Source organism: Paraclostridium dentum, assembly GCF_048568265.1.
Classification (GTDB): Bacteria; Bacillota; Clostridia; order Peptostreptococcales; family Peptostreptococcaceae; genus Paraclostridium; species Paraclostridium dentum.
On record NZ_CP183813.1, the window covers coordinates 2,883,569 to 2,998,911 of the forward strand.

At 31.8% G+C, this 115,343-nt stretch carries 92 protein-coding genes, 28 tRNA genes, 6 rRNA genes, 1 pseudogene and 3 riboswitches (2 of these 130 running past the window's edge); of the genes and pseudogenes, 10 read left to right on the top strand and 117 right to left on the bottom strand.

Features of this window, described 5'->3' with window-relative positions; genetic code table 11:
• Nucleotides 1–503, top strand: partial view of a LysR substrate-binding domain-containing protein gene (locus tag ACN6I1_RS13435; RefSeq protein ID WP_025161362.1) — the 3' portion only. Its footprint begins 382 nt before the window's first position; 503 of the gene's 885 nt are visible here — the last part of the coding sequence; its start codon lies beyond the left edge, outside the window; its stop codon occupies nucleotides 501–503.
• Between the two features lie 106 nt (nucleotides 504–609).
• Here ACN6I1_RS13435 and ACN6I1_RS13440 read toward each other — a convergent pair whose 3' ends face one another.
• The 13 genes from ACN6I1_RS13440 to ACN6I1_RS13500 all read right to left on the bottom strand — a co-directional run bounded on the left by ACN6I1_RS13440 (nucleotide 610) and on the right by ACN6I1_RS13500 (nucleotide 17,178).
• Nucleotides 610–3,258, bottom strand: a complete 2,649-nt coding sequence (locus tag ACN6I1_RS13440) for a collagenase (protein WP_419742203.1) — start codon at nucleotides 3,256–3,258, stop codon at nucleotides 610–612.
• 337 nt (nucleotides 3,259–3,595) lie between these two features.
• The gene (gene pyrE, locus ACN6I1_RS13445; protein ID WP_021431594.1) at nucleotides 3,596–4,180 is read right to left on the bottom strand and encodes an orotate phosphoribosyltransferase; all 585 of its coding nucleotides are present in this window, start codon (nucleotides 4,178–4,180) and stop codon (nucleotides 3,596–3,598) included.
• A 170-nt stretch (nucleotides 4,181–4,350) separates the two neighbouring features.
• The gene (locus ACN6I1_RS13450; RefSeq protein ID WP_257440183.1) at nucleotides 4,351–5,253 is read right to left on the bottom strand and encodes a dihydroorotate dehydrogenase; all 903 of its coding nucleotides are present in this window, start codon (nucleotides 5,251–5,253) and stop codon (nucleotides 4,351–4,353) included.
• Nucleotides 5,246–5,938 (bottom strand): dihydroorotate dehydrogenase electron transfer subunit, encoded by a 693-nt coding sequence (locus ACN6I1_RS13455; RefSeq protein ID WP_025161365.1) that lies wholly within the window; start codon nucleotides 5,936–5,938, stop codon nucleotides 5,246–5,248. Before ACN6I1_RS13455 ends, ACN6I1_RS13450 begins: the two co-directional genes overlap by 8 nt.
• Nucleotides 5,938–7,113 (bottom strand): dihydroorotase, encoded by a 1,176-nt coding sequence (locus tag ACN6I1_RS13460; protein WP_419742204.1) that lies wholly within the window; start codon nucleotides 7,111–7,113, stop codon nucleotides 5,938–5,940. The genes ACN6I1_RS13455 and ACN6I1_RS13460 overlap by 1 nt, the downstream gene beginning before the upstream one ends.
• On the bottom strand, nucleotides 7,106–8,032 hold the full coding sequence (gene pyrB / locus ACN6I1_RS13465) for an aspartate carbamoyltransferase (RefSeq protein WP_419742205.1): 927 nt from the start codon (nucleotides 8,030–8,032) through the stop codon (nucleotides 7,106–7,108). Before pyrB ends, ACN6I1_RS13460 begins: the two co-directional genes overlap by 8 nt.
• A 177-nt stretch (nucleotides 8,033–8,209) precedes the next feature.
• Complete coding sequence (locus ACN6I1_RS13470; RefSeq protein WP_419742206.1) at nucleotides 8,210–9,502, bottom strand: NlpC/P60 family protein; 1,293 nt, start codon at nucleotides 9,500–9,502, stop codon at nucleotides 8,210–8,212.
• Between the two features lie 467 nt (nucleotides 9,503–9,969).
• Complete coding sequence (locus ACN6I1_RS13475; protein ID WP_419742207.1) at nucleotides 9,970–11,268, bottom strand: Glu/Leu/Phe/Val family dehydrogenase; 1,299 nt, start codon at nucleotides 11,266–11,268, stop codon at nucleotides 9,970–9,972.
• Nucleotides 11,269–11,400: 132 nt separating this feature from the next.
• The gene (locus ACN6I1_RS13480) at nucleotides 11,401–12,210 is read right to left on the bottom strand and encodes an ATP-binding protein (protein WP_419742208.1); all 810 of its coding nucleotides are present in this window, start codon (nucleotides 12,208–12,210) and stop codon (nucleotides 11,401–11,403) included.
• A 159-nt stretch (nucleotides 12,211–12,369) separates the two neighbouring features.
• Nucleotides 12,370–13,599 (bottom strand): NAD(P)/FAD-dependent oxidoreductase, encoded by a 1,230-nt coding sequence (locus ACN6I1_RS13485; protein ID WP_419742209.1) that lies wholly within the window; start codon nucleotides 13,597–13,599, stop codon nucleotides 12,370–12,372.
• Entirely contained in the window at nucleotides 13,574–14,044 is a 471-nt protein-coding gene (locus ACN6I1_RS13490; RefSeq protein ID WP_419742210.1) for a 4Fe-4S dicluster domain-containing protein, read from the bottom strand. The genes ACN6I1_RS13485 and ACN6I1_RS13490 overlap by 26 nt, the downstream gene beginning before the upstream one ends.
• Complete coding sequence (gene cooS, locus ACN6I1_RS13495) at nucleotides 14,037–15,938, bottom strand: anaerobic carbon-monoxide dehydrogenase catalytic subunit (protein WP_419742211.1); 1,902 nt, start codon at nucleotides 15,936–15,938, stop codon at nucleotides 14,037–14,039. Before cooS ends, ACN6I1_RS13490 begins: the two co-directional genes overlap by 8 nt.
• 154 nt (nucleotides 15,939–16,092) lie before the next feature.
• Entirely contained in the window at nucleotides 16,093–17,178 is a 1,086-nt protein-coding gene (locus tag ACN6I1_RS13500) for a CapA family protein (protein ID WP_419742212.1), read from the bottom strand.
• A gap of 180 nt (nucleotides 17,179–17,358) precedes the next feature.
• Between ACN6I1_RS13500 and ACN6I1_RS13505 the strand changes: the two genes are divergently transcribed.
• On the top strand, nucleotides 17,359–17,529 hold the full coding sequence (locus ACN6I1_RS13505; RefSeq protein ID WP_021428309.1) for a DUF362 domain-containing protein: 171 nt from the start codon (nucleotides 17,359–17,361) through the stop codon (nucleotides 17,527–17,529).
• A 55-nt stretch (nucleotides 17,530–17,584) separates the two neighbouring features.
• On the opposite strand, the gene ACN6I1_RS13510 is transcribed toward ACN6I1_RS13505, so the two are convergent.
• Nucleotides 17,585–18,214 carry a redox-sensing transcriptional repressor Rex gene (locus ACN6I1_RS13510; protein WP_021428264.1) on the bottom strand — a complete coding sequence of 210 codons (630 nt, stop codon included), beginning with the start codon at nucleotides 18,212–18,214 and terminating at the stop codon, nucleotides 17,585–17,587.
• Nucleotides 18,215–18,345: 131 nt separating this feature from the next.
• Between ACN6I1_RS13510 and ACN6I1_RS13515 the strand changes: the two genes are divergently transcribed.
• Both ACN6I1_RS13515 and ACN6I1_RS13520 read left to right on the top strand, forming a co-directional pair.
• Nucleotides 18,346–20,259: an ABC-F family ATP-binding cassette domain-containing protein gene (locus tag ACN6I1_RS13515; RefSeq protein ID WP_419742213.1), complete on the top strand. Its 1,914-nt coding sequence runs from the start codon at nucleotides 18,346–18,348 to the stop codon at nucleotides 20,257–20,259.
• Nucleotides 20,260–20,367: 108 nt separating this feature from the next.
• Nucleotides 20,368–21,744 carry an MATE family efflux transporter gene (locus tag ACN6I1_RS13520; RefSeq protein ID WP_419742214.1) on the top strand — a complete coding sequence of 459 codons (1,377 nt, stop codon included), beginning with the start codon at nucleotides 20,368–20,370 and terminating at the stop codon, nucleotides 21,742–21,744.
• A 213-nt stretch (nucleotides 21,745–21,957) separates the two neighbouring features.
• On the opposite strand, the gene ACN6I1_RS13525 is transcribed toward ACN6I1_RS13520, so the two are convergent.
• From ACN6I1_RS13525 to tsaE, 10 genes are all read right to left on the bottom strand, one after another.
• A complete protein-coding gene (locus ACN6I1_RS13525; RefSeq protein WP_419742215.1) occupies nucleotides 21,958–23,796 on the bottom strand; it encodes a glycoside hydrolase family 13 protein in 1,839 nt (612 codons plus the stop codon).
• A gap of 32 nt (nucleotides 23,797–23,828) precedes the next feature.
• Nucleotides 23,829–26,249 carry a glycogen/starch/alpha-glucan phosphorylase gene (locus ACN6I1_RS13530; protein ID WP_419742216.1) on the bottom strand — a complete coding sequence of 807 codons (2,421 nt, stop codon included), beginning with the start codon at nucleotides 26,247–26,249 and terminating at the stop codon, nucleotides 23,829–23,831.
• 2 nt (nucleotides 26,250–26,251) lie between these two features.
• Nucleotides 26,252–27,709, bottom strand: coding sequence for a glycogen synthase GlgA (glgA, locus tag ACN6I1_RS13535; protein WP_419742217.1), 1,458 nt, complete (start codon nucleotides 27,707–27,709; stop codon nucleotides 26,252–26,254).
• A gap of 13 nt (nucleotides 27,710–27,722) precedes the next feature.
• Nucleotides 27,723–28,850, bottom strand: coding sequence for a glucose-1-phosphate adenylyltransferase subunit GlgD (glgD, locus tag ACN6I1_RS13540; RefSeq protein WP_419742218.1), 1,128 nt, complete (start codon nucleotides 28,848–28,850; stop codon nucleotides 27,723–27,725).
• A 13-nt stretch (nucleotides 28,851–28,863) separates the two neighbouring features.
• Nucleotides 28,864–29,991 (bottom strand): glucose-1-phosphate adenylyltransferase, encoded by a 1,128-nt coding sequence (locus tag ACN6I1_RS13545; protein WP_332841347.1) that lies wholly within the window; start codon nucleotides 29,989–29,991, stop codon nucleotides 28,864–28,866.
• A 44-nt stretch (nucleotides 29,992–30,035) separates the two neighbouring features.
• A complete protein-coding gene (glgB, locus tag ACN6I1_RS13550) occupies nucleotides 30,036–31,943 on the bottom strand; it encodes a 1,4-alpha-glucan branching protein GlgB (RefSeq protein ID WP_419742219.1) in 1,908 nt (635 codons plus the stop codon).
• 375 nt (nucleotides 31,944–32,318) lie between these two features.
• Nucleotides 32,319–33,335: a tRNA (adenosine(37)-N6)-threonylcarbamoyltransferase complex transferase subunit TsaD gene (gene tsaD, locus ACN6I1_RS13555; protein WP_021428234.1), complete on the bottom strand. Its 1,017-nt coding sequence runs from the start codon at nucleotides 33,333–33,335 to the stop codon at nucleotides 32,319–32,321.
• 1 nt (nucleotide 33,336) lies between these two features.
• Nucleotides 33,337–33,795: a ribosomal protein S18-alanine N-acetyltransferase gene (gene rimI, locus ACN6I1_RS13560; protein ID WP_419742220.1), complete on the bottom strand. Its 459-nt coding sequence runs from the start codon at nucleotides 33,793–33,795 to the stop codon at nucleotides 33,337–33,339.
• On the bottom strand, nucleotides 33,785–34,501 hold the full coding sequence (gene tsaB, locus ACN6I1_RS13565) for a tRNA (adenosine(37)-N6)-threonylcarbamoyltransferase complex dimerization subunit type 1 TsaB (RefSeq protein ID WP_419742221.1): 717 nt from the start codon (nucleotides 34,499–34,501) through the stop codon (nucleotides 33,785–33,787). The genes rimI and tsaB overlap by 11 nt, the downstream gene beginning before the upstream one ends.
• Complete coding sequence (gene tsaE / locus ACN6I1_RS13570; protein WP_419742222.1) at nucleotides 34,501–34,953, bottom strand: tRNA (adenosine(37)-N6)-threonylcarbamoyltransferase complex ATPase subunit type 1 TsaE; 453 nt, start codon at nucleotides 34,951–34,953, stop codon at nucleotides 34,501–34,503. Before tsaE ends, tsaB begins: the two co-directional genes overlap by 1 nt.
• A gap of 168 nt (nucleotides 34,954–35,121) precedes the next feature.
• On the opposite strand from tsaE, the gene ACN6I1_RS13575 reads away from it, so the two are divergent.
• Nucleotides 35,122–35,970, top strand: coding sequence for a GNAT family N-acetyltransferase (locus ACN6I1_RS13575; RefSeq protein WP_419742223.1), 849 nt, complete (start codon nucleotides 35,122–35,124; stop codon nucleotides 35,968–35,970).
• Between the two features lie 184 nt (nucleotides 35,971–36,154).
• On the opposite strand, the gene ACN6I1_RS13580 is transcribed toward ACN6I1_RS13575, so the two are convergent.
• The 10 genes and pseudogenes from ACN6I1_RS13580 to metK all read right to left on the bottom strand — a co-directional run bounded on the left by ACN6I1_RS13580 (nucleotide 36,155) and on the right by metK (nucleotide 50,027).
• Nucleotides 36,155–36,760: an ECF transporter S component gene (locus ACN6I1_RS13580; RefSeq protein ID WP_085283399.1), complete on the bottom strand. Its 606-nt coding sequence runs from the start codon at nucleotides 36,758–36,760 to the stop codon at nucleotides 36,155–36,157.
• A 110-nt stretch (nucleotides 36,761–36,870) separates the two neighbouring features.
• Nucleotides 36,871–36,989, bottom strand: a riboswitch (FMN riboswitch).
• 63 nt (nucleotides 36,990–37,052) lie between these two features.
• Complete coding sequence (locus ACN6I1_RS13585; protein WP_419742224.1) at nucleotides 37,053–38,216, bottom strand: amidohydrolase; 1,164 nt, start codon at nucleotides 38,214–38,216, stop codon at nucleotides 37,053–37,055.
• A gap of 9 nt (nucleotides 38,217–38,225) precedes the next feature.
• Nucleotides 38,226–40,376: a Tex family protein gene (locus ACN6I1_RS13590; RefSeq protein WP_419742225.1), complete on the bottom strand. Its 2,151-nt coding sequence runs from the start codon at nucleotides 40,374–40,376 to the stop codon at nucleotides 38,226–38,228.
• 143 nt (nucleotides 40,377–40,519) lie between these two features.
• Nucleotides 40,520–41,633, bottom strand: a protein-coding gene (gene prfB, locus ACN6I1_RS13595; protein WP_419742226.1) for a peptide chain release factor 2 whose coding sequence is annotated in 2 segments (ribosomal slippage) — nucleotides 40,520–41,569 and nucleotides 41,571–41,633 — 1,113 coding nt in all. Because the reading frame shifts where the segments join, the coding sequence is not laid out codon by codon here.
• Between the two features lie 14 nt (nucleotides 41,634–41,647).
• Nucleotides 41,648–44,320: a preprotein translocase subunit SecA gene (gene secA / locus ACN6I1_RS13600; RefSeq protein ID WP_316707255.1), complete on the bottom strand. Its 2,673-nt coding sequence runs from the start codon at nucleotides 44,318–44,320 to the stop codon at nucleotides 41,648–41,650.
• 123 nt (nucleotides 44,321–44,443) lie between these two features.
• Entirely contained in the window at nucleotides 44,444–44,995 is a 552-nt protein-coding gene (gene hpf / locus ACN6I1_RS13605; RefSeq protein ID WP_114542376.1) for a ribosome hibernation-promoting factor, HPF/YfiA family, read from the bottom strand.
• A 616-nt stretch (nucleotides 44,996–45,611) separates the two neighbouring features.
• A complete protein-coding gene (locus tag ACN6I1_RS13610) occupies nucleotides 45,612–46,031 on the bottom strand; it encodes a ComF family protein (protein WP_226887884.1) in 420 nt (139 codons plus the stop codon).
• A gap of 168 nt (nucleotides 46,032–46,199) precedes the next feature.
• Nucleotides 46,200–46,361: pseudogene (locus tag ACN6I1_RS13615) on the bottom strand (double zinc ribbon domain-containing protein); the annotation flags it as partial.
• On the bottom strand, nucleotides 46,357–48,585 hold the full coding sequence (locus ACN6I1_RS13620; protein ID WP_025161479.1) for an ATP-dependent RecD-like DNA helicase: 2,229 nt from the start codon (nucleotides 48,583–48,585) through the stop codon (nucleotides 46,357–46,359). The pseudogene ACN6I1_RS13615 and the gene ACN6I1_RS13620, both read right to left, overlap by 5 nt.
• 251 nt (nucleotides 48,586–48,836) lie before the next feature.
• A complete protein-coding gene (gene metK / locus ACN6I1_RS13625; protein ID WP_021431560.1) occupies nucleotides 48,837–50,027 on the bottom strand; it encodes a methionine adenosyltransferase in 1,191 nt (396 codons plus the stop codon).
• A gap of 145 nt (nucleotides 50,028–50,172) precedes the next feature.
• Nucleotides 50,173–50,277, bottom strand: a riboswitch (SAM riboswitch).
• Nucleotides 50,278–50,417: 140 nt separating this feature from the next.
• Between metK and yyaC the strand changes: the two genes are divergently transcribed.
• Nucleotides 50,418–50,927 carry a spore protease YyaC gene (gene yyaC, locus ACN6I1_RS13630; RefSeq protein WP_021428266.1) on the top strand — a complete coding sequence of 170 codons (510 nt, stop codon included), beginning with the start codon at nucleotides 50,418–50,420 and terminating at the stop codon, nucleotides 50,925–50,927.
• A gap of 56 nt (nucleotides 50,928–50,983) precedes the next feature.
• Here yyaC and fabZ read toward each other — a convergent pair whose 3' ends face one another.
• The 62 genes from fabZ to tilS all read right to left on the bottom strand — a co-directional run bounded on the left by fabZ (nucleotide 50,984) and on the right by tilS (nucleotide 91,801).
• On the bottom strand, nucleotides 50,984–51,412 hold the full coding sequence (fabZ, locus tag ACN6I1_RS13635) for a 3-hydroxyacyl-ACP dehydratase FabZ (protein ID WP_021431559.1): 429 nt from the start codon (nucleotides 51,410–51,412) through the stop codon (nucleotides 50,984–50,986).
• Between the two features lies 1 nt (nucleotide 51,413).
• A complete protein-coding gene (locus tag ACN6I1_RS13640; protein ID WP_114542471.1) occupies nucleotides 51,414–52,460 on the bottom strand; it encodes a rod shape-determining protein in 1,047 nt (348 codons plus the stop codon).
• Between the two features lie 106 nt (nucleotides 52,461–52,566).
• Nucleotides 52,567–52,833, bottom strand: coding sequence for a sporulation transcriptional regulator SpoIIID (spoIIID, locus tag ACN6I1_RS13645; protein ID WP_021428251.1), 267 nt, complete (start codon nucleotides 52,831–52,833; stop codon nucleotides 52,567–52,569).
• A gap of 97 nt (nucleotides 52,834–52,930) precedes the next feature.
• Nucleotides 52,931–53,611, bottom strand: a complete 681-nt coding sequence (locus ACN6I1_RS13650; protein WP_021428283.1) for a M23 family metallopeptidase — start codon at nucleotides 53,609–53,611, stop codon at nucleotides 52,931–52,933.
• A gap of 219 nt (nucleotides 53,612–53,830) precedes the next feature.
• Nucleotides 53,831–54,871, bottom strand: coding sequence for a stage II sporulation protein D (spoIID, locus tag ACN6I1_RS13655; protein ID WP_419742227.1), 1,041 nt, complete (start codon nucleotides 54,869–54,871; stop codon nucleotides 53,831–53,833).
• A 74-nt stretch (nucleotides 54,872–54,945) separates the two neighbouring features.
• The gene (gene murA, locus ACN6I1_RS13660) at nucleotides 54,946–56,199 is read right to left on the bottom strand and encodes a UDP-N-acetylglucosamine 1-carboxyvinyltransferase (protein ID WP_021431555.1); all 1,254 of its coding nucleotides are present in this window, start codon (nucleotides 56,197–56,199) and stop codon (nucleotides 54,946–54,948) included.
• A gap of 18 nt (nucleotides 56,200–56,217) precedes the next feature.
• Nucleotides 56,218–56,964, bottom strand: a complete 747-nt coding sequence (locus ACN6I1_RS13665; protein WP_021428328.1) for a YwmB family TATA-box binding protein — start codon at nucleotides 56,962–56,964, stop codon at nucleotides 56,218–56,220.
• A gap of 164 nt (nucleotides 56,965–57,128) precedes the next feature.
• Nucleotides 57,129–57,212: riboswitch (cyclic di-GMP riboswitch) on the bottom strand.
• Between the two features lie 227 nt (nucleotides 57,213–57,439).
• Nucleotides 57,440–59,266 (bottom strand): glutamine--fructose-6-phosphate transaminase (isomerizing), encoded by a 1,827-nt coding sequence (gene glmS, locus ACN6I1_RS13670; protein WP_025161772.1) that lies wholly within the window; start codon nucleotides 59,264–59,266, stop codon nucleotides 57,440–57,442.
• A 242-nt stretch (nucleotides 59,267–59,508) separates the two neighbouring features.
• Complete coding sequence (glmM, locus tag ACN6I1_RS13675) at nucleotides 59,509–60,855, bottom strand: phosphoglucosamine mutase (RefSeq protein ID WP_419742228.1); 1,347 nt, start codon at nucleotides 60,853–60,855, stop codon at nucleotides 59,509–59,511.
• A 174-nt stretch (nucleotides 60,856–61,029) separates the two neighbouring features.
• Nucleotides 61,030–61,590 carry a 2-oxoacid:acceptor oxidoreductase family protein gene (locus tag ACN6I1_RS13680; protein WP_021428304.1) on the bottom strand — a complete coding sequence of 187 codons (561 nt, stop codon included), beginning with the start codon at nucleotides 61,588–61,590 and terminating at the stop codon, nucleotides 61,030–61,032.
• Between the two features lies 1 nt (nucleotide 61,591).
• A complete protein-coding gene (locus ACN6I1_RS13685; RefSeq protein ID WP_021428258.1) occupies nucleotides 61,592–62,344 on the bottom strand; it encodes a thiamine pyrophosphate-dependent enzyme in 753 nt (250 codons plus the stop codon).
• Nucleotides 62,344–63,426, bottom strand: a complete 1,083-nt coding sequence (locus tag ACN6I1_RS13690; protein ID WP_021431551.1) for a 3-methyl-2-oxobutanoate dehydrogenase subunit VorB — start codon at nucleotides 63,424–63,426, stop codon at nucleotides 62,344–62,346. Before ACN6I1_RS13690 ends, ACN6I1_RS13685 begins: the two co-directional genes overlap by 1 nt.
• A 24-nt stretch (nucleotides 63,427–63,450) precedes the next feature.
• Nucleotides 63,451–63,666 (bottom strand): 4Fe-4S binding protein, encoded by a 216-nt coding sequence (locus ACN6I1_RS13695; protein WP_021428297.1) that lies wholly within the window; start codon nucleotides 63,664–63,666, stop codon nucleotides 63,451–63,453.
• A 41-nt stretch (nucleotides 63,667–63,707) separates the two neighbouring features.
• Nucleotides 63,708–64,385, bottom strand: a complete 678-nt coding sequence (locus ACN6I1_RS13700; RefSeq protein ID WP_021428245.1) for a hypothetical protein — start codon at nucleotides 64,383–64,385, stop codon at nucleotides 63,708–63,710.
• An 11-nt stretch (nucleotides 64,386–64,396) separates the two neighbouring features.
• Nucleotides 64,397–65,500 carry a butyrate kinase gene (buk, locus tag ACN6I1_RS13705; protein ID WP_053832744.1) on the bottom strand — a complete coding sequence of 368 codons (1,104 nt, stop codon included), beginning with the start codon at nucleotides 65,498–65,500 and terminating at the stop codon, nucleotides 64,397–64,399.
• A 22-nt stretch (nucleotides 65,501–65,522) separates the two neighbouring features.
• Nucleotides 65,523–66,428 (bottom strand): phosphate butyryltransferase, encoded by a 906-nt coding sequence (gene ptb, locus ACN6I1_RS13710; protein WP_021428341.1) that lies wholly within the window; start codon nucleotides 66,426–66,428, stop codon nucleotides 65,523–65,525.
• A gap of 136 nt (nucleotides 66,429–66,564) precedes the next feature.
• On the bottom strand, nucleotides 66,565–67,755 hold the full coding sequence (locus ACN6I1_RS13715) for a YbbR-like domain-containing protein (protein WP_419742229.1): 1,191 nt from the start codon (nucleotides 67,753–67,755) through the stop codon (nucleotides 66,565–66,567).
• On the bottom strand, nucleotides 67,752–68,600 hold the full coding sequence (gene cdaA / locus ACN6I1_RS13720) for a diadenylate cyclase CdaA (protein ID WP_021431548.1): 849 nt from the start codon (nucleotides 68,598–68,600) through the stop codon (nucleotides 67,752–67,754). The genes ACN6I1_RS13715 and cdaA overlap by 4 nt, the downstream gene beginning before the upstream one ends.
• Before the next feature lie 143 nt (nucleotides 68,601–68,743).
• A tRNA-Arg gene (locus ACN6I1_RS13725) sits at nucleotides 68,744–68,820 on the bottom strand.
• A gap of 9 nt (nucleotides 68,821–68,829) precedes the next feature.
• Nucleotides 68,830–68,904: transfer RNA gene (locus ACN6I1_RS13730), tRNA-Gly, on the bottom strand.
• A gap of 9 nt (nucleotides 68,905–68,913) precedes the next feature.
• A tRNA-Asp gene (locus tag ACN6I1_RS13735) sits at nucleotides 68,914–68,990 on the bottom strand.
• 9 nt (nucleotides 68,991–68,999) lie between these two features.
• Nucleotides 69,000–69,075 (bottom strand) — tRNA-Val (locus tag ACN6I1_RS13740).
• Between the two features lie 5 nt (nucleotides 69,076–69,080).
• Nucleotides 69,081–69,155, bottom strand: a tRNA-Glu gene (locus ACN6I1_RS13745).
• Between the two features lie 9 nt (nucleotides 69,156–69,164).
• A 5S ribosomal RNA gene (gene rrf, locus ACN6I1_RS13750) occupies nucleotides 69,165–69,281 on the bottom strand.
• A gap of 50 nt (nucleotides 69,282–69,331) precedes the next feature.
• Nucleotides 69,332–72,246 (bottom strand): 23S ribosomal RNA (locus tag ACN6I1_RS13755).
• Nucleotides 72,247–72,400: 154 nt separating this feature from the next.
• A tRNA-Ala gene (locus ACN6I1_RS13760) sits at nucleotides 72,401–72,476 on the bottom strand.
• Between the two features lie 123 nt (nucleotides 72,477–72,599).
• Nucleotides 72,600–74,101: ribosomal RNA gene (locus tag ACN6I1_RS13765) — 16S ribosomal RNA — on the bottom strand.
• Together the 16S, 23S and 5S rRNA genes with 28 tRNA genes alongside form the textbook arrangement of a ribosomal RNA operon.
• A 148-nt stretch (nucleotides 74,102–74,249) precedes the next feature.
• Nucleotides 74,250–74,326: transfer RNA gene (locus ACN6I1_RS13770), tRNA-Met, on the bottom strand.
• A 13-nt stretch (nucleotides 74,327–74,339) separates the two neighbouring features.
• Nucleotides 74,340–74,415: transfer RNA gene (locus tag ACN6I1_RS13775), tRNA-Phe, on the bottom strand.
• Nucleotides 74,416–74,420: 5 nt separating this feature from the next.
• Nucleotides 74,421–74,497, bottom strand: a tRNA-Ile gene (locus ACN6I1_RS13780).
• Between the two features lie 5 nt (nucleotides 74,498–74,502).
• Nucleotides 74,503–74,579, bottom strand: a tRNA-Pro gene (locus ACN6I1_RS13785).
• Nucleotides 74,580–74,608: 29 nt separating this feature from the next.
• Nucleotides 74,609–74,684: transfer RNA gene (locus ACN6I1_RS13790), tRNA-Trp, on the bottom strand.
• Between the two features lie 10 nt (nucleotides 74,685–74,694).
• Nucleotides 74,695–74,771, bottom strand: a tRNA-Ile gene (locus ACN6I1_RS13795).
• A gap of 7 nt (nucleotides 74,772–74,778) precedes the next feature.
• Nucleotides 74,779–74,855 (bottom strand) — tRNA-Pro (locus ACN6I1_RS13800).
• Between the two features lie 8 nt (nucleotides 74,856–74,863).
• Nucleotides 74,864–74,955, bottom strand: a tRNA-Ser gene (locus ACN6I1_RS13805).
• A gap of 9 nt (nucleotides 74,956–74,964) precedes the next feature.
• Nucleotides 74,965–75,053 (bottom strand) — tRNA-Ser (locus tag ACN6I1_RS13810).
• Between the two features lie 2 nt (nucleotides 75,054–75,055).
• Nucleotides 75,056–75,131, bottom strand: a tRNA-Lys gene (locus ACN6I1_RS13815).
• 12 nt (nucleotides 75,132–75,143) lie between these two features.
• Nucleotides 75,144–75,219, bottom strand: a tRNA-Gln gene (locus tag ACN6I1_RS13820).
• Nucleotides 75,220–75,226: 7 nt separating this feature from the next.
• Nucleotides 75,227–75,303: transfer RNA gene (locus tag ACN6I1_RS13825), tRNA-Arg, on the bottom strand.
• A gap of 16 nt (nucleotides 75,304–75,319) precedes the next feature.
• Nucleotides 75,320–75,393: transfer RNA gene (locus ACN6I1_RS13830), tRNA-Gly, on the bottom strand.
• A gap of 9 nt (nucleotides 75,394–75,402) precedes the next feature.
• A tRNA-Tyr gene (locus ACN6I1_RS13835) sits at nucleotides 75,403–75,487 on the bottom strand.
• Between the two features lie 4 nt (nucleotides 75,488–75,491).
• Nucleotides 75,492–75,566, bottom strand: a tRNA-Thr gene (locus ACN6I1_RS13840).
• Between the two features lie 4 nt (nucleotides 75,567–75,570).
• A tRNA-Asn gene (locus tag ACN6I1_RS13845) sits at nucleotides 75,571–75,646 on the bottom strand.
• 16 nt (nucleotides 75,647–75,662) lie between these two features.
• Nucleotides 75,663–75,739: transfer RNA gene (locus ACN6I1_RS13850), tRNA-Asp, on the bottom strand.
• Between the two features lie 5 nt (nucleotides 75,740–75,744).
• Nucleotides 75,745–75,820: transfer RNA gene (locus ACN6I1_RS13855), tRNA-Val, on the bottom strand.
• Between the two features lie 12 nt (nucleotides 75,821–75,832).
• A tRNA-Gly gene (locus ACN6I1_RS13860) sits at nucleotides 75,833–75,906 on the bottom strand.
• A gap of 9 nt (nucleotides 75,907–75,915) precedes the next feature.
• Nucleotides 75,916–75,990: transfer RNA gene (locus ACN6I1_RS13865), tRNA-Glu, on the bottom strand.
• 14 nt (nucleotides 75,991–76,004) lie between these two features.
• Nucleotides 76,005–76,080, bottom strand: a tRNA-Met gene (locus tag ACN6I1_RS13870).
• 14 nt (nucleotides 76,081–76,094) lie between these two features.
• Nucleotides 76,095–76,183 (bottom strand) — tRNA-Leu (locus ACN6I1_RS13875).
• A gap of 5 nt (nucleotides 76,184–76,188) precedes the next feature.
• Nucleotides 76,189–76,305: ribosomal RNA gene (rrf, locus tag ACN6I1_RS13880) — 5S ribosomal RNA — on the bottom strand.
• A gap of 144 nt (nucleotides 76,306–76,449) precedes the next feature.
• Nucleotides 76,450–79,364, bottom strand: a 23S ribosomal RNA gene (locus ACN6I1_RS13885).
• 162 nt (nucleotides 79,365–79,526) lie between these two features.
• Nucleotides 79,527–81,028: ribosomal RNA gene (locus ACN6I1_RS13890) — 16S ribosomal RNA — on the bottom strand.
• A gap of 215 nt (nucleotides 81,029–81,243) precedes the next feature.
• A complete protein-coding gene (locus ACN6I1_RS13895; RefSeq protein ID WP_021429479.1) occupies nucleotides 81,244–81,447 on the bottom strand; it encodes a hypothetical protein in 204 nt (67 codons plus the stop codon).
• A gap of 225 nt (nucleotides 81,448–81,672) precedes the next feature.
• Entirely contained in the window at nucleotides 81,673–83,199 is a 1,527-nt protein-coding gene (gene lysS / locus ACN6I1_RS13900; RefSeq protein ID WP_419742230.1) for a lysine--tRNA ligase, read from the bottom strand.
• Between the two features lie 15 nt (nucleotides 83,200–83,214).
• Nucleotides 83,215–83,694 (bottom strand): transcription elongation factor GreA, encoded by a 480-nt coding sequence (greA, locus tag ACN6I1_RS13905; protein WP_021429468.1) that lies wholly within the window; start codon nucleotides 83,692–83,694, stop codon nucleotides 83,215–83,217.
• Nucleotides 83,695–83,794: 100 nt separating this feature from the next.
• Nucleotides 83,795–84,763: a tRNA dihydrouridine synthase DusB gene (gene dusB / locus ACN6I1_RS13910; RefSeq protein ID WP_419742231.1), complete on the bottom strand. Its 969-nt coding sequence runs from the start codon at nucleotides 84,761–84,763 to the stop codon at nucleotides 83,795–83,797.
• Nucleotides 84,764–84,865: 102 nt separating this feature from the next.
• Entirely contained in the window at nucleotides 84,866–85,636 is a 771-nt protein-coding gene (locus ACN6I1_RS13915) for a type III pantothenate kinase (RefSeq protein ID WP_053832367.1), read from the bottom strand.
• Between the two features lie 17 nt (nucleotides 85,637–85,653).
• The gene (locus tag ACN6I1_RS13920; RefSeq protein WP_419742232.1) at nucleotides 85,654–86,250 is read right to left on the bottom strand and encodes an ECF transporter S component; all 597 of its coding nucleotides are present in this window, start codon (nucleotides 86,248–86,250) and stop codon (nucleotides 85,654–85,656) included.
• 156 nt (nucleotides 86,251–86,406) lie between these two features.
• Nucleotides 86,407–87,366, bottom strand: coding sequence for a P1 family peptidase (locus ACN6I1_RS13925; RefSeq protein ID WP_419742233.1), 960 nt, complete (start codon nucleotides 87,364–87,366; stop codon nucleotides 86,407–86,409).
• Nucleotides 87,359–88,336: a biotin--[acetyl-CoA-carboxylase] ligase gene (locus tag ACN6I1_RS13930; RefSeq protein WP_419742234.1), complete on the bottom strand. Its 978-nt coding sequence runs from the start codon at nucleotides 88,334–88,336 to the stop codon at nucleotides 87,359–87,361. Before ACN6I1_RS13930 ends, ACN6I1_RS13925 begins: the two co-directional genes overlap by 8 nt.
• A gap of 65 nt (nucleotides 88,337–88,401) precedes the next feature.
• Nucleotides 88,402–90,381: an ATP-dependent zinc metalloprotease FtsH gene (gene ftsH / locus ACN6I1_RS13935; protein ID WP_021429502.1), complete on the bottom strand. Its 1,980-nt coding sequence runs from the start codon at nucleotides 90,379–90,381 to the stop codon at nucleotides 88,402–88,404.
• A gap of 31 nt (nucleotides 90,382–90,412) precedes the next feature.
• Entirely contained in the window at nucleotides 90,413–91,801 is a 1,389-nt protein-coding gene (gene tilS / locus ACN6I1_RS13940; RefSeq protein ID WP_419742235.1) for a tRNA lysidine(34) synthetase TilS, read from the bottom strand.
• Between the two features lie 266 nt (nucleotides 91,802–92,067).
• On the opposite strand from tilS, the gene ACN6I1_RS13945 reads away from it, so the two are divergent.
• Nucleotides 92,068–92,766, top strand: a complete 699-nt coding sequence (locus ACN6I1_RS13945; protein ID WP_419742236.1) for a polysaccharide deacetylase family protein — start codon at nucleotides 92,068–92,070, stop codon at nucleotides 92,764–92,766.
• Nucleotides 92,767–92,797: 31 nt separating this feature from the next.
• On the opposite strand, the gene ACN6I1_RS13950 is transcribed toward ACN6I1_RS13945, so the two are convergent.
• The 10 genes from ACN6I1_RS13950 to yabG form a co-directional block, all read right to left on the bottom strand.
• Nucleotides 92,798–93,220: a DUF1934 domain-containing protein gene (locus ACN6I1_RS13950; RefSeq protein WP_419742237.1), complete on the bottom strand. Its 423-nt coding sequence runs from the start codon at nucleotides 93,218–93,220 to the stop codon at nucleotides 92,798–92,800.
• A gap of 59 nt (nucleotides 93,221–93,279) precedes the next feature.
• Nucleotides 93,280–94,089 (bottom strand): glutamate racemase, encoded by an 810-nt coding sequence (gene murI, locus ACN6I1_RS13955; protein ID WP_150886710.1) that lies wholly within the window; start codon nucleotides 94,087–94,089, stop codon nucleotides 93,280–93,282.
• A gap of 17 nt (nucleotides 94,090–94,106) precedes the next feature.
• The gene (locus ACN6I1_RS13960) at nucleotides 94,107–95,174 is read right to left on the bottom strand and encodes a D-alanine--D-alanine ligase (RefSeq protein ID WP_419742238.1); all 1,068 of its coding nucleotides are present in this window, start codon (nucleotides 95,172–95,174) and stop codon (nucleotides 94,107–94,109) included.
• Between the two features lie 128 nt (nucleotides 95,175–95,302).
• Nucleotides 95,303–95,830: a cell wall hydrolase gene (locus tag ACN6I1_RS13965; RefSeq protein WP_029878062.1), complete on the bottom strand. Its 528-nt coding sequence runs from the start codon at nucleotides 95,828–95,830 to the stop codon at nucleotides 95,303–95,305.
• A gap of 28 nt (nucleotides 95,831–95,858) precedes the next feature.
• Nucleotides 95,859–96,521, bottom strand: a complete 663-nt coding sequence (gene spoIIR, locus ACN6I1_RS13970; RefSeq protein WP_419742239.1) for a stage II sporulation protein R — start codon at nucleotides 96,519–96,521, stop codon at nucleotides 95,859–95,861.
• Between the two features lie 118 nt (nucleotides 96,522–96,639).
• On the bottom strand, nucleotides 96,640–97,323 hold the full coding sequence (locus ACN6I1_RS13975) for a GntR family transcriptional regulator (RefSeq protein WP_021428109.1): 684 nt from the start codon (nucleotides 97,321–97,323) through the stop codon (nucleotides 96,640–96,642).
• Complete coding sequence (gene ispE / locus ACN6I1_RS13980) at nucleotides 97,316–98,197, bottom strand: 4-(cytidine 5'-diphospho)-2-C-methyl-D-erythritol kinase (protein WP_419742240.1); 882 nt, start codon at nucleotides 98,195–98,197, stop codon at nucleotides 97,316–97,318. The genes ACN6I1_RS13975 and ispE overlap by 8 nt, the downstream gene beginning before the upstream one ends.
• A 114-nt stretch (nucleotides 98,198–98,311) precedes the next feature.
• Nucleotides 98,312–99,862 (bottom strand): DUF3794 and LysM peptidoglycan-binding domain-containing protein, encoded by a 1,551-nt coding sequence (locus ACN6I1_RS13985; RefSeq protein ID WP_419742241.1) that lies wholly within the window; start codon nucleotides 99,860–99,862, stop codon nucleotides 98,312–98,314.
• A gap of 94 nt (nucleotides 99,863–99,956) precedes the next feature.
• Entirely contained in the window at nucleotides 99,957–100,223 is a 267-nt protein-coding gene (locus ACN6I1_RS13990; RefSeq protein ID WP_021428036.1) for a Veg family protein, read from the bottom strand.
• 165 nt (nucleotides 100,224–100,388) lie between these two features.
• Nucleotides 100,389–101,291 carry a sporulation peptidase YabG gene (gene yabG, locus ACN6I1_RS13995; RefSeq protein ID WP_021434248.1) on the bottom strand — a complete coding sequence of 301 codons (903 nt, stop codon included), beginning with the start codon at nucleotides 101,289–101,291 and terminating at the stop codon, nucleotides 100,389–100,391.
• Between the two features lie 219 nt (nucleotides 101,292–101,510).
• On the opposite strand from yabG, the gene ACN6I1_RS14000 reads away from it, so the two are divergent.
• The gene (locus ACN6I1_RS14000) at nucleotides 101,511–102,599 is read left to right on the top strand and encodes a PfkB family carbohydrate kinase (protein WP_419742242.1); all 1,089 of its coding nucleotides are present in this window, start codon (nucleotides 101,511–101,513) and stop codon (nucleotides 102,597–102,599) included.
• A 1-nt stretch (nucleotide 102,600) separates the two neighbouring features.
• Nucleotides 102,601–103,518, top strand: a complete 918-nt coding sequence (locus ACN6I1_RS14005; protein WP_419742243.1) for a pseudouridine-5'-phosphate glycosidase — start codon at nucleotides 102,601–102,603, stop codon at nucleotides 103,516–103,518.
• A 158-nt stretch (nucleotides 103,519–103,676) separates the two neighbouring features.
• On the opposite strand, the gene ACN6I1_RS14010 is transcribed toward ACN6I1_RS14005, so the two are convergent.
• From ACN6I1_RS14010 to ACN6I1_RS14030, 5 genes are read right to left on the bottom strand one after another with little or no spacing between them, the layout of a single operon-like run.
• A complete protein-coding gene (locus ACN6I1_RS14010; RefSeq protein ID WP_021428093.1) occupies nucleotides 103,677–103,838 on the bottom strand; it encodes a hypothetical protein in 162 nt (53 codons plus the stop codon).
• A 9-nt stretch (nucleotides 103,839–103,847) separates the two neighbouring features.
• Nucleotides 103,848–104,354 (bottom strand): SEC-C metal-binding domain-containing protein, encoded by a 507-nt coding sequence (locus ACN6I1_RS14015; RefSeq protein WP_021428058.1) that lies wholly within the window; start codon nucleotides 104,352–104,354, stop codon nucleotides 103,848–103,850.
• 55 nt (nucleotides 104,355–104,409) lie between these two features.
• Nucleotides 104,410–105,114, bottom strand: coding sequence for a UPF0489 family protein (locus ACN6I1_RS14020; protein ID WP_419742244.1), 705 nt, complete (start codon nucleotides 105,112–105,114; stop codon nucleotides 104,410–104,412).
• A 2-nt stretch (nucleotides 105,115–105,116) separates the two neighbouring features.
• A complete protein-coding gene (locus ACN6I1_RS14025) occupies nucleotides 105,117–105,788 on the bottom strand; it encodes an RluA family pseudouridine synthase (protein ID WP_419742245.1) in 672 nt (223 codons plus the stop codon).
• The gene (locus ACN6I1_RS14030) at nucleotides 105,788–106,660 is read right to left on the bottom strand and encodes a class I SAM-dependent methyltransferase (RefSeq protein WP_419742246.1); all 873 of its coding nucleotides are present in this window, start codon (nucleotides 106,658–106,660) and stop codon (nucleotides 105,788–105,790) included. The genes ACN6I1_RS14025 and ACN6I1_RS14030 overlap by 1 nt, the downstream gene beginning before the upstream one ends.
• 166 nt (nucleotides 106,661–106,826) lie before the next feature.
• On the opposite strand from ACN6I1_RS14030, the gene ACN6I1_RS14035 reads away from it, so the two are divergent.
• The gene (locus tag ACN6I1_RS14035) at nucleotides 106,827–107,339 is read left to right on the top strand and encodes a ferritin (RefSeq protein WP_419742247.1); all 513 of its coding nucleotides are present in this window, start codon (nucleotides 106,827–106,829) and stop codon (nucleotides 107,337–107,339) included.
• Between the two features lie 42 nt (nucleotides 107,340–107,381).
• On the opposite strand, the gene ACN6I1_RS14040 is transcribed toward ACN6I1_RS14035, so the two are convergent.
• From ACN6I1_RS14040 to ACN6I1_RS14065, 6 genes are all read right to left on the bottom strand, one after another.
• Nucleotides 107,382–108,578, bottom strand: a complete 1,197-nt coding sequence (locus ACN6I1_RS14040; RefSeq protein ID WP_419742248.1) for a phospholipase C — start codon at nucleotides 108,576–108,578, stop codon at nucleotides 107,382–107,384.
• Nucleotides 108,579–108,750: 172 nt separating this feature from the next.
• Complete coding sequence (carB, locus tag ACN6I1_RS14045; RefSeq protein WP_419742249.1) at nucleotides 108,751–111,957, bottom strand: carbamoyl-phosphate synthase large subunit; 3,207 nt, start codon at nucleotides 111,955–111,957, stop codon at nucleotides 108,751–108,753.
• Between the two features lie 39 nt (nucleotides 111,958–111,996).
• On the bottom strand, nucleotides 111,997–113,043 hold the full coding sequence (gene carA, locus ACN6I1_RS14050; protein WP_021428028.1) for a glutamine-hydrolyzing carbamoyl-phosphate synthase small subunit: 1,047 nt from the start codon (nucleotides 113,041–113,043) through the stop codon (nucleotides 111,997–111,999).
• A gap of 13 nt (nucleotides 113,044–113,056) precedes the next feature.
• On the bottom strand, nucleotides 113,057–113,773 hold the full coding sequence (gene pyrF / locus ACN6I1_RS14055) for an orotidine-5'-phosphate decarboxylase (protein ID WP_419742250.1): 717 nt from the start codon (nucleotides 113,771–113,773) through the stop codon (nucleotides 113,057–113,059).
• A gap of 392 nt (nucleotides 113,774–114,165) precedes the next feature.
• Entirely contained in the window at nucleotides 114,166–114,891 is a 726-nt protein-coding gene (locus tag ACN6I1_RS14060) for a LytR/AlgR family response regulator transcription factor (protein ID WP_257440207.1), read from the bottom strand.
• Nucleotides 114,892–114,903: 12 nt separating this feature from the next.
• On the bottom strand, nucleotides 114,904–115,343 hold the end of the coding sequence (locus ACN6I1_RS14065; protein WP_419742251.1) for a sensor histidine kinase. It continues 832 nt past the right edge of the window; only the last 440 of its 1,272 coding nucleotides appear in the window; its start codon lies off the right edge, out of view; its stop codon occupies nucleotides 114,904–114,906.

Below are 115,343 nucleotides of genomic sequence, written 5' to 3' on the forward strand. Positions count from 1 at the left end.
AAAATACACATAAAATTTGTGAAAAAGTAAAAAGTTCAAACCTAGATATTGGGTTGGTTGAAGGAAGCCTTACTTCATTTGATTTCAATCAAAAATTCTTCTTTGAAGATAGTATGATTTTAACATTTTCTCCAGATTTAGAAATTGATCCATTAAACTTTAATATAGATTCAATAAAAAATAAAAAATGGATAGTAAGAGAAGAAGGTTCTGGAACAAGAGAATATTTAAATATATTCTTAAGTAATAATAAAATAACACCTAGACAAATAATGGTATTGGGAAGTAATCATGCTGTAAAAGAAGCTGTAAAAAGCAATCTTGGAGTTTCAATTATATCTAAATTGGTAACAGACTCAGAAGGAGATTCTTTAGCAACTGTTAGTTTAAATGACACTTACAATAGATACTTCTCTTTTATAACACCAAAAGATATAAAACCATCAAGTACAACAACTTTATTTATAGATGAGTTAAATAAATTTTCAAATTTTGAAAAATAGAAGAAAACCAAAGACCTCGTAAATGTCTTATAACTAACACACTTGCGAGGTCTATTATTTAATTAATATACACTATCACTTTTAATCTATTTTCAAATTTTATAACTTATTTGATATTAATTGTATAGTTACTATCTAAATAGTCATAACTATAGACATATAAATAATATAAACCAGCATCTGCATTATAAGTATTTTTTAATAAATTGTTTTCAATGCTAGGGTAAGCAACATAATTATTTAAATCAGTAGACTTATATAGTATCCAGTTAATACCATGACCATCTAAATTATCTAAAACTATATCTATAGTTTTAGGATCTTTAATTTCAAAAGAAAAAACATCATTAGTATCATCTTTGTTTAAAGAACCTCTAACTACACTTCCTAAAGATATTGAATTAGCAGTTTCAAAACTATCATTTGGCTCAATTTCTTTAATATCACCTTCTACAACTTCACCTTTTGGTAAAATACCCGTAAACACAACTTCAAATTCATATTTATTATTATTAACCTTGTAATCAACAAAGTAATTAGTAACAGTCTTATAACCAGACCAAGGAAGTTTTTCTAAGGAATTTAAAAATTCATTAGATTTATTATTCATAGCTTCCCAATCTTTAGCTTCTCCTCTAGAAGTATCTCCTGTATAAGTTCCTGTTAAAGTAAATGCATCAAAAAACTCGCCTTTTTCTCTAACTATATTTACATTTTTTAATGGAACTATATTTTTAATATCAGAAGAAATTTTATTTAAATCAATGGCATCATGAATAGCCAAATAATCATCAGAAACAAGTGGAACTGTCAAAGAATCATACTTATCAACTAAGTTTTGCATATGAGTTTGATAACCTTGATCTACTGTAGTACTTTTACTTAAAGTTTCTATATAAGAATCATATCCAGATACATTATTAGATATAATGTTATCAACTAAATTATTAAATATATCTAATCTATTATTGTACATATAATCACAAAATGCAAAACCATAATAATAGAAATCCCAAGATCCATACTTAGAATGAAGTAATTTATCTGTAGAAAATCTTTCCGCTGGATCAGTTGCTAAACCAGAAACTTGAGATTTTCTAGGAAGTACATCATTATCTCTAGTAGACCCTGCAAAAAATTCTGCACTACCTTCTTCAAACCAAGTCAATCTCCAATCCTTCCCCTGATAAAAATCACCAGTTCCCCACATACCAGGAACCATGTAACGACCTTGTAAATAGTGACAGTACTCATGTCTAAATAACTCTTCTAAACTAAATATACTCTCCTCAGGAGTTCTCTCATAAGTAAAAAATGTGCCGTCACCTTCTATATACATACCCCCATTATCAGTACTATATCCATATAGAGGTTGGTTAAGTTTGTATTCTTTAGGACTATTATATAAAACCATAGTTAAAACATCATCTGGATTTCCTTTTTCTAGTTCATTATCATTCCCTATAACTCTATGGAATTGAGCTTTTACTTCTTTAGATGCCCAATATAATCTTTGAACTTTTTCCTTCGTAACCTTATCTCCAGTGCGTATTACCATAGAAGAATCTTCAAAAGTATAAACATTAGGTAAATAGTGTGATTTTCCTTCTTCTCTTATTTTATTAATATCTAGAATAGTTCCATCAGCTAATTTTCCATTGAAATAATATGAAATAAAGTCAACTGCATCAAAATATTGAAGAGATAAATATGGATAAATTTCTAAGCAGCTATCAAGTTTCTTTTGAATACTTGTTGAATTTGAATGGAAATTCGATAATTTAGCGCAATAATACATTCCTGCATTAATTAACCAATCATTATCATCAGTTACATTTGTTAATATAGCAAAGTTTGTAACAGCATCTATATATCCATCAACTTTAGAAAACCAAGGTGATTTATCTGCAGTTGTTTTAGAATTGTACAAGTAAGAATTTAAATCATATTCTATACCTTTAGTGATTTGGAATACAGCATTTGTTTTTGAGTAATCTTTTAAATTAGCATCTAAGCTGCTATTAAACTGCTTTAAAATAGGCACGCAATTATTTACAACATCAACATTGCAAGCACTATTTCCAATTAACATACCCAAAGACTGAATAACATTATTTTGACCAGACTCCCCAATCTTGAAATTAGGGTTTTTCTGAATTGAAATCATAGCAGGAATACACTTTTCCCTATAAGCTCTATCATATAAATGACTAAGAGAATCATTATAATAAGCTAAATAAAAACCAGATCTTAAAACTTCCACCAAAGTAGGTATTCCTTTATCATCAGTAGCAGTATAAGTTGCTCCTCTATCTTCTAACGTCTTAATAATTGCATTAACACGAGCTTCATCATTATAAAATTTGTAAGCATCTTCATTATAAACAAAAATATCTTTTATTTGAAACCAATCTATCGTAACTAGTAAATCTGTTAACTCCTTATAACTTAATTTATTAAGGTCATTATAGGTATAAGTAACAGACTTGCTTAGCTTGGCAGACTTAGCTGACTTAATAGTTGTATCTGTATCTTGCTTTCCTAAAGGCTCAATATTTAAATCTTTCTTAAACTGATTTTCCTTAGTATCATGCTTAATCTTTTGACCTATATGGAAAGGCATAGAATTTATATCACCTGGAATATTGCTAGAACTAGGTAATTGAGTGTTTGCAAATGAAATGAATGTTAAATTAGTTAAAACCAAGGCTAAAGCTAAAGTAAAAATCAAAAACTTAGAATGTCTCTTCTTCATAGTGCCTCCTTATGCGCTTTAAAATATAATCTTGTAGGCAAGATATACTTTTATCTATATGCGTAAATAAGGATAAGCGTTCCGAATAAAATTCGCTTTGCTTGAGCGACTACGTCTGCGAACCACTTTATGTCGCCAACGACTTCGTCCGTTGCTCAAAAAAGAAGGTAATAAATGACTTATCATTTATTACCTTCTTTTCCAATCACTCATCATAAAATATAATTTTAATTCAGTGGTAGTTATTATTTGTTGAAAGAGCTTTAAATACCACGTTCTCCAGGTATTTGGCGAATGAAACAAATATAACTACCACGAAAACTCAAAGTATATTTTATTACATACCTAGTTCTTTAAATTCTCTACTTCCTGGTTTTATTAAATCTATCTCTCCAGCTTCACATAAAGGACATCCATCAGCTTCATAAACTTGTATATCTAATTTTATTGCACTGTATATAGGCATTCCTATATCATGATTAGTTCTATCTGCTATACATGCAACCCCTATAACTTCTCCACCTAAAGCTTCTAATGCTTTTTTTGTTTCTATTGTAGACTTACCAGTAGTAACAACATCTTCAGCTATTATTATCTTAGCCCCTGGCTTAACTTCAAATCCTCTTCTTAATTGCATTTCTCCATCTTTTCTCTCTGTGAACACAGACTCTTTTCCTAATTGTCTACCTAATTCATATGAAACTATAACTCCTCCCATAGCTGGTCCAACAACTAAGTCTATTCCTAAATCTTTTATTTGATCAACTACAGTACTTAATACTTTCTCAGCTTGATTTGGAAATCTTAAAACCTTAGCACATTGTACATATCTATTACTATGCTTTCCTGAAGATAATAAAAAGTGCCCTTCTAATAAAGCATCACATTCTTTTAATATTTCAACAACATTTACATTACTCATAATTATATTCTCCCTTATAGTTAATTTTTCTTTTTCCTCATCCACAGTAATTTTTACGTGAGCTGTGCGAAGGATTAAGATTTACTTGTTGAAAAAGAGTTAAAGACATTTTTGAGTCTTTAGCGACTGAAACAAGAAATCTTAATCCGTAGCTACCTCATTAAAATTACCTAAACTATACCTCTAATTTCATCTAAACTTTTGATTCCTTCTCTATCCATATAATCTTCTATTCCTTTGATTATATCTAATCCAATTCTAGGATTTATAAAGTTAGCAGTTCCAACTTGTACGCAAGTAGCTCCAGCCATTATAAACTCTATGGCATCTTGCCAATTAGTTATTCCACCCATTCCCATTACTGGTATGTTTACTGCTTTACAAACTTCATGAACCATTCTTAAAGCTATAGGCTTTATTGCAGGTCCAGATAACCCAGCATATATATTTTCAAATACCGGTTTTTTCTTATTTATATCTATAGCCATAGCTTTGAAAGTATTAACTAATGATATACCATCTGCGCCTTCTTCCTCACATACCTTTGCCATCCCAACTATATCTTCAGCATTAGGTGATAACTTTACAACTAATGGTAGTTTAGTTTTTGCTCTTACAGCTCTTACAACTTCCCTTGCAACCTCATTTTTTATCCCAAAGGCCATACCTCCTGCCTTAACATTTGGACAAGAAATATTTAATTCTATCATATCTATAGGTTGGTCGTTTAGTAACTCTACACCTCTTATGTAGTCATCTAATGTTCCTCCACCTAAATTTGCAATTCTAACCGTATCTAGTTCTTTAAAAAACTGAAGTTCATTTTCTATGAAACCTCTTACTCCAGGATTTTCAAGTCCTACGCTATTCATCATCCCTGATGGAGTTTCGTGAACTCTCATACCTTTATTTCCATCTCTTTTTTCCAATGTAAGCCCTTTGCTACTTATTCCACCCAATTTTTCTATATCATAAATTTCTGCATATTCTTTTCCAAATCCAAAAGTCCCCGATGCCATAACTAAAGGATTTTTAAATTCTATATTTCCGAATTTAACATTTAAATTAGCCATTGAATATCACGTCCTCTCCCCAGAACACTGGCCCATCTTTGCATGTTTTTTTATTTCCAAATTTAGTTTTACAAGTACAAACTAAGCAAGCTCCTACCCCACATGCCATATGATTTTCTAAAGATACCATTATTTTTGTATTAGTTCCTTCTGTCATCTTTACTAACTTTTCCATCATGGGTGTAGGCCCACAAGTTAATATATAATCATATTTTTCTACATCTAATATATCTGTAACAAAAGTGTCTCCTATAGCTATGTTTACTTCATTACACACTTCATTGTATTCTTCTTCTAATATAGCTTCTTTTCTGAATCCTAGGTATGCATCACAGTTTTCAATATTTTTAGCTACTAGGTATAGTGGAGCTATACCTATGCCTCCTCCTACTAATGCAACCTTACCTTTTACATTTTCATATCCATTTCCATAAGGGCCTTCTAATTTAATTTCATCATTTACTCTTAAATTGCTTAATATTTTAGTTCCTTCTCCCACAACCTTATATAAAAAAGATATACTATCTTCATTTACATCATGAACACTTATCGGTCTTGAAAGTAATGGGTATGTATCCCAGGCTCTAAGCATATAAAATTGACCCATCTTAGCTTCAAATTTACCCTCTACCTTCATAAAATACATATCTTCGCCTATATATTTATTTTCTAAAATTTTGTACATTATTGCATCCCCCCCTTTACGTCATACATAACTCTTCCATCTCTTATAGTCATTATTATTTTCCCTCTAACTTTTTGACCATCAAATGGATTGTTTTTTCCTTTAGATATAAACTTAGATACATCTATAACGTCTTCTTGTTCCGAATCTACTATAACTAAGTCCGCTCTTAAACCTTCTTTTATTAATCCCTGATTTAAACCTAGCAATTTAGCAGGATTCGCACTCATCATCTCACTTAATTTATTTAAAGATATATTGTTTTCATTAAATACTTTGTTTACCATTTGGAATGCAACTTCTATATTGGATATTCCAGGAGCTCCTTTTTCTTTGTCTTCTTTTGTATGAGGAGCATGATCCGTTCCTATCATATCTATATATCCATCTTTTATTCCTTGTATTAAATGTTTCATATCTTCTTTCTCTGCAAAGGCTGGGTTAACTCTATATTCTAATCCATATCCGAATATATGATGAGGACCTACCTCACAAGTGAACTTATATCCATCATTCTTATATTTTTTAATTTCATCTAAAGTATCTTTTAAACTTATATGACAGATATGAAGATTTCCTCCAACCTCTTTAAGCATGTTTAAATCTCTTTTTACTATTTCAAACTCCGGCTGACAATGAGTTAGAACTTTAAAATCCAATTTTTTAGATAAACTAAGTGCATCTCTCATTATTTTTTCATTGTGAAGAGTGTATCCATCATCAGAGAATAAATCTGTATACGTTCTCATTTTTTCTATATCTATAATTTTTTCACCTTCAAGATTTTCTGTTATAGCGCAGACTTGCTTTATATCACATAAATCTAATTTCTTAGCTTTGCTTAACACATATTCCATAACCTGTTCGTTATCACAAACTGGCTTAGTATTCGCCATTGGACAAAGTACTGTGAATCCACCTTTCAATGCTGCTTTTTGTCCTGTCTCTAAATCTTCTTTATGTGTTAATCCCGGGTCCCTTAAGTGTGTGTGTAAATCTATAAATGCCGGCATTAAAATTTTATTTTTTCCATCTATAATTTTTAAACCTTCAATATCAGTAGGATTTATATTCGAGTCTATTTTAGAAATCTTATCATTTTCAATAAGTAAATCTCCTTTAAAGTTCATGCTAGAATCAATCATTTTTACGTTTTTTATAAGAAGTTTACTCATTTGCATCTACCCCCAGAAGTTTCATTATTAATGCCATTCTAACGTACATTCCATATTTTGCTTGATCGAAGTATACCGCTCTATCATCTTTATCTACCTCTGTATCAATTTCATTTACTCTTGGTAATGGATGCATAACTAACATATCTGGTTTAGCTTTTTTCATTTTTTCTGTTGTTAATATATAATAATCTTTAAGTCTTTCATATTGTTCTTGATCTTCAAATCTTTCTCTTTGAACTCTAGTCATGTAAAGAACATCTAAATCTTCTATAACCTCATCTAAGCTATTAGTTTCCACATATTCGTGCCCAACTATAACTTCTTTTATATATTGAGGCATTTCTAACTCTTTAGGTGATATAAATACAAATTTAGTATTTTTATATCTTGCCATAGCTTTAACTAGTGAATGTACTGTTCTTCCGTTTTTTAAATCTCCACATAATCCGATAGTATGATTTTCTAAATTTCCTTTAAGTGATTTTATTGTAAGAATATCTGTAAGTGTTTGAGTTGGATGTTGATTTCCTCCGTCTCCTGCATTTATAAATGGTACTCTAGCAAACCTTGACGCCTCTAAAGCTGAACCGGCTCTTGGGTGTCTCATGACTATAGCATCAGCATAACAAGATACTGTTTCCATAGTGTCTTCTAATGTTTCTCCTTTTGCTGTTGATGAAGAATTTGGTTCTGAAAAGCCAATTACCTTTCCACCTAATCTGTTCATTGCAGCTTCGAAGCTAAATCTTGTTCTTGTTGATGGTTCATAAAATAAAGTTGCTAGTAAATTACCTTCACAAACTCGTGAGTATTTTGACGGATTGTCAATTATATTTTGAGATAAAGATAGAATTTCATCTATTTCATTTATCGAAAAGTCTTCTGGTTGGATTAAATTTCTTCCCTGTAATTTCATATATGTTCCTCCTTTTTTAGCCTCTCTGGACTAAATTTAAAAGTATTTTAATTTTTTTCTTTTATAGAATATTATCACCTTTAAGAAACGATGTCAATATGAGTTTATAAAAAATCGGTCTTACTTAAGCAAAAAAAAAGGATATATTTATTTAAATATATCCTTTTAAATCCTATATTATAATACTCTCTTAGCTCCTACGTAAGCTTTTTGCCAGTAAGATGAGTTTATGTTACTAACTTTAACAACATCTCCTGAGTTTGGTGCATGAACCATGTTTCCTCCACCAACATATATACCAACGTGGCTTACTCCTCCGCCACCAGTTGCGAAGAATACTAAGTCTCCTGCTTGTAAATTAGCTTTACTTACAGATCTACCAACTCCGTATTGAGAAGATGAAGTTCTTGGTAAAGATACTCCTGCAGCATTTCTAAATACATATGAAGTAAGTCCTGAACAGTCAAAGCTGTTAGGCCCTTCCGCTCCCCAAACATAAGGAGATCCTAATTTAGCATAAGCTAAGTCAACTACAGCAGAAGCTGCATTTGAGTTATTAACTGGTGGTGCTGGCTTTTCTTCTTCACTTGAGTTATTGTTATTATTATTATTGTTGTTATTATTGTTATTGTTATTGTTGTTATTTGTATTATCGTTATTATCTACATTACTGTTGTTATCATTATTATTGTTGCTATCATTATCATTATTATTTTCGTCATTATCTACATTATTGTTGCCGTTGTTATTATTGTCATTGTTAGTTGTACTGTTATCATTGTTTTCTTCAACAGCATCATTATTGTTGTTATTGTTGTTTTCAACATTGTTGCTTTCATTTTCATTAGTAGCATCATTGTTTGTTGTTTGATTATTATCAGATACTTGTCCATCATTTTGATCTTTAACATCTGATTGAGTCTTTTCTTCTTCTACTACTGGAGCTTTATCAGATACGTATAAATCTCTTACAAATCCTTCATTTTCTCCATTTTTAACTTTTACCCAGTTACCTTCAGTTGCTAAAACTTGAACTTTTGTAGAAGCTGGTAAATTATCTTTTACATCAGACTCTACATGAGCATCTTTTCTTAAGTTTACTTTATCTGCTGTTATATAAGCATTAGCTGCTTTAACATCAACATATCTAGATGCTATCCATCCTTCAGTTTCATCATCTAATTGAACTTTATACCATCCATCTTGCTCTCCAACTATTTTAAATTGGTCACCTGTGTATGCTATAGTTTGAACTGATCCTTGCTTTCTTACTTTTACAGCAACTCCATCTTTAACTTCTGCAACTTTAAAATCTACATCTTTATAGTCTTTTAAGTTTATTACATTCTTTTCATTAACGTCTTTTTTATCTGTTGCCTTCTCAACTTTTGCATCGTCTGCATGCGCTATCCCGTTCATTGATAATGCCATAAATGATGCAAATACTGGTACTAATATTTTTCTCTTCATAATGTTTTTCCCTCCAAAAATTCACCATAAGTATTCTTACGTGTTATTTTCATAGCTGAAACCTATGTAGGATAAAATACTAATACACAAGATATTTTCATTTTTGTATTTATATGTCACAACTTTGTAACTGTTTTGTAAATAATTGTTACAAGTTATATAGTATTCTTATATTAACAATATTTAACTTATATCTTGTATATAATATTTAAAAATTTATTATTTTATCCAAAAATAACTTTTAATATACATTTTTATATTAATTATATACTATTTTTTTCAAAAAGTAAATAAATTTGGATATTTTAGCAGATATTAGCATGTAATTTTTTATATCTAGTGTATAAATTTTTTTATATGCTTTTTTTATTTTTTGCATAAAAATAAAAGTGTACATTTAATCAGTATAAGACTGATTAAATGTACACTTTTTTTATTCTAAATTTTATTTATTTTAATATTATTTATTAAGCTAAAGATGTAGCTTCTTTCTTAGCCTCTTCTTTAACAGGAGCTTCTGTATACCATCCTCTTAATTTCATAGCATCAGCTATTCTCTTAATTGACATCATGTATGCAGCTGTTCTCATTTCAACATTGTGGTCTCCTGCTAATGTCCATATTTCTTCAAATGCTTTTTTCATTAAAGCTCTTTGTTTTTCTTGAACTTCGTCAAAACTCCAGTTGTATCTCATTAAGTTTTGAACCCATTCAAAGTAAGAAACTGTAACTCCACCACTATTAGCTAATATATCTGGTACTAAAGTTATTCCTTTTTCAAATAGTATTTTATCTGCTTCTGGAGTAGTTGGTCCATTAGCTCCTTCACATACTATTTTAGCTTTTATATCTCCAGCATTTGCTGAAGTTATTTGATTTTCTAGTGCACAAGGCATTAATACGTCAACTTCTGCAGTTATTACACTTTGGTCAACAGCTTCTGCACCTGGGAATCCTTTTATACATCTATGTTCTTTATTGTAAGCCATTAAAGCTTTCATATCTATTCCATCTTTATTATATATAGTTCCTGTATGATCTTCTACATATATTACTTTAGCTCCTGCTTCATCTATGTACATACCAGCGAAGCTTCCAACATTACCAAATCCTTGAAGTCCTACAGTAACATTTGATACATCTATTCCTTTTTTCTTAGCTGCTTCCATTGCAATTGTAGCAACTCCATATCCTGTAGCTTCATTTCTAGCTAAAGATCCATAGAAATCAACTGGTTTTCCAGTAAATACTCCTGGTTGGAATTCCCCTGTAACATTTGCATATTCATCAACCATCCAAGCCATTATTTGTCCATTTGTATTAACATCTGGAGCTGGTATATCTTGTTTTTCTCCTATTATTGGAGCTATTGACTTAGCAAATCCTCTAGATATTCTTTCTAACTCAGCTTGAGAGAATTCTGTAGGGTCGATGGCCATACCACCTTTACCTCCACCATAAGGTATTCCTACTACTGAACACTTGAAAGTCATCCAAGTAGATAAAGCTTTAACCTCGTCCATACAAACTGCTGGATGGAATCTTAATCCTCCTTTAAATGGTCCACAAGCATTATTATGTTGTGATCTATATCCTGTAAATGTTCTTACAGTCCCATCATCCATTTTAACTGGGAATGATACTTCTAACACTCTCATTGGATTTTTTAATATTTCATATACTGCTGGATCTGCCCCTAATTTATCGCAAGCAGTTTTTACTTGAGATCTTGCTATCTCTAGAACATTTAAAGTTTTTTCAGCCATTTTAAAAGCCCCCTTAAAAATATTTTAATTTTTTAAATCCCCTTTGTTATTTGTCGGAAAATGATTTCCTCCACTTACAGTTTGATTATAGCACAGTTTTTTATGTATTTGTATAAAATTTCTATTAGTTTTTTATTTAACACTTTTTATCTTGTTTACTCTTATATCTAGCCTACTTACATTTATTAAAGTAACATCATACAATGCCTTTATTATATGTTCTTGAAGCTTAAAAATAGTTTCAATACAGTTAAATAAATCCAATTCTAAAATAATAAATATTTCTAAATTTCCTTTTTTATTGTTAAATTTTACTGAATTAATTTTGCTTATGTAATCAAATTTTGATAGTTCAAAAAATATTATTTGATTTATTGCATTTTTTTTAATATAAAAATTCCCCATATAGCTAAATGTCGGTCTAATAATAGTTTTTTCAACTAATATAGATTCTTTATTTTCTCTTTTAAATAATTTTTTAATCGGATTTATACTAAGTCCACTAGCAATAGATTTAACCTCTAATGTCGGAAGAGGTATTATGTGATTTCCTTTACTTCTCCACTCTTTCGCAATATCTATTTCTTCTTGCGTCGATATTTCATTTATATAAACAGTTTTATATATTTTCGCTAAATTTAATTTACTAGCTATCTGATTTACCATTTTATCTGATGTTCCTATTATTAAAATAGACTCTATATTTTCTTCCACTATTTTAAATTTAACTTCATTTCTATGGTTTTCATCATTGAATATAGCTCTTTTAACTGCCTGAATTTTGGTGCTTGCTTGTTTTGCTGATATTCCAGCAATTATTTTATTCTTAAAAATTAAAATTCCATCATCTATTATATAGTTTATATTTTTTTCATAGGCTAACTCTAATGCTTTATAACTTTTTCCAGAACCACTCTCTCCTACTAATGCATAAACCTTCATATTTACACTCCTATAATATATATTTAAAAAGGAGCGTCTCAAAATAAGTAGGGATAGAATAAATATAAGTTTTAGCGACTTTCAAAGCATCTTTTCAGCTTTAGGAGCAAAACTTATATTCATTCTTTCACACTATACTATTTTGAGACACTCCCTTAATTATATATTATAGCAAAACTCTCCATTTCCTTTAACAGAAAAGAAATCTGCATATCCTATTTCAAAAATTCTTTTTTCTAAATCTGGTATTTCTATATTATTTTTTATCAAATGAGTAAGAACCCCTACATAAGATATATCACCTTGAACTATCACTCCTTTAATAACATTATCTTTTATTATAAACTTTTTATATCCGGTTTCATCTTTTCTAACATTTACGATACAATCTTCTTCCATATCAACTATTCCTAGCGAAACTGTAGGTATACCTAAAAAATTCATTGTGTTTCTGTATACAAATGAATCATCTATTTTTTCTTCTCTTCCAGCCATATTATAGGCAGCTACTATTCCTTGTTTCACAGCTAAAGGCCAAATTGCATTTTTACCAACAACATCACCTGCCGCAAATATGTCTTTTGCAGTAGTTTTGCAATTCTCATCTATGATTATTCCTCTATCATAACTTATAAACTCTTTATTTATAAATTCAGCATTTGGAATAACACCTGTTGCTACAATTGCCATATCACATTCTATATAAGTTTCATCATCTAATACTACTCCAATTATATTTCCATTATTATCCATGCAAATTTCATTAACACTTGCACCCTTGAAGAATTTCACACCTAATTCTTTAAATTTATTTTCATATACTGATGCAGAGTATTCATCTAACTGCCTATTTAGTATAAAAGGTTCTCTATATATTACAGATATATCTAAATTTTTATATTCTAATAATCCTATAAGAGCATCTATTCCTACAAGCCCAGCTCCTAATATGGCTATTTTTTTACAATCTTTTGCTTTTTCTTTTATTTCATAAGCATCTTCTATATTTCTAAGTCCATACACATGTTTTGCTTTTTTTAAGTTTTTTATAGGAGGCATAGCTGATGATGCCCCTGTTGCAATTAATAGTTTATCATATTTAAATTTTTCACCAGTCTCTAGTATAGATACTTCTTTATTTTCTATATCTATATTATTTACAGTGCATGACTTTTTCCAACTTATATTATATTTTTCATCAAATTTAGTTTCTACAAAGTTTAAGCTATCTAATGTTCTATGTTCAGATATAATATGATGCAACATACATCTTGAGTAAATGTGTTCATCTTTTGATATTAATGTTATATTAGCTTTTTCATCTAACTCCCTTAATACTTTTATAGCGTTAATGCCTGCTGCACTAGCACCCAGAACTACATAATTCATTTTTTACCTCCTCTTGTAGCGTTATTGCTCCAGTTGGACAATTAGCTACACACTTGGGATATCCTATACTTTCACACATATCACATTTTAAAATAGTTTGTTTTGTTTTATCATCAGGCTTTAAAGTTCCATATGGACATGCCATAACGCACATATAACAAACTCCACACTTATCTTTGTCATAACTTACTATTCCAGTTTCTTTATTTTTTGTCATAGCTCCACTCATACATGTAAGTACACACTCTGGAGTTTCACAATGTCTACAAATAATAGGAATTGGATTATTAAATTTATTTAACTCTATGTGGTTTCTACTTTCGTTATCTAGGTCTTCTAAATCTAAAGAGTACATATCTTTTTGTAAATCGTTTCTTAACATGCATGCTAAAACACAACTCTTACATCCGGTACATAATTCTTTATTAATTAGAATCCTATGCATAGCATTCCACATCCTTTAATCCTAATTTTTCTCTTCTATCTATAATTATCTTTTCTAATGTATCAGCTGAAGATACAACCTCTGAATCAACTATAACATGACCTCCAGTTATGTCCTTTAACCCTTCAGTTAAAACTTGTGTAACTAATTTACCACCTGTTATAAATGGAGGTAATGCTAAATGAAGAGGCAATCCTAAAGCTAATCCAAATGCTCCATCTGCTAAAGCTTGTTCTTCTAACCATTGAGGTGCAGATAAAATCAGTGGAAGCTGAGGTATATCTATTCCTAATTCTTTAGCGATTTCAGTAGCAACTATTTCAAGTCTTCCTATAGCTAAACATGGTCCAAAGTTCAATACTGGTGGTATTCCTAAAGATTTGCAAACTTCTTTTAAATTTTCACCTGCTAATTCTTCAGCTCCAGGAGACATTAATCCAACATTTTCTAAGCCTCCAGTTGAACATCCTGCAGATAAAACGATTATATCTCTTTTTATAAGCTCTTTAGTTAATTCTACAGTAAATACATCGTGTCCTTTTGCTGTCATATTTGAACATCCAACAACTGCTGCTATTCCTTTTATTTTACCTTCTGCAATTAAGTTTATAAGAGGTTTCCATGAGTCCCCTAAAAATGCCTTTAAGTTCTTCTCGCTTACACCTGTTAATGAAACATCATGGCCGTGGTCACTAGGTATGTCTATTTCAACTTCGCCTCTTCTTGATTTATAACTTATTAAGGCTTCATTTATTAATTTTTCTGAAATTGATTCTATGTTCTCTCTATCGAATGGTACATATTCTGCATTAACTTTTTTAGCTACATCATCTAAACAAACCATTTTCACTTTATATTTATCTGCTATAGGCTCTATCCCTGGTATAGTACAGTTAAATTCAGATGCAATCATATCTATTGCTCCTGTAGAAAGTACAGCCTCACTTGTAAAGTTATTTCCAGCATGACCTGCAAATACCTCTTGATAGTGCTCACCTCTTAACTGTAAATCTTGCCCTACACAAGTACATCCAACTAATTTAAACCCTTTGGCTCCTGCTTCTTTTGCTAATTTAACAACATCTTCATCTTTCAATCTATCTTGGAAGTGAGCAAATGTTGAATGTTGATGTCCTGTTATCATTATGTTTATATAATCTTTATCTATAACTCTAAATCCTACAGGTGCAGTTCTTATAACTGGCTCTCCTAAAATAACATCGTTTAAAAGATTAGTTAGTGTAAGTCCATATAATCCTGTAGATATTCCTAAATTTAAGCAGTTTATAAGCATATCAACAGGGTCACTATTTAAATTTGTAGATGACTTAACTATTGCATCAAAAACTTCTGACTTAGCTCCTCCTGGCATTATTCCTATTTCTTTCCACTTGTTAACTCTTGGAGCATAAGCTATTTTCTCTACTAACTCCATTTTCTCATCTCTAGATTTATATAAATCATCTAAAACTTTTTGTGCAACTTTTATACATTTTTCATGTCTATCATTAGCTTCAACCCCAAATATTTCAGCTAATTCATCTATTGTCTTTTCTCCCTTTATTATTCCTTTATCTTCACCTAATTTTTTCAAGTTTCTAGCTGTATTTTCAACAACATGCAGATAGCATGCAGCTCCACTTGCAACTGCTCTTAAAAAGTTTCTAGCAACTATTGTATCAGCATCTGCTCCACAAATTCCCCTTGGAGATTTAGGTGTTATTCTACATGGTCCATTTGCACATAATCTACAACATACACCTTGAAGTCCAAAACCACATTTAATTTTTTGATCTTCAGTTCTATGGAATGCCGTTTCAACATCCTTCGACGCTACAAAACTTTCTAACTTTTTATCTGCACTTTCGCACATTTTACAACTAACACAAGACATAAATTACTTCCCCCTAAATTTATTTTTATGGTAATTCTTTTTATATATACCATGCATTGTTAATAGTTAAACATATTTTTTGAAAAAGTTTTCCTAATTAAAAAAACTTATTTAATTTTGAAAAAATCCAATAAGTAAATAAGTTTTTTATAATCTATTTGTTTAAGCCTTCGCTTATATTTTTCAATTTATTTTTTACTCTATCTGATTCTGTTCCATTTAGTGGTGTTGGTTGATAGTTATTAACATTACCTTCAGATGATATAGAACAAGGTATAATTTCAGGCTTATTTATACTTATCAGTTTATTATCTTCAAAGTTAAACGTTTGTTTGTATATAAAAGTATCTTTATCTTGAGGATTTTTATTACCTCCAAAACAGAAATTACTTAGGCTATATGCAATATACTTTCCTTTATATTCTTCTATTCCTTGCATAACATGAGGATGACTTCCTAACACCCCATCAGCTCCATTATTTATAGCAAAATGCGCAAAATCTTTTTGAACTTGATCAGGATAATATTGTCGCTCTGTTCCCCAATGGAAATATACAAATACTACATCCGATTCTTTTTTCATACTTTGTATATCTTTTTTCATATTATTTAAAAATTCTTCATTATAATTTTCAGGCCAACCATTGTAACCTAATAATCCGACCTTTACACCTTTAACATCTACTATACTTTTCTCTCCTAAACCAAAATAATCTATATTATTTTCTTTTAATATAAATTTAGTTTGTTTCATACCCTCGTCAAAATAATCCTCCGAGTGGTTATTTGCTAATGTTACAGCATCTATTCCACCTTCTTTAAGTATATTTACATAAGAAGGATCTCCTTTAAATGCAAATTTTTTAACTTTTGCATTGCTTGCGCTAGTTAAAGGCCCTTCTAAATTTGCTACAGTTAAGTCATCCTCTTCAAAAATTTTCTTAACATTTTTTAAAAAGTATCCATAATCTTGCTCTTGATTTTCAAACTCATTATCAAAAGATCCATAATATGAAGCTCCCTTATAGTTCCCCATAGTTATGTCCCCTACAAAATTAATAGTTATGCTTTCCTTTTTTACTTCTGTTACTTCATCAACTTTTTTTGATTGTTCATTAATATCTTTAATTTTATTATTTCCTACAATAATTTTAAAAATAAGCATGCAAATAACTACCACTACAACAATTATTCCAGATATTAATAGTGATAGCTTCTTTTTATTAATCTTTTTTTTCATCTATCTACCTCCACAAAAGTAATAAACCCTAAATATATTATAGCTTATGCATTTGTCAAAATAAATCGGTTTATGTAATATGTTTGTTTTTTTGTATGTATTCTAATTATTGTTATATATATTTTTTTTTGTTATAATACTAATGAACATAATTTTACATATTTTAGGAGGAGATTGAAAATGGCTTACAAAATTAATGATGCTTGTATAAGCTGTGGTGCTTGTGAAGCTGAGTGCCCAGTTAGCTGTATATCAGCTGGAGATGACAAATATGTTATAGATGCAGATACTTGTATAGAGTGTGGTGCTTGTAACGGAGTTTGTCCAGTAGATGCTCCACAACCAGAATAATAATAAATTAAAATAAAAAAGCTACCTACTTTGTAGGTAGCTTTTTTATTTTAATTTATTTATCTTCATTCATAAGATATGATAAAGTAAATAAACTTTCAGTTAAGTTTACATTTTCAACTATAACATCATTTGGTACTTCTAAATCTAACGGTGCAAAGTTCCAAACTCCTTTTATACCTGATTTAACTAATCTATCGACAACTTCTTGCGCCCCATTTTTTGGTATACATAATATCGCTATATCGATATCATTTTCAGCTACGAACTCCTCGATGTCATCAGAATCTAATATTTCAAAATCTCTAATTTTTAATCCTATCATTCTTGGGTTTGCATCAAATAAAGCTTTTATCTTAAACCCTGCTTTAGTAAAACCTGAATAATTAGCTATTGCTTGTCCTAAGTTTCCAGCCCCAATTATTATAGAATTATAAGTTCTAGATAACCCTAATATTTTACCTATTTCATTGTATAACTCTTCGACATTATATCCGTATCCCTGCTGTCCAAATCCACCAAAGTTGTTTAAATCTTGTCTTATTTGAGATGCTGTAAAGCCAATTATATCGCTTAATTCTTTAGAAGATATTCTTTGTATATCTCTATCTAACAAATCTCCTAAGTATCTGTGATATTTAGGTAATCTTCTTATTACAGCCATAGAAATATTTTTATTACTCATCTCATCACCTCCTATATATTCATTATCCCTGTTTTATATACTATGCTATTTTTTTAACAAAATGCATATATCCTTGATTATATTATACCAAAACATTATAATTTTAGATAGTTTAAAGGAGGTATAATTTTATGATTGTTTTGTCGTGTAATAACTTAAATAAAAGTTTTGGAATAGATACTATATTAGAAAATATTAGCTTCACTGTAAACGAAGGCGATAAGGTCGGTATTATAGGTGTAAATGGAACGGGTAAAACTACTTTATTTAAAGTCCTTTCTGGTATTTATGGGTATGATAGCGGAGATATATATCTTGGTAAAGGTGTAGAAATAGGATATCTTGAACAAAATACAAATTTCCAATCGGAAAAAACTATCTATGAAGAAGTTTTAGAAGTTTTTTCTGATTTAATGGATATGGAAAACTATATAAGAGATTTAGAAATTAAAATATCAGAAGAAGGTTCTAACCCTAACTCAAAGATTTTGGATAAACTTATGAATGAGTATTCTCAAAAACTAGAACTTTTCTCTGAACTAAATGGTTATGGTTATAAATCAGAAGTAAAAGGTATTTTAAAAGGGCTAGGTTTTTCTGATTCTGATATGGAAACTCCAATAAATATATTATCTGGAGGAGAGAAAACCAGAGTCTTACTTTCTAAGCTACTGCTAAAAAACCCTTCACTTCTACTTCTAGATGAACCAACTAACCATCTTGATTCAGATGCCATCGAATGGTTAGAGGTATTCTTAAAGCAATATAAAGGAACTGTAATTATCATATCCCATGATAGATATTTCCTAGATCAAGTTGTAAATAGAGTATTTGAAATTCATAATAAAAGACTTAAAACCTATAATGGAAATTACTCTAAATTTATAGAATTATCTAAAGTAGAAAAAGAATTAGAAGTTAAAAAATATGAAGATCAACAAAAAGAAATTAAAAAACAAGAAGAATCAATTGATAGACTAAAAGCTTACGGAAGAGAAAAACACTTAAAAAGAGCTAGAAGTAAAGAGAAGATGCTAGATAAAGTTGATGTGTTAGATAAGCCTGATGTGTTCAGAAAAAAAGCTAGTATTCAATTTAGTCCTTCTGTATCTAGTGGTAATGATGTCTTACAAGTAGAAGACCTTTCTATGGGTTATGGTGAAAGAATACTATTCAAGGACATAAACTTTAATATATATAGAGGAGAAAAAGTTGCTTTAATAGGAGCTAACGGAATAGGAAAGTCTACTTTATTTAAAATAATAATGAATGAAATAATACCGTTAACTGGTACTGCTAAACTTGGTGCAAATGTTCATGTAGACTACTTCCACCAAGAGCAAAAAACTCTTAACCTAGATAATACTATTATTGATGAAATCTGGAATGATCACCCTAGTCTAAATCAAACCACGCTTAGAAATATGTTAGGATCCTTTTTATTTGAAGATGAAGAAGTCTTTAAAAAAATATCTACACTAAGTGGTGGAGAAAGAGCTAGAGTTGCTATATTAAAATTAATTTTATCTAATTCTAACTTTTTGTTACTAGATGAGCCTACAAATCACCTTGATATAGACTCTAAAGAAGTTCTTGAAGAAGCTTTATTAAATTATACAGGAACTTTATTTACAATATCTCATGATAGATATTTCTTAAACACAGTTGTTGATAAAATACTTGTTCTTGATTCTGATGGAATAACAGAATATCTAGGTAATTATAATTATTATATGGATAAGAAAAAACAAACTTTAGAGATGAACTCTATAGAAACAACTGAAGAAAAAACGAAAACTCAATTAAAAGATGAAAAACGAAAAGAAAGAGAACAAAGAGAGTTAGAGAAAAAAGCTAGAGTTAAGAGGCAGAACATAGAAAAGGAAATTGAAGAAATAGAAGTTAAAATAGAAGAACTTAATGTTCTTATGTGCCAAGAGGAAATATATTCTAATCCTGAAAAATCTAAAGAAGTTAGTCAAAATAAGTATTCTTTAGAAGATAGATTAAATAATTTATATGAAGAATGGGAACAGCTAATGTAGGCTGTTCTTTATTTTTGATAATTCTGAAATTAATAAAATAAATTAGTTGATATATACATACTATTTATATTAACATATTATAGACGTTAAATTTAAGGGGGTGTCTTATTGACAAATATTTTTAATTTAAATGATGAAAACAAGAGATTTTATAAATTATTAGTTTCACTTTGTATTCCTATAATAATACAAAATCTTATATCTACATCTGTAAACATTATAGATACGGTAATGATTAGTAGCTTAGGAGAAGCATCTGTAGCATCAATTGGAGTTGCTAACCAATACTTCTTCTTATTCAATATGACTTTATCTGGACTAACAGGTGGAGCTGGTTTATTTATATCTCAATTTTTTGGGAAAAATGATGCTAATAATATAAAAAAGGTGACTGGATTAAATGTTTTACTTGGAATAATATTAGGTTTATTATTTTTTATACCAGCTTTTATATTCCCTAAAGTTATAATACATTTTTTCTCTTATGATCCTGAAGTCGTTAAACTTTGTATTCAGTACTTTAGCATTATAGCGTTTTGCTATCCTTTAATAGCCGTTAGTACTGTATTTAGTATGGGATCTAGGAGTATTAGAAATCCTAAACTTGGAATGATTTGTAGTGCTATTGCTCTTTTAAGTAATATTATATTGAATTATTGTTTAATATTTGGGAACTTAGGTTTCCCTGCTTTAGGAGTTCGTGGAGCTGCTATAGCTACTGTTATAGCTAGATTTATAGAGTTCTCTCTTTTAATAGGATATGTATATATATTAAAGAAAGATTATGTTTTAAAATTTAATATCGCTAATCTAAAGTCTATAGATAAGCAGTTTATAAATGCTTTCTTTGAAAAAAGTACACCTATATTGTTAAATGATAGTGGTTGGGCAGTAGGTACAGTTTTATATTCTGTTGCTTATGCAAAAGCTGGTACTTCTGCAATTGCAGCTAGCCAAATAGCTACCAGTACTGGAAACTTCTTCATTATGACAGCTGTTTGCGTCGCTATAGGAGCATCTATTATGCTAGGTAATGAACTTGGTGCTGATAATAAAGAAGTGGCTATTGATTATGCTAAAAAGTTTTCTAAAATAGTTTTTATAGTAGGAACCCTATTTGGTATACTTCTTATACTAAACATACCAACTCTACTTAAAATGTTTAGTGTTTCAGAAAATCTAGCTCCTGATATTATTAAAATATTTGTTATTATGGGATTATTAATGGGTCTAAAATCTTTTAATACCCTTTTAATTATAGGTATTTTGAGAAGTGGTGGAGATACTAAGTATTCTTTATTTTTAGAATTGGGATGTATGTGGTTAGTATCGCTTCCTCTTACTTTTATATTTGCAATTAAAGGAGCTCCTATTTATATACTTGTCCTTTTTACTTACTCTGAAGAGATTGTTAAGTTCATATTTGGGGTACCTAGAGCATTATCTAAAAAATGGGTTGCTAATATTGTAAAAGAAATTGATTAGGTCGTGCTCGTTGGAAAATATTATTGTTTCATTCGCTGAAAGACCTAAAATCATAGTCTTTAACGCTACTTCAACAATAATATATTCCAACTTAGATATTTTAAAGTAAATAAAAAGGTACTATTATAAAATAATTTTATAATAGTACCTTTTTCAATTCATCCTTTATACTCGAATATAATTAGTTTTTTATTCCCTATATTAAATAAAAAATTAATTATTAGCTTTTTCTAATTTAATTAACTTATGTGATTTAGGCTCTAGTTTAAATTCAACATTATTATAATTTACCTCAATAAGCCCATCAACTAGATTTGTATATTTACTATTAAGACATTCTTTCATATCTATTTTTATAACTTCTTCTTGTTGTGATCTATTTACTAAAACTAAAATGTTATCATCATTTATACCTTCAATATATCTTACATAACCAAATACATTAGGATTTTCTAATTCTAAAAATTTAGTCTCTCCACAAGTTAACACTTTACTTTTATTTCTATCCTTAATAATATTTTTATAGAAATTTAAAATTTCTTTATCTTCATTTTTCCATGGATAGGTTTTTCTATTATCTGGATCTGTTTGCCCTAAAAGTCCGGCTTCATCACCATAATATATATATGGTACACCTTCAAAAGTCATTTGTATTGCAACCGCTAATTTAAGAAGCTCTTTATCTTCATTTAATTCTGTAAGTATTCTTCTTGTATCATGCGTACCTAATATATTTAAATTAGATTTAAAAGATTCTTTTGGATAATTTTCTTTTATAGTCATAAGGCTATTGTATACATCATTTGAATCAATTTTATAATTTAAAAAATCTACAAATATATTCTTAAACACATACCCTGTAACCCCATTTAGTTGGTCACCTAAAAGATATTTTCTTCTTTCATCATAACTAATTTTATTAGATGCATCTTCCCAAACTTCACCTACAAGAATAGATTCTTTATCTAGTTTTAAAGTCTCACTCTTTAACTCCTCTATAAATTTAGAAGGTAATTCATCAGCTACATCAAGTCGCCATCCTTTAACTCCATATCCCATCCATTTTTTTATTACACTGTTATCACCTTTTATAATATAGTCAATATATGAAATTTCAGTTTCGTTTACATTTGGTAAAGATTTAACCCCCCACCAACAATCATATTTTTGTGGGTAGTTTTCAAATTTATACCAAGAACTATACGGAGAATCTTGTGATTGATATGCACCTATGGAATCGTAATTTCCATACTTATTAAAATATACGCTATCATCTCCTGTATGACTAAATACACCATCTAATATAATATTTATTCCCTTTTTATTTGCTTCACTTATTAATTCTTTAAATATTTCTTCATTCCCAAACATTGGATCAATATTTTTATAGTCTCCTGTATCATACTTGTGGTTACTCTGTGATTCAAATATAGGACTTAAGTATATTATGCTAACCCCTAGATTTTTTAAATAACTTAATTTACTTATTATTCCTTTTAGATTTCCTCCATGAAAATCCCACCTAATTATTTCATTTTCACTATTTTTTATATACATAGGAGTATCTTCCCAATTTGCATATACAAAACTGTTCTTTTTAGGGTTATTTATTTTACCACTTCTATTAAATCTATCTACAAATATATGGTATAAAACTCCCTCTTTAAACCAATCTGGAGATTTAGTATTCTTACTAACTGTAATTTGATACTTACTTAAACTATCAATATCAAAATTTTCTTCGCATATACCATTTCTTTTACTCTTACCATAGTACTTTAATTCGTTATTTCCATTTATACTTTCTATAGTTTTAAAAAAGTAAAAATAAACATCTGCTTGTTTAAATTCATATTTATCTATGTTAAACATACAATCGGATGCTTTTGTCATTTCTATTTCTTCTAAATTTTTCCCATCTCTTTCTATAATTAAATATACTTCTTTTACATTTTCTGTAGCTTTTACACTTAAACTTAATTTTTCTCCTAATTCCAAAGCTCCGAAAGGCTTTTTATAACTTTCTAACCAAGAATTATATGTTATACTCATTTTGATCTCCCACCTTTTATCTTTTGAACTGTTTATTTTTTATACCATATATCCTTAGCATATTCATTTATAGTTCTATCACTTGAAAATATTCCTGAATTTGCTATATTCGTTAAAGAAATTGAATTCCACTTATATCTATCTTTATATAAATTATTTATTTTTTTCTGTGCTTCTATATAGTTCTCAAAGTCTCTTAATATAAAAAATTCATCATTATAGGTTATTAAAGAATTATATATTTCTCTACCTTCTTCACCTATATTTGGTATGAATCCATTAACTAAATCATCCACAACCCTCTTTATATAGAAATTATTAGAATAAATATCTGCTGCTGAATATCCTCCAAACTTATTGTATTCTAGCACCTGATTTGCTGATAATCCAAAAATTATTATATTTTCATCGCCTACTTGTTCATGTATTTCTATATTTGCTCCATCTAAAGTCGCTAAAGTTATAGCTCCATTCATCATAAATTTCATATTACTAGTTCCTGAAGCTTCCTTTGTAGTTGTTGATATTTGTTCACTTACATTTGCAGCAGGTATTATTTTTTCTGCTAATGAAACCCCGTAATTTTCTATAAACACTACTTTTAATTTTTCATTAACTCTTTTATCATTATTAATTTTTTGAGCTAATTCATTTATAAATTTAATAACGCATTTGGCAAAGTAGTATCCAGGAGCAGCCTTTGCTCCAAATATAAATGTTCTTGGCTTTATGTCTAGGTTTGGATTGTCTAATAATTCATGATATAAATGAAGTATGTGAAGTGCGTTCATAAGTTGTCGTTTGTATGCATGTAGCCTTTTTATTTGTATATCAAATATAGAATTTGGATCTATTGATATATTATTTCTTTCTTTTATAATTTTTGATAAGTTTAGCTTATTGTTATATTTTATTTTTTCTAGTTCCTGTAATACATTTTTTTCATTCTTATATTTTTCAAGTTGCTTTAGTTTCATAGTGTCCTTTTCCCAATCGCTACCTATAAGACTAGTTATTAAACTAGATAACTGAGGGTTTGATAACATTAGCCATCTTCTATGAGCAATTCCATTTGTTTTGTTATTAAATTTATATGGCTCATCCTCATAAAATTCTTTTAATACTTCTTTTTTCAAAATTTTAGTATGAAGGTCTGCAACTCCATTTACACTGCTACTTCCAACTATACTTAAGTTAGCCATATTTACATTATTATTATAAATAATAGCCATCTTATTTATTTTTTCACTGTCATTTGAATATTTAGTTTTTAACTTATTTAAATACCTTTTATTTATTTCTTCTATAATCATATAAATTCTTGGAAGTAATTCTTTTATCATTGATATTTGCCATTTTTCCATGGCTTCTGTCATTATGGTGTGATTCGTATATGAAGTGCATTTTTTTGTAATTTCCCAAGCTTCATCCCATCCAAGAGCTTCTTCATCCATAAGTATTCTCATTAATTCAGGTATACATAATGATGGATGAGTATCATTTATATGAATAGATATTTTTTCACTTAACTTATTAATATTGATTTTATTTTTTTTACACTTTCTTAATATATCCTGTAATCCTGCACTAACTAAAAAATACTCCTGTTTTAATCTTAGCATTTTGCCTGCATCGTTAGAATCATTTGGATATAATACTTGTGATATCTCGTCTACGTAATATCTATATTGTAGTGCATCATGATAGCTACCATAGCTGTTTTTTGAATCTTTTAATATTGGTTCAAAATCTTTCCTAGGTATATCTGATTTAAATAGCCTCAATGTATTTATATACTGATTTTCATACCCTATAATAGGTATATCATAAGGTAGAGCCATTACAGGTATATAATTTTTATGAATAGCCTTTAGCTTTCCATTATTACTTACAAGTTCTACTTCTCCTCCAAATTTGACTATAACCGCTTTATTTGGTCTTACAGTTTCCCAAATATAGGATTCTTCTTTTAGCCAATTATCAGGGACCTCAACTTGGTGTCCATTTACAAATTTTTGTTCAAATAATCCATATTCATATCTAATCCCATAACCATGTCCACTTATTTCAGTAGATGCCATCGAATCTAGAAAGCATGCAGCTAGTCTTCCTAATCCACCGTTTCCTAATGCAGGATCAGATTCTGCATCTATTAAGTCATCTAGATTTATACTCATAGTATCTAATATAGCTCTTACTTCTTCCATTAGTCCTAAGTTTAAAAGATTTGACTGTAGTTGCCTTCCTAACAAAAACTCTATACAAAAATAATAAACTTCCTTTTCCTCTTTTAATCTATTTTCTTTCCATATATTTGCTATTTTAGATTTAAGAACAGTTACTAATGTATTTAGTAACTGCTCATTGTTAGCTTCTTCAATACTTTGTTTATATAAAAAATCCATTTGATTTTTAAATTCTAGCTTAAATTCCTCCCTATTTATGAGAGTCAATATTACCAACTCCTTTGCCAAACTATTTCATTATATGTTTTTATATACTCATTTGCGGACTTAGCCCAACTACTATCAGTATCCATAGCACTTTTAACTATTTTAAACCATGACTTTTTATCATTTTTATAAATATCTATTGCGCTTTTAATACAGTAAAACATTTCATGTGCATTATAATTTGCAAAACTAAATCCATTTCCCTCTCCTGTATATTTATTGAAAGGTTTTACAGTATCTTTTAATCCTCCTGTTTCTCTTACTATAGGTATAGTTCCATATCTCATTGCTATCATCTGCCCAATTCCACACGGCTCAAATAAAGATGGCATTAAAAACATATCTGATGATGCATAAATTTGTTGCGCAAGTGCAGCATCAAATGTTAATATAGCTGCTACTTTATTTGGATATTTACCTGAATAGTAATTTAACATAGATTGATATTGTTCTTCTCCAGTACCTAAAACCACTAATTGTAAATTTTCTCCTACTATTTCTGGCATCATATATGATATTAAGTCCAATCCTTTTTGAGATACAAGTCTAGAAACTATACCTATCATAGGAATATCTGGATTAACTTCTAATCCAAGAATTTTTTGTAATTCTAATTTATTTTTAACTTTATCACCTATTGAATTTATATTATAATTGCATACTATATTTTTATCTGTCTCAGGGTTATTTATTTCGTAATCAATTCCATTTACAATTCCCTTTAACTTATGTGCATTAGATTTTATTAATCCATCTAAGCTTTCTCCATAAAACTTTGTTTGTATTTCATTTGCATAAGTAGGACTTACTGTGCTTACTTTATCCGAATATACTATTCCTGCTTTCATAAAGTTGATACCACCATAATACTCTATATTCCCATCGTCTAAATAATCTCTTGGTATAGATAATACATCTTCTATATTTTTATTTGAAAATACCCCTTGATATTGAAGGTTGTGTATAGTATATATAGTTTTTATTTCAGAATATCTTTCATCTTGGCTATAATTTTCTTTTAAAAATAATGGTATCATACCAGTGTGCCAATCATTTAAATTTATTACATCTGGGAAAAAATCTATTCTTTTTAAAGATTCTAGTACCGCATTACTAAAGAAAGTAAATCTTTCTACATCATCGTCATACCCGTATAAATACGCATATTCACCATCTCTCTTGAAGTAGAATTCATTATCTATAAAGTAAAATTTAACTCCATCTAGCTCCAGTTCCATTAATCCACAATATTGATTTCTCCATGCTACGTTTACATTGAATACTGCTACTGTTTTCATTTGATCTTTTAAATATTTAGGAATATTGACATACTTAGGCATTATAACCCTTATATCTACTCCTTCTCTTTTTAAACCCTTTGGAAGTGCATAAGAAACATCTCCCAATCCCCCAGTCTTTACAAAAGGCCAACACTCTGCCGTTACAAAAAGAACTTTCAAAACTTATCCCCCTCTATAAAATCACATTTTTTTCTACTACTAATGGTAGTTTAATATCTCCTTTTAATTCTTTATCTTTTGATATAAATACATTTTTATCTAGTATTACATTATCTAGTTTCACATTTTCTTGTATAGTTCCACTTTGCATAACTACAGAATTTTTTATAACTGCTCCTTTTTTTACATGAACTTTTCTAAATATAATACTATCTTGAACTTCTCCTTCTATTACACAACCAGTAGCCACAAATGAATTTTTCACATTAGATGTCTCTGTGTAAAGAGTAGGCTGCTCATTTTTTTCTTTTGTATATATCTTTCTATCTGAATAAAACAATTCATTTGCTACATCTACATTTAATAAATCTTTATTAGCTTCAAAATAGTTTTTAGTAGAATTTATACATTTTAAATATCCTTTATATTCATATGCTCCTATACTTATCTCTTCTGTACTTTCATTTATACAATCTTCTATATGTGCATATTCACCTCGTGATACTGCATCATATATCATATCTATAAATAAGCTTTTTTTCATAATATACATATCCATCGATATATCTGCGTTCTTTTCTCTTCCTATATTTATTCCCATGCTAGTAATTTGATTTTTATCATTTATATTTAATTTTGTAGTTCCTAAAAAATCTTCATCTGCATTATCTATAGTTTTATAAATAACAGTTATGTTGTTACCTGATAACTTATGATAGTTTAGTGCTTTTTTATAATCTATATTGCAAATCATATAACTAGGAGATATAAGTACATATTCTTGCTTACTTTTTTCTATATAATCTATATTAGAAAAAACATTATGAACATCTCCTTTTTTTATTGCTCTACAAATTTGTTTTTTAGTATTTTCAGGACTAAATACAAATAATCCATCATTCTTTGCTGATAGATCCCAATGACTACCATTTCCTAAATGATCTGTCAAAGATCTATATTTTTGGTCTGAAAAAATACCTATATTTTTCATACCTGCATTAACCATATTAGAAAGAGCAAAATCTATTATTCTATATCTTCCTCCTATAGGTATTGATGCTACTACCCTTGAATCACTTAGTTCTTTTAAGTTATCACCTTTTCTATTTAAATTAATTATTCCCATACACTCTTTATTCATTTTTTTAATCCCCCTATACTAATTCCATAGAAACAACATCAAATTCAGATACTATACTTATGCTATCGTCACCACTAGAAATTTTGCAATCGTCCTCTATTACCGCACCTTCTCCTATCATAGCCTTCTCTATAATCACATTTTTACCTATTTTTGCATTTGACATTATTACTGAATCTTTTATTATACTTCCCTCTCCTATACTAACTCCATGAGATAAAACTGAATTTTCAACAGTTCCAAAAACTCTGCATCCATCTACAACTATAGATCGTTTCACATTAGAATTTTTTCCTAGATATTGTGGGGGCATAGCCATTGTGTCTGTATAAATCTTCCAATTAGAATCATTTAAATTAAATCCATTATCCGGATTAATTAAATCCATATTTGCTTGCCACAAACTTTCTATAGTTCCTACATCTCTCCAGTATCCATTAAATTCATATGCATACATACTAGCTTTATCATCTAACATTTTAGGAATTAAATTTTTACCAAAGTCTACGTACTCTTTTTCTGATTTAAAATAGCTTTTCATCTTCGCCCAGTTGAATATGTAAATTCCCATTGATGCTAAATTACTCTTAGGATTTTCAGGTTTTTCTTCAAATTCATATATACTTCCATCTTCATTTGCATTCATTATTCCAAATCTACTAGCTTCATCCCAGTCAACTTCCATTACCGCAATTGTTACATCTGCATTTTTTGATTTATGTTCTTCTAACATATCGCTATAGTCCATTTTATAAATATGATCTCCCGATAAAACTAAAACATATTCTGGATCATAGCTATCTATATAATTCATATTTTGGTATATAGCATCTGCTGTCCCTTTATACCAGTTTCCTTCTTTTTCATTCATATATGGTTGAAGTATTGATAGTCCTCCATTTCGTCTATCTAAATCCCAGTGACTTCCTATTCCTATATGTGAATTTAATAATAAAGGTCTATATTGTGTTAATACTCCAACTGTATCTATACCTGAATTTGAGCAATTGCTCAAAACAAAATCTATTATCCTATATTTACCTCCAAATGAAACTGCTGGTTTTGCTATGTTTTTAGTAAACACTCCTAATCTTGATCCTTGTCCCCCTGCTAATATCATTGCTATCATTTCTTTTTTCATAATTTACTCCTAATCCCCCTAATAAATTAATAAAATTTCTAAATTTATAATATATTTATATTTTTACCTTTTATAAAAGTAGCTCCCATAGGTGGAACCTTTATATTTATAGAATACTGTTTATTATGCCATGCTATATTTTCTGATTCTAAATCAATACCCTTCATAGTTTGTCCTGATCCCCAATATTCTTTATCATCACTACTTAAAACTTCTTCATAAACACCCTCATATGGCACTCCTATCCTATATTCAGGATGAAATACTGGTGTGAAGTTTAATACTCCTATTATAAAATCTTCTTTCTTCTTGCCTTTTCTCATAATAACAATTACACTTTGATCTATATTGTGAGGATCTATAAAATCAAATCCTGAGTTATGTTCATCTATTTCATACATAGCTTTTTCATGTTTGTATAGTAAATTCAAATCTCGTGTATACGTTTGCATTAATTTATGTGGTTCATTCATTAATAGTTCCCATTCTAATCCATATGCAAATCTCCACTCTAATCCTTGTGCAAATTCACATCCCATAAATAATAATTTTTTTCCTGGATGCAACATCATATACGCATAAAGTAATCTTACTCCTGCAAATTTTTGCCATGGATCTCCGGGCATTTTATCGAGAAGAGATTTTTTCCCATGCACAACTTCATCATGAGATAATGGAAGTATAAAGTTTTCAGAAAAAGCATACATAAATGAAAAAGTTATTAACTCATGATGATGCTTTCTATATATAGAATCCATTTCCATATATTTTAACGTGTCATTCATCCATCCCATATTCCACTTACTATCAAATGCTAATCCACCTTTGTACGAAGGTCCCGATACCATCGGCCAAGACGTGGATTCTTCTGCAACTATAATTGGATTTTTTATCTCCTTATGAATAACTTCATTAAACATTCTTAAAAACTCAATAGCTTCTATATTTTCTCTACCACCGTATTTATTAGGTTTCCAAGGACCTATATCGTAATCTAAGTAAAGCATGCTTGCAACCGCATCCATTCTAATACCATCTACATGAAACTTTTCTAGCCAATAAATTGCATTAGATATTAAGAAACTTTGCACTTCAGGTTTTCCTAAATCAAAATGAGCTGTTCCCCAACCAATATTTTCAGCTTTCAACTTATCTTCATATTCAAATTGAGGTGTTCCATCAAATTTATATAATCCATGATCATCTTTACAAAAATGACTATATGCAAAATCTAGAATTACTCCAATATCTTTTTTATGGCATCTATCAATAAATTTCATTAAACTAGTACAATCACCATATCTGCTAGTAGGACTATAATATCCTATTGTTTGATAACCCCATGATTCATCTAATGGATGTTCTGTTATTGGTAAAATCTCTATATGTGTATATCCCATTTCACATACATAGTCTATTAATTCATATAGTTCTTCATAACTAAAAAATTCTCCATCCCATTTTCTTTTCCATGATCCCAAGTGAACTTCATATATATTCATAGGTAAATCCTTGTATGTTGTCTTTTCTCTTTTTTCTATCCACTTTTTATCCTTCCAAGAATAATTGTCTATATCAAATACAATTGAAGCTGTTTCAGGTCTCATTTGCGAATAAAATGCAAAAGGATCAGATTTTAACTTACTATTACCGTTTTTATCTACAACATTAAATTTATATAAATCCCTAAAATCTATTTTAGGTATAAATATATTCCATATTCCACTCTTATCTAAATTTTTCATAGGATGGGAGGTTTTATTCCAATCATTAAATTCTCCAGATAAATATACTTGATTTGCATTTGGCGCCCATACTGTAAAAGTAACTCCTTTTTCTTTTCCCTTTTGTACTTTATGCGCTCCCATAAATTCATAACTTCTAAAATGTTTCCCCTCTTTAAATAAATTTATATTATAGCTGTTAATTATATCCTCATATTTCTTCAACATAAAATCCCCCATCTTTAAGCATATATTAAATGTATTTTAAAACCGATTACTCGCTTATTTTTAATTATATATGAACTTTTACTTTATTATAAAAAGTATTGTTCTAAAAATTTAGACGATGATAGCTACAAATTTACATCATTCAATCTATTAATCCTTTTTTGTATATATAATTACAAAAATATACATTTTTATAAACCATAGAAAACATTTTCCCAAATTGTGTATACAAAAAAATCGGAGTTAATTCAAAACATTATTTACCCAAAAGATACAATTGTAAATTTTAAATACCTTTAAAGCTTCATTTTAGCTTTGGTAGTAAAATTTATAATTGTATCTGAGCGCCTAAAGTTTTGAATCACTCCGATTTTACTACTGACCTATTTTTAAATTAGGAACAGCATTTAAACTCATATCATTAATTTTTCCGTTTATAAAATTATAATATCCAGCACAACCAATCATAGCCGCATTATCTGTACATAATATAATTGATGGATACTTAACTTGTATATTTTGTTTCTTTGCCATTAAAGTTAACTTTTCTCTTAATGCAGAGTTTGCAGCAACCCCTCCTGCTAATGCAACTGTATTATATCCTTTTTCTTTAGTTGCCTTTATAGCTTTTGTTGCTAAAACTTCTACTACGGCTTCTTGGAATGATGCTGCAACATCTTCAACTATTATTTCTTCATTCTTCATTTTCTTAGCATTTAAGTAATTTAAAACTGCTGATTTTAATCCACTAAAACTAAAATCATATCCTTCATCCATACAAGCTCTTGGGAAGTCTATTGCTTTTTTATTTCCTTTTTTAGCTAATTTATCTATTATAGGTCCACCTGGATAACCTAGATTCATAGCTCTTGCAATTTTGTCAAATGCTTCTCCTGATGCATCATCTTTAGTCTTTCCTAAAATTTCATACTTACCATAGTCTTTAACTTCTACTAAGTGCGTATGTCCACCTGAAACTATTAAAGTTATAAACGGTGGTTTTAAATTTTTATCTTCTATATAATTTGCACTTACGTGTCCTTCAATATGATTAACTCCAACTAAAGGAATATCTAAAGTATAAGCTAATGCCTTAGCATATGAAAGTCCTACTAAAACAGCCCCTACTAATCCTGGTCCATGAGTAACCGCTATATGATCTATATCATCAAAAGTTACATTTGCTTCATCCAATGCTTGTTGTACTACCATTGGTATATTTTCTATATGTTTTCTAGAGGCTACTTCAGGAACAACGCCTCCAAATTTTTTATGTAATTCTATTTGCGTAGAAATTATATTACTTAAAACTTCTCTTCCATTTTTTAAAATCGCACATGCTGTTTCATCACAGCTAGATTCTATAGCTAATGTTATTATATCTTTTTTCATACTACACCTCTTTTAATTGGCTCCACATTATCATTGCATCTTCTTTATTGTCACTATAATACTCTTTTCTTATCCCTGCTAATTTAAATCCATATTTTTTATATAAATTTTGAGCTACTACATTAGATACTCTAACTTCTAATGTCATAGCAAATATGTGATTTTCTTTGCATTTTTTAACAAGATGCTTGATAAGTTCATCACCTATCTTTTGTCCTCTAAAATCACTATGTACAGCTACATTTGTTATATGACCTTCTCCAGCTATAAACCATATACCTACGTAACCCACAATCTTTTTATCAATTTCTGCTACTAAATAATTAGCAACATCATTTTTCATCTCTTTTTCAAATTCACCTTTAGACCAATAATGTTCAAAACAATTTTTTTCAACTTCAAAAACTCTATCTACATCACTGCTTACCATGTCTCTTATTATTAAATTATTATTTATCATTTTCTAGCCTCTTCATTTTTTCCTCATACTGAACTTCCGCTTGAGACTTTCTTATGTACATCGGATTTATAGTATAGCAATTATGTACATCTACATCTTTCTTGAATTTAATTCCAGCTACAGCACATAAACTACTAGCTTTACTTACATTGTTAGATACAGATGCTATATAAGAATTTTTAACTTCATCAAGTTTTTCTTTATATAAATTTGTAGCTTCTCCAACAACAATAAACTCTTCATTTGATTTAGATAGTTCATCTACTAATTCATCTATTGTAACTACTTTTACATCTTCTAATGTTTTAAATTCTCCATTTTCAAATCTATATTTTCCTGTGTAAACTTGGTTTCTTTGTGCATCTAGTATAGGACAAATCACTCTCTCACAAAGATTCATATTGAAAGCTAAAGATTCTAGTGAATCAACAGCTATTATTGGTAGGTTTCTAACTTGTGCTATAGCCTTAGCTGTAGCCATAGAAATTCTTAATCCTGTAAATGAACCTGGACCTATACATATAGCTATTGCATCAATATCTTTTATATTTAAATCACTTTCTTTTATCATTGATTCAATCATAATCATTAGTTTTTGTGAATGTGTTTTTTTAGTATTCACTGTGTATTCACATATTAGCTTATCATCTTCTACAATACATACACTTGTTGAATGTGTAGCTGTATCTATACCTAAAATTTTCATTACTTAGTCAGCTCCTTAACTATTTCTTCATACTTTTCTCCTTTTGGAGTCAGTATCATTTCTCTTCCATTTTCTTTATAGTTCATTTCTATATATAAATATTCGTCTGGTAGTATATCATCGATTAAGTTTGCCCATTCAATTATACAAACTCCATCTCCATTTATATACTCATCAAATCCTATATCATACATTTCATCACTACTTCCAATTCTATACACATCAAAATGGTATAAAGGCATTTTACCTTCATATTCATTTACTATTGTAAAAGTAGGACTAGTTATATAATCATCTACTTCTAAAGATTGTGCTAAGCTTTGAGTCATAGTAGTTTTTCCTGCACCTAAATCACCTATTAAGCATACTACACTTTTTGGCGTTAAAAGTTTACCTAATTTAAATCCTATATCTCTTGTTTGCTCTTCATTTTCTAAATATATTTTAATCATCTATATCATCTCCATAAGTAAGACTTGTTTATCTAAATTGTTAACGTAACAGATATTATTATATTATAACAAATTACTATTATAAAGCCTTACATTCACAAAGTTTTTATTATATACCATATATTTTACAACTTATGGTAATATTATTTATTAAAAGGGGTGATATTTTTGAATTACAAAGTTCTAACACACGATGATTTCGATGATATAGTAGATATATCTCGAAACATTTGGGATGGCCATGACTATTTACCCAAAGTCTTTCACAAATGGGTTGATGATAAAGAAGGTTGTTTTATTGGATTAGTTAAAGAAGGTAAAGTTGTAGCAGTTGGTAAGTATACAGTTTTACCAGATAGACAAGGATGGCTTGAAGGACTTAGAGTACATATAGATTATAGGGGACAGCAACTTGCCCATGCTATTTCTGATATGCTATTTAATTTAGCAAGAGAAGATTTAAGAAATAATAAAATAACAAATATAGCAATGTGTACTCATATAGACACTCAAGCTAGTATAAAAATGATGGAAGCTAAGAATTTTTATTTAGCTCAGAGTTGCTTAATAGTTTTTAAAGATTATGATTTCATAAAAAAATCTAACTTAAATTTATTAGATTTTAAAGTTGAAAAATGGAATATTTCTTATGAAGAATTTAAAAATCTCGATTATTTTAAAACTTGTAATTATAAACTAACTTATGGATTTACATTTTTAAATATTTGCGAAAATATTTTTAATGATTTAGTTAAAAGTGATTCTTTATTAATAGTTAATGGTCATAAATGTATTATAAAAATGAAAGGATGTCCATCTATTATATGTATAGATAACACATTTGAAGGAATTAATGATGCTACTAATTATTCTTTATTGAAATGTAAATCAAAAGAGGCTGAAATTTATATAACAAATCCATATGATAATCTTATAAATCAGCTTAAAGAAAATAATTTTGAATCAATATCTAATTTTAAAAATGATTGTGTCTATTATGTTTATGATGAAAAATAAAATTTGCTTCGCTTGAGCGACTTCGTCCGTTGCTCATAAAAAAGGAGATATATCAAAATAGGTAGTGAATGATAAATATATAAGTTTTAGCGACATTTTGAAAGCATCTTTTAAGCTTTCATGGAGCGAAACTTATATATTTATCTATGAACACCCTAGTTTTTGGTATATCTCCTTAATTAATTTATTTTTTTAATATTACCTCCATCTTTTTATAAAGAGGTAATGTAATTACTGACATTAGTATTGCTTTAACTAAGTTAAATGGAGCTATCATCCAAATAACAAAACTCTTTAAATCTACTACATTAGGATTTATTACATGTCCCATATTTACTATAGCTTCCATAGGCATCACTTTCCCATAAAAAGGTAGTAGCATGTAATAGTTAGTTAAACACCCTATTACTATCATAACTATTGTTCCTAAGAAAAATCCTAAAAATAATCCCTTTATATTTCTTTTGTGTCTGTATGCTAATGATAAAATCACTACATATGAACCACCAATTAATAAGTTTGCTGTTTCACCTATCCAAGCTGTTGTTGATGCTGTCATTGCTTGGAATAAATTTTTAATAAGAACTATTGTAAAACCTGCTACTGGCCCTAATGCCATACCTCCAAATATAGCAGGAACATCTGATATATCTAGTTTTAAGAAATCAGGAAATATACCTGGAATAGGTATTGCTATAAACATTAAAATATAAGAAATTGCTGATAAAATAGCTACCTTTGTCATTGTATTTGTACTCATAGTTTTTTTATTGCTGAATATATTATCCATTTAAAAAACCTCCTAATTTTAATTTTAGGAAAAAGAAAAAGCCCAAAGAATCTCTTCGAGCTTAGTTTTTTAAGTATATTAAAACAATAATATCTTTCTTATACATATATACTAATCCTCTCTCATCCAGACTTTACTGTCGGCCTTGGAATCTCACCAAGTCATGCTACAAATGTAGCTCGCGGGCTATACCGCCGGTAGGGAATTTCACCCTGCCCCGAAGATCTTACGTGCTATTTAATTTTCCTTATATCTATATATTATTAATAAAATTTAAATATGTCAATATTAATTAAGCTTGTTTTCTATATACAACTTTTCCATCAATTATAGTATACAGGACATTGCTTTGAATTTCTAAAGGATTATTATCCCATATAACTATATCTGCATCTTTCCCAACTTCTATAGAACCTACCCTATTGTCTATCCCTAATGTTTTTGCAGGATTTATAGTTATTGCTTCTATAGCTTTTTTAGAATCCATTCCATGTTTAACCGCTATTCCTGCACATACAGGTAAGTAATGTAGAGGAACTACAGGATGATCTGTAGTTAGTGAAACTTGCATTCCTGCATTTGATAAAACCCCAGCTGTATCAAAAGTTAAATTTCTTAATTCTATTTTTGATCTTTCAGAAAGCGAAGGCCCGACTATAACTGGATACGCTTCTTCTACTAAATCTTCAACTATTAAATGCCCTTCTGTACAATGATCTAATGTTAACTTTAAATTGAATTCTTTTGCAATTCTTATCGCTGTAAACATGTCATCAGCTCTATGTGCATGTACTTTAAATGGAATTTCTCTATTTAATACTGGAAGTAAACTTTCCATTTTCATATCATAATCAGGCTTTTCATTTTCATCATCTTCTTCATGTAATCTTATATCTTCTAGATACTGCTCAGCTTCTTTTAATGTTTCTCTTAACATCGCAGCAATTGCCATTCTAGTTTGTGGAGCTTTTTCTTCTTGTCCATAACAACTTTTTGGATTTTCACCAAAAGCTATTTTTGATGCCACAGGATTTTTTATTATCATCTTATCTATTCTTCTACCAACAGTCTTTATAGCGATACATTGTCCTCCCATAACATTTGCACTTCCTGGTGTACTACATGCAGATGTAATTCCACCGTTTCTCGCTTCTTCAAAACTTCTTTCCATAGGATTTATTCCATCTATAGGATTTAAATGTGGTGTTATTGGATCTGTTTCTTCATTTCCATCAGCTCCCTCAAATCCCATACCATCTTCCCATAAACCTAAATGTGTATGAGCATCTATAAATCCAGGGAAAATTAAACTTCCATTTGCATCTATAACTTCTACATCTAATGGTGCAACTATATCTGCTCCAATTTCTATTATTTTCCCATTTTCAATAAGTATGTCACCCTTTATAATTCCATTAGTGACTGTGTTTATAATTCCATTTTTTATAAAAAGCATTTATTCCTCCTATACTTCTTTTATATCTTTCATAGTTAAAGAAACCTTTTGTGTTTTTAAATCTATCCCTATTACTTTTACATCTATTACATCCCCTACAGTTACTACTGTCATAGGATCTTTTACAAATTTATTACTCATTTGTGATTTATGAACTAAACCATCATTTTTTATTCCAATATCAACGAATGCTCCAAAATCTACAACATTCCTTACAGTTCCTTTTAAAACCATACCTTCTTTTATATCTTCAATTTTTAATACATCTGTTCTAAGTACAGGTTTAATCCCTTCTTCTCTTGGATCTCTTCCTGGTTTTTTTATTTCAGATATAATATCCTTTAAAGTAACAATTCCTACTTCTAATTCTTCACTTAATTTGTTTATTCCAATATCTGATATCTTAGAATCTATTTCATCTACATTTCTATTTTTTAAATCATTTAATGAGTATCCCAGTGTCTCCATTAAACTTTTACAAGTATCATAACTTTCAGGATGTACACCTGTATTGTCTAAAGGTTTTTTTGAATTTGTTATTCTCATAAACCCTGCACATTGAGTAAATGCTTGTGGCCCTAATCTTTTAACTTTTTTAATTTGAGCTCTTGATGTAAAATCTCCATTTTCTTCTCTATACTCAATTATATTTTTCGCTATAGTTTTGCTTATCCCTGCTACATGTTCAAGCAATGAATATGAAGCTGTATTTAAGTCTACACCTACAGAGTTTACTGCATCTTCTACAACTCCACTTAAAACTTCTTCTAATCTTTTTTTATTAAGATCATGTTGATATTGTCCTACTCCAATACTTTTAGGATCAATTTTCACTAACTCAGCTAAAGGGTCTTGCAATCTTCTTGCTATAGATATAGCTCCTCTTATAGATACATTTATGTCTGGATGTTCTTCATTAGCAAGCTCTGATGCTGAATATACAGATGCACCTGCTTCACTTACTATAGTGTATTGAACATTACCATTTATCTCACCTATCATTTCAGATACAAATTGTTCTGATTCTCTCGATGCGGTACCATTACCTATAGAAATTATATCTATATTATATTTTTCTATAAGTCCTTTTAAAGTCTGCTTTGCTCCATCTACATCATTTTGAGGTTTAGTTGGATATACAGTTGTATAATCTAATAACTTACCATTCTTATCTACAACAGCTATCTTGCATCCAGTTCTATATGCTGGGTCAAATCCCATAACCACTTTATCCTTTACAGGTGGTTGAAGTAGTAAGCTCTTAACATTTTGTCCAAAAACACTTATTGCTCTTTCATGTGCTAAATCAGTTAAATGATTTCTTATCTCTCTTTCTATCGAAGGGAATATAAGTCTTTTGTATGAATCTTCTATAGCAGAAATTATTTCTTCTTTATTTACTTGGTTATTTTTATTAACATATACATCAACTATATGGTTTATTACTTTTTCATTATTAATTTCTAATTTAACTTTTAAATATTCTTCTTTTTCTCCTCTATTTATAGCCAACACTCTATGAGGAGCTATAGTTTTCACAGATTCACTAAATTCGTAATACATATCATATACAGATTTTTCATCTTTTGAGTTTTTACTTGATATAACGCCTTCTCTTAAAGCTAACTCTCTTATATACTTTCTTAGCTTGGCATCTTCTGAAACTAATTCTGCTATTATATCCTTAGCTCCTTTTAATGCATCTTCTTCAGAGTTTACGTCTTTATCTTTATTTATATATTTCTTACATTCTAAATTTATATCTACTTTATCATTTAATATAGCTATAGCTAAATTTTCTAAACCTTTTTCTTTTGCAATAGTTGCTCTTGTTCTTTTCTTTTGTTTATATGGAGCATAAATATCTTCAACTTCTTGAAGCGTTTTAGCTATCTTTATATTTTTTAATATTTCATCCGTTAACTTACCTTGTTCATCTATTATCCTTTGTACATCATCTTTTCTACTTTGTAAATTTCTTAAATAAACTAATTTATCATAAAAAGCTCTAAGTATAACATCACTCATTTCACCAGTCATTTCTTTTCTATATCTGGCTATAAATGGTATAGTGTTTCCTTCATCTATAAGCTTTATAGTATTTTCAACTTGAGAATCTCTTAAGTTAAACTCTTCTTTTAATATTTTATTTATATCCAATTTAAATCCCTCCTAAAAAGGGGCGTGCCTCAAAATAAATAGATAAGAATAAATACATAAGTTTTGCGACCATTAAAACTATTTATGCTTTGGAAGCAAAACTTATGTATTTTTCATACTATTTTGAAACACACCCTTATGTTCTATACATTATTTACTTTAGTCATTTTTAAATATTCATTTATAAATAAATCTATATTACCATCCATAACACTGTCAACATTTCCTATCTCAGCATTTGTTCTGTGATCTTTTACTAACTTGTATGGTTGGAATACATAAGATCTTATTTGGCTTCCCCAAGTTATTTGAGAATATTTACCTTGTAAATCTTCTATAGTTTCCTTTTGTTCTAATTCTTTTAGCTCTATAAGTTTAGCCATTAACATTCTCATAGCAGTATCTTTATTACTGTGCTGAGATCTTTGATTTTGACACTGTACAACTACACCTGTTGGTATATGAGTTATCCTTACTGCAGAATCAGTAGTATTTATATGCTGTCCTCCAGCACCAGATGCTCTATATGTATCTACTTTTAAATCCGAAGGATTTATATCAATTTCTATACTTTCATCTAATTCTGGAATTACATCAATTGATGCAAAAGAAGTATGTCTTTTTCCAGATGGATCAAAAGGAGATATTCTTACAATTCTATGCACTCCTTTTTCACTTTTTAAATATCCATATGCATTAAGTCCTTCAATTTGTATAGTTGCACTTTTTATACCAGCTTCTGTGTCTGATTGTAAATCTAATGTTTTAACTTTAAATCCTTTAGAATTAGCCCATCTATCATACATTCTCAGTAACATTTCGGCCCAATCTTGAGCATCTAATCCACCTGTACCTGCATTTATAGATAAAATCGCATTGTTTCTATCATATTCTCCACTCAATAAAGTTTTTATTTTAACTTTATCAATCTCTTTCTCAAGTGAAGTTATTGTACTTTCAACTTCTTTCTCTAATGAATCATCAGCTTCTTCTTGAGCTAACTCAAGAAGTACTTCTGCATCTTCTACAGATGATTGTAGATGATTGTACTCATCTACAATATCTTTTAGATTTTTATTTTCTTGAAGTACACGCTGTGCTTTTTCATTATCATTCCAGAAGTCTTGTTCACTCATTATTTTTTCACTTCTAATAATTCTTTCATTCAGGCTTTCTATGTCAAAGAGAAGCCCTCAATTCTTCTATATTATTAGACATCTCTTCTATTCTATGTCTATATTCTTGTACATTAAGCATATACAACCTCCAAACTATCTACCGCAACACTTTTTATATTTTTTACCACTTCCACAAGGACATTCATCATTTCTTCCTGTTTCTTCATCTTTCTTAACAGGTTTATTTCCTTGACCTTCGTCTGCATTTGAAGATATTTTTTCTACATCTACTACTTGTTTTCTTTGTATCGGTTCTTCTATTGTAAAGTTATATAAATATCTTACAGTATCTTCTTGTATAGCTTTTGTCATATTATCAAACATGTCAAATCCTTCTAACTTATAAGCTACAACTGGGTCTTGCTGGCCTATAGCTCTAAGTCCGATACCTTGACGTAATTGATCCATGGCATCTATATGGTCTATCCAATAAGAGTCAACAGCTTGTAAAAGTATAACTCTCTCGATTTCTCTCATTCTTTCAGATCCAACCATATTTTCTTTTTCTTCATATATTTTTTTAGCTAAGTTATATACTGCGTCTATAACTTCTTCTTTTTTCATGTTTTCAAGATTTTCAGCTTCTAAGCTGCCTTTAGGCATAAACATATGATATAAATAATCTTTGTATGCATGTAAATCAAATCCTTGATCTGTCACATATATATCATATCCATCTGATATTATAGCCATTATCATTGTTTGAACTTGCTCTTCTAAGTCTTCACCTTCTAATACACGTCCTCTTTGTTCGTATATTATCTCTCTTTGTTTATTCATAACATCATCATATTGAAGAACGTGCTTTCTTATACCAAAGTTTCTTCCTTCAACTTTCTTTTGAGCATTTTCTATTGATTTAGTCAACATCTTAGCCTCTATAGGTGTTTCTTCATCTAATCCTATTTTTTCAACCATTCCAGAAATTCTATCACTTCCGAATAGTCTCATAAGCTCATCTTCTAAACTTATATAGAACCTTGAACTTCCTGGGTCCCCTTGACGACCAGCACGACCACGTAACTGATTATCAATTCTTCGAGATTCATGTCTTTCTGTACCTATTATAGCTAACCCGCCAGCTTCTCTAACTTTATTCTGCTCTTCTTCAGTTTGTAATTTATATTTTTTAAGTATTTTATCAAAATCAGACTTAGCTTTCACTATTTCATCAGTTAACTCTATACCTAAACTCTCTATATCAGCATCTACTTTGTTTATTATGTCCTCAGGGTATCCTATCTTCTTCATTTCTTTTTTAGTTAAGAATACAGGGTTCCCTCCTAAAACTATATCGGTACCACGACCTGCCATATTAGTGGCGATAGTTACTGCACCTAATCTACCTGCTTGAGCTACTATCTCTGCTTCTTTATGATGGTTTTTAGCATTTAATACTTCGTGCTTTACACCTTTTCTCTTTAAAAGCATAGATAGAACTTCAGATTTTTCTATAGATACTGTACCAACAAGTACTGGTTGATTATTCTTATGTCTTTCTATAATATCTTCAACGACTGCATTGAACTTTCCTAGTTCACTCTTATAAACACAATCTGCTAAATCTTCTCTTAATATAGGTTGGTTAGTTGGAATTTGTACAACATCCATTTTGTATATTGCTTTAAATTCTTCTTCTTCTGTTTTAGCTGTACCTGTCATTCCTGATAACTTATTGTACATTCTAAAGTAGTTTTGGAATGTTATAGTTGCTAAAGTCTTAGATTCTCTTTGTATTCTTAATCCTTCTTTAGCTTCAATTGCTTGATGTAATCCTTCAGAATATCTTCTACCAAACATAAGTCTTCCAGTAAATTCATCAACAATAACTATTTCGCCATCTCTTACAACATAATCTACATCTAACTTCATTATTTTATGAGCTTTTAATGCTTGATTTATATGATGGTATAACTCTATATGAGCTATATCTGTTATATTTTCAACATTAAAATAAACTTCTGCTTTTTGTATACCACTTTCAGTTAAAGAAACTGATTTTTGTTTTTCATCTATCTCATAGTTATCTTCTTTTAAAGTATGTACAAATGTATTTGCATCACCGTATAGATGTGTTGATTTATCTCCAGGTCCTGATATTATAAGAGGTGTTCTAGCTTCATCGACTAATATAGAGTCGACCTCATCGACTATTGCATAGTTTAATTCTCTTTGAACCTTTTGCTCTTTATGTATAACCATATTATCTTTTAGATAATCAAATCCATATTCATTGTTTGTTCCATAAGTTATATCACATTCATACTGTTCTTTTCTTTCTTGAGGATTTTGTCCATGGACTATAACCCCAACTGTCATTCCTAAAAACTCATATATTTTACCCATTTGCTCTTTATCACGTTTTGCTAGGTAATCATTTACTGTTACAACATGTACACCTTTACCAGTTAACGCATTTAAATAAACTGGAGCTGTTGCAACTAAAGTTTTACCTTCTCCAGTTTTCATCTCAGCTATTCTTCCTTGGTGAAGAACTATTCCACCTATAAGCTGAACTCTATATTGTCTCATCCCAAGTACTCTTTTTGAAGCTTCCCTTACAACCGCGAATGCTTCTGCTAATACGTCATCTACTGTTTCCCCATTATTAAGTCTATCTTTAAAAACATTAGTCATATTTTTTAATTCACTATCTGACATTCCTTGAAATTTCGATTCTAAAGCATCTATCTCATCAACTGTTTTGCTGAATTTTTTCATTTCTCTTTTATCAGCCATATTAAATATATTATCTAAAAAACCCATATACTTATCTCTCCTCGTCCATTATATGTATAATATACATTCTACCATAAAATCTTTGCATTTTATATTTAAAAAGCTATCGATTATTATTTTTATCGATAGCTTTAATAACTAATTTAAATTCTACGCTTGTTCTATCATTCCATAACCGCCATTTTTTCTTTTATACACTATTGATATATCATCAGTTTGAGTGTTTGTAAATATGAAAAAGTCATGTCCTAATAAATCCATTTGTAAAACTGCTTCTTCTGGACTCATTGGCTTCATATTAAATTTCTTATTTCTTTCTATTGAAATATTTATAGAATTTTCATTTTCATCATTTAACTCTTCTTCTGATAAATCTTCTATATGGCTAAATCTTATACTTTCATTTGATTGATGTTTATCTTGTACTCTTTTTTTATACTTTCTTAACTGAGTGTTTAACTTATCATATACTACATCTATAGCAGCATATAAATTTTCCTCTGTATCTTCTGCTCTTATTATAGGACCACTTATTGGTATTATAGTTACTTCTACTTTTTGTCTTGCCTTTTTAGCACTTACTGTAACTTTTACTTCTGTTTCTGGGTGAAGGTAGTAGTCTAATCTTTCTAATTTTTCTGCTACTGAATCCTTTATTGCATCTGTTAAATCCATTTGTTTCCCAGATATTTTTATATTCATAAGAACATCTCCCTTCAGGTATATATAAGTACAATAACTTATACTTATAATTTCTATGTTTAAATTCAATTTCCTTTATTTTTATTGTTAGCTTCTTGGAATCATAATATTCAAAGTAAATAAATTTATTTTTGTCGATTAATCGTAAACCTTGACCAACATGTGGATTGATTTATCATTATAACCTGTGGATAATGTGGATAAAAATGTTAATAAGTCTGTATTTATTTATTTTTACACATTCTTTACTCAATTTCTATCCACAGAACTAATGTTTATTTGTTATTAATTTGTTTATTGTTGTCATATTTTCGAATAAATTACAAAAAAATTGTATTTAAGCAAAAAAAAAGCACCTCTAAAGGTACTTTAGTAATATTTTAGCTGACCTGGTCTTTGCCCCCACACTCGCCTGCTGGAGATTTCGCTTGGGTTCGCCGCACTACTGACTCTCTCGATTTTAATATCGGCAGGTCTTACTTCTAAGCTGCACCATGATCATTAACCCCATTTTTAGGGTTAACTTACGTGGGTCCTTTCGCCTGCAACTGGCATGAACTTTCAACCACAGACCTAACACATTACTAATACATTTTAATATCTTAAGACTAATATGTCAATAACAATTTATTCTAGTTAAAAATGTACATATATAAATTTTTTTAACACCTTTAAGTTTCAATATTTTTGATATTTCATTTACAGTACTTCCCGTAGTAAATATATCATCTATAAGTAATACATTTTTATTTTTACATAAATTTATGCTCTTATAAAAACCAAATGCATTTTTTACCTCTCTCGATCTTTCTTCATTTGTTAATTTAAATAATTTAGTAGTATTCTTATTCCTGTATATAGAATCTAAAACCTTTATATTTTCTATTTTACCAAGCTTTTTTGCAATAAGTTTTGATTGGTTAAACCCTCTTTTTCTTTCCCTTTTCTTATGTAATGGAACATACAGTATGTAATCATAATTTATATTTTGAGTATCTAACTTTTCTTTCATTATCTTAGATATAATATTTGCCATAAATGTTTTATCATTGTATTTAAACCCAAATACTATCTTTTTACTAGTTTCACTATATTCTATACATCCTATAGCTTTTTCAAAATAATACGTTTTATTTATACAAGACGGGCATCCATTTAATAAGTCTTCAGGCTTTAATGTTTCTATAGTTTCATTTAATATAGTTTTTCCACATTTTATACATCCATCATTTATAAAATTTAGTTCATTGAAACAATCTTTACATAATGAGTATGTATTATTTTTACTAATAGGTTTATTGCATATAATACACTTAATATTTTCAGGATATATTATATCTAAAATTTTATAAAAAATTGATTTAATTTTTTATCAACACCCCTTCTTTTTTTAATCTATTCAATTTTTTACTTAAATTAGAGTGTCTATCATTTATCCTATTGTTTTTTATCATAAATTCTAAGTATTTAACATCTCCAACTAAAACTACTAATTGTTTAGCTCTAGTTACTGCTGTGTAAAGTAGATTTCTATTTAATAGCATAGGCGGAGCCCAAGTTACTGGAATTACAATAGCTGGAAATTCACTTCCCTGACTTTTGTGTATTGTAGTACAAAAACTGTGATCCAGTTCATCTAACTCAGAGTATTCATAAGACACTATTTTAGTTTTATCAAATAGAACATATATAATTTTATTTTCCTTATCTATATGATAAATATAACCTATATCTCCATTGTATATACCTTCTCCACTTTCACTCTTATCTTCATTTTCCCATTTTTTAGTATAATTATTTTTTATTTGCATAACTTTATCGCCAACTCTAAAAATCCTTTTTTGTAGTGTTTCTTCAACTTTAAACTTTTCTTCTTTATTTAAATATTTTTGTAACTCTATATTTAAATTTGTAACACCTAAATCACCCTTTCTCATAGGTGCAAGAACTTGTATATCTTGTAGCTTGTCTAAGTTATAAAATTTAGGTAGCCTTTGGCTAACTAATCCAACTATTTCTTCTAAAATTGCTTCATTTGTATCTTTTTTTATAAAGAAAAAATCTTTCCCTTTAACATTTAGGTGAAGTGGCAATCCTTTGTTTATTCTATGTGCATTTACAACTATCATACTTTCCTGAGCTTGTCTAAAAATCTCATTCAATCTAACAACATTTATAACATCTGAATCAATAATGTCTTTTAAAACATTTCCAGCTCCAACAGATGGTAACTGATCACTATCTCCAACTAAAATTAATCTAGTTCCTGGTTTTATTGCTTTTAATAAGCTATACATTAAAACAATATCTACCATCGAAACTTCATCAACAATAACTACATCTGCTTTTATAGGGTCTTCTTCATCTTTTAAAAAAACCAGTTCTTCTGAATCTGTTGCATATCCCATTTCTAAAAGCCTATGAATTGTTTTAGCATCTTTATTAGAAGTCTCACTCATCCTCTTTGCTGCTCTCCCTGTAGGTGCGGCTAAAAGAACTTCTTGTTTATTATTTTCAAATACTTTTATTATAGTATTTATAGTCGTCGTCTTTCCTGTTCCGGGACCTCCAGTAATAACTACTAATCCACCTTCAACAGCTTCTTTTACTGCTAATACTTGATTTGTAGCTAACTTTATATCAGTTTCTTTTTCTATATTTTCTATTTCTTCATCTATATCTATATTTAATTCTTTAAATTGAGATTGAGATAATTTTATGATTTGCTTACAAACTCCATTCTCAGATAGATAGTATGGTATTAGATATATGTGCTCTTCATCTCCAAAATTTCTTTCAATATGAATTTTTTGATCATAAGCTAAGCTTAAAATTGAATCTGAAATATATTCATTATCTACACCTAACAACTTGCTAGCTTCATCTATTAAGATATCCTTAGGTAAATATGTATGACCACTTCCTAAAGATTGATTTAATGTGTATAAGATACCTTGCATTATTCTATCTTTAGAAAATTTATCTATTCCTAAATTTGACGCTATTTTATCTGCTACTTTAAATCCTACTCCTCTTATATCTTCTGCTAACTTATATGGGTTTTTAGTTATTATATCTATTGCTTTATTCTTATATCTTTTATATATCTTTAAACAAAAATTAGGAGTTATTCCATAAGGAGATAAATGCATTATTATATTTCTTAATTCTCTATTTTCTTCATAACTTTTAGCTATCTGCTCAATTTTTTTGCTCCCTATACCCTCAACTTCTGAAAGCCTATGTGGAGAATTTTGAATAATATCCAAGGTATCTACTCCAAACTTTTCTATTATCCTCTTTGCCATCTTTTCTCCTATCCCTTTTATTACTCCAGAGGATAAGTATACATATATACCTTCTATAGATGATGGTGTCACTGGCAGAAATGAGTTAACCTCAAATTGAGTTCCATAAGTTTTATGATTTATCCACTTACCTTCAACTTCTATACTCTCTCCAACTGTTAAAGTAGGCATACATCCAACTATAACTATATCGTTATTTTCATTTGATAAATGAGCTATAACATATCCATTATCTTCATTTTTAAATATAATATCACTTACCATTCCTTCAATCTTTTCCATAAATAATCTCCTATAAAAATTCGATTCTCTTTAACAACTATGTATGTAAATTTTTTGCTCTCAAAAATAATCTATTAATTTAATTAATCTCACTGAATGATTAATAATTCTTTACTATATATAATTTCCTTAAGCATAAAAATGCTAATTTTAGCGTTTACATAATTTACTATTATTATACAGCTAAATTTATATAAAAAAAATAGAAGACTGTAAATCTACAGTCTTCTTATTACTAATATAAATATTTATTATAATCCAGCTTGCTCTCTTAAAGCTTCAGCTTTATTAGTTCTTTCCCATGGTAAATCTAAGTCAGTTCTACCAAAGTGTCCATAAGCTGCAACATTTTTGTACATAGGCTTTCTTAAGTCTAAATCTCTTATTATTGCTCCTGGTCTTAAATCAAAGTTCTTGTTAACTAAATCAACAAGTAATTCTTCACTTACTTTTCCAGTTCCAAATGTATCTATGAATACAGATAATGGTCTAGCAACTCCTATAGCATAAGCTAACTCTATTTCACATTTATCTGCAAGTCCTGCTGCTACTATATTTTTCGCAACGTATCTTGCAGCATATGCTGCTGATCTATCAACTTTTGTAGGATCTTTTCCTGAGAAAGCTCCTCCTCCATGTCTTGAGTATCCACCGTAAGTATCTATTATTATCTTTCTTCCAGTAAGACCTGTATCTCCTTGAGGTCCTCCTATAACGAATCTTCCAGTTGGATTTATATATATTTTAGTTTCTTCATCTAAAAGTGCTTCTGGTATAACAACTTTTATAACTTTTTCTATTAAATCTTTTCTTATTGTCTCAGTACTTACTGTTTCACAATGTTGAGTAGATATTAATACTGTATGAACTCTAACTGCTTTATTTCCATCGTATTCAACAGTAACTTGAGTCTTTCCATCTGGTCTTAAGTATTCTAATTCTCCACTTTTTCTAACTTCTGTTAATCTTCTTGATAACTTATGAGCAAGAGATATTGGAAGAGGCATTAATTCCTCTGTCTCATTACATGCGAAACCAAACATTATACCTTGGTCTCCAGCTCCTATTTTCTCTATTTCATCTTCAGTTAATTCACCGCTTCTATTTTCTAAAGCTTCATCAACTCCCATAGCAATATCCCCTGATTGCTCATCTATAGAAGTTATAACTGCACAAGTATCTCCGTCAAATCCAAACTTAGCTCTAGTGTATCCTATTTCTTTAACTGTTTCTCTAACTAATTTAGGTATATCAACGTAAGTGTTAGTACTTATTTCTCCTGCAACTAATACTAATCCTGTTGTAACTGTTGTTTCGCAAGCAACTCTAGCTTGTGGATCTTTTTCTAAAAGTGCATCTAGTATTGCATCTGATATTTGATCACATATTTTATCTGGATGCCCTTCTGTAACTGATTCTGAAGTAAATAAATGTTTTGCCATTAATGTTTCCTCCTTTTATCTTTTAACCTTAGATTAAAATTCTTTCTATTACCTTAGATCCATAATTGGAATAGTCTTTCTTGATATTAAAAAAACCTCTTCTTTTTATAAGAAGAGGTTAATTATATTCGTCAATAATTAACTAACCTCATCTTTCAAGATATAAAATCTTGTAGGAATTAGCACCTTTTCCATTCGGAATGGTTGCTGGGTTTCACAGGGCCTGTCCCTCCACCTCTCTTAATAAGGTAATTAAGAAATTTTATTAATTTTTTATTACTTTATTAATTATACTATTATTAATGATTCTTATCAATATGTTTCTTTAAATTTTAAATGTTATTTTTTACTTTAGGCTCTCATATATTTATTTTAAGGGGGGATGTTCCTATGTATTTGGCTAAAGTAAACTATAAAAAAGATAATGTTGTTCAAATCCTTAGTGATACATTAAAAGATATAATTGATGAGAATACGGTTATAGTTTGTATAGGAACAGATAGAGCTATAGGCGATTCTTTAGGCCCTTTAGTTGGAACGATGTTAAAAAACAGCAATTATAAATATCCTGTTTATGGTACTTTAGATAAACCTATTCATGCTTTAAATATATATGAATCCCTACAGTCTATAAAGAAAAAACATGTTAATGGTAATTTTCTGGCTATAGATGCTTGTCTAGGATCAAAAAGCAATATAGGAAATTTACAAGTAAGAAAAGGACCTATCCTGCCCGGAAAGGGAGTAGGTAAGAAACTTCCTGAAATTGGGAATTATTCTATCGTTGGTATTGTTGATAAAGTAGACGAAAATAATAAGTTTTCATTTAATAGTATCCGTCTAAGCTTTATTTTAGATATGGCTGAAATAATAGCATTATCCTTAATACTTTCAACCTGATTTCAATATATCCCCTTTATACTAAAAAATAAAGAAGCTGTCAAAAGACAGCTTCTTTATTTTTGAACTAATGCAAACATTAATTCTCCGCTACAAACTAATTCTCCATCAACATATGCGCTTGCATTGGCCTTACCTATATTTCTTCTTAAAGAAGTCATTTCAACTTCCATTCTTAATGTATCTCCCGGTCTAACTTCTTTTTTAAATCTAACTTTATCTATACCTGCAAACACACCTAGTTTCCCTTTATTTTCATCTATAGACATCATAGCCACAGCTCCAACTTGAGCCATAGCTTCTATTATTAGAACTCCTGGCATTATAGGGTATTCTGGAAAATGTCCTTGGAAAAATGGTTCATTAACACTTACATTTTTTATCCCTACAGCTCTTTTACCTTCTTCAAGTTCAACAACTTTATCTACAAGTAAAAATGGATACCTATGAGGTATTAATTCTTTTATTTGATCAATATTTAGCATATTATTCTTCTCCTTTTATAGTTTTTCTTTTGAATAACCCTGTTCCACCTGTTTCTAACATATCTAAAGCTGATAATGACTCTCCTGTCCCTTTCGCAACACAAGATAAAGGATCTTCAGCTATTTTAACTTGCATACCTGTACTTTCCTCTATTCTTTTGTCTAGTCCATATAAAAGAGCTCCTCCACCTGTCATTATTATTCCACTTTCACTTATATCTGCTGCAAGTTCTGGAGGAGTTTTTTCAAGTACAGATCTAACAGTAGAAACAATTTGGTTAACTCCATCTGCCAAAGCATCTAGCATTTCCTTTGAGTCTATAGTTATTTTTTGAGGAAGTCCTGTTACTAAATTTCTACCTTTTACATCCATAGTAACTTCTTCTTCTCTAGGATATGCAGTCCCAATATTAATTTTAACTTGTTCAGCAGTTCTATCCCCTATAAGTAAATTATGTTTTTTTCTCATATAATTTACTATATATTCATCAAACTTATCTCCACCAATTCTTATAGATTCACTTACAACCGCTCCTCCTAAAGATATTACGGCTATATCTGCTGTTCCTCCACCTATATCAACAACCATATTACCATCAGGTTTAGATATATCTAATCCGGCCCCTATAGCCGCTGCTATAGGTTCTTCTATTATATAAACGTCTCTAGCTCCAGCTTGTCTTGTAGCTTCCTCTACAGCTCTCTTTTCTACCTCTGTAACTCCCGTTGGTACACATACCATTATTCTAGGCATGAAAAATCGTGAAAAACCTTTCTTGTCTACCACTTTGTCTACATAATATGTTAACATTTTTTCAGTAATATTATAATCAGATATTACTCCATCTTTTAAAGGTCTTATAGCTACTATATTTCCTGGTGTTCTTCCTATCATCTTTCTAGCTTCATCACCTACAGCTAAAACAGTTTGTGACTTTTTATCTATTGCTACAACAGAAGGTTCTTTTACAACAATACCCCTTCCATTGACATATACAAGAACATTTGCAGTACCTAAATCGATACCTATATCCGCTCCTTTTGTCATTAAATTCAACTCCTTCTCAATTTATATAAACTTTTCGTTAATTTTAACACTCTACATACAAAATATACAAAAACTTGTTTTTAGTCAAGAAAAAAATGTAGGTTTTTTAACCTACATTTTTATTACACTTCACTTCATATTTTTGTTTTGTTGCCATTCCCCCTCTTATATGCCTTTCAGATTTATTCTTTTCCAAAACCATTTTAACCTCTTTTGCAAGAGATGGATTAATTTCTTCTAATCGTTCAGTTACATCTTTGTGTATAGTACTTTTACTTACTCCAAATGTTTTAGCAGTTTGTCTAACTGTTGTTTTCTTTTCTAATATATACTTTGCTACAACTATAGCTCTTTCCTCTATATGCGATCTCAAAGCTTCCCCCCCTTAAATCCTACCTTAGTGATATATATGTAAAAAAACAAAAAAATATAACAAGCTTAATCAAATTTGATTAAGCTTGTTATATTTTTTATTTAATTAACGTCATAGGGTCTATAGATTTACCATCTTTTGTTGCAGTTACATGCACGTGTGCACCTTCTAAACTTTCTACACTAGTAGTATTACCAACTTTTCCTATTACATCTCCGTCTTTAACTTCTTGACCTTTTTTAACAGATACTTTGTCATCTAAGTTTGAATAAACAACAGCTACTTTATCTTTAGATTCCACTTTTACAGATACTCCATGTTGGTCATCTTTAAATACATCTGTTACTTTACCATTGACAACTGATTTTACCTTACTTCCTTTTTTAGCTTGTACATCTAATGCTTTATGTATTTCCCATACATCTAATGTACTTGAGTAACTAGGCTCTTTTTCTGAATACTCTCTAGTCACTTTTTCTCCTAGATAGTTTATTTTAGTTTCTTCCTTTTTAACAACTTCTTTTTCTTTTACCTTATCTAAGTTCTCTTTTGAATTGGTAGCTGTTGGCACAGTTTTATCATCTTTTTCTATTAGGTGAATTTCGCCTTCTTCATCACCTTTTGCTACTTTATTTTGATTATCTAAAAAACCGTTTTTTGAAGCTAAATCATCCACACTGTTTTTTGTAAACCAAATACCTCCAATTGCTACTAAACAAACACATACAAATAAGGCTAAGTAAAAACCATCTTTCTCTAATAGTTTTTTCTTTTTCATGACGCACCTCCAAATATATTCATACATTTGTATTTTGTACCTTATTTGTTATTTTTATACAATTTTTATTCTTTTATATTTATTTTATTTTCATATTTTTAATATTAATTTTTCACTATATATAAATAAATTAATATATCTTCATCTCTTCATTTCATTTAATTCTTGAAATACAAAAAAACTCTAAACTAACTTGCAAATCAAGTTAGTTTAGAGTTTTTAATATGTATCTTTAATATTAACATTTGAGTAATAATGTTCTAATATTTCATAATATTTATACCCATCCTTAGCCATTCCTTCTGCTCCCCATTGACTCATACCTACACCATGACCATATCCTTTTACAACAATATCCACATAATCTTTATTAAATTTCAAATCAAAGTTAGCAGAATTTAAATTAAATAAACTCCTTATGTCACGGCCTGATATCTCTTTATTTCCAATCTTTATCTTCTCAACCGACCCACCTTTACTTCTTTCTTCTATACTAACTTGTTTTGATAATTTATCATTAGAAATCGACATATTAGGATAACCTTTTCTCAACGTATTTATAAAGTCAGAATTATTTATCTTAACATTAGATGCATATTTAGGAGCATTTTTATCATAAGGACTATCTACAGATCTCAAATATGGATATTTAGTACTAAATACCTCTTCACTATTTTCTGTATTTCCTGATGATGTAGAAAAATATAATGGTAAAATTGGCTCATCTTCATATACTATAATTTGACCCTTAGTATCTTTCACAACTTGTTCTATTTTTGTATAAAATTTATCCATCCAAGCTTGGCCATTTTTACTTAGTAATTCTGATTTACTTTTATATTCCTGACAATGCTTATAATCTGTACATACAGCTGCATTTTTATGCTTACCAGTTTTTTCACTATATACTGTAAATGTTCTAGCAGCTACTGCTTGCGCCTTTAAAGCCTCTTTATCAAACTCTGCAGACATTTCCCCTGCAAGAACTCCACATAAATAAGCTTCTATGTCTATAGTCTCCACTATTCCTTTTTTATGATTATAAACCTTTATTTTAGGTGATTCCTTATTTATAGTTTCGTAATTTTTAACACTTTTCTTTTTATTAATTTTTAGCTTAGTTTCAATTTTCAACTTATTTTGGATATGTGGTACTATATCTGACTTTGAATCCGAACTATATGCAAATATAGATACGCAAATAGGTATCGCCGCAGTTACCAAAACAGTACTAGCTAAAACTAACAATGGGTTTTTCATAAAATTTTCCTCCTTGGATAAATACTTCTAATCCATAAATTTTATGAAAAACCCGTGTTAATTATGACTAATTATTAGTCTTCAATTATTTCTATATTTCCACCTAATGCTTGTATCTTCTTATCTATGTCTACATATCCTCTTTGTATATGATATATATCTCCTATTTCAGTTACTCCTTCAGCTATAAGTCCACATAAAATTAACGCAGCTCCAGCTCTTAAATCTGTTGCTTTTACTGTTGATCCATGTAATTGATCTACACCTGAAACAATAGCACTTCTACCTTCTATTTTTATATTAGCGCCCATTCTATTGAACTCTGCAACGTGCATAAATCTATTTTCAAATACAGTTTCTATAACTACTCCCGTTCCATTTGCTACAGTAGCCATAGCCATAAATTGAGCTTGAACATCTGTTGGGAACCCTGGGTGTGGTAATGTCTTGATATCTATTGGCTTTAATACCTCAGGTCCTTTGACTCTCACAGAATTATCCATATCTATTATTTCACATCCAGCCTCTTTTAATTTAGCTACAACAGGCTTTAAATGTTCCATAATTACATTGTCTATAGTTATATCTCCTTTTGTCATAGCTGCTGCAACCATATATGTAGCTGCTTCTATTCTATCTGGTATAACTGTATGTTCAGCACCTTTAAGTGACTTAACTCCTTTTATTCTTATTGTGTTAGTTCCTGCCCCTTTTACGTCAGCTCCCATTTCATTTAAGAAGTTTGCTAAATCAACTATTTCTGGTTCTTCTGCAGCATTTTCTACTATAGTAGTACCTTCTGCTAAAGCAGCAGCCATCATTATATTTTCTGTAGCTCCTACTGATGGGAAGTCTAAGTATAACTTACTTCCTACTAATTTCTCCGTATTAGCCTCCACAAATCCATGATCTATTATTACATTAGCTCCTAATGCCTTAAATCCTTTTAGATGTAAATCTATAGGTCTAGTTCCTATTGCACATCCTCCTGGCATAGATATCTTTGTATGGTTAAATCTAGCAAGTAGTGGTCCCATTACTAAGAATGATGCTCTCATCTTTCTTACAAGCTCATATGGAGCTTCACAAGTCTTTATATTACTTGCATCTACTGTTAATGTACAATCCTTATATTCAACCTCAGCACCTAAATGTCTTAATAAGTCAGATATTACATGTACATCTTTTAAGTTAGGAACCCCTTTTAACACTGATTTTCCATCCGCTAATAAAGTTGCTGCTATTATTGGTAATACTGCATTTTTTGCCCCATCTATTTTAACACTTCCTACAAGTGGATTACTCTTCTTAACTAAAATTTTTGCCATTTCACTTTTCTCCTCACACTAATAATCTAATTTTATTATAGGTGTAGCTACGTAAATCATAGTTTTTTCTTCGTTTTCGCTATACCTAATTCCTATATTTAAATTTACCTTATTTCCCAAATATTCAAGGTAATCAGTTTTAATCAATTTACTAAAAGCTGTTACCGACATAAAGTTTTCTTCTTCAACCCTATCTATTTCTTTAGCATTCATATTATATAATATTTTTTTCAAAATATCATCATATTTGTGTAGTTGTAACTTTTTTTTATACTCTCCAGCCATACATGTATAAATATCGACTTTTTTGCAATACAAATTTAGAGTATTTTCTACAACTGTATAAATATCCACTATATCTTTATATACTTTATTTTCTAATATGTCAACTATAATATATGACTCATTTTTACCTTTATTAGCGACAATGATAGATATATTTCTATCTTTTTCATCTATCTGTGCATATACCTGAGTTTGAGTATCCTTTTTACTTTCAATCCATTTTAAATTAGATTCCTCAAGCCCTAAGTTAGAAATTATTTCCATGCAAATATTTTTCATCTCTTCTTTTTCTAAAGATTTATCTAAATATGCATTAGCTTTCATATTATAAAATTTAAAATTACTATCTATACTTTCAAAAGTATTTACTAGTTGATTATATCCATTATTCTTTATTTCAGCTTCTGATTCTCCATAGAACAAAACTATCCCTAATAAAAATATAAATATCAAACTTATACTCACTAATATTTTTTTCATAGTATTACCTCCCCATATTTCCAGTTTTATACTATAAAGTATTAACAAAAATTGGTTGGTTATACTATTCATGATTCCAAAAATATTTTAATATATTATTATAATTTTTTCTATACATATTAAATTATATATAATTTTACACAATAAAAAAGCTATACTTATATTTTAAGTGTAGCCGGTTGCATCAATAACTCCATATATCCAAGATGCCCACATATAGGATATAGTTCTTCGCTTCTCAATTCATTATGAAATATATTTAATTGCGCATTAGAGACTAAATTTGGCGCTTTTAAGCTTTCGTATGAGTTTCATTTAGATTTACCCTATCTTATACTCTCAAAAGCTTCAAATCACTATTTTTAAGATTTAGTTAATTAGTCAGTATCTTAAATTAGTATTGTATATAAAATTATACATAAAGTTTAAAAAGGTGATTCTCAATACAAAATTGAGATATCACCTTTGATTGTTATTATTCAACAGTAACTGATTTAGCTAAGTTTCTTGGCTTATCTACATCGCAACCTCTTTCAACTGCAACATAGTAAGATAATAATTGAAGTGGTAAAACTGTTAATATGCTTGATAATACATCCTCAACATTAGGTATATAGATCACTTCATCAGCAGATTTTTCAACTTCTTTATTTTTCTCTTGAGCTACAGCAATTACATATGCTCCTCTTGCTCTAACTTCTTCCATGTTAGAAACCATTTTTTCAAATAACTCTCCTTGAGAAGCTATAGCAACTACAGGAGTTCCTTTTTCTATTAATGCTATAGTTCCATGCTTTAACTCACCTGCAGCAAATGCTTCTGCATGTATATATGATATTTCTTTTATTTTTAAAGCACCTTCCATAGCTATATTATAATCTAATCCTCTACCTAAGTAGAATGCACTGTGTTTTTCTTTTAAAGTCTTAGCAATTTCTTTTATATGATCTTCTTGTTTTAAAGCTTCTTCAACCTTTGAAGGCATTTCTTTTAGTTTTTCTATCATTTCATTATAGTACTCTCTAGTTATAGTACCTTTCTTTATAGCAAAGTCTAAAGCTATCATATAGAATGATACTAATTGAGTTGTATATGCCTTAGTTGATGCAACTGATATTTCAGGTCCTGCCCAAGTATAGAATACATCGTCTGATTCCCTTGCAATTGAAGATCCAACAACGTTAGTTACTGATAATATTCTAGCTCCTCTTTCTTTAGCATATCTTAAAGAAGCTAAAGTGTCTGCAGTTTCTCCTGATTGACTTACTAATATTAATAGTGTCTTATCATCTATAAATGGATCTCTATATCTAAATTCTGATGCTATATCTGTTATAACTGGTATCTTAGCAAATTTTTCTATAGCGAATTTTCCTATAAGTCCAGCATGATAAGCAGTTCCACACGCTACTATATAAACTCTATTTATATTGTCTAAATCTTCTTTAGTCATCTTTATATCATCTAAATGGATTTCTCCGTTTTCATTTAATCTTCTTACTAATGTTTCTTTTACTCCATTAGGTTGTTCATATATTTCTTTTAACATGAAATGTTCGTATCCACCTTTAGATGCAGCTTCAACATCCCAAGTAATTTCATTAACTTCTTTATTTACTACTTCTCTATTTTCATTTAATATAGTAACTTTATCTCCTACTATATGAACAAATTCACCATTTTCTAAGAAATATACATTTCTTGTATATTTTAATATTGCAGGTATATCTGACGCTATAAAGTTTTCTCCATCTCCAAGTCCCACAACTAAAGGACTATCTTTTCTAACTGATACTAATTCTTGATTATTATCTTTACATATAACACCTAGTGCATATGCTCCTCTTAATCTTTGAGTAGCTTTATATACTGCATCTAATAAATTACCTTCATAATATTTATCAACTAAATGTGCTACTACTTCTGTATCTGTTTGAGATAAGAATTTTACACCTTCAGCTTGTAATTCTTCTTTTAATTCCATATAGTTTTCTATAATTCCATTGTGAACTACAGCTATTGTTCTATCCATATTAAAGTGAGGATGTGAATTAACATCTGATGGCTCTCCATGAGTTGCCCATCTTGTATGTCCTATTCCTAAACCTCCATTTATAGGGTTCTTTTCTAGATCCTCTGCTAAAACAGCTAATCTTCCTTTAAATTTTCTTATTTCTAACTCATTTCCTGTATTTATAGCAACACCTGCAGAATCATACCCTCTGTATTCAAGCTTTGATAGTCCTTCTACTAAAACTTCTGTCGCCATTCTATTTCCTAAATATCCAACTATACCACACATAATTTGTGTCCTCCTAAAAATATTATTATTTTATATATTTTTAAGATTCAGGTCAGTTTACATAAACTTTTTTTTGTACATATAATCACTTATACGGTTTGTAAAAGTCTTCCGATGGTAAACACACCGCAGAGTATCCGCCGACAATTCGATAAACTCTGTCCTCGTCAACTTAGATTTTACTAAGTTCTGGCGCTTGCAAAGTAAATACTAAGACTTAATCTTAGTATTTACTTCTGAAATTATGATAATTTCTCTTGTATTAAATTAGCTAAATTTGTAGCTAATTCTTTTAGTTGACCTTCATCTTTACCCTCTAACATAACTCTTACTAATGGCTCTGTTCCTGATGGTCTTATTAAGACTCTTCCACATCCGTCCATTAGTTTTTCTATTCTTTCTATTTCAGCTTTAATTTCTGGTATTTCCATATATCTATTTTTATTTTCATTTTTTATTCTAGCATTAACTAATACTTGTGGATATTGATTCATTACTGCTGCAAGTTCTGATAAAGTTTTACCTTCTTCTTTAACTATTTGAGCCAAAACTAAAGAACTTAAAGTTCCATCTCCAGTCGTATTATAATCTAAGAAAATCATATGACCTGATTGCTCTCCACCTAAATTATATCCACTGTTTTTCATTTCCTCTAAAACATATCTGTCTCCTACAGCTGTTGTTGCTAGATTTATGTTGTTTTCTTTTGCAGCTATAACTAATCCTATATTACTCATAACTGTAACAACTAAAGTATCTTTAGCTAACTTGTTGTGCTTCTTTAAATATATTGCACTTAATATCATTATATGGTCACCATCTACAATTTGACCCTTTTCATTTACAGCTATTAGTCTATCTGCATCCCCATCATATGCAAGTCCTAAATCAGCTTTATTTTTTAATATAGCTTCTTGAAGACCCTCTGGGTGTGTTGATCCACATTTATCATTTATGTTATTTCCATCTGGTGTATTATTTATAGCTACTACATCTGCACCTAATTCTTCAAATACCATTGGGGCAACTTTATATGCAGCTCCATTCGCACAATCTAACACAACTTTTAATCCATTAAAATCTATATTTACTATAGTCTTTAAGTAATCAACATAATCTCTTACAGCATCATGTTCGTGTATCTTTTTACCAACTTTATCTCCAGTTGGATGTACTTCTACTTTTTCTATATCATCTATATATGACTCTATTTCAAGCTCAATAGAATCATCAAGTTTATATCCATGTTCATTAAAGAATTTTATTCCATTATATTCTACTGGGTTGTGAGATGCTGATATAACTACTCCACAATCTGCATTGTAATGCTTCGTTAAGTATGCAACTCCTGGAGTTGGTATTACACCAACAGTTATAATATCACATCCAACTGACATAAGTCCAGCTATAAGGGCTGATTCTAGCATATCTCCAGATACTCTTGTATCTTTACCAACTACAACCTTAACCTTATCTTTACCTTTAGTTAAAACATACCCTCCTGCTCTACCTAGTTTATATGCTAGCTCGCAGTTAAGCTCTGTATTAGCTATTCCTCTTACTCCGTCAGTTCCAAAATATTTTCTCATTTTAAAAAAACTCCTTCCAGCAATAAGACTCTAATATATCACAGTTTTATACTATGTTCAATACAGGTCTTTAGTTCATAATTGTTATTTTAATATGTTTCACAAAAAAAGACAATAGTATTTACACTATTGTCTCTTTTGTGTCATTAATTAAACAAACATGACATTTTGCGACTATGCAAGCGCTTCTTGAGATTTAACTGCTTCAGCACCTTTTAGTAAAGCTGCTTTGTTTAATGGAACAAATTTTTCTTTACTTGGACCGAAAACTTTTTTAAATGCTTCTAATACAGAATCTACTTCCACACATTTATTTAACTCTAAGTATGCTCCTAACATTATCATGTTAGCAACTCTTGGATTTCCAAGTTCTAAAGCTAATTCATTAGCTTGTATGTAGTAAGTTTTTACATCTGTTCTTTCAACTTTTTTCTCTATTAATGAACTGTTCACTAGTATTTTACCCCCAGGAACAACATCTTTTTCAAATTTATCAAGTGAAGGTAAGTTCATAACTATAGCACAAGTTGCATCATCAGTTATAACTGGTGATCCTACTGGAGTATCAGAAATTGTTACTGAACAGTTAGCAGTTCCTCCACGCATTTCTGGTCCATATGATGGTAACCATGAAACTTCCTTTTTCTCAAGCATTCCTGCATAAGTAAGTAATTGTCCCATAGACATAACACCTTGACCACCAAATCCTGCACATATTACTCTTTCTGTAGCCATATTACTTCGCCTCCTCAACTTTAACATCTTTAATATTTCCTATTGGATAGTATGGCATCATATTATCTCTTAGCCATTGTAATGAATCTTGAGGAGTTAATCCCCAGTTTGTAGGACAAGTTGATAATACTTCTACTATACCAAATCCTAATCCAGCTAATTGAACTTCAAAAGCTTTCTTTATAGCTTTTTTAGCTTTTCTTACATTAGCAGGAGTATCTACAGAAACTCTCTCTACAAATACAGCTCTATCTAAAGTTCCTAACATTTCAACCATTCTTATAGGAGCTCCTTGTAAGTTTATATCTCTTCCACTTTGAGCTGTAGTAGCTTTTTGACCTAATAAAGTTGTTGGAGCCATTTGGCCACCTGTCATACCATATATAGCATTATTTACAAATATTGTTGTAAATTTTTCTCCTCTTGCAGCAGCATGAACTATCTCAGCAGTTCCTATAGATGCTAAGTCTCCATCTCCTTGATAAGTAAATACTACTTTATCTGGATGAACTCTTTTTATACCTGTAGCAACAGCTGGTGCTCTACCATGAGAAGCCTCTTGCATGTCACAGTTAAAGTAATTGTATGCTAAAACTGAACATCCAACAGGAGCAACCCCTATAGTATCTCCTAATACATCTAGTTCTTCTAATACTTCTCCTACTAATCTATGGATTATACCATGTGTACATCCTGGACAGTAGTGTGTTTGGTTATCTGTTAATCCTTGAGTTTTCTTGAATACAAGTGTCATTATCTAGCACCTCCCATAGCAACTTGTTGAGATTGTTCTACTATTTCTTTAGCTTTTGCAGCTATTTCTGCTGGTGATGGTATCATACCACCTGTTCTTCCATAGAAGTGAACAGGTAATCTACCTTCTATAGCTAGTCTAACATCCTCTACCATTTGTCCAGTACTCATTTCTACTGTTAATAAGTTCTTAGCTTCTGGTATTTGATTAAATGCTTCAAATGGGAATGGCCATAAAGTTTTAGGTCTTATAAGACCTGCTTTTATACCTTCTTCTCTTAAACTTTCTATTGTATTTTTAACGATTCTTGAAGTAGTTCCGTATGCTACGAATACTATTTCAGCATCCTCTGTTTTGTACATTTCATATGCAGTTTCATTTTTTTCTATTTCTTTATATTTAGCATCTAAATTTATACAGTGATCTTCTAGAGATTTTGGATCTAAGTATAAAGAGTTTATTATATTTGGTTTTCTCTCCATTTTAGTTCCAACACTAGCCCAAGTTTTTGGAGCTAATTCTCTTGTTTTAGGCTTATTAAATTCTACTGGTTCCATCATTTGACCTATCATACCATCTCCAACTACCATAACTGGAGTTCTATAAAAATCTGCAACTTCAAAAGCTTCCATTACCATATCAACAGCTTCTTGAACAGTTGCTGGTGCATAAACTGGAGTTCTATAATCTCCATTTCCTCCACCTCTTGTTGACATAAAGTAGTCAGATTGAGATGGTTGTATTCCTCCAAGTCCTGGACCACCTCTCATTATATTAACAACAACACATGGAAGCTCTGCTCCTGCTGCGTATGTTATACCTTCTTGTTTTAAAGCTATTCCTGGCGAAGATGAAGATGTCATAACTCTAGCACCTGCTCCTGCTGCTCCATAAACCATATTTATCGCAGATACTTCTGATTCTGCTTGAACAAAAGCTCCTCCATTTTTTGGTAGTTCTCTAGACATATATTCTGGTAACTCGTTTTGTGGTGTTATTGGATAACCAAAGAAATACTTACAGCCAGCTTCCATAGCTGCTTTCCCTATTGCTTCGTTACCCTTCATAAGTATCTTAGCCATTTTAATTCCCCCTTAAGTTTGTATTTAGTCTCTCTCTACTGTTATAACTGCATCTGGACACATAGTTGCACAGTTTGCACATCCTACGCATTTATCCATATCAGAAACAGAAGCTGGATTATATCCTTTTTTGTTTATTGTAGCCTTGTCTATTTCTACAATCTTAACTGGACATGCTGAAACACAAAGTGCACACCCTTTACATAAGTCTTGGTCAAAAGTAACTTTTCCCTTAGCCATTTTAATTAGCCTCCTTGAACTGTATATATTTAAACCTCATTTTACATCCAACATTCTCTCATGTATAAATTTATTGGAAATACATCCCCATCTAAGTTTGTTGGAAGTTGAGGTATTAAGCTTTCTAAACAAGTAACATACTTTATTGGTATATTAGTTATATTTGAAACTTCTTTAACTAGTTCTTGTCCTTTTAGGATGTCTTCTATAGTAGTTTCTCTAACTAAATGTGTATTATTTATAAGTCCTGTTACTTTTAATTTTGATGAATTTTCTATAGCTCGAATATGATTTATCACATCACTCGTAGTTTGAGTTTGCTCTCTATTTGCATTAACCACGCAAAACATATCATAATCGTCTTTTTCTACAAGATGACTAAATCTACCTAAGACTCTAGCCCCTACATCATCTCCGCCTACATCAATTACATAATCATACGATTTATCTGTTAAAGGCGCTGTAACTTGAGCTGATACAGCTGGTAAATCTAATGAAGTTGCTTGTATTGAACTATCTATAGGCATTATATTTTTAGATTGTAAAAAATCTCTTTTTTCTCTAGTCCTAAAGTAAACGTTTACAATATCAAGATCTGATATCGCAACTTTAGCATCAGTAAGGTCTCTAAGCTTTGTTACATAATTCATAGAAAACTCACTTTTGCCACTACCATAATGACCTATAATGATTCTAATCCTCTTGTCATTTTTTATCATATAATCACCTTTTATAATGTATTAGCAGTAGCTAATTCTTTTCCATAAACTTTGGCTTCTTCTTCTTTATTTAGAACTCTAAGACCACCTTGAGCTAATGCTATCATTTCATCTTCCCCTGGGTAAACCTTTACCTCAGCTATAAATTTAACTTTATCAATTATCATGTTCGTAAACATATTTGAGTAAGCTATTCCTCCAGTTAATAAAACTGCATCTACATCTCCATTTAATACTGATGCACAAGCTCCTATCTCTTTAGCAACTTGGTATGCCATTGCTTCATAAACTAATTTAGCTTTATCATTTCCTTCAGCAATCATAGATTCTACTTCTCTACCATCATTAGTATTTAAGTATGCTACTAAACCTCCATTGCCTTTTATTCTTTTCTTTATATCATCAAGTGAATATTCTCCACTAAAACACATTTTTACTAAGTCTCCTACTGGAAGACCCCCACTTCTTTCTGGAGAAAAAGGACCTTCTCCATCTAAAGCATTTGCAACATCTATAACTGAACCTTTTTTATGAGCTCCAACTGAAATTCCTCCACCCATATGAGCAACTATAAAATTGCAATCTTCATACTTCTTATCTAAATCTTTAGCAGCTCTTCTTGCAGTAGCTTTTTGATTTAGCGCGTGGAATATACTTTTTCTTGATATTTCTGGTATACCTGATATTCTAGCTACATCATGTAACTCGTCCACTACAACTGGATCTACTATATATGAAGGCACTCCTACACTATCACCTATTTCTTTAGCTATTAGGCCTCCTAAGTTAGATGCATGTTCTCCTAATACTCCTACTTTTAAATCTTCCATCATATCTTCATCTACACTGTATGTCCCACCTGTTATAGGTTTTAAAAGTCCACCTCTACCTACTACAGCATTTAAGTCTGATACTTTTATCCCACCTTCTAATAAGGCATCTTCTATAACCTTTTTTCTGAATTCAAATTGATCTGATATTTTTTCATATTGTCCAATTTCTTCTGATGAATGTCTTAATGTCTTTTCAAATAATAAATTTTCATTTTCAAAAACTGCTATCTTAGTTGATGTTGATCCTGGATTTATCGTTAGTATTTTAAATAAATTTTCCATATTAAGCCCCCTGTATATTCATCTATTTAACTTTTGCAGCCATTAAAACTCCTAATGCTATAGAGTTTAGCTTAGTCTCTTCACTATCAGCTCTTGAAGTTAATATTATTGGTGCCTTAGCCCCTACTATAACTCCTGCATTCTTTGTTTCAGAGAAGAATACTAATGATTTATATAGTATATTTCCAGCTTCTATATCTGGAGCTAGCAATATATCTGCTTTTCCTGCTATCGGATGACTCATTCCTTTATGTTTTGCAGCTTCTTCTGAAACAGCGTTGTCTAAAGCAAACGGTCCCCCTACTATACATCCTTTTATATCTCCATTTGCACACATTTCTTCTAAATCCTTTGCATCTACAGTATCTTGCATCTTAGGATTTACTTTCTCTTTAGCACAAATAGCCGCTACTTTTGGATTTTCTATATCTAGTGCGTGCGCAACTACGCAAGCGTTTTCTATGATTTGTTTTTTACCTTGAAGATCTGGTGATAAGTTCATAGCAGCATCTGTTATAAAGAAAAGTCTATCATATCCTTTAACATCAAAAACAGCAACATGACTTAATATATTTCCTGTTCTTAATCCGACTTCTTTATTTAAAACTGCCTTTAATATTATTGATGTGTCCACTAACCCCTTCATTACCATATCTGCTTTACCTTCAGATACTAAACTAACCGCTTTTAAAGATGCTTGAGCTAAGTCTTTTTCATCTATTAACTCATATCCATCTAAATCTATATTTAATTCCTTCGCTATCTCTTTTGTTTTTTCTATATCTCCAACTAATATTGCATTAGCTATTCCCTCTTTTTTCGCCATATCAACAGCAATTAAAACTTCTTTATCTTGAGAGCAAGCAACTGATATGATTTTAGGCCCTCTTTCTTTTGCGTATTTTATTACATCATTAAAGCTTCTCAAAACGTCACCCCATTTTATTTAAGATATCTATGAAATTGTTTTCCTTCACATTTTTATCATATATCTAAAATAAAAAAGATGCAACAAAAATTATTTATTTAACTTACTAATTTTTGTTACATCCTCTTATTTTTCGCTATATTTCTACTATTTTAGGTTCTATTTGCACATCTTTAAAATCATATTTACTTTTATATTTTATAGGGTATTTACCTTCACCTTGAGATGTATCCGCCATATCTATATATAATTGTATATCTTTTTGGCTTAAATCCTTTATCTCATCAGAATAACTAACTGTTATTTTTATGTTTTCTGGAATTTTACTTAAATCGACCTCTTTTCCAGTTTCACTTTCTTTTGAAACAATTTCTATATCAGATTTTGAAATTAGAAACTCGCTTGTTATATTTTTATTTATGTTCAACTTGATACTTGAGATGTTATTTTTAATTTTTACATCTTTAGGTATATCCAACGCTACATCTATACTATTATTGTTTTTCAAATCATTAGCAGTTATAGGTTTTGTGTTTATACCATTGATATTGTCTAGTGCTTCTTTCTTTCCTTCTATAGTTATATCCTTTGGATTTATAGAATAGTTTTCTAAATTAGATTGATTAGATACACTATCATCAAATACTAACTTAACTGGAACTACCTTTTCTTGTAGAAATTTTACTGTTGCTACAACAAAATTATCATCTAATTTAACACCTTTAACTGCATCTCCATTAGCATCTACTGGAACTAATTTTAACTTAGTTGAAAAGTCTTTATATTTATCAGATGCATCCAAAGTAGCTTTGATACTAGTAACCTTATTAACAAGAGTTCTAGGTCCGCTTACATCCACAGTCTTCTTATTTGTCTCTATATTATCAATATTAATTTTTGGTTCTCCTTCAACATCTACAGATATACTTCTTTTCTCCTTCACTACTTTTTCTAAGTCTAATGTTATTACATTTGGCTTTATGTCATACTTATTTACACGCTCAGGTAAATTAGCTTGTAAATACACTACATTTTTTCCTTCTTTAGGATCATCTAACCTTCCATAAATGTATATGTTATCTCTATTTATAGGTCTTAAACTTGATAAGTTAGCTCTTATAGATATATCTGCAAGCAATTCCTCTTTTGGATATATTGTTAATCCTCTTTCCTCTAGTACACTCATGTTCGTAATTGTTACAGGTATATCACTAAATGTCCTAGTTTCTACTGGATCTTCTACTGTCATAACATATAACCATAGCACTAATGCACTTAGCAATGATATTAACTTTATTTTAGTATTATTTTTTAATCTATTTTTCATCTAAATATACCACCTTTTAAAAAGCCTTTTTCTTGATCTTGATCACTAGATTTTAAATTGCTTCGTAATATATTAGTTAATCTTTCTTTAGTCATATTTCTATATAATTTTCCTGACTTAGCTATTGATACTGCTCCTGTTTCTTCTGATACTATAAGTGATAAACAATCCGAAATTTCACTTACACCTATGGCTGCTCTATGTCTTGTCCCTAAATCTTTACTTAAATCCTTACTTTCAGTAAGTGGTAAGAAGCATGCTGCAGCCTTAACTTTTCCATCTCTAATAACAACCGCCCCGTCATGAAGAGGTGTATTAGGTATAAATATATTTATTAATAACTGTCTAGATATCTCAGCATCAATTATAGTTCCAGTATTTATAACTTCCCCTATTCTAGTATCTCTTTCCATTATTATAAGGGCACCTATTTTTTGTCTTGATAATGAGTATAGACACTCAACTATTTCTTCTATATCTTTTTTAAGTTCATCCTCTGATATAGTATAATTATTTTTACCTAAAAAAGTAAATTTAGTTCTTCCTATATATTCAAGTCCAGATCTAAGCTCTGGTTGGAATATTATAAGAACTGCAATCAAACCTACTGTTAAAGTATTTTCTAACATCCAGTATAATGTATGTAAATTAAATATTTCACTGACTTTAGTCGCTACTAAAAGAAATAACATTCCTTTCAAAACTTGCTCTGCCCTAGTATCCTTTATAAAAGTATATACTTTATAAAATATATAGGTAACGATTGCTATATCTACTATGTCTGGTATATTTACATTACTTGCTAAACTAACAAAACCTTGCCAAAAAGAATCTATATTAAACACAGTATTTTCCTCCTGTTTATAATACTTAAATTGCTTACAATATGTATTATACTATATTAATCAAGCTATATTCAATTTATATATAAAATACTTTTTTAATATAAAAAAAAAGAGCTTCACAAATGTGAAACTCCTTTTACGATTGGTGAGCGCACAGGGATTCGAACCCCGGACACACGCCTTAGAAGGGCGTTGCTCTATCCAGCTGAGCTATGCACCCACGTTATAGTGGAGCGGGAAACGAGATTCGAACTCGCGACTTCAACCTTGGCAAGGTTGCGCTCTACCACTGAACTATTCCCGCTTATTAAGTTGGCGACCTGGAAGGGACTCGAACCCTCGACCTCCAGCGTGACAGGCTGGCATTCTAACCAGCTGAACTACCAGGCCGCATATATATGGTGGGATTAACAGGGCTCGAACCTGTGACCCCCTGCTTGTAAGGCAGGTGCTCTCCCAGCTGAGCTATAATCCCACGACTGGTGACCCATAGGGGAATCGAACCCCTGTTACCGCCGTGAAAGGGCGGTGTCTTGACCGCTTGACCAATGGGCCTTGTTTAAAACCTAGCTACGTCCTACTCTCCCAGGCAGCTTCCCACCAAGTACCATCGGCGCTAAAGAGCTTAACTTCTGTGTTCGGAATGGGAACAGGTGTATCCTCTTTGCTATAGTAACTAGATTAGAGTTAGTACTCTAAAAACTGAATAACATTTGTAAGATTAAATAATCTTGGTCAAGTCCTCGATCTATTAGTATCGGTAAGCTACATACATTGCTGCACTTACACCTCCGACCTATCAACCAGGTAGTCTTCCTGGGATCTTACCCTTACGGTGGGAAATCTTATCTTGAAGTTGGCTTCGCGCTTAGATGCTTTCAGCGCTTATCCATTCCGTACATAGCTACCCAGCCATGCCCTTGGCAGAACAACTGGTACACCAGAGGTACGTCCATCCCGGTCCTCTCGTACTAAGGACAGGTCTCCTCAAATTTCCTACGCCTGCGACGGATAGGGACCGAACTGTCTCACGACGTTCTGAACCCAGCTCGCGTACCACTTTAATGGGCGAACAGCCCAACCCTTGGGACCTACTACAGCCCCAGGATGTGATGAGCCGACATCGAGGTGCCAAACCTCCCCGTCGATGTGGACTCTTGGGGGAGATAAGCCTGTTATCCCCAGGGTAGCTTTTATCCGTTGAGCGATGGCCCTTCCATGCGGAACCACCGGATCACTAAGTCCGACTTTCGTCCTTGCTCGACCTGTATGTCTTGCAATCAAGCTCTCTTCTGCCTTTACACTCTACGCACGATTTCCGACCGTGCTGAGAGAACCTTTGAGCGCCTCCGTTACTCTTTGGGAGGCGACCGCCCCAGTCAAACTGCCCACCTGACAGTGTCCCAATACCTGATTCAAGGTATCTGGTTAGAATCTCAGTACTACAAGGGTGGTATCCCAAGGATGGCTCCACCGAGACTGGCGTCCCGATTTCATAGCCTCCCACCTATCCTGTACATGTAGCACCAAAATTCAATGTCAAGCTACAGTAAAGCTCCATGGGGTCTTTCCGTCCTGTCGCAGGTACCCGGCATCTTCACCGGGATTACAATTTCACCGAGTCTGTTGTTGAGACAGTGCCCAAATCGTTACGCCTTTCGTGCGGGTCGGAACTTACCCGACAAGGAATTTCGCTACCTTAGGACCGTTATAGTTACGGCCGCCGTTTACTGGGGCTTAAGTTCACTGCTTCGGATAAATCCTAACAGATCCCCTTAACCTTCCAGCACCGGGCAGGCGTCAGCTCCTATACATCGTCTTGCGACTTAGCAGAAACCTGTGTTTTTGGTAAACAGTCGCTTGGGCCTATTCTCTGCGGCCACCTCGGGCGTTAACCCTAACGTGGCACCCCTTCTCCCTAAGTTACGGGGTCATTTTGCCGAGTTCCTTAACAACAGTTCTCTCGCTGGCCTTAGGATACTCTCCTCACCCACCTGTGTCGGTTTGCGGTACGGGCACCTTTAATCTCGATAGAAACTTTTCTCGACAGTGTGAAATCAGCTACTTCGCTACTTAATTTCGCTCCCCATCGTACCCCAGCATTATCATGGCGGATTTGCCTGCCTTGACTGCCTCAGTACTTAGCCACACATAACCAACAGTGTGGTTAGCTTATCCTACTGTGTCATTCCATCTCTCAAACGATTATCGGTGGTACAGGAATCTCAACCTGTTGTCCATCACCTACGCCTTTCGGCCTCGGCTTAGGTCCCGACTAACCCAGGGCGGACGAACCTTCCCCTGGAAACCTTGGGTTTACGGCCCGTGGGATTCTCACCCACGTCTCGCTACTCATGCCAACATTCTCACTCCTATACTGTCCACACGTCCTTACGGTCATGCTTCAGCCTGCATAGGAAGCTCCCCTACCTATCATAAATGATATCGTAGCTTCGGTAGTAAGTTTTAGCCCCGGTAATCTTCGGCGCAGGATCACTCGACCAGTGAGCTATTACGCACTCTTTAAATGAGTGGCTGCTTCTAAGCCAACATCCTGGTTGTCTATGCAATCCCACATCCTTTACCACTTAACTTACATTTAGGGACCTTAGCTGACGATCTGGGCTGTTGCCCTCTCGACTATGAATCTTATTACCCACAGTCTGACTCCCAAGTATAAAATAACGGCATTCGGAGTTTGATAATCTTCGGTAAGCGCAATGCCCCCTAGGATATTCAGTGCTCTACCTCCGTATTTCTCAACCTTGAGGCTAGCCCTAAAGCTATTTCGGGGAGAACCAGCTATCTCCGAGCTCGATTGGAATTTCACCGCTATCCACAAGTCATCCCCGAGCTTTTCAACGCTCGTGGGTTCGGACCTCCACGAAATTTTACTTTCGCTTCATCCTGCTCATGGATAGGTCGCTCGGTTTCGGGTCTACGACAGCAAACTTAACGCCCATTTAAGACTCGCTTTCACTACGGCTCCATACCTTAAGTACTTAACCTAGCTTACTATCGTAACTCGTTGGCCCGTTCTACAAAAAGTACGCGGTCACACATATAAAGTGCTTCCACAGCTTGTAAGCGCAGGGTTTCAGGTTCTATTTCACTCCCCTCCCGGGGTTCTTTTCACCTTTCCCTCACGGTACTATGCGCTATCGGTCACTAAGTAGTATTTAGCCTTGGAGGATGGTCCCTCCTGCTTCCCACAGGGTTTCACGTGTCCCGTGGTACTCTGGATCACATCTAAAGTCTTCTCGTTTCAACTACGTGGCTATTACACTTTATAGCGGAGCTTTCCAACTCTCTTCGTTTACGATACCTCTTTGTTGATGATGTGTCCGCAACCCCAGCGAAGAAAACTTCACTGGTTTGGGCTATTCCGCGTTCGCTCGCCGCTACTTACGGAATCGAATTTCTTTCTTTTCCTCCGGGTACTTAGATGTTTCAGTTCCCCGGGTTCCCCTCACTAAGCTATGTATTCACTTAATGATACTTAGACATTACTCTAAGTGAGTTTCCTCATTCGGAAATCTTCGGATCAAAGTTTACGTGCAACTCCCCGAAGCTTATCGCAGCTTATCGCGTCCTTCATCGGCTCTTAGTGCCAAGGCATCCGCCCTGCGCCCTTAATAACTTGACCAGTTATTAAAAGTGTTATTTTTTAAAGAGTTTTCTTCTCTTATAATTGGTTTATTTAATCATCACTAAATGTTATGCAGTTTTCAAAGTACTAAAATACATCGCCAACGTCTATTCGCTAATATAGCTCATATCCCGTTGCTAAAAGTTCAATATGGTGGAGATGAGGAGGATCGAACTCCTGACCCCTTGCGTGCAAGGCAAGTGCTCTCCCAGCTGAGCTACACCCCCATATTCGCTTTTTCGACAAAAATATATTACCATTTTAATATAATTTCGTCAATATTTTTTGAAATTTTTCCAAAAAAAAATTGAAAAACTCTCAAAATTAAACAGTAGGTAATTACTCCTTAGAAAGGAGGTGATCCAGCCGCACCTTCCGATACGGCTACCTTGTTACGACTTCACCCCAGTCATTGGTTTCACCTTCGACGGCCGCTTCCTAAAAGGTTAGCTAACCGGCTTCGGGCGCCCCCAACTTCCATGGTGTGACGGGCGGTGTGTACAAGACCCGGGAACGCATTCACCGCAGCATTCTGATCTGCGATTACTAGTAACTCCAGCTTCATGTAGGCGAGTTTCAGCCTACAATCCGAACTGAGAATGGCTTTAAGGGATTAGCTCCACCTCGCGGCTTGGCAACCCTCTGTACCACCCATTGTAGCACGTGTGTAGCCCTAAGCATAAGGGGCATGATGATTTGACGTCATCCCCACCTTCCTCCGAGTTATCCTCGGCAGTCCCTCTAGAGTGCCCAACTTAATGCTGGCAACTAAAGGCAAGGGTTGCGCTCGTTGCGGGACTTAACCCAACATCTCACGACACGAGCTGACGACAACCATGCACCACCTGTCACCACTGTCCCCGAAGGGAAATCTCCGATTAGGGAGAGGTCAGTGGGATGTCAAGCTTAGGTAAGGTTCTTCGCGTTGCTTCGAATTAAACCACATGCTCCGCTACTTGTGCGGGTCCCCGTCAATTCCTTTGAGTTTCACTCTTGCGAGCGTACTTCCCAGGCGGAGTACTTAATGCGTTAGCTGCGGCACCGAGGGGGGTAACCCCCGACACCTAGTACTCATCGTTTACGGCGTGGACTACCAGGGTATCTAATCCTGTTTGCTCCCCACGCTTTCGTGCCTCAGTGTCAGTTACAGTCCAGAGAGCCGCCTTCGCTACTGGTATTCCTCCTAATATCTACGCATTTCACCGCTACACTAGGAATTCTACTCTCCTCTCCTGCACTCAAGTTCTCTAGTTTCAAAAGCTTACTACGGTTGAGCCGTAGCCTTTCACTTCTGACTTAAAAAACCACCTACGCACCCTTTACGCCCAGTAATTCCGGATAACGCTAGCCCCCTACGTATTACCGCGGCTGCTGGCACGTAGTTAGCCGGGGCTTCCTCCTCAAGTACCGTCATTATCTTCCTTGAGGACAGAGCTTTACGACCCGAAGGCCTTCATCGCTCACGCGGCGTTGCTGCATCAGGCTTTCGCCCATTGTGCAATATTCCCCACTGCTGCCTCCCGTAGGAGTCTGGACCGTGTCTCAGTTCCAGTGTGGCCGATCACCCTCTCAGGTCGGCTACTGATCGTTGCCTTGGTAAGCCATTACCTTACCAACTAGCTAATCAGACGCGGGTCCATCCTGTACCGCCGGAGCTTTGATACAAAAGCCATGCGACTTTCATATATTATCCCGTATTAGTATACCTTTCGGTATGTTATCCGTGTGTACAGGGCAGGTTACCCACGCGTTACTCACCCGTCCGCCGCTCTCTCCGAAGAGATCGCTCGACTTGCATGTGTTAGGCACGCCGCCAGCGTTCATCCTGAGCCAGGATCAAACTCTCAAATATAATTTAAAAAGTTGTCCATCGCTCAGCTAATCATTATCTGAATATCTGGCTTGGTTGTTTGTGTTTAATTCTTTTAAAAAGAATTTATATAATTAACCTACTGTTTAATTTTCAAAGTTCTTAAATATGTTTAAGTATATTTCTTAGATGGTAGCGGTAACAGGAGTCGAACCTGTGACCTTTCGGGTATGAACCGAACGCTCTAGCCAACTAAGCTATACCGCCACAGTTATATAAATGGTGCCCAGAGGCGGAATCGAACCACCGACACGGGGATTTTCAGTCCCCTGCTCTACCGACTGAGCTATCTGGGCATTTCTGGTGGGCCTAGCTGGACTCGAACCAGCGACCTCACGCTTATCAGGCGTGCGCTCTAACCACCTGAGCTATAGGCCCCCAATTGGTCGAGGTGGAGGGACTCGAACCCCCGGCCCCATGGTCCCAAACCACGTGCGCTACCAAACTGCGCTACACCTCGATATAATCTTATTTATATAATTGTTTTAGTGGCAGGGGTGGAGGGACTCGAACCCCCGGCGCACGGTTTTGGAGACCGACGCTCTACCAACTGAGCTACACCCCTATGCATTTTTTGGTGGACCTTCAGGGACTCGAACCCCGGACCTACCGGTTATGAGCCGGGCGCTCTAACCAACTGAGCTAAAGGTCCACTTTATTGGTCGAGGTGGAGGGACTCGAACCCCCGGCCCCATGGTCCCAAACCACGTGCGCTACCAAACTGCGCTACACCTCGACAATCACTGGCGGAGAAGGAGGGATTCGAACCCTCGCACCGGTTAACCCAGCCTAATCCCTTAGCAGGGGATCCTCTTGAGCCACTTGAGTACTTCTCCATATTAATTTGGCGGAGAGGGTGGGATTCGAACCCACGGCCCCTTTCGGAGTCACTGGTTTTCAAGACCAGCTCCTTAAACCACTCGGACACCTCTCCATTGGTGATCCATCCGCGACTCGAACGCGGGACACCCTGATTAAAAGTCAGGTGCTCTACCGACTGAGCTAATGGATCATTTTATTTACTTGGCAGGGGATGCAGGACTCGAACCTACGCATGTAGCAGTCAAAGTGCTATGCCTTACCGACTTGGCGAATCCCCTATGAATGTGGTGAGCGCACAGGGATTCGAACCCCGGACACACGCCTTAGAAGGGCGTTGCTCTATCCAGCTGAGCTATGCACCCACATTATATGTTATTCTGGAGCGGGTGAAGGGGATCGAACCCTCACAGCCGGCTTGGAAGGCCGGAACTCTACCATTGAGCTACACCCGCATATTTAATTGGTGGAGGATGGTGGATTCGAACCACCGAAATCGTCGATAACAGATTTACAGTCTGCCCCCTTTGGCCGCTCGGGAAATCCTCCACGTTGGAGCTAGTGATAGGAATCGAACCTACAACCTGCTGATTACAAGTCAGCTGCTCTACCGTTGAGCCACACTAGCATATTGGCGGGAATAACAGGACTCGAACCTGTGACCCATTGATTAACAGTCAATTGCTCTACCAACTGAGCCATATTCCCGCGTATTTAATTATTTTGGCGACCTGGAAGGGACTCGAACCCTCGACCTCCAGCGTGACAGGCTGGCATTCTAACCAGCTGAACTACCAGGCCGCAATTGGTGGGACTAACAGGGCTCGAACCTGTGACCCCCTGCTTGTAAGGCAGGTGCTCTCCCAGCTGAGCTATAGTCCCATGTGTTTATTCTGGAGCGGGTGAAGGGGATCGAACCCTCACAGCCGGCTTGGAAGGCCGGAACTCTACCATTGAGCTACACCCGCATATTTAATTGGTGACCCATAGGGGAATCGAACCCCTGTTACCGCCGTGAAAGGGCGGTGTCTTGACCGCTTGACCAATGGGCCTTATATAATTTTAATGGTTGCGGAGGCAAGACTCGAACTTGCGACCTTCGGGTTATGAGCCCGACGAGCTGCCAACTGCTCCACCCCGCGATGTTTTATTAAAATGGTGCCGAAGACCGGAATCGAACCGGTACGAGAGGTAAGTCCCGCAGGATTTTAAGTCCTGTGCGTCTGCCAGTTCCGCCACTTCGGCACATCACCTAGCTACGTCCTACTCTCCCAGGCAGCTTCCCACCAAGTACCATCGGCGCTAAAGAGCTTAACTTCTGTGTTCGGAATGGGAACAGGTGTATCCTCTTTGCTATAATAACTAGATTATGTTGTTCTGTTTTGAACAAGTATTATATTAACATTTTAATTAAAAAATGTCAATATATTTTTTTAAAGATATTTAAGTAAAGTAATATCCTAGAGTTAGCACCCTGAAAACTGAATAACATTTATTAAGATTAAATAATCTTGGTCAAGTCCTCGATCTATTAGTATCGGTAAGCTACATACATTGCTGCACTTACACCTCCGACCTATCAACCAGGTAGTCTTCCTGGGATCTTACCCTTACGGTGGGAAATCTTATCTTGAAGTTGGCTTCGCGCTTAGATGCTTTCAGCGCTTATCCATTCCGTACATAGCTACCCAGCCATGCCCTTGGCAGAACAACTGGTACACCAGAGGTACGTCCATCCCGGTCCTCTCGTACTAAGGACAGGTCTCCTCAAATTTCCTACGCCTGCGACGGATAGGGACCGAACTGTCTCACGACGTTCTGAACCCAGCTCGCGTACCACTTTAATGGGCGAACAGCCCAACCCTTGGGACCTACTACAGCCCCAGGATGTGATGAGCCGACATCGAGGTGCCAAACCTCCCCGTCGATGTGGACTCTTGGGGGAGATAAGCCTGTTATCCCCAGGGTAGCTTTTATCCGTTGAGCGATGGCCCTTCCATGCGGAACCACCGGATCACTAAGTCCGACTTTCGTCCTTGCTCGACCTGTATGTCTTGCAATCAAGCTCTCTTCTGCCTTTACACTCTACGCACGATTTCCGACCGTGCTGAGAGAACCTTTGAGCGCCTCCGTTACTCTTTGGGAGGCGACCGCCCCAGTCAAACTGCCCACCTGACAGTGTCCCAATACCTGATTCAAGGTATCTGGTTAGAATCTCAGTACTACAAGGGTGGTATCCCAAGGATGGCTCCACCGAGACTGGCGTCCCGATTTCATAGCCTCCCACCTATCCTGTACATGTAGCACCAAAATTCAATGTCAAGCTACAGTAAAGCTCCATGGGGTCTTTCCGTCCTGTCGCAGGTACCCGGCATCTTCACCGGGATTACAATTTCACCGAGTCTGTTGTTGAGACAGTGCCCAAATCGTTACGCCTTTCGTGCGGGTCGGAACTTACCCGACAAGGAATTTCGCTACCTTAGGACCGTTATAGTTACGGCCGCCGTTTACTGGGGCTTAAGTTCACTGCTTCGGATAAATCCTAACAGATCCCCTTAACCTTCCAGCACCGGGCAGGCGTCAGCTCCTATACATCGTCTTGCGACTTAGCAGAAACCTGTGTTTTTGGTAAACAGTCGCTTGGGCCTATTCTCTGCGGCCACCTCGGGCGTTAACCCTAACGTGGCACCCCTTCTCCCTAAGTTACGGGGTCATTTTGCCGAGTTCCTTAACAACAGTTCTCTCGCTGGCCTTAGGATACTCTCCTCACCCACCTGTGTCGGTTTGCGGTACGGGCACCTTTAATCTCGATAGAAACTTTTCTCGACAGTGTGAAATCAGCTACTTCGCTACTTAATTTCGCTCCCCATCGTACCCCAGCATTATCATGGCGGATTTGCCTGCCTTGACTGCCTCAGTACTTAGCCACACATAACCAACAGTGTGGTTAGCTTATCCTACTGTGTCATTCCATCTCTCAAACGATTATCGGTGGTACAGGAATCTCAACCTGTTGTCCATCACCTACGCCTTTCGGCCTCGGCTTAGGTCCCGACTAACCCAGGGCGGACGAACCTTCCCCTGGAAACCTTGGGTTTACGGCCCGTGGGATTCTCACCCACGTCTCGCTACTCATGCCAACATTCTCACTCCTATACTGTCCACACGTCCTTACGGTCATGCTTCAGCCTGCATAGGAAGCTCCCCTACCTATCATAAATGATATCGTAGCTTCGGTAGTAAGTTTTAGCCCCGGTAATCTTCGGCGCAGGATCACTCGACCAGTGAGCTATTACGCACTCTTTAAATGAGTGGCTGCTTCTAAGCCAACATCCTGGTTGTCTATGCAATCCCACATCCTTTACCACTTAACTTACATTTAGGGACCTTAGCTGACGATCTGGGCTGTTGCCCTCTCGACTATGAATCTTATTACCCACAGTCTGACTCCCAAGTATAAAATAACGGCATTCGGAGTTTGATAATCTTCGGTAAGCGCAATGCCCCCTAGGATATTCAGTGCTCTACCTCCGTATTTCTCAACCTTGAGGCTAGCCCTAAAGCTATTTCGGGGAGAACCAGCTATCTCCGAGCTCGATTGGAATTTCACCGCTATCCACAAGTCATCCCCGAGCTTTTCAACGCTCGTGGGTTCGGACCTCCACGAAATTTTACTTTCGCTTCATCCTGCTCATGGATAGGTCGCTCGGTTTCGGGTCTACGACAGCAAACTTAACGCCCATTTAAGACTCGCTTTCACTACGGCTCCATACCTTAAGTACTTAACCTAGCTTACTATCGTAACTCGTTGGCCCGTTCTACAAAAAGTACGCGGTCACACATATAAAGTGCTTCCACAGCTTGTAAGCGCAGGGTTTCAGGTTCTATTTCACTCCCCTCCCGGGGTTCTTTTCACCTTTCCCTCACGGTACTATGCGCTATCGGTCACTAAGTAGTATTTAGCCTTGGAGGATGGTCCCTCCTGCTTCCCACAGGGTTTCACGTGTCCCGTGGTACTCTGGATCACATCTAAAGTCTTCTCGTTTCAACTACGTGGCTATTACACTTTATAGCGGAGCTTTCCAACTCTCTTCGTTTACGATACCTCTTTGTTGATGATGTGTCCGCAACCCCAGCGAAGAAAACTTCACTGGTTTGGGCTATTCCGCGTTCGCTCGCCGCTACTTACGGAATCGAATTTCTTTCTTTTCCTCCGGGTACTTAGATGTTTCAGTTCCCCGGGTTCCCCTCACTAAGCTATGTATTCACTTAATGATACTTAGACATTACTCTAAGTGAGTTTCCTCATTCGGAAATCTTCGGATCAAAGTTTACGTGCAACTCCCCGAAGCTTATCGCAGCTTATCGCGTCCTTCATCGGCTCTTAGTGCCAAGGCATCCGCCCTGCGCCCTTAATAACTTGACCAGTTATTAAAAGTGTTATTTTTTAAAGAGTTTTCTTCTCTTATATTGGTTTATTTAATCATCACTAAATGTTATGCAGTTTTCAAAGTACTAAAGTACAATTAAGTACTAATTTTGAGAACAATAAGCTCTCAAAATTAAACAGTAGGCAATTACTCCTTAGAAAGGAGGTGATCCAGCCGCACCTTCCGATACGGCTACCTTGTTACGACTTCACCCCAGTCATTGGTTTCACCTTCGACGGCCGCTTCCTAAAAGGTTAGCTAACCGGCTTCGGGCGCCCCCAACTTCCATGGTGTGACGGGCGGTGTGTACAAGACCCGGGAACGCATTCACCGCAGCATTCTGATCTGCGATTACTAGTAACTCCAGCTTCATGTAGGCGAGTTTCAGCCTACAATCCGAACTGAGAATGGCTTTAAGGGATTAGCTCCACCTCGCGGCTTGGCAACCCTCTGTACCACCCATTGTAGCACGTGTGTAGCCCTAAGCATAAGGGGCATGATGATTTGACGTCATCCCCACCTTCCTCCGAGTTATCCTCGGCAGTCCCTCTAGAGTGCCCAACTTAATGCTGGCAACTAAAGGCAAGGGTTGCGCTCGTTGCGGGACTTAACCCAACATCTCACGACACGAGCTGACGACAACCATGCACCACCTGTCACCACTGTCCCCGAAGGGAAATCTCCGATTAGGGAGAGGTCAGTGGGATGTCAAGCTTAGGTAAGGTTCTTCGCGTTGCTTCGAATTAAACCACATGCTCCGCTACTTGTGCGGGTCCCCGTCAATTCCTTTGAGTTTCACTCTTGCGAGCGTACTTCCCAGGCGGAGTACTTAATGCGTTAGCTGCGGCACCGAGGGGGGTAACCCCCGACACCTAGTACTCATCGTTTACGGCGTGGACTACCAGGGTATCTAATCCTGTTTGCTCCCCACGCTTTCGTGCCTCAGTGTCAGTTACAGTCCAGAGAGCCGCCTTCGCTACTGGTATTCCTCCTAATATCTACGCATTTCACCGCTACACTAGGAATTCTACTCTCCTCTCCTGCACTCAAGTTCTCTAGTTTCAAAAGCTTACTACGGTTGAGCCGTAGCCTTTCACTTCTGACTTAAAAAACCACCTACGCACCCTTTACGCCCAGTAATTCCGGATAACGCTAGCCCCCTACGTATTACCGCGGCTGCTGGCACGTAGTTAGCCGGGGCTTCCTCCTCAAGTACCGTCATTATCTTCCTTGAGGACAGAGCTTTACGACCCGAAGGCCTTCATCGCTCACGCGGCGTTGCTGCATCAGGCTTTCGCCCATTGTGCAATATTCCCCACTGCTGCCTCCCGTAGGAGTCTGGACCGTGTCTCAGTTCCAGTGTGGCCGATCACCCTCTCAGGTCGGCTACTGATCGTTGCCTTGGTAAGCCATTACCTTACCAACTAGCTAATCAGACGCGGGTCCATCCTGTACCGCCGGAGCTTTGATACAAAAGCCATGCGACTTTCATATATTATCCCGTATTAGTATACCTTTCGGTATGTTATCCGTGTGTACAGGGCAGGTTACCCACGCGTTACTCACCCGTCCGCCGCTCTCTCCGAAGAGATCGCTCGACTTGCATGTGTTAGGCACGCCGCCAGCGTTCATCCTGAGCCAGGATCAAACTCTCAAATATAATTTAAAAAGTTGTCCATCGCTCAGCTAATCATTATCTGAATATCTGGCTTGGTTGTTTGTGTTTAATTCTTTAAAAAAGAATTTTTATAATTAACCTACTGTTTAATTTTCAAAGTTCATTTTTTCTTTTGTGTTTCGTCCGTTTCTTAAGGACAAGTAATACTATATCACCTTTATTAAACACCGTCAACACTTTTTATAATTTTTTTTAAATTATTTTGCAATTTTTTCTTGATAATATTCTCTATTTCTTTTAACCCTAGTATTTGCAACCCTCTTACCTTTAGTATTCGCATTAATTTTTTTAGATTTAATACTATTAAAATCTCTTATAATTTCTGAACTTATATGAATCATAACTTGTACAACTAATCCCATAACAGATAAAAGACACATCCAATTAATTAAATTTTTCATATCAAATCCCCCTAATTTTTTATTAATACTTACTTCTAAATTTTTATTCCATTTTCCTTTATATACTTTTCATCATTACTTCTCATTTTCTAATATTATCTTTCAGTTTTTTTCAGCATTTAATATTTGTTCTCAAAATTATATATCAGTATTAATTTTTTACTGTTGAATTAAACATAAAAAAACCTTTCTAAAATATTATTTAGAAAGGTTCTAATCTATTATTTACTCTTCTATTTCATCTGCAGAGTTTTCTTTTATAGGTTTCATTGTAGGGAATAATATAACGTCTCTTATAGATGGAGCATTTGTTAATAACATAATAACTCTATCTATTCCTATTCCTAGACCACCTGTTGGAGGTAGACCTACTTCTAGTGCATTTACAAAATCTTCATCCATATCACAAGCTTCATCGTCACCTAATTCTTTCTTTCTTAATTGATCCATAAATCTTCCTTTTTGATCTATAGGGTCATTAAGTTCAGAGAAAGCATTTGCTAACTCCCACTTATTAGCGAAAGCTTCAAATCTATCTGTTCTTCTAGGATCTTCTACGTTTCTCTTAGCAAGCGGAGAAACTTCTACTGGATGATGAGTTATAAATGTAGGTTGAACTAACTTATCTTCACCAAATTCTTCAAATAAAGCGTTGATAACTTCTCCTCTTCTCATACCAGGAGTTATTTCTATACCTTTTTCTTTAGCTATTTCTAATGCTTCTTCATCAGTATCTATAGTAGAGAAGTCTACTCCAGCATACTCTTTTACACATTCTTCCATAGTCATTCTTCTCCATGGAGGTGTAAAGTCTATTTCTGTTCCTTGATAATCTATTTTCATGCTTCCAGTTGCAGCTTCAGCCATATGAGCTATTACATTTTCAGCTATTTCCATCATATCTGTATAATCTGCATATGCTTGGTATAATTCTATAGCAGTATACTCAGGATTATGTTTGATTGACATACCTTCATTTCTAAACATTCTTCCCATTTCATATACCTTATCAAATCCACCAACTATAAGTCTCTTTAAGTATAACTCGTTAGCTATTCTTAGATACATTGGTATGTCTAATGTGTTGTGATGTGTTATAAATGGTCTAGCATTCGCTCCACCAGCTATAGTGTTTAATATAGGAGTCTCAACTTCTAAGAATCCTCTTTCATCTAAATAAGATCTTAAAGCTTTCATAGCTTTAGTTCTTGTAACGAAAGCATCTTTAACCTCTGGGTTAACTATTAAATCAACATATCTTTGTCTGTATCTTAAATCTTGATCTTTTAATCCATGGTATTTTTCTGGAAGAACTTGAAGAGACTTAGTTAATAATTTTACATCATTAGCTTTTATAGATATCTCTTCTTTCTTAGTTTTAAATACTTCTCCTTCGATACCTATTATGTCACCTATATCATATGTAGAGAATACAGCATATTCTTCTTCACCTATTCTATCTAATCTTACATAACACTGTATTCTTCCTTCTTGATCTTGTATATCTATAAATCCAGCTTTACCTTGTATTCTCTTACTCATTATACGTCCAGCTAGTTTAACAACCTTACCTTCAAAAGCTTCAAAGTCATTCTTTATATCTGTAGAACAGTTAGTTCTATCATATCTACTTATATGGAATGGATTTCTTCCCATCTCTTGTAATTTAGCTAATTTTTCTCTTCTTACTTTAAGTACTTCTGTAAGTTCTTCTTTAGCTTGATCATTAACGTTTTGTTGATCATTATTCATTTGTATACCTCCAGATTATCTTCTTATTTCTAATATCTCGAATTTAGCAATACCATCAGGAACTTGAACATCTACTACTTCTCCTTTAGCTCTACCTAAAAGAGCTTTTCCTACAGGTGATTCGTTAGATATCTTACCTTCATATGGATCCGCTTCTGCAGAACCAACTATTGTATATTCTACTTCTTCTTCGAACTCCATATCATTAACTTTTACTATAGATCCTATAGTAACTATATTTGAATCTATTTTAGATTCATCTATTATAACTGCTTTTCTAAGCATATTTTCAAGCTTCATTATTCTTTCTTCAACTTGTGCTTGCTCATTTTTAGCTTCGTCATACTCAGCATTCTCTGATATATCTCCAAAAGATATAGCCACCTTTATTCTCTCAGCAACTTCTCTTCTTCTTACTGATTTAAGATGCTCAACCTCATCTTCTAATTTTTGATATCCTTCTTGAGTTAATAATATTTCCTTATTATCTTCCATAACCCCTACAACTCCTTCTCTTTGATTTTTATTTAACATTAAACAAAATTAATTTTATATCTTATTCATTTATGCGCTATATTATAAATTACTATCACCCTTATGTCAAGGAGTGTGATAAGTAGTCACGTAGCTTGTTTACTACCTCTTCATAGCTTTCTATCTTGTTAATTTCATCTCTTAATTTAGCCGAACCTCTAAGTCCTTTTAAGTACCATGCAATATGTTTTCTCATTTCTCTTACAGCTACATATTCTCCATGTTCATCTATCGCTAATTTAAGATGTTTTAAAGCTGTATTTATTTTTTCTTCACCTGTAGGCTCTGGCAAAATCTCACCTGTTTTCATATAATGATTTATTCTTTTAAATATCCATGGATTACCCTGAGCTCCCCTACCTATCATTATAGCATCACAATTAGTTTTATTTATCATATTTATAGCATCTTCAACTTCAAAAACATCTCCGTTACCTATTACAGGTATATCTATATTTTCTTTTATTTTAGCTATTATATCCCAATCTGCTTTTCCTGAATAATACTGTTCTCTAGTTCTTCCATGTATAGCCAACGCACTTATCCCCGAAGCTTCTGCGATTTTAGCTATTTCAACTGCATTTATATTATTGTCATCCCAGCCTTTTCTAATCTTTAAAGTAACAGGTTTTTTAGAGTTCTTTACAACAGACTTTAAAACTTCTTCAGCTAACTTAGGATTCTTCATAAGAGCTGATCCATCTCCATTTTTTATAACCTTAGGAGCTGGGCATCCCATGTTTATATCTAGTATTTCATTAGGGTATTCATTTAATATTTCTGCTACTCCTCCCATAAAAGCTGGGTCGGAACCAAAAATTTGCACTGCTACCGGATGTTCTTCCTCTTCTATTTTAAGCATTTTTTTCGTGTTTTGATCATCATAACAAAGCGCTTTTGCATTTATCATCTCTGTGTATAACATTCCACAGTCTTGTTCTTTACATATAAGTCTAAAAGGTAAATCTGTTACTCCTGCCATAGGAGATAAAAATACTTTATTGTCTAACGTAACATTTCCTATTTTCATATACGGTCTCCTTTATTAATATATTTTATTATAAATATACCCAATTTATTTAATAATCTTATCATAAAAAAGGAACTGGATGTAAAATCCAATTCCCTGTTACTATTCTTTATTTTTATTGTAAATAATTTTTAATCCCTCTAGGGTTAAATTTTTATCTACACAATCTATACTATCAGTTTCTGATGCTATCAATGATGAAAGTCCTCCAGTAGCTATAACTTTTATATCGTTATTTCCTAATTCCTTTTTCATCATAGCTATAATCTTGTCTACTAATCCTACATATCCATATATTATCCCCGATTGCATAGCCGAAACTGTATTTTTACAAATTGTCATTCCAGGTTTTAACAGTTCAACTCTAGGAAGTTTTGATGCTCTTTGGAATAAAGCTTCACTTGATATCTTTATACCCGGCGCTATAGTTCCACCTAAGTATTCTCCCTTTTCTGATATTGCACAAAATGTTGTAGCTGTTCCAAAATCTATTATTATCATCGGTGATTTATATTTTTCTATAGCAGCTACAGCATTTACTATCCTATCCGCTCCTACTTGTTTAGGGTTATCATATTTAATATTTAATCCTGTTTTTATGCCAGGTCCAACTATTAAAGGTTGCTTATTGAAATATTTCACACAGAAATTTTCAAGTGAATGCATAACATTAGGTACAACTGATGATATTATTATATCTTTTATTGAATTTTTGTCTACATTATCATATTGAAATAAATTATTTATTAACATCCCGTATTCATCAGATGTCTTTGCTTTATCCGTACTAATTCTCCAATAATTTTTTAACTCTGTTCCCTCATATATACCTAAGACCATGTTTGTATTACCAACGTCAAATACTAAAAGCATCTACTCTAACCTTCTTTCTATTTTTTGCTTTTCTTTAGTATAGCTACAACTCCTGATACTACTAAAGCTCCAATTATAGCTTCGGGGATTCCATTAGTAGTAGCAATACCTAATATTACAGCTCCAGCCGTGGATGTGTCTCCTCCTATAGCTTCTACGTATCTTTGTGCATATAAGAAATATACCATTCCTAAAACACCAAATGTATTTATAAGAGAACCTATCAGTCCTGAAAAAGCACCTGCAACTGATGTTTTTTTCATTATTTTAAACACACCTTTATATACATAGAATGACACAATTCCCATTATAACTCTAGGTAGTATAGATATAAAAGGATTCATAAATACAAATGAAGTTGGTTTTGGCATTGTAATAGCTCTTATAAAGCTTGTAAATCCAAAAATAAATCCTATTATTCCACCTACCACAGGCCCTTCTATTATAGAACCTATTATTACAGGTATATGCATTATAGTTGCATCAATGGGTCCAATTGGTATAAATCCTAAAGGTGTCATTGATAGCATTATCGATATGGCAGATAACATACCTATTATCGCCATTTGTCTAACATTTATTTTCTTTCTTGTTTGAATCTGTGTTTTCATCATAAAATATACCTCCGTTCCAGCTCTTATAGATGCCGGACTTTTTGTTTTTAACTAATCAATTATCTATACAATAAATCAGTCAGGCTCCTATTTTTTTATGGATGCCAGCTGCAACAAAACAATTTTATCAATATGAAATAACATTGTCAATAATTCTTATTTCAAATTAATTTCATTATACGATAGTATGTTATTAGTTTTTGAGGCATTTTTTATTGCGCTTATTACACTTTTTTCCACTACTTCACTTGCAATTGAACCTAATAATGTTATATCTGTTTCAACTTCTCCAGTTGCTAATGTAAATATCGTATCTCCATCATGAGGAGTATGTATAGGGAATATAGATTTAGCAAAACCATTATGAGCCATTTGTGATATTTTTTTACATTCAGCTTTTGATAATTTAGCATTTGTTGCAACAGCACCTATAGTAGTATTGTCTATATTAAAACCACCCTTATTGACACCTTTTTTCATTAAATCATATGTATTTAAAAAATCAGTTTTTTCATCATTTAAAACACCAGCTATAACTTGTCCATTTTCATATACATCACCAAACGCATTCACAGCTATAATCGCAGAAACCACCAATCCATTGTCTAATTTAATTGAATAACTCCCTATACCTCCCTTTGTACAAAACTCACTTCCTCTTATCTTTCCAACTGTAGCTCCACATCCAGCACCATAATTTCCTTGCTTAAGTTCAATATTATTAGCTATTTGGCAAGCTTTATATCCCATTTCTATATTTGGTCTACATTTAGGATCTCCTACCCCTAAATCAAATAAAACCGCACCAGTAACTATAGGAACTTTAGCTACTCCAACATCAAACCCTATTCCTTTCTCCTCTAGGTATCTACTAACCCCACATGTAGATTCCAGTCCAAATGCAGAACCCCCTGATAACACAATAGCATGGACTTTCTGAACCATATTTATAGGATCTAATAAATCAGTTTCTCTAGTTCCTGGAGCTGAACCTCTAACATCAACTCCACAAACCCCTCCATCTTCACATATAATAACGGTGCAACCTGTTAATCCTTCTTTATCCTCTACCTGTCCAACTTTTATACCTTTTACGTCTAAAATATTATTAAACATATCCATGTTCTCCTCTTATAGAAACTTCTCCAGATATAATTTCTTTTAATTTTCCATTTTTATCTTTAACTACTAAATCTCCATTTTCATTTATATCTATACAAGTAACTTGTTCTTTAACATTATTTTTTATGGTATATATTGCTTTACCTATAATCGCAGAGTAATTTTTACATACATCTAGAGTAGAACCTTTATCATTTTCATTTATATACGAATTATACTTTAATTCAAATTCACTAAGTATATTTCTAACAATATCAACTCTTGATATTTCATATCCTTCTCTTTGTATTGATGTTGCAATATTTCCTATCTCTTCAGGAAAATTGATAGTTTTTACATTTATTCCAATACCTACCACAATATAATTAACTCTCTCTATCTCCGCCGACAGCTCTGTTAGTATCCCACAAGTTTTCTTTCCATTTAATATAATATCATTAGGCCATTTTATAGTAGCGTCTACCCCTAAGTTTCTCATTGCTTTAACTATACTCGCTCCAGCAACTAAAGTTATAAAAGGGGCATCCATAGGAAGTATATTTGGCTTTAGAATTATACTCATCCATATTCCTTCATGCTTTTCAGAGTGCCAGCACTTTCCTAATCTACCTCTTCCATTTACTTGTTCTTCACTTAAAATCACAGTTCCATCTGTAGCTTCGTTAGCTATTGACTTAGCATAATTATTCGTAGAATCTATAGAATCAAAATGTATTATTTCTTTTCCTATGAACTTAGTTTTAAGATTATGTAGTATGTTTTCTTTACTTAAAATATCATTTGGCGATTCTTTTAATCTGTATCCCTTTTTATTAACTGACTCTATTTCATATCCTTGTTCTTTTAAAACATTAATATGCTTCCATACAGCCGTTCTAGAAATTCCTAATTGCTTCGAAATTTCTTCTCCTGATATAAATTCTAAATCACTATTTAATAATAAATTAACAATTTTTTCTCTCAAAATAACACCTCTATCTAATTAATAATTAAAGTAAAGGCTAGGGAAAACCCTAGCCTCATTTTTTATTACTCATCTATTTGATCTTTGTCATTATCTACATTATTGTTATTGTTAACATCTACATCCTGAATTTCATCTTTCTTTGCCTCTTTAAAATCAACTTCAATAGCATCTTCTTTATTGATAGTTTCTTCTGTTGCAGCATTTTCTAATTTAGGATCTAATGATAACTCTTTATTAAATGCTTTTATAAACTGATCTGCATCTAATGTTTCGTATATTAATAATGCTTGAGCTACATATTCTAATCTATCCATATTATCAGTTAATAATTGTTTAGTATTTTTATAAGCCACATTAACGATGTCTTTTATTTCTTTATCTATTTCAAATGCAACTTCTTCAGAATAGTTTCTCTTGCTACCTATACTATTTCCTAAGAATACTTCTTCTTCTCCATCTCCAAATGTCATAGGTCCTAATTTAGAACTCATTCCATATTTCGTAACCATTTGTCTAGCAGTTGCTGAAACTCTTTCTAAATCGTTTGAAGCTCCTGTAGATATATCATCTAAAGTTAACTCTTCTGCAACTCTACCACCAAGTAAAACAATTATGTTTTCTTTCATTTCATTCTTAGTAGCATAGAATTTATCTTCAACTGGAAGTTGCATTGTAAATCCACCAGCTCTTCCTCTAGGAACAATTGTCACTTGATGGACAGGACTTACATGTTTAAGAACGTGTGCACATACAGCATGACCTGCTTCATGATACGCTGTTAACTTTCTTTCTGGTTCACTTATAACTCTAGATTTTTTAGCAACACCTGCTATTACCTTAGTTATAGCTTCCTCTATAGTTTCCATATGGATTTTCTTTTCTCTTTTTCTAGCTGTAAGTATAGCAGCTTCATTCATTAAGTTTTCTATATCTGCAGGTGTGAATCCTGGAGTTCTTCTTGCAAGAACTTCAATCTTAACATCCTCAGCTAACGGTTTATTCTTAGAATGAACCTTAAATATAGCTTCTCTACCTTTTACATCCGGTGCTCCTACAACCACTTGTCTATCAAATCTACCAGGTCTTAAAAGTGCTGGGTCTAATATATCAGGTCTATTTGTTGCAGCCATTATTATTATACCTTGGTTAACACCAAATCCATCCATTTCAACTAGTAATTGGTTAAGGGTTTGCTCTCTTTCATCATGGCCTCCACCAAGACCCGCACCCCTTTTTCTACCAACCGCATCAATCTCATCTATAAATATTATAGCTGGAGCATTTTTCTTTGCGTCTTCAAATAAAGATCTAACCCTTGAAGCTCCTACCCCAACAAACATTTCAACGAAATCTGATCCACTTATACTAAAGAATGGCACTCCCGCTTCTCCTGCAACTGCTCTTGATAAATATGTTTTACCAGTACCTGGAGGTCCAACCATTAATATACCTTTAGGTATTCTAGCTCCTAAATCAATATATTTTTTAGGGTTTTTCAAGAAATCAACAACTTCTTGTAAGTCTTCTTTTTCTTCATTAAGTCCTGCTACGTCTTTAAATGTAACTCTTGTTTTATCATCATCCTTATGAACTTTCGCTTTTGATTTTCCAAAGTTCATAACTTTTCCGCCTCCACCTTGAGACTGATTCATAAATACAAACCATAGTATTAATACAAAGAAAAGCATAAGTAGCGATGGTATTATATCAAAGAACCAAGGAGTTGTTGGTTTTGGTGCCCCAATTAATTGTAATTTACCTTCGTTAGCTTGTTTTAATAATTGATCTGCAAGCTTTTCTGATTGAATCTCTTGTGGTATGTATGTTTTAAACTTTTTATTCGTACTCTTTATAGTTCCCTCTATAACCGTGTCTTCTACAATCTTTATACTAGATATGTTTTCTTTCATAAGTTCTCTGTAGACACTTGAAAACTTCATTTCTTCTACTTTCTCTGTTGGACTACCTGAGAACTGTACTATCCCCACGATAATTATAAATATAAGTAGATAGAAACCTGCTCCCTTTAAAATCTTATTCAAAAGAAGCCCTCCTTTCGTAAGTTGTTTTAATTTATAGTTTCTTAAAGGTAATCTTTAAGACTTCTTTTGTATTTGCATCAATTTTATAATTTTCACTAATCTTATAATCTCCAACACAAACTACTTCTTCATTATCTACCAACACAGGAATTTTACTTCTTTCTTCCCTAGGTATCTTCAAATCTATGAATAAACTTTTTAATTTCTTGCTTCCTCCAGCAAGTTTTATTTTATCCCCAGATTCTCTATTTCTTACTACTATCCCTCCTTTAAATTTATCTAAGTCAAATCCTTTAGAGGATTTATCAGCTTTCATACTTTTAAATCTTTCAACACTCATTGTTTTAGTTTCTATAAAGACTCCTGTTTCTTTTATTTTTATAACCCCATCTTTAGGAACGTTATAATTAAATTCGAAATCTTCATATGTTATTTCTTCATTTGTAAATAATATACTATCATTGTTTCTATATACAAACAAACCTCTAGGTAAAACTAATTTTTTATTTATTTTATCTTCATTCTCTAAATCAAATACATCTTCTATATGCTTTTGATCTACAAAATTAGTATCTCCTAAAATATACTTAATAGAATTTCTAATTATTCTACTTTTTATTGCTTTGTGTAAATCAATATATTTATCTAATATGATTTCAACACTTGTATTATTATTTAATTTTGAAACCTCTTCAAACTTTTTATTTCCTTCTTCTTCAATATAATCATTATCTAGCTTTAAGTTATTACCCATCCTACATATAGATTCAATCACATTAGTATTAAAATTTTCTTGCATATAAGGAATTAAATCTAATCTTATTTTATTTCTAGTATATATGTTTTCTAAATTTGTACTATCTATTCTCGGATTTAAATTATATTCTTCACAATATGCTTCTATACTACTTCTTTCTATATCAAGAATAGGTCTAATTATAGTTTCATCTCTCTTATATTCAATACCTTTTAATCCTTGTAATCCAGTGCCTCTCATCATTCTCATAAGAATAGTTTCAGCTTGATCGTTTAAGTTATGTCCTATTGCTATTTTATTTGATTTAGTTTTTTGCTTTATCTCATAAAACATTTCATATCTTAATTTTCTAGCACCTTCTTCTATTGATAATCCATTTTTTTTGCAATATTCAGGCACATTTATTGATTTAACAAAAAATTTAACACCTAAACTATCACATAGTTTAGATATATACATAACATCCTTTTGTGCTTCTATACCTCTTATTTGGTGATTTAAGTGTGCTGCATATATGGAAATATCGTATTCTTCCTCTAGTTGCTTTAATATATGCAATAAACACACAGAGTCTGGTCCTCCTGATAGACCTAATACTATTTTATCACCCTTTTGTAATAAATTATATTTATTTATAGTACTTCGTACTCTATCTACTATCATAAATCATACCTCTTATACTTAGTTTTTTGACTCAAGTATACTTTCTATAAAAACTTCTTAAATCCTTGTATAAATTATTTTATTTTAAAACCTTGTTAAATAATATAATACCAAATAAATTAATCCAGGGGTAGTTTTTTTACATACATTTAATTCCATCAATACAAAATTCACATTACTTAAATATAATTAAAATAATATCATACAATAAGAGTATAAAATACCATTTTACAAAATTAATTTTTTATAAGTAAGGAGTAATCAAAATGAAAAAAATTTTATCAGTTTTAATTACATCATTTGTATTTGTATCTTTTATTTCAATTAATTCCCATTGTTTAGAAAACACACAGGTCGATAAAAAGACTGCTTATATTACATTTGACGATGGTCCAAATAAAAATACTCCTGAAATATTAGATTTATTAAGCAAGTATAATATGAAAGCAACTTTTTTTGTCTTAGAAGATAGAATAACCTTATATCCCGACATAGTCAATAGGATGCTTAAAGAAGGTCATTCAATAGGCTTGCATGGTCAAAGCCATGAAAAAGCAGTATTTTATTCTTCTGGTTCATCTGCTTTAAACGAAATTAATAATACAAGACATACACTGAAAGATTTAACAAGTTACGATACTAAACTAGTCAGAGTCCCTTATGGTAGCAAGCCCTACCTAACAAAAAATCAATACGATAGTTTAGTTAACTCTGGTTATAATCTTTGGGATTGGAGTATAGATAGCACAGATACACATAAAAATGCAACTGTATCATCTATAGTTTCTAACACTAAGAATTCCTTAAGTGAATCTGGAAATTCAGTTATCTTGTTTCATGACAAACAAACAACTGTAAAAGCTTTACCTAGTGTATTGGAGTATTTAAAAAATAATAATTATGAAATTAAAGTCATAGACCAAAATCAAACTCCAATGAATTGGTGGAATAGAAATTTCTATTAATTTTAAAAGCTGACTAATTATTAGTCAGCTTTTAATTAAGCTCTTCCGCGTTTATACTCACTTTATTTATTCCTTCAAACAATCCATCTATACACATATTATACTCTATATTTAACTGTATAGATTTATTTAATTTGTTTATTTCTAGTTTTTGAGTATTTATTTTTATATCAAATAATCCTTGAGGAGTTCTATATTTAGTTATTGTCTCTTCTCCTTGAACAAACTTCATATCTGATTTAACAACTCCAAATCTTTTTATAAAAACTTCATTTTCTGAAATTTTTATCGTAGTTGTTACATGAACAGATCCCTCTTCTAATTCTTCTTTATACACTATATATATATCATTATTTTTCTCATACATACTTCCTTTAGATGTAACTTCTATTAAATCTTCATTACCTAAATTGTCATATTGTTTTGTATGCATAGATATATTTACATCTATCATATTTAACCTCCATAGTAATATAAACCTTAGGTGAAATTCACCTAAAGTTTACACTTTAACTAATATTTTTGAATTTCAACTTGTTCTATATCCGTTATTTCTCTATTAAGAAACTCTTTACCTATAGATGCAAATCTTTCAGGTATATCAGATACATAATATTTATAGTATCCTTCTTTATCTACATTATTATTTAACAAATTATTTTTAGTTAAAACATCTTTTAAATCTTTAGCTGTTTCTCTAGCAGGATTTACCAAAGATATTTTTCCTTCTAATACTTTATTTATAGTTCTCTTTAAAAGCGGGTAATGGGTGCATCCTAAAACTAAAGAATCTATATTTGAAGCCTGTAACTCTTCTAAATATTTTTTAGCTGTTAATTCTGCAACTTCCGTATTTGCCCATCCTTCTTCAACTATAGGAACAAATAATGGACATGCTTTACCAATTATTTTTATTTTATCGTCTAACTTATGAATTTCGCCCTCATAAGCTTTTGAATTTATAGTTCCTTCTGTTCCTATAACTCCTACAACTTTGTTTTTAGTAGTATAGGCCGCCGTTCTAGCTCCAGCTTCTATAACACCTATTATTGGTATATCATATTTTGCTTGTGCTAGTTCTAAACTTCTAGCTGTTGCTGTATTACAAGCTATTACTATCGCCTTAACACCTTTAGATATTAAAAAGTTAATAGCTTGAAAAGTGTATTTAATAACTGTTTCTTTAGATCTTGATCCATAAGGAACCCTAGCCGTATCTCCAAAATACACTATATTTTCACTAGGAAGTATACTAGTTATTTCTTTTAAAACTGTAAGTCCTCCTAATCCCGAATCAAAAACTCCAATTGAATTATTATTCATCTAACATGCACCTTCTTCTATTGTCTATCCTCTATAGCTAATTTTATTAAATTGTCTATAAGGTCAGTGTATTGTATTCCTGTTGCATCCCAAAGTTTTGGATACATACTTATATTCGTAAATCCTGGTAAAGTATTTATTTCATTTATATAAATTTCTCCATCTTTTTTATCAACAAAAAAATCTACTCTAGAAAGACCTTTACCATCTATAGCTTTAAAAGCATCTATAGCCATTTGTCTTATTTTCATCATAGTTTCTGCATCAATACTAGAAGGTATTTCTAGCTTAGATACTCCATTTATATATTTATCTTCATAATCATAAAAATCTTTTGCAGGTATTATTTCTCCAGCTATCGATGATTTTACTTCATCATTTCCTAAAACAGCAACTTCAATTTCTCTTGCATCTATACCTTGTTCTAATACTATTCTTCTATCATACTTTAAAGCTTCATTTATTCCACTTAAAAGTTCATTTCTATTAGATACCTTTGATATACCTACACTAGAACCCATGTTAGCTGGTTTAACAAATATAGGATAATTTAAAGTTTGCTCTATTCTATCAAGCTCATCATTCTTACTTATATCAAATTGCCATTTAGTTGTATAAGTATAATCTACTTGAGGTAATCCAATTTGAGTAAATACTTTTTTACATATAAGTTTATCCATACCTACACTAGATGCTAAAACACCGCATCCAACATATGGAATATTACTTATCTCAAATAGTCCTTGTATCTTTCCATCTTCTCCATAAGGTCCATGAAGTACAGGGAATAAAACATCAAAATGCTTAAAGGTTCCATCATTAAATTCTAGACCTACTTTAGAATTCCCGTTAGGCATTAAATTAATTTTAACAGTTTTATCCGCTAATTCTTCCCATTTTCCATTAGCTATATTTTCTGCAGAACCACTATAATACATCCATTTTCCGTCTTTATTTATTCCTATTGTGTGTATATCATATTTTTCTTTATTTATATTCTTAAATATAGATGAAGCTGAAATTCTTGAAACATCATGTTCACCGGATTTTCCACCGAAAATTAATGCTACACTTAATTTTCTCATCTTATTTCACCCTTCTAATTTAATTTGTATTTTTATAATTATATGCGTTTTTATTATCTAAGTGATTATTATAGTTCATTTAACAAAAAAAATAAAGGAGTAGTTACTCCTTTATTTTTAATATTTATCTATTTCGCAAATACATGATTTCCTATTCTTTTATATGGATCTAGTTTTTTAATCCAGTTGCAAGTTGAAATTTCCGGATTCCAAAAATATATTGCTCCACTCGTAGGATCACTTCCATATAAAGCTTCTCTAGCTGCTTTATATGCACTATCTGTTGGATCCTTATAAATTTCCCCATTATCTACTACCGAAAATGCATTTCTTTGATAAATAACATCTTTTATATTATCTGGAAATCTAGGATCTAAAACTCTATTTATTACAACCGCCGCTACGGCAACTTGTCCTTCATATTCTTCTCCTCTAGCTTCACTAGATACTAATTTGGACAATAAATACAGTTCATCATTTGTAATACTTATAACTTCTTTTGGTTCTGATTTATCTTCTTTATTATTGCTAACGAACTTATTACTTTCAATTCTATAGCTATTTTGTGTATTGCTATCAGCAAATACACTATTACTATTAAATGTTAAAATTAGCAGAGTACACATCGCTAAAAAGAATTTGGTGTGATACTTCATGTCGTAAAATCCACTCCTTTAAAATATATTATTTCTTATTAGACTTTAAATCCTCTAGTATTTCTAATATTTTAAATTTGATTTTTTTATTAGATGCCTTTTCAATATTTTCTCCTGATATCAACTTATATTCTTCATCTGTTAATACCTTTTTTAGTTTTTCATCTGTCTCTTTATCTATAACACCATTATTTTCGTCAACAAAGCATAGCGGAGGAAACATTACACACCACCAATTCCTACCTTGTCCTTCACCTATAATGATTCTTAAAGCTTTATACTCTCCTGCTGGTAAAACTATATTTGAATATTGTTTTGCAGGAAAATTAGTATATTCAAGATTAACCTTCACTTCATAAGTATACCCATTTTCCTCAATAATATTTTTAGATATTTTTTCTAAGTTTTTTTTCTGAGATAAAATTATTTTTTCACTTTCCTCAATACTGTTTGATTTTTTTAACATCGGTTGTAAATACTTAATAACTTCATCTCTTACTTTCAACTTTAATGCCTGATCTTCATTGCTATCACTGTTTGCTAAAACATGAAATCTTATTAATTTATCTTTATAATTGCTTGAAACTCTTTCAACTTTATTTACTTCCCCAAAAATATATATAGTACTCATTATAATCATAGTTATTAATAAAACACTTAACCCCATTATTCTTAACTTTATCCTTTTCATAATATATATCCCCCTAATATATTTTAATATCTTGATTATCTCCTAATATGGATTTTTTATTCTTAAAGTTTTAAAAAAACATAAAAAAATAGACTGTTAATTTAAACAGTCTATTTTTTTATATATTTTTATTATTCATAGCTCTCTCTATTATAAATTGTTCAGCTTTTTCTATATGCTCTATAGCATATTTTTTAGCATCTTCATTATTACCAGATATTATAGCTTTTAAAATTCTCTCATGTTCTTCTACTAAATTATATGATGTGTCAAAATCAGATATATATGTTGCTCTGAATCTATGAACTTGTTCCCAAAGTGAATTTATTATTTGACTTAACTTTTTATTTTTAGTCGCGTTGAATATACATTCATGAAACTCAACATCTTTTTTTAATAGTACATCAATTTCATCTTTTCTTTCGATGCTACGTTTAAAATCTTCTGCTATATCTTGTAATTTTTTAGCATCTTCTTCATGTATTCTCTCTGCCGCTAAATATGCAGCTAAACCTTCTAAGCTCGATCTTATCTCTAATACATCTATTATATCCTTTAATGACATATTAGCTACATATGCACCTTTCCTCGGTAACATAACTACAAGCCCTTCTAGTTCTAGTTTTCTAATAGCCTCTCTTATAGGAGTTCTACTTACACCTAATTGTTCAGCTAATTGAACCTCCATAAGTCTTTGTCCTGGTTTTAATTGCCCCTCTAAAATAGCTTCTCTTAAGTTTTCAAAAACTACATCTCTTAACGGTTTATAATTGTCTAAATTTAATTTTGTTAAGCTATCCATAAATTTCAACTCCTTTATTGCTGCTTTTAACTAGATAAACCTGATTGTACTTACCCTGTAAATCTTCTTTGGCTTTGATTGCACAATCTTTATTGTCAAATAACCCAAAAACTGTAGGGCCACTTCCACTCATCATAGATCCTAATGCTTTATTTTTGATCATTATATCTTCTATTTGTCCTATTTCTGAATATTTCAAAGAAGTAACTTCTTCTAATACATTCACCATATTCTCAGAAATAAATTTAACATCTTCCTTTTGTAAAGCATCTATAAGTTCTTTATTTTGAGGTCTTCTTTTAACTTTGTCCATATTTAAAGATTGGTAAACTTCCTTTGTTGATACAAATATATTAGGTTTACATACCAAAATGTTCAAATCTTCAGGTAAACCTTTTATATTAGTTAATTTTTCCCCTATACCTTCTGCTAATGCACTTCCTCCAGTTATACAAAACGGAACATCCGCTCCTAACTTCAACCCAATATCCTTTAATTCATTTTCACTTAACCCCAAGTTCCATAATTTATTTAAACCTACTAAAACTGCAGCTGCATTAGAGCTTCCTCCTGCCATTCCTGCTGCTACAGGTATATTTTTTTCTATAGAAATTTCTATTCCCTTTTCTATATTAAACTGATTTTTTAATAAATTTACAGCTTTATACATAATATTATCTTCATTTAAAGGTATATCTAAACTATTACTTTTTATTAATATTGAGTTTTCTTCTATTTCAGTTATTTTCAACTTATCATATAGATCTATTGTTTGCATTATCATCTCTACAAGGTGATAACCATCTTCTCTTTTTCCAAGCACATCTATTGATAAGTTAACCTTAGCTCTGCTCTTTAAATCTATAGAGTTCATGCTTTCCTCCTTATTGTGCTATAACGACCATAAATATTTATAGTATACATTATACTACAAAAAATAAAATAATAGGGAACTATAATTCCCTATTATCTTATTTTGTACATAATTTTATACTTCTACTGGAGTTTTTTTCTCAATTATTAAACATTGCCCTACATCTAATTGATCATCTGTTTTTATTTCATTTATCTCAGCTATATCATCTATTGTTGTATTATATTTCTTAGCTATATTCCATAGTTTATCGCCTTCTTTAGCAACATATATCGTTATACTAGGTCTTTGAGATAAATCTATAGGTCCTTGATCTTCGCCCTTAACAATAAAGCTATCTTTTTTCTTATCTAAAACTTCGCAGTATCTTCTAACTTTAACAGTTACATCTATTTGATCTCTATTTAAATCAAACTCTACTCTATCTATATTTACATGATTAAATGCGTTAGCACTGTCTTTTACATTTCCAACTTCAACATCATGAGTAAATGGTATTTCTTCTGTTAATCTATATACTGGTCTTAAACCTTCTACAGGAGTATATAAAACATCAATTAAAACTACACCTTCTACTATACTCTTTCCACCTTCAAATGATGAGTTTTCAACTATTATATTTGAATCTACACTTACTATATCTTTTATTTGTATATCATCACTATTATTTTTTATAGTATCTCTTATATTGAAAAATTCACTTCCACTACTTACAACTTTATTAAGCTCAACATTTCTGCTTTCAAACTTAAGAGCTCTATCAGGTGAATATGCGTCTTGTAATACCTCTCTCGTAACATCTTCTGATACTTTAACTTTAGCTCTTGCTGTACAATCTACTTCTAAAGCACCTGTATTTGTTTCTTCATTTCTCTTGAATATATAGTTTAAGTCAACTATTTCTACCATAGCCTCTTCTTTCATACCTTCGCATGCACCTGGAACTTCTATAAATTGAGTGAAATCTAACCCAACTCTATCTAATTCTACTAGTTCCCCTTCATAAGTGTAAGCTACTGGATTCAATTCTAAAACTCCACCAACTATAACCTTATTGTCAGATACCCTAGTTTCTTTTAATTTCATTCTAGGCCCTATAGAAACTATATTATCTATATCTTCAGTGCTTATGTTTATAGTATCTCTAACTACACTTTCAGATTTTTCTATTCCAACTATATCTTCAAACTGAACTTCTTTTCTATGTTTTTGAACATTTTCTATTTGAGAAACATCTTTTACTATATCTATAGTATTTTTTTCAAATAAACTACCTCTTATATTTAAAAGCGCTCCTACTCTTATCTTTCTTTCATTTATAACTGTACAATCTATATGCTCTACATCGTAGAAAAGCATATTTTCCATATCAGCTACTATATTATCTTTTTCTACCACTTCATTTATTTCTATTCTTCCCTCTACATTTGATACAGTGTTTTTATCTTCAGTTAGATAAATCACATTATAATTAAAATTCCCTCTAAATATTATTTTACCATCTAATATTTCTTGTTTCTTTAAAGCTATGTACCCCTCTGTTTTTATTATTTCATATACGTCGTCCTTTTTATCTGATACAACAGCTTCTGTTTCTATAAAAGTTTGAAACCTTCCAAAATCAATTCTGTTGTCAACTTGTAAAATATCTTTTATAAGATTCATATGTTACCCTCCTAAATTAAATATAACTATCACACTATATTTATATTTAGGAAGTAAAAAAAAAATTACACCTATTTTTAATAGGTATAATTTTTTAGCTTACATTTAATTTATTTGGTTCTTTAATTACTTTCAATTTAACGTTATCAGTTAATAGGTCTGAGTAGCTATATGATACTCTAGAATATCCATTATCCTCATCATCTAGCTTAACAACAAATATACTAGGATATACTTTTTCTAGTACGCCTTTTTTAGTAACTATTTGTTTTCTTCCTTTATTAGCTTTTAATAAAATTTTTCTTCCTAGGTGCTTCTCTAAAGTCTGTCTTATTTTATTCAAAGTTTGAACAGTGGCCATTACATCACCTTCTTTAACATTATATGTTTGTCATTTTAATATTACCACAATCAAACTTTTTTGTCAAACCCAAACTAAATATTTTATATATTTTTTGATAAAAAGTCAATACTGTTTTTTTTTCTAAATTTGGATTATAATCTATATATTTTTTTATACACAAAATCAATACCCATTATATATAGCCAACGGCATGGTTAATCTAAATTTCCCTCTGGTTTCTATACCTCCGACACCTTTAATCCCTGTAACTGTATGGTTTAATATTTCATCTAAAGGAACAACTTTATCTATTCTGGAACAAGCAATTTTTTCTACGACCAATAAAGGATCTAGCGCATGTATCATTACACGACTTGGAGAACTTGCAAAATTAGCTCCTGATTTTATTATTTCTTCATAATTAGATTGGCATGCTCCAGCAAATATAACTAAACTATCTAATGATGGATCATATTTTCTAGCTTCTTTTACTGTTTTTATAAAATTAGCTGTATTTCTATAATTTTTAATATCTTTAAGGTTTCCTTTACTATTAACTATAGCATCGTGTCCTGTTATAACTAATATAGATGGATTATGTTGTTCTAACAAATTTCTAACTTCTTTATATTGAAGGCTCTCAGGTATAGCTTTACCCACTGCCGGAATTCCCAATTTAGTATAAACATCTAGGCAAATTTTTAAATATTCAGGATCTCCGTCTATATGAAGAACTTTCCCTGGCATTCCATATGAATTTTGAACTTGATTTTGACCTTGACCTTGAGCTTGCTTATTATTATTTGAGGACTTTTGCATAGCTCTGTTTAGTCTTCTATTTCTCTCTCTAGTTTTTTTTATACTTTTATGCAAAATATTTTCAACATCTTTGTCTATTAATGTATCTTTCATATCGTAAAAGTTTACTTTCTCCAAGTCATCTATTCCTGAATCTGCAATTATTCTAAAGGCAACTCCTTTTAGAATAGCTATCTTTTGATTATTCTCATCTATTTCAAACCCTATTATTCTAAATATAATATCTTTCTCATAAGACTTTCTTACAACGATGTCTCCTATCTTCATAATATAGTTGTCCTCCTATAAAATTTGTGTTCTTACTTTATAATATGACCGTCGACAAATATTGTTACTATGTACCTTTAATTTGTTTTATATTACTAAGTCTCATTTAAATAATTTACAATATGTGATATTTATCATTGAAATCAACTTGTTTAAATGATATTATATTCTTAACAAATGCTTATTTATATAAGCAAATATTTAGATATGGTGATACTAATGACTGATAGAGAAAAAGAAATTTTAGATATTTTAAAGAATGATCCTATGGTTTCACAGCAAACATTAGCTGACATGCTCAATATAACAAGATCTTCTGTTGCTGTGCACATAACAAATTTGATGAAGAAAGGCTATATAAAAGGAAAAGGTTATATCATAAGCGCAAGTAAGTTTGTAACCGTTATAGGCGGCGCTAACGTCGATATACAGGGTTCTCCTAGTAATACTCTTACAATGTTTGATTCAAACCCTGGAAAGATTGATATTTCTTTAGGAGGTGTTGCACGAAATATTTGCGAAAATATTTCTAAACTCGGAGTAAATACTAAACTTATATCTGCTATAGGGAATGATATTTATGGAAGTCGTATACTAACAGAATGTAAAAAACTAAATATAGATGCATCAGATTGTTATATATCTGATTCATTCCCAACATCTATGTATTTATCAATTTTAAACAATGACCAAGATATGCAGCTAGCTATATCTCATATGGATATAATCAATAAAATTGATGTTGACTATATTATTTCAAAACACTCAGCTATAAAAGATTCATTAGCTATTGTTTTAGATACAAATTTATCTTTCGATGTTATTGATTATATAAGTAAGACTTACACTGATATACCTATTTTTATAGATACAGTTTCTACTCAAAAAAGTATGAAGATAAAAGATATTATAGGAAGATTTAATACTATAAAACCTAATAAGCTAGAAGCTGAGATACTATCAGGAATAAAGATAAATAACGAAGAAGATTTATATGAATGTGCCAAATACTTCCTAGAAAAAGGTGTTAAAAATGTTTTTATAACATTAGGTAAAGATGGCGTATTCTGTGCTAATAAAGAAAATCACTTATTACTTTCAGGAGTTAAGGTTGACACTATTAGTGCTACAGGTGCTGGAGATGCATTTTTATCTGCACTTGTCTATGGATACCTTCATAATTTCAATTTAAGAGACACAGCTGAATTCGCAACAGCTGCTTCTATACTTACATTAATGCATAAAAACACTATTAATCCAAGTATGTCTGTTGATAGTGTTGAAAAAATTTTAAAGGAGATGATCTAAAATGTTAGAAAAATACTTAAATGTCCATCCAGAGGTTAAAAAAGCTTTAGCAGAAGGTCTTCCAGTGGTAGCATTAGAATCAACTATAATTTCTCATGGTATGCCTTATCCTAAAAATATAGAGATGGCTAAAACAGTTAGTAAAATAATTAGAGAAAATGGAGCTATTCCGGCTACTATAGCTATAATAGATGGAGTTTTAAAAGTAGGTCTTACAACCGAAGAAATTGAATTCTTAGGAACTAGCAAAGATATTGTTAAAGCTAGTAGAAGAGATTTACCTTTTATTATATCTAAGAAGTTAAATGGAGCTACTACAGTTGCTACTACAATGATATTAGCTAACTTAGCTGGAGTTAAAGTATTTGCTACAGGAGGTATAGGTGGTGTACATAGGGGAGCTCAAGAAACATTTGATATATCTGCTGATTTACAAGAATTAGCAAATACAAATGTTGCAGTAATTTGTGCAGGCGCCAAATCTATACTAGATATAGGTCTTACTTTAGAATATTTAGAAACTAACGGTGTTCCAGTTATAGGTTTTGAAACTGAAGAATTCCCTGCATTCTATACTAGAAAAAGTGGATTTGGAGTTGATTATAAAGTTGAATCTTCTTTAGAAGTAGCTTCAGCATTAAAAGCTAAATGGGATTTAAATTTAAAAGGTGGTATGGTAATCGGCAATCCAATACCTAAAGAATTTGAAATGGATTATGATACTATAAACAACGCTATTGAATCAGCTTTAAAAGAAGCTGAGGAAAAAAATATAGCTGGTAAGAAGGTAACACCATTCTTATTAGATAGAGTAAAGACTATCACAGATGGAAAAAGCTTAGATGCCAATATAGAACTAGTTTATAATAACGCTAAGGTTGCAGCTCAAATAGCTAAAGACTTATCAGAGTTAAAATAAAAAATTCGCTTCGCTTGAGCGACTACGTCTGCGAACCACTTTATGTCGCCAACGACTTTGTCCGTTGCTCAAGATTATAAGTTGCAAATTATATTTATCCAAAGTTCAGGATTAAATATAATTTACTAAGAATAAAAAAAGGAGCCTTAGCTCCTTTTTTATTCTTCTTTTAAATTAGGAATTACTTTTTTTACTTCTTCCACTTGATGCCACGTCTTATCGATGTCGTTATCCTTAACGTAATCCTTTAAAGAATTTAATGATGTAAATTCTTTTGTAGATAGATTATCATCTTCATCAATGAATTTTAGTAAAAACATTTTATCTCCTTATTTTCCACAACATTTTTTGAATTTTTTACCGCTTCCGCATGGACAAGGCTCATTTCTTCCTATCTTGTCATCTTTAACTACTGTTTTTGTAGCTTTGAAAGCTTTTTGTAATTCTTTTTTCTTATCTTCTGATAATATTCCATTCCATCCTTCTAAGTTATATAACCAGTGAGCTTCTACTGCTACCATATTGTAGTATAACTTTTCCCAGTCTATTTCTAATTTTATCTCTGTATCAGCTTCTATAGTTTCTAATTTCTCTTCTGAAAATTCTTCTTTTAAACTTTCACTTATTCCATCTATGAATCCCATCATGTATTCAACAGATGTATTGTGAGCAGCTGCTAAATCGCTAACTTTTCCTTCTATAACATCTTTTTTATTATTTAATATTTCATTGTATATTTCTGTTTCTTTCTTTAAGTACTCTTCCCAGAACTTTATTTCTTCTTCTTGGCTATTGTGGTTTTCACTTAATGATCTCCATGTAGTATATAAACTCATTTTAATTTCCTCCTAGTTCATGAATAAATCATGCTTAATTATAAATATCTAACTCTTATATTATATCATAATTGAATAATTCTTTTAATACTTTTATAGCATAGTCCTGTTCTATAAAAAACGGGCTACTTGCAATAGTTATAACCTTAGCTCTATCTATATATTCTTTTATCTTATTTACTCTTAAATCATAGGATATATATTCCATATCTTTAGAAAATATATCTAAATCTATATCTAATACTATTTCACCCTCAACATCTAATTCAAATCCATAAGTGCTATCTATTATTACAGCCTCTGAAAATATATCGTGATGCAATGCAGGTTTTATAAAGTTCCCTACATTTAAAACATAGTTTGTGTACCTAAATACATCATCTATATCATTTATATCAACGTTATAATCTTCTGGCTCTCTCATGTCTTTATGTTGGTCTATGTGAACTAATTTGCATCCTTTATTAAACATTCCTTTTTTTAAACTTTTAATCCAAAAGTAAAAGGAGTGATTATGGTTATCAAAAATATAAATATCTTTATCTTTATAGTTAAACTTAACCATATTCTCTAATCCGATAGCATTTATTTCTTTATCAAAATCAATTTCACTAAATACTATTTTTTCTCCAACCTTTACAAAATCCAAATTTCCTTCTATCAACTTAGGAACAAATATTTTTTTATTTTTTCTTTCATCATAAGAAAATATATTATTTCCAACAGGCTCCTCTATATAAAATCCATTGTACTTTTCCATATTTAAACCTCAAATAAATTCCAAGGATATTCATTAGGCGGCTCACAGATAAATTCCATTTTTTCCTTAGTAGTCGGATGGTCTATTTCAATTTTATAAGACCATAATGCTATTTGATCTCCAACTTTATTTATATTTTGACCATATCTTTGATCTCCAAATAGAGGATGTCTTCTGCTTGAAAATTGAACTCTTATTTGATGAGATCTTCCAGTTTTTAAATCTACTTCAACCATGCTAAATTTATCTTCTTTGCCTAAAGTAGTATAACTTAATTCTGCATTTTTAGCATCTTTATGATCTTTATTAACTACACTGACCATATTAGTCTTTTTATTTTTATAAAGAAAATCTTTTAAAGTATGTGCATCTTTTTTCATGCTACCATTTAATACAGCCCTATATGTCTTTTTAAATGTTTTATTTCTGACTTGCTCAGATAGTCTAGACGCAGCTTTAGATGTCTTTGCAAACACCATTGCTCCCCCTACAGGTCTATCTAGTCTATGCACAAGTCCTATAAATACATTTCCAGGTTTATTATATTTAACTTTTACATATTGCTTCAAAAGATTAACCATATCTTTATCATTAGTATCATCACCTTGCGATAATATATTTACAGGCTTTTCTACAACTAATAAATGATTATCTTCATATAATACTTTTACCATTATTTAGACTCCCATCTTCCAAATATACCACAAGGAAGAACTTTACCATCTTTTGATGTAGGTAATCCTATTTCTCCACCATATATATTTCCACCTTTAGCATGCTTAGCAACTGTTGCATCTAATATATGCTCAAGTATAATTGGAGATAATCCTGTTGTGTATGAGTTTATTAAGAAGAATAAAGGATTGTCTGATAAAACTTTTGTGCATAGTTCAACTAGTCCATATAATTTTTCTTCTATTTGCCATACTTCACCTTTAGGCCCTCTTCCATATGAAGGTGGATCCATTATTATAGCATCGTATTTATTTCCTCTTCTAATTTCTCTTTCTACAAACTTAACAACATCATCTACTATAAATCTTACTTTTCTATCTCCTAATCCAGAAGTTTGTAAATTTTCCTTTGCCCAAGTTACCATACCTTTAGATGCATCTACATGACATACTTCCGCTCCAGCAGCTGCACAAGCAACAGTTGCTCCACCTGTATATGCAAATAAGTTTAAAACTTTTATAGGTCTACCAGCATTTTTTATCATTTCCATTGACCAGTCCCAGTTAGCAGCTTGCTCTGGGAATAATCCTGTATGCTTAAACCCAGTTGGGCTTATATTGAATTTAAGGTTTTTATAACTTATTGTCCACTTTTCTGGATATTTCTTTTTATGTTCCCATTGGCCTCCACCTCTACTACTTCTGTGGTAATGTCCATGTGGGTTTTTCCATAATCCTTTTTCTTCAGCAATTGGCCACATAACCTGAGGATCTGGTCTTCTTAAAACAACATCTCCCCAACGCTCTAATTTTTCTCCATTACCCATATCTATAAGTTCATAATCTTTCCATTTATCAGCTAATAATAACATTGATTTCCTCCTAAAAAATTAATCTCAATTTATGTATTATATCATATTATTACTTGATATTTTGAGTATTTTAAAGAGTTTATATACTTATTCTTAAAATTTGGTAATACTATTGTATAATAGTATTGTATTAAAATTTTAAATGTTTACTTAGGAGGGGTTTTTTATGGCAAGTCAAAAAATTTTAGATGCATTAAACAATCAGCTTCAAATGGAGTTCTTTTCTGAATATTTTTATATGTCTATGGAGGCATACTTCATGGATAACAATTTAGATGGTTTCGCAAACTTCTTTAATGTACAAGCTAAAGAAGAAAGAGATCATGCTTATAAGTTATTCAATTACATAAGTAGAGCTGGTGGAAAAATAATTTTACAAGCTATTGAACAACCTAAAAGTGACTTTGAAAGTCCTTTAGAAGTGTTTGAATTAGCATTAAACCACGAAAAACTTATAACTAATTCAATTCATGAGTTAACTGATTTAGCAATATCTGAAAAAGATCATACAACATCTTCTTTCTTAAGATGGTTCATAGATGAGCAATCTGAAGAGGAAGAAAGCATGGAAAAAATAGTTAGAAAGTTAAGATTGCTAAAAAATGATCCTGCTGGTCTTTTAATGATAGACCAAGAATTAGCTCAAAGAACTTACGTACCAATCGCACCAAACGCTTAAACTAAAAAAGCTGTTTAATAAATTTATTAAACAGCTTTTTTATTATTTATTTATGTAGTAAGTTTCGTTGCCTGTAAACACTTTATTTACATCTTGTTGTTGTATTACTTTTCCATTTGCTATTAATTTGAAATTACTTAATTCCCAATCATCACTTATAGATGTTAATTTTTCTTTTCTTATCCAATAGTTAGATATATTATTTATATCTACTTCTTCTCCATCTTTTGTTTTTAATATATAGTTGTCTACTTGATTTCTTTCAAAGTCATTTCCTGCATTATCTAATTTCCATTCAAATTTCTTACCTTCATTTGTTTCAAATCCGAAATATACATTATCATCAGTTCCTGCATATTTATTATCTGCAGTCTTTAATACTATATTAAATTCATTAGTTAATGAATCATTATCTCCTGTATTTACATTAGATACTTCATTCATGAATCTATATAAAAATCCAGCAGTACATACTTGAGAATTTTTTATAGCTTCTCTTCCAGAATAATCCCAATCATCCCAACTATGACTCATAGTTGAATGACTATAATATAAATCTTTAGCTATCTTAGCATATTTGATAGAGTTTTGTGTCATCCATTTATTAAAACTTGGATTTTCCATAGCTTTTTTATATACTCCTGATGTAGTGTCATTTCCTGAAGTATTTAAAGCATAGTTATCTTTTCTTTCTTCTACAAATGTTTCATATTTAACATGCCCAGGACTATCTACTGCAGTTACATTTGAAGCATGGTATGGAGTATTTAAATCCCCTAAATAATGTAATCCCTGTCCTAAAAGGAATGCAGCTTCTTTGAAGTTCCCCTTTTCCCATTCATTTTTAGCCAATGTAGTAAACTTTCTTACTTGAGTTTCTGCAGTATCATATATAGGATATGATGCATACCAACTGTTATCTATAGTAAAATTGTTTCCAGTATCAGGATCATAGAAATGATCTTGATATAAGTCATATGCATTAGGATCGTAATCTGGATATGTAGACCCTAACTTTAAATCCCCTATATATTCATTTAATATTTTAATATTGTCCTTAACTTGCTGAGATTCATTTCCGCTTAAATCATTATTTAGCATAGTTAACCCATGCTCTGCTATTAATGAATGTGTTCCTGTTCCATCTTTTTTACCATCCCATGCATAAGAAGTCCCCCCCATAAGAGTACATAACCCTAATATGCACAGTATATTCGATACTTTTTTTAAAGCTTTCATGTATTGACCTCCCTAATATCCTCTTGTATTACATTTCTTTCATGTCAAATATTATCATTTTTTATTTTTTTAACAATATTTTTGGACTAAAATATCGATATAAGGGAGTAAAATTAGAATTTTAAAAAAATATGGAGTTGTTTTAATTATCTAAAAACAACTCCATAATCTCTTAGTCTGCTATATTGTAAACTGCTAATCCATCTCTATTTATTTCTTTTTTCTTAACTTCTACTAAAGCTTTTAATGTATCTAACGAAGTCATTACTTCTGTTGAAAACTCCGTAGCTGTTCTTCTTATCTTGAACCCATCTCTAGTTGAGTCATTTCCTTTAGTAGGTGTATTTATTACTATATCAACTTGCTTGTTTCTTATAACATCTAATATGTTAGGTCTAGCTTCTTCTACTCTATTTACTATTGTAGCTTCTATTCCATTTTTTCTTAAAGATTCAGCCGTTCCTTCTGTTGCTACAAATGTATATCCTAACTCATTCATGTCTTTAGCTATTTCTATAAACTCATCTTTATCATAGTTATTTATAGTTGCTAAAACAACACCTCTTTTATTAGACATCTTTTTACCAGCACCTAAGAATCCTTTGTATAAAGCTTCTTCTAAAGTTTCTCCTACTCCTAAAACTTCTCCTGTAGATTTCATTTCAGGCCCTAAGCTTACATCTACCTTAGCAAGCTTTGACATTGAGAATACTGGCACTTTTACAGATATTAGCTTAGGCTCTTTATAAACTCCTGTTCCATATCCTAAATCTTTTAACTTAGCTCCTAACATACATTTCGTAGCTAAATCCACTATAGGCACCTTACTAACCTTACTTATATATGGAACTGTTCTACTAGCTCTTGGGTTAACTTCTATTATATACAGTTCTCCATGGAACTCTATAAACTGGATATTAACCATTCCTAATACGTTTAATTCTAAAGCAATTTTTTTCGTATAATCTAATATTTTTGCTTTTATTTCGTCACTTATGTTTTGACTTGGATACATTGTTATACTATCTCCAGAGTGAACTCCAGCTCTCTCTAAATGTTCCATTATACCTGGTATTAATATTTCTTCTCCATCACATATAGCATCTACTTCTATTTCTCTACCAGTTAAGTATTTATCTATAAGTACAGGATTTTTAGTATCTCTTAAAAATGCATCTTTCAAATATTGAGCTAACTTATTTTCATCATAAGTTATTTCCATTCCTTGACCACCTAGAACATATGAAGGTCTAACAAGTACTGGATATCCTAACTTTTTAGCTTCTTCAATACCTTCGTTTACTGACCATATAGCTTTACCTTTCGGTCTATTTATATCTAGTTTTTCTAATAACTCATCAAACTTCTCTCTATCTTCAGCTGCATCTATATCCTTGCAACTAGTTCCTAATATCTTTATTTTCTTTTCATCTAGGAATTTAGCTAATTTTATAGCTGTCTGACCTCCAAATTGAAGTATAACTCCATCTGGATTTTCTTTTTCTATTATATTTAAAACTTCTTCTTCTGTTAGTGGTTCAAAGTATAATTTATCAGAAGTATCAAAATCTGTACTTACTGTTTCTGGATTGTTATTTACTATTATAGTTTCTATTCCTTGTGCTCTTAAAGATTTTACACAGTGAACTGAGCAATAATCAAATTCTATACCTTGACCTATTCTTATTGGTCCAGACCCTAAAACTATTACCTTTTTCTTATCACTTACTACTACCTCGTCATATTGTTCGTAAGTTGAGTAGTAATATGGAGATAAAGCGTCAAACTCTCCTCCACAAGTATCAACCATTTTATATGATGGATTTATATTATATAAGCTTCTTAATTCATAAACTTTAGCTGGACTTATTTTCATTAAATCAGCTATCCCTTTATCTGAGAATCCTTTTTTCTTTAACTCTAGTAAATATTCTTTATTTAAATCTTCTATATGCATTCCTCTTAACTTCTCTTCTTGCTCTACTATCCACTTAAATTTATTTATAAACCACTTGTCAACTCCAGTGATTTGTTCTATCATCGCTAGCTTATAGCCTCTTCTTATCATTTCAGCTAAGTCAAATAGTCTTTCATCATCAGGAACTACTACTCTTGCTTTTAGTTCTTCTATACTTCTATCTTCAGATGCCTTGTGAACTAATGAGTATTTTCCTATTTCAAGAGATCTTATTCCTTTAAGTATAGCTGCTTCAAAATTACTTCCTATACTCATTATTTCTCCTGTAGCCATCATCTTTGTTCCTAACTTTCTGTTAGCTTGCTTAAATTTATCGAATGGCCATTTAGGTATTTTTACAACTACATAATCTAATGTAGGTTCAAAACATGCATAAGTCTTTTTAGTAACAGCATTTTGTATTTCATCTAATGTATATCCTAATGCAATTTTAGCTGCAACCTTAGCTATTGGATATCCTGTAGCCTTTGATGCAAGTGCAGAAGATCTACTTACTCTTGGGTTTATTTCTATTATTGCATACTCTAAACTGTGAGGATTTAAAGCTATTTGAACATTACATCCCCCTTGAACTTCTATAGCATTTATTATATCTATTGATGCTTTTCTAAGCATTTGATATTCTTTATCACTTAAAGTTTGGCTCGGTGCTACTACTATACTGTCTCCTGTATGAACTCCAACTGGATCTATATTTTCCATATTACATACTGTTATACAGTTACCATTAGAATCTCTCATTACTTCATACTCTATTTCTTTCCAACCTTTTATACTTTTTTCAAGTAGTACTTGGCTTACTGGACTTAATTGTAGTCCTTGAGAAAGTATTTCTGTTAACTCTTCCTCGTTGTCAGCTATACCTCCTCCAGTTCCTCCTAGAGTGTATGCAGGTCTTACTACTACCGGATATCCTATTTTCTCTGCAAATGCTAATCCATCCTCTAAGTTAGTTACTATATCACTAATAACTACTGGTTGGTTTATTTCTTTCATTACTTCTCTAAATAAATCTCTGTCTTCACCTTTTTTTATAGAATCTATAGAAGTTCCTAAAACTCTTACATTATATTTATCAAGTATTCCTGCATCATGAAGTTCAACAGCTAAGTTAAGTCCTGTTTGACCTCCCATTCCTGCTAATATACTATCTGGTCTTTCTTTTTCTATTATTTTTTCTATAAATTCTATTGTTAATGGTTCTATATATATCTTATCCGCTACTTCTCCATCAGTCATTATTGTAGCTGGGTTACTGTTTATTAAAACAACTTCTATTCCCTCTTCTTTTAACGCTTGGCAAGCTTGTGTTCCTGAATAGTCAAACTCAGCTGCTTGTCCTATTATTATCGGTCCTGAACCTAGTACTAATGTCTTTTTTATATTATCTATTTTAGGCATAATTTATTTCTCCTTATCTAAGTTAATTTAAACAATCGCTTATATTAGTGCTAAAAACTTATCAAATATATAATCATTGTCTTTTGGCCCTGGACAAGCCTCTGGATGGTACTGAACACTATATATTGGTAGTTCTTTGTGTCTCATACCTTCAACAGTATTATCATTTAAATTTATATGTGTTACTTCCATGTTTTCTGGCATTCTAGATACATAATATCCATGATTTTGAGATGTTATATATACTTTCTGGTCTTCTAAATCTTTTACTGGATGATTTCCACCTCTATGTCCAAACTTAAGTTTTCCTGTTTGACCTCCAAGTGTTAAGGCTAGTAATTGATGTCCTAAGCATATACCTGCTATAGGTTTTTTACCTATTAATTCTTTTATATTTTTTATAACATCTTCTAAATCTTCTGGATCTCCAGGTCCATTAGATAAGAATATTAAATCGGGATTTTCCTTAAGTATTTCATCAGCACTTGTTGTTGCTGGGAATACAACTAAATCGCATCCTCTTGCTTTAAATGATCTTAATATATTTTGTTTAACCCCAAAGTCCATAACTGCTACTTTAGGTCCATTTCCTTTTATATATTCTTTCTCTTTTCTAGTAACTGTTTTAACAGCTTCTGTATTTGAGAATTTTCCTATTTTAGAAACAACATCTTCTAATGTAAAGTTCTCTAAAGTTATTATTCCTCTCATAGTTCCATTATTTCTTAAAATCTTAGTTAATGCTCTTGTATCTATTCCTTCAAGTCCTATAATTTTATTTTGTTTCAAATAAGTGTCTATATCCATTTCACATCTAAAATTATTTGGATTATCTGATTTCTCTCTTACTATGAACCCCTTCACATGAACTCCTGATGACTCTACGTCTTCTAAGTTTATTCCATAGTTTCCTATTAGCGGGTAAGTCATTGTTACTATTTGACCATAGTATGACGGGTCTGTTAAAACTTCTCCATATCCTGTCATTGAAGTGTTAAAAACTACCTCTCCTACACTATCCTTTAAATATCCAAAAGCTTTACCTTCAAATATAGTTCCATCTTCTAATATTAATCTAGCTTTCATAACTTACCTCCCTTTAAGCATTTTCTATTTCATTTATTATTTTTTCAGCAGCTTCACTTGGATTTTCAGCCTTAGTTATAGGTCTTCCAACAACTAAATAGTGAGCTCCTTTATTTATAGCATCTTTTGGTGTAACAACTCTTTTTTGATCTCCAGCATCAGATGTCTTAGGTCTTATTCCTGGACATACTGTAACAAATTCTCTTCCACAAGCCTCTACTATTCTATCAACCTCTTGAGCAGAACAAACTATTCCATCTATACCAGCTTCCTTAGCTAACTTAGCTCTTTTTATTGCTAACTCTTGAGTTGTCATATTACATCCTATATCTTGTAAATCTTTATCGCTTAAAGAAGTTAATACTGTAACTCCTACTATTATTGGTTTTTCTATTCCTAACTTTTCAGCTTCTTCTTTTGCAGCGAATGCACACTGTCTCATTCCTTCCATATCAGAAACATGGATTGTCATTAACCATACATTATCTCTTACTGCTGCTCTTACTGCACTTTGCATTGTGTTTGGAATATCATGAAACTTTAAATCTAAAAATATTTTTTTTCCTTTTTCTTTTAAATAATCTACAGTTTTCCCTCTTGTTGCTACATATTGTTCTAACCCAACCTTAAATATATCAACACTATCCTCTAGCTTATCTATTAATTCCTTAGCTTTATCAAAGTCGTTAGTATCTATAGCTACAATCAGCTTATCTTTTCCATTTATCATTTTACTCTCTCCTTTTTACATAAAGCCCCTAATATCAGAAAAATCCTTACACCTATAGAGGTGTAAGGATTCAATATTTCATAACTATTTTTTGTTATGACGATATCTTTCCCAGCCTCTCTGGACTAGTTTAAAAGACTTTATTATTTGATTTTTATATTAAAAAAACCTCTAACTAATCCAGTTAGAGGTTATATGTACACAAATTAAACATATCTTCATATATAACCTTACTAGCCTCTCTGGACTACTTTCAAGGAAGTTTTATTTTCATTTTTTATTGAAACTGTGGCTTTATATCCTCTCGGGATAATTTAAAGCTTTCTCTTTTTTATAATTATTACATTTATTTATAGTCATGTCAACTATTTTTAAAACCTTTACATAATAATCTAAACTAAAATACTATCTATAGTTTTTTTCAGCAGTAATAAAGATACATAGCATTTATTACCACCTTCCATAGTAATAATTCTCTGTTTTTTATCTATACTTTTAACTTTTAATTTATTTATTATATAAGACTTATGACATCTGATAAATCTATTGTCCAACTGAGATTCTAACTCTTTTAAAGTACCACTAAACTCTATATAACTATTCTCTGTTCTAAGAGCTATAAATCTTTTTTTGCACGTTTCAAAATATAAAATATCATCATATTTAACTTTTTCTATTTTATCCACTTTGTCAATAAAAAAACAATCCTCTTCTAATTCATTCTTTATCTTTTCATTAGCAACTAATATACATTCTTTGACTCTTTTACTTACTTCTTCAAAATTTTCTTTAACTATATAATCTATAGCCCCTATATGATATTTAAAAGTAAGATGACTCATATCTTTATGTGATGTAATTATAACTATAATCGCTTTTGTATCTATTTCATTTATTTGTTTAGCTAGTTGAATTCCATTTACATCTCCACCTATATTGATATCTAAGAAATATACCCCTCTATCCTTAGACTCTGATATATAACTTAAAATTTCTTGTGCTGAATCAGTAGATAATGTTATTTCTCCACCTATATCTTCAATTTCTAAAATAGATAATATAGACTCTTCTAGCTTACGCCTTTGCTCTTTATCATCCTCACATATAAATATCCTCATCCTAACTCCTCCTTATTTATATATATCTAACTGTTGAATAAACTCATCTTCAATTTTTATATTAAAAAATGCATTTTCATAATTTTTCAATATATCTTTTAGATTGCTCAATCCCATTCCTCTTTCTTCTCCCTTTGATGAAAATCCTTTTTCAAATAATAACGATACATCTTCGACCTTTTGTTTATACGTATTTGAAATAATTATAGATGTAAGATTTGTTTTTTCTAAAATTAAAATATTTAAAGACGGGTCTTGAGACTCCAAGCAAGCCTCTATACTATTATCTAAAAGAATTCCTAATATCCTACATAAATCCAATATATTAAAATTTACTTCTGATATAATATTTGGAATATGTAAGTTTGTTTTTATTTTATTTTTTTCAGCATGTATTAACTTAGAAGCTACTACCCCTTTAACCTCTATACACTCTATATTACCTATTGATG

Excerpts from the sequence above, each read along its gene's own strand:
- tsaE (WP_419742222.1), bottom strand. The coding sequence starts at position 34,953 with ATGATTAAAATATATTTAGAAAATGAAGAGCAAACAAGAGATATAGGA.
- murA (WP_021431555.1), bottom strand. The coding sequence starts at position 56,199 with ATGGCAAAAATTTTAGTTAAGAAGAGTAATCCACTTGTAGGAAGTGTT.
- ACN6I1_RS13545 (WP_332841347.1), bottom strand. The coding sequence starts at position 29,991 with ATGAAAAAAGAAATGATAGCAATGATATTAGCAGGGGGACAAGGATCA.
- carB (WP_419742249.1), bottom strand. The coding sequence starts at position 111,957 with ATGCCTAAAATAGATAATATAAAAAAGACATTAGTACTAGGTTCAGGA.
- ACN6I1_RS13715 (WP_419742229.1), bottom strand. The coding sequence starts at position 67,755 with ATGAAAAATAGATTAAAAAATAATACTAAAATAAAGTTAATATCATTG.
- ACN6I1_RS14030 (WP_419742246.1), bottom strand. The coding sequence starts at position 106,660 with ATGTTATTATTAGCTGATAAATGGAAAGATTATGAACTTATAGATATG.
- ACN6I1_RS13475 (WP_419742207.1), bottom strand. The coding sequence starts at position 11,268 with ATGGCTGAAAAAACTTTAAATGTTCTAGAGATAGCAAGATCTCAAGTA.
- ACN6I1_RS13945 (WP_419742236.1), top strand. The coding sequence starts at position 92,068 with ATGAAAAAAATTTTATCAGTTTTAATTACATCATTTGTATTTGTATCT.
- ACN6I1_RS13640 (WP_114542471.1), bottom strand. The coding sequence starts at position 52,460 with ATGACAAAAGGAGCGGATATAGGTATCGATTTAGGTACTGCAAATGTT.
- fabZ (WP_021431559.1), bottom strand. The coding sequence starts at position 51,412 with ATGCTAAATATTGATCAAATAAAAGAATTAATACCTCATAGGTATCCA.
- ACN6I1_RS13920 (WP_419742232.1), bottom strand. The coding sequence starts at position 86,250 with ATGATGAAAACACAGATTCAAACAAGAAAGAAAATAAATGTTAGACAA.
- pyrF (WP_419742250.1), bottom strand. The coding sequence starts at position 113,773 with ATGATAAATGGAAAAGATAAGCTGATTGTAGCTATAGATACTAACGAC.
- ACN6I1_RS13700 (WP_021428245.1), bottom strand. The coding sequence starts at position 64,385 with ATGATAAAAAATGACAAGAGGATTAGAATCATTATAGGTCATTATGGT.
- ACN6I1_RS13500 (WP_419742212.1), bottom strand. The coding sequence starts at position 17,178 with ATGAAAAAAAAGATTAATAAAAAGAAGCTATCACTATTAATATCTGGA.
- dusB (WP_419742231.1), bottom strand. The coding sequence starts at position 84,763 with ATGAAAATAGGAAATGTTACGTTAGACAATAAAGTATTTTTATCTCCT.
- ACN6I1_RS13450 (WP_257440183.1), bottom strand. The coding sequence starts at position 5,253 with ATGGCTAATTTAAATGTTAAATTCGGAAATATAGAATTTAAAAATCCT.
- glmS (WP_025161772.1), bottom strand. The coding sequence starts at position 59,266 with ATGTGTGGTATAGTTGGATATTTAGGAAATAGAATGGCGACAGAAGTT.
- ACN6I1_RS13585 (WP_419742224.1), bottom strand. The coding sequence starts at position 38,216 with ATGCTTTTTATAAAAAATGGAATTATAAACACAGTCACTAATGGAATT.
- ACN6I1_RS14035 (WP_419742247.1), top strand. The coding sequence starts at position 106,827 with ATGGCAAGTCAAAAAATTTTAGATGCATTAAACAATCAGCTTCAAATG.
- tilS (WP_419742235.1), bottom strand. The coding sequence starts at position 91,801 with ATGATAGTAGATAGAGTACGAAGTACTATAAATAAATATAATTTATTA.
- ACN6I1_RS13685 (WP_021428258.1), bottom strand. The coding sequence starts at position 62,344 with ATGACACTTGTATTCAAGAAAACTCAAGGATTAACAGATAACCAAACA.
- ACN6I1_RS13915 (WP_053832367.1), bottom strand. The coding sequence starts at position 85,636 with ATGCTTTTAGTATTTGACGTTGGTAATACAAACATGGTCTTAGGTATA.
- ACN6I1_RS14010 (WP_021428093.1), bottom strand. The coding sequence starts at position 103,838 with ATGTTTTTACTAAAATTCATTGATGAAGATGATAATCTATCTACAAAA.
- buk (WP_053832744.1), bottom strand. The coding sequence starts at position 65,500 with ATGGAAAATTTATTTAAAATACTAACGATAAATCCAGGATCAACATCA.
- ACN6I1_RS13990 (WP_021428036.1), bottom strand. The coding sequence starts at position 100,223 with ATGGCCACTGTTCAAACTTTGAATAAAATAAGACAGACTTTAGAGAAG.
- yyaC (WP_021428266.1), top strand. The coding sequence starts at position 50,418 with ATGTATTTGGCTAAAGTAAACTATAAAAAAGATAATGTTGTTCAAATC.
- lysS (WP_419742230.1), bottom strand. The coding sequence starts at position 83,199 with ATGAATAATGATCAACAAAACGTTAATGATCAAGCTAAAGAAGAACTT.
- metK (WP_021431560.1), bottom strand. The coding sequence starts at position 50,027 with ATGGCAAAACATTTATTTACTTCAGAATCAGTTACAGAAGGGCATCCA.
- ACN6I1_RS13960 (WP_419742238.1), bottom strand. The coding sequence starts at position 95,174 with ATGAGAAAATTAAGTGTAGCATTAATTTTCGGTGGAAAATCCGGTGAA.
- tsaD (WP_021428234.1), bottom strand. The coding sequence starts at position 33,335 with ATGAAAAAAGATATAATAACATTAGCTATAGAATCTAGCTGTGATGAA.
- ACN6I1_RS13485 (WP_419742209.1), bottom strand. The coding sequence starts at position 13,599 with ATGAATTATGTAGTTCTGGGTGCTAGTGCAGCAGGCATTAACGCTATA.
- ACN6I1_RS13950 (WP_419742237.1), bottom strand. The coding sequence starts at position 93,220 with ATGATAGATGTAAATATATCTATGCATACAAAACAATATGACAATTTA.
- ACN6I1_RS14020 (WP_419742244.1), bottom strand. The coding sequence starts at position 105,114 with ATGGAAAAGTACAATGGATTTTATATAGAGGAGCCTGTTGGAAATAAT.
- ACN6I1_RS13965 (WP_029878062.1), bottom strand. The coding sequence starts at position 95,830 with ATGAAGTATCACACCAAATTCTTTTTAGCGATGTGTACTCTGCTAATT.
- ACN6I1_RS13680 (WP_021428304.1), bottom strand. The coding sequence starts at position 61,590 with ATGGCTACAGAAAGAGTAATATGTGCAGGATTTGGTGGTCAAGGTGTT.
- cooS (WP_419742211.1), bottom strand. The coding sequence starts at position 15,938 with ATGTCTTGTGTTAGTTGTAAAATGTGCGAAAGTGCAGATAAAAAGTTA.
- ACN6I1_RS14060 (WP_257440207.1), bottom strand. The coding sequence starts at position 114,891 with ATGAGGATATTTATATGTGAGGATGATAAAGAGCAAAGGCGTAAGCTA.
- spoIID (WP_419742227.1), bottom strand. The coding sequence starts at position 54,871 with ATGAAAAACCCATTGTTAGTTTTAGCTAGTACTGTTTTGGTAACTGCG.
- ACN6I1_RS13505 (WP_021428309.1), top strand. The coding sequence starts at position 17,359 with ATGGCTTACAAAATTAATGATGCTTGTATAAGCTGTGGTGCTTGTGAA.
- ACN6I1_RS14025 (WP_419742245.1), bottom strand. The coding sequence starts at position 105,788 with ATGGTAAAAGTATTATATGAAGATAATCATTTATTAGTTGTAGAAAAG.
- ACN6I1_RS13610 (WP_226887884.1), bottom strand. The coding sequence starts at position 46,031 with ATGGCAAATATTATATCTAAGATAATGAAAGAAAAGTTAGATACTCAA.
- pyrB (WP_419742205.1), bottom strand. The coding sequence starts at position 8,032 with ATGAAATTACAGGGAAGAAATTTAATCCAACCAGAAGACTTTTCGATA.
- ACN6I1_RS13510 (WP_021428264.1), bottom strand. The coding sequence starts at position 18,214 with ATGAGTAATAAAAATATTTCTATGGCTGTAATAAGAAGATTACCTAAA.
- ACN6I1_RS13455 (WP_025161365.1), bottom strand. The coding sequence starts at position 5,938 with ATGTACAAAATTTTAGAAAATAAATATATAGGCGAAGATATGTATTTT.
- glgB (WP_419742219.1), bottom strand. The coding sequence starts at position 31,943 with ATGTTGAAGAAATATGAGGATATAATTAACAGCTATAATATAAATTTA.
- glgD (WP_419742218.1), bottom strand. The coding sequence starts at position 28,850 with ATGAATAAAGAGTGTATGGGAATAATTAATTTAAATAGAAAAGGTGAT.
- ispE (WP_419742240.1), bottom strand. The coding sequence starts at position 98,197 with ATGAACTCTATAGATTTAAAGAGCAGAGCTAAGGTTAACTTATCAATA.
- ACN6I1_RS13440 (WP_419742203.1), bottom strand. The coding sequence starts at position 3,258 with ATGAAGAAGAGACATTCTAAGTTTTTGATTTTTACTTTAGCTTTAGCC.
- ACN6I1_RS13975 (WP_021428109.1), bottom strand. The coding sequence starts at position 97,323 with ATGGATAGCTTAACAAAATTAAATTTAGACAATTATAAACCGTTAAGA.
- ACN6I1_RS13695 (WP_021428297.1), bottom strand. The coding sequence starts at position 63,666 with ATGGCTAAGGGAAAAGTTACTTTTGACCAAGACTTATGTAAAGGGTGT.
- ACN6I1_RS13690 (WP_021431551.1), bottom strand. The coding sequence starts at position 63,426 with ATGGCTAAGATACTTATGAAGGGTAACGAAGCAATAGGGAAAGCAGCT.
- ACN6I1_RS14040 (WP_419742248.1), bottom strand. The coding sequence starts at position 108,578 with ATGAAAGCTTTAAAAAAAGTATCGAATATACTGTGCATATTAGGGTTA.
- ACN6I1_RS13515 (WP_419742213.1), top strand. The coding sequence starts at position 18,346 with ATGATTGTTTTGTCGTGTAATAACTTAAATAAAAGTTTTGGAATAGAT.
- ACN6I1_RS13985 (WP_419742241.1), bottom strand. The coding sequence starts at position 99,862 with ATGAATCTTATAAAAGATATTTTACAAGTTGACAACAGAATTGATTTT.
- tsaB (WP_419742221.1), bottom strand. The coding sequence starts at position 34,501 with ATGAAAATTTTAGGTATAGATACAGCTACACATTCAACAAGTGTATGT.
- ACN6I1_RS13925 (WP_419742233.1), bottom strand. The coding sequence starts at position 87,366 with ATGTTTAATAATATTTTAGACGTAAAAGGTATAAAAGTTGGACAGGTA.
- pyrE (WP_021431594.1), bottom strand. The coding sequence starts at position 4,180 with ATGAGTAATGTAAATGTTGTTGAAATATTAAAAGAATGTGATGCTTTA.
- secA (WP_316707255.1), bottom strand. The coding sequence starts at position 44,320 with ATGGGTTTTTTAGATAATATATTTAATATGGCTGATAAAAGAGAAATG.
- ACN6I1_RS13470 (WP_419742206.1), bottom strand. The coding sequence starts at position 9,502 with ATGAAGAGAAAAATATTAGTACCAGTATTTGCATCATTTATGGCATTA.
- ACN6I1_RS13580 (WP_085283399.1), bottom strand. The coding sequence starts at position 36,760 with ATGGATAATATATTCAGCAATAAAAAAACTATGAGTACAAATACAATG.
- carA (WP_021428028.1), bottom strand. The coding sequence starts at position 113,043 with ATGAAAGCTAGATTAATATTAGAAGATGGAACTATATTTGAAGGTAAA.
- spoIIR (WP_419742239.1), bottom strand. The coding sequence starts at position 96,521 with ATGAAAAGGATAAAGTTAAGAATAATGGGGTTAAGTGTTTTATTAATA.
- ACN6I1_RS14015 (WP_021428058.1), bottom strand. The coding sequence starts at position 104,354 with ATGAGTTTATATACTACATGGAGATCATTAAGTGAAAACCACAATAGC.
- ACN6I1_RS13665 (WP_021428328.1), bottom strand. The coding sequence starts at position 56,964 with ATGAAAAAAATATTAGTGAGTATAAGTTTGATATTTATATTTTTATTA.
- glmM (WP_419742228.1), bottom strand. The coding sequence starts at position 60,855 with ATGAGAAAATATTTTGGAACTGACGGAGTAAGAGGAATAGCTAATACA.
- ACN6I1_RS13895 (WP_021429479.1), bottom strand. The coding sequence starts at position 81,447 with ATGAAAAATTTAATTAATTGGATGTGTCTTTTATCTGTTATGGGATTA.
- hpf (WP_114542376.1), bottom strand. The coding sequence starts at position 44,995 with ATGAATATAAAAATATCTGGGAAACAAATGGATTTAACAGATGCAATA.
- ACN6I1_RS13620 (WP_025161479.1), bottom strand. The coding sequence starts at position 48,585 with ATGGAAAAGATTGAAGGAATGGTAAGTGATATTATATTTAAAAATGAA.
- ACN6I1_RS14005 (WP_419742243.1), top strand. The coding sequence starts at position 102,601 with ATGTTAGAAAAATACTTAAATGTCCATCCAGAGGTTAAAAAAGCTTTA.
- murI (WP_150886710.1), bottom strand. The coding sequence starts at position 94,089 with ATGAATAATAATTCAATTGGAGTTTTTGATTCGGGATTAGGAGGACTT.
- ACN6I1_RS14000 (WP_419742242.1), top strand. The coding sequence starts at position 101,511 with ATGACTGATAGAGAAAAAGAAATTTTAGATATTTTAAAGAATGATCCT.
- yabG (WP_021434248.1), bottom strand. The coding sequence starts at position 101,291 with ATGAAGATAGGAGACATCGTTGTAAGAAAGTCTTATGAGAAAGATATT.
- ACN6I1_RS13490 (WP_419742210.1), bottom strand. The coding sequence starts at position 14,044 with ATGCATAGGATTCTAATTAATAAAGAATTATGTACCGGATGTAAGAGT.
- ACN6I1_RS13460 (WP_419742204.1), bottom strand. The coding sequence starts at position 7,113 with ATGAGTAAACTTCTTATAAAAAACGTAAAAATGATTGATTCTAGCATG.
- greA (WP_021429468.1), bottom strand. The coding sequence starts at position 83,694 with ATGGAAGATAATAAGGAAATATTATTAACTCAAGAAGGATATCAAAAA.
- ACN6I1_RS13480 (WP_419742208.1), bottom strand. The coding sequence starts at position 12,210 with ATGAAGGTTTATGCATTAGTAGGAGAGAGTGGTTCTGGAAAAAGTTAT.
- ACN6I1_RS13650 (WP_021428283.1), bottom strand. The coding sequence starts at position 53,611 with ATGAAAAAGAAAAAACTATTAGAGAAAGATGGTTTTTACTTAGCCTTA.
- rimI (WP_419742220.1), bottom strand. The coding sequence starts at position 33,795 with ATGATAAATAATAATTTAATAATAAGAGACATGGTAAGCAGTGATGTA.
- ACN6I1_RS13525 (WP_419742215.1), bottom strand. The coding sequence starts at position 23,796 with ATGAGTATAACATATAATTCTTGGTTAGAAAGTTATAAAAAGCCTTTC.